General features: G+C 57.0%; 110 protein-coding genes (1 of these 110 running past the window's edge). 48 read left to right on the forward strand and 62 right to left on the reverse strand.

Translation table 11 applies throughout. The annotated features are described in order from the left end of the window. The first annotated feature begins 273 nt into the window (after positions 1 to 273). Complete coding sequence (locus ABR39_RS01940; protein ID WP_047345546.1) at positions 274 to 1,227, forward strand: nickel/cobalt transporter; 954 nt, start codon at positions 274 to 276, stop codon at positions 1,225 to 1,227. A gap of 32 nt (positions 1,228 to 1,259) precedes the next feature. On the opposite strand, the gene proP is transcribed toward ABR39_RS01940, so the two are convergent. After that, a complete protein-coding gene (gene proP / locus ABR39_RS01945; RefSeq protein ID WP_047345547.1) occupies positions 1,260 to 2,762 on the reverse strand; it encodes a glycine betaine/L-proline transporter ProP in 1,503 nt (500 codons plus the stop codon). A gap of 648 nt (positions 2,763 to 3,410) precedes the next feature. On the opposite strand from proP, the gene kdgT reads away from it, so the two are divergent. Beyond that, on the forward strand, positions 3,411 to 4,403 hold the full coding sequence (gene kdgT, locus ABR39_RS01950) for a 2-keto-3-deoxygluconate transporter (protein ID WP_047345548.1): 993 nt from the start codon (positions 3,411 to 3,413) through the stop codon (positions 4,401 to 4,403). A gap of 61 nt (positions 4,404 to 4,464) precedes the next feature. Here the strand turns inward: kdgT and ABR39_RS01955 are convergent, their stop codons facing one another. Together ABR39_RS01955 and crfC are read right to left on the reverse strand one after the other, a co-directional pair. Beyond that, on the reverse strand, positions 4,465 to 5,340 hold the full coding sequence (locus ABR39_RS01955; RefSeq protein ID WP_047345549.1) for a diguanylate cyclase regulator RdcB family protein: 876 nt from the start codon (positions 5,338 to 5,340) through the stop codon (positions 4,465 to 4,467). Further along, a complete protein-coding gene (crfC, locus tag ABR39_RS01960) occupies positions 5,337 to 7,691 on the reverse strand; it encodes a clamp-binding protein CrfC (RefSeq protein WP_047345550.1) in 2,355 nt (784 codons plus the stop codon). The genes ABR39_RS01955 and crfC overlap by 4 nt, the downstream gene beginning before the upstream one ends. A 596-nt stretch (positions 7,692 to 8,287) precedes the next feature. Between crfC and ABR39_RS01965 the strand changes: the two genes are divergently transcribed. From ABR39_RS01965 to phnP, 16 genes are all read left to right on the forward strand, one after another. Further along, entirely contained in the window at positions 8,288 to 8,623 is a 336-nt protein-coding gene (locus tag ABR39_RS01965; RefSeq protein WP_047345551.1) for a zinc ribbon domain-containing protein YjdM, read from the forward strand. Between the two features lie 80 nt (positions 8,624 to 8,703). After that, the gene (gene yjdN, locus ABR39_RS01970) at positions 8,704 to 9,147 is read left to right on the forward strand and encodes a VOC family metalloprotein YjdN (protein ID WP_047345552.1); all 444 of its coding nucleotides are present in this window, start codon (positions 8,704 to 8,706) and stop codon (positions 9,145 to 9,147) included. A gap of 173 nt (positions 9,148 to 9,320) precedes the next feature. Continuing rightward, complete coding sequence (gene phnC, locus ABR39_RS01975) at positions 9,321 to 10,109, forward strand: phosphonate ABC transporter ATP-binding protein (protein ID WP_047345553.1); 789 nt, start codon at positions 9,321 to 9,323, stop codon at positions 10,107 to 10,109. Positions 10,110 to 10,133: 24 nt separating this feature from the next. Beyond that, complete coding sequence (gene phnD / locus ABR39_RS01980) at positions 10,134 to 11,150, forward strand: phosphonate ABC transporter substrate-binding protein (protein ID WP_047345554.1); 1,017 nt, start codon at positions 10,134 to 10,136, stop codon at positions 11,148 to 11,150. 117 nt (positions 11,151 to 11,267) lie between these two features. Continuing rightward, a complete protein-coding gene (gene phnE, locus ABR39_RS01985; protein ID WP_047345555.1) occupies positions 11,268 to 12,047 on the forward strand; it encodes a phosphonate ABC transporter, permease protein PhnE in 780 nt (259 codons plus the stop codon). A 20-nt stretch (positions 12,048 to 12,067) separates the two neighbouring features. Then, positions 12,068 to 12,793, forward strand: a complete 726-nt coding sequence (gene phnF, locus ABR39_RS01990) for a phosphonate metabolism transcriptional regulator PhnF (RefSeq protein ID WP_047345556.1) — start codon at positions 12,068 to 12,070, stop codon at positions 12,791 to 12,793. Then, positions 12,794 to 13,246 (forward strand): phosphonate C-P lyase system protein PhnG, encoded by a 453-nt coding sequence (phnG, locus tag ABR39_RS01995; RefSeq protein WP_047345557.1) that lies wholly within the window; start codon positions 12,794 to 12,796, stop codon positions 13,244 to 13,246. It abuts the gene before it with no gap. Continuing rightward, positions 13,243 to 13,827 carry a phosphonate C-P lyase system protein PhnH gene (gene phnH, locus ABR39_RS02000; protein ID WP_047345558.1) on the forward strand — a complete coding sequence of 195 codons (585 nt, stop codon included), beginning with the start codon at positions 13,243 to 13,245 and terminating at the stop codon, positions 13,825 to 13,827. Before phnG ends, phnH begins: the two co-directional genes overlap by 4 nt. After that, positions 13,827 to 14,891 (forward strand): carbon-phosphorus lyase complex subunit PhnI, encoded by a 1,065-nt coding sequence (locus tag ABR39_RS02005; protein WP_047345559.1) that lies wholly within the window; start codon positions 13,827 to 13,829, stop codon positions 14,889 to 14,891. The genes phnH and ABR39_RS02005 overlap by 1 nt, the downstream gene beginning before the upstream one ends. Then, entirely contained in the window at positions 14,884 to 15,726 is an 843-nt protein-coding gene (gene phnJ / locus ABR39_RS02010; RefSeq protein ID WP_047345560.1) for an alpha-D-ribose 1-methylphosphonate 5-phosphate C-P-lyase PhnJ, read from the forward strand. Before ABR39_RS02005 ends, phnJ begins: the two co-directional genes overlap by 8 nt. Further along, the gene (gene phnK / locus ABR39_RS02015; protein ID WP_047345561.1) at positions 15,726 to 16,481 is read left to right on the forward strand and encodes a phosphonate C-P lyase system protein PhnK; all 756 of its coding nucleotides are present in this window, start codon (positions 15,726 to 15,728) and stop codon (positions 16,479 to 16,481) included. Before phnJ ends, phnK begins: the two co-directional genes overlap by 1 nt. Positions 16,482 to 16,587: 106 nt before the next feature. Then, on the forward strand, positions 16,588 to 17,268 hold the full coding sequence (gene phnL, locus ABR39_RS02020; protein WP_047345562.1) for a phosphonate C-P lyase system protein PhnL: 681 nt from the start codon (positions 16,588 to 16,590) through the stop codon (positions 17,266 to 17,268). Then, on the forward strand, positions 17,265 to 18,401 hold the full coding sequence (gene phnM / locus ABR39_RS02025) for an alpha-D-ribose 1-methylphosphonate 5-triphosphate diphosphatase (RefSeq protein WP_047345563.1): 1,137 nt from the start codon (positions 17,265 to 17,267) through the stop codon (positions 18,399 to 18,401). Before phnL ends, phnM begins: the two co-directional genes overlap by 4 nt. Further along, positions 18,398 to 18,949: a ribose 1,5-bisphosphokinase gene (gene phnN / locus ABR39_RS02030; RefSeq protein WP_123156762.1), complete on the forward strand. Its 552-nt coding sequence runs from the start codon at positions 18,398 to 18,400 to the stop codon at positions 18,947 to 18,949. Before phnM ends, phnN begins: the two co-directional genes overlap by 4 nt. Then, positions 18,942 to 19,376, forward strand: a complete 435-nt coding sequence (gene phnO / locus ABR39_RS02035) for an aminoalkylphosphonate N-acetyltransferase (protein ID WP_047345565.1) — start codon at positions 18,942 to 18,944, stop codon at positions 19,374 to 19,376. Before phnN ends, phnO begins: the two co-directional genes overlap by 8 nt. 9 nt (positions 19,377 to 19,385) lie before the next feature. Beyond that, positions 19,386 to 20,144, forward strand: coding sequence for a phosphonate metabolism protein PhnP (gene phnP, locus ABR39_RS02040; protein ID WP_047345566.1), 759 nt, complete (start codon positions 19,386 to 19,388; stop codon positions 20,142 to 20,144). A 52-nt stretch (positions 20,145 to 20,196) separates the two neighbouring features. Here the strand turns inward: phnP and yjdP are convergent, their stop codons facing one another. After that, positions 20,197 to 20,523: a DDRRRQL repeat protein YjdP gene (gene yjdP / locus ABR39_RS02045; protein ID WP_047345567.1), complete on the reverse strand. Its 327-nt coding sequence runs from the start codon at positions 20,521 to 20,523 to the stop codon at positions 20,197 to 20,199. Between the two features lie 69 nt (positions 20,524 to 20,592). After that, positions 20,593 to 22,872 (reverse strand): hybrid sensor histidine kinase/response regulator, encoded by a 2,280-nt coding sequence (locus tag ABR39_RS02050; protein WP_047345568.1) that lies wholly within the window; start codon positions 22,870 to 22,872, stop codon positions 20,593 to 20,595. 181 nt (positions 22,873 to 23,053) lie between these two features. Here ABR39_RS02050 and ABR39_RS02055 point away from each other — a divergent pair, with 181 nt between their 5' ends. From ABR39_RS02055 to ABR39_RS02080, 6 genes are all read left to right on the forward strand, one after another. After that, a complete protein-coding gene (locus ABR39_RS02055; protein WP_047345569.1) occupies positions 23,054 to 24,574 on the forward strand; it encodes a sugar ABC transporter ATP-binding protein in 1,521 nt (506 codons plus the stop codon). Beyond that, the gene (locus ABR39_RS02060; protein ID WP_047345570.1) at positions 24,571 to 25,566 is read left to right on the forward strand and encodes an ABC transporter permease subunit; all 996 of its coding nucleotides are present in this window, start codon (positions 24,571 to 24,573) and stop codon (positions 25,564 to 25,566) included. The genes ABR39_RS02055 and ABR39_RS02060 overlap by 4 nt, the downstream gene beginning before the upstream one ends. A gap of 32 nt (positions 25,567 to 25,598) precedes the next feature. Beyond that, the gene (locus ABR39_RS02065; RefSeq protein WP_021242935.1) at positions 25,599 to 26,540 is read left to right on the forward strand and encodes an ABC transporter substrate-binding protein; all 942 of its coding nucleotides are present in this window, start codon (positions 25,599 to 25,601) and stop codon (positions 26,538 to 26,540) included. Positions 26,541 to 26,662: 122 nt separating this feature from the next. Next, positions 26,663 to 27,349, forward strand: coding sequence for a D-lyxose/D-mannose family sugar isomerase (locus ABR39_RS02070; protein WP_047345571.1), 687 nt, complete (start codon positions 26,663 to 26,665; stop codon positions 27,347 to 27,349). A gap of 10 nt (positions 27,350 to 27,359) precedes the next feature. Further along, a complete protein-coding gene (locus tag ABR39_RS02075) occupies positions 27,360 to 28,220 on the forward strand; it encodes a ketose 1,6-bisphosphate aldolase (protein WP_047345572.1) in 861 nt (286 codons plus the stop codon). Continuing rightward, positions 28,220 to 29,224 (forward strand): carbohydrate kinase family protein, encoded by a 1,005-nt coding sequence (locus ABR39_RS02080; RefSeq protein WP_047345573.1) that lies wholly within the window; start codon positions 28,220 to 28,222, stop codon positions 29,222 to 29,224. Before ABR39_RS02075 ends, ABR39_RS02080 begins: the two co-directional genes overlap by 1 nt. On the opposite strand, the gene ABR39_RS02085 is transcribed toward ABR39_RS02080, so the two are convergent. After that, the gene (locus ABR39_RS02085; protein WP_047345574.1) at positions 29,221 to 29,952 is read right to left on the reverse strand and encodes a response regulator; all 732 of its coding nucleotides are present in this window, start codon (positions 29,950 to 29,952) and stop codon (positions 29,221 to 29,223) included. The genes ABR39_RS02080 and ABR39_RS02085 overlap by 4 nt on opposite strands. Positions 29,953 to 30,208: 256 nt before the next feature. Between ABR39_RS02085 and fdhF the strand changes: the two genes are divergently transcribed. From fdhF to ABR39_RS02105, 3 genes are all read left to right on the forward strand, one after another. After that, positions 30,209 to 32,356 carry a formate dehydrogenase subunit alpha gene (gene fdhF, locus ABR39_RS02095; protein ID WP_082132614.1) on the forward strand — a complete coding sequence of 716 codons (2,148 nt, stop codon included), beginning with the start codon at positions 30,209 to 30,211 and terminating at the stop codon, positions 32,354 to 32,356. 321 nt (positions 32,357 to 32,677) lie between these two features. After that, positions 32,678 to 32,830, forward strand: a complete 153-nt coding sequence (locus tag ABR39_RS02100; protein WP_047345576.1) for a Hok/Gef family protein — start codon at positions 32,678 to 32,680, stop codon at positions 32,828 to 32,830. Positions 32,831 to 32,951: 121 nt separating this feature from the next. Then, on the forward strand, positions 32,952 to 33,626 hold the full coding sequence (locus tag ABR39_RS02105) for a tetratricopeptide repeat protein (protein ID WP_047345577.1): 675 nt from the start codon (positions 32,952 to 32,954) through the stop codon (positions 33,624 to 33,626). An 81-nt stretch (positions 33,627 to 33,707) separates the two neighbouring features. Here the strand turns inward: ABR39_RS02105 and gltP are convergent, their stop codons facing one another. Then, positions 33,708 to 35,021, reverse strand: coding sequence for a glutamate/aspartate:proton symporter GltP (gene gltP / locus ABR39_RS02110; RefSeq protein ID WP_024906735.1), 1,314 nt, complete (start codon positions 35,019 to 35,021; stop codon positions 33,708 to 33,710). 423 nt (positions 35,022 to 35,444) lie between these two features. Here gltP and acs point away from each other — a divergent pair, with 423 nt between their 5' ends. The 3 genes from acs (at position 35,445) to actP (ending at position 39,498) form a co-directional block, all read left to right on the forward strand. Then, entirely contained in the window at positions 35,445 to 37,403 is a 1,959-nt protein-coding gene (acs, locus tag ABR39_RS02115) for an acetate--CoA ligase (RefSeq protein ID WP_047345578.1), read from the forward strand. 134 nt (positions 37,404 to 37,537) lie between these two features. Further along, on the forward strand, positions 37,538 to 37,852 hold the full coding sequence (locus ABR39_RS02120) for a DUF485 domain-containing protein (protein WP_047345579.1): 315 nt from the start codon (positions 37,538 to 37,540) through the stop codon (positions 37,850 to 37,852). Then, complete coding sequence (gene actP, locus ABR39_RS02125) at positions 37,849 to 39,498, forward strand: cation/acetate symporter ActP (protein ID WP_047345580.1); 1,650 nt, start codon at positions 37,849 to 37,851, stop codon at positions 39,496 to 39,498. The genes ABR39_RS02120 and actP overlap by 4 nt, the downstream gene beginning before the upstream one ends. 32 nt (positions 39,499 to 39,530) lie before the next feature. On the opposite strand, the gene ABR39_RS02130 is transcribed toward actP, so the two are convergent. Next, on the reverse strand, positions 39,531 to 40,220 hold the full coding sequence (locus tag ABR39_RS02130) for an LrgB family protein (RefSeq protein ID WP_047345581.1): 690 nt from the start codon (positions 40,218 to 40,220) through the stop codon (positions 39,531 to 39,533). Continuing rightward, entirely contained in the window at positions 40,213 to 40,623 is a 411-nt protein-coding gene (locus tag ABR39_RS02135) for a CidA/LrgA family protein (protein ID WP_021242769.1), read from the reverse strand. The genes ABR39_RS02130 and ABR39_RS02135 overlap by 8 nt, the downstream gene beginning before the upstream one ends. A gap of 102 nt (positions 40,624 to 40,725) precedes the next feature. On the opposite strand from ABR39_RS02135, the gene ABR39_RS02140 reads away from it, so the two are divergent. Beyond that, on the forward strand, positions 40,726 to 41,628 hold the full coding sequence (locus ABR39_RS02140; protein ID WP_047345582.1) for a LysR family transcriptional regulator: 903 nt from the start codon (positions 40,726 to 40,728) through the stop codon (positions 41,626 to 41,628). Positions 41,629 to 41,689: 61 nt separating this feature from the next. On the opposite strand, the gene ABR39_RS02145 is transcribed toward ABR39_RS02140, so the two are convergent. The 4 genes from ABR39_RS02145 to soxR form a co-directional block, all read right to left on the reverse strand. Next, entirely contained in the window at positions 41,690 to 43,336 is a 1,647-nt protein-coding gene (locus ABR39_RS02145; protein WP_023334184.1) for a Na+/H+ antiporter, read from the reverse strand. A gap of 150 nt (positions 43,337 to 43,486) precedes the next feature. Further along, a complete protein-coding gene (gene ghxP / locus ABR39_RS02150) occupies positions 43,487 to 44,836 on the reverse strand; it encodes a guanine/hypoxanthine transporter GhxP (RefSeq protein ID WP_047345583.1) in 1,350 nt (449 codons plus the stop codon). Positions 44,837 to 45,131: 295 nt separating this feature from the next. Next, a complete protein-coding gene (locus ABR39_RS02155) occupies positions 45,132 to 45,803 on the reverse strand; it encodes a glutathione S-transferase family protein (protein WP_047345584.1) in 672 nt (223 codons plus the stop codon). Positions 45,804 to 46,171: 368 nt separating this feature from the next. Next, complete coding sequence (gene soxR / locus ABR39_RS02160; RefSeq protein ID WP_023331806.1) at positions 46,172 to 46,630, reverse strand: redox-sensitive transcriptional activator SoxR; 459 nt, start codon at positions 46,628 to 46,630, stop codon at positions 46,172 to 46,174. A gap of 98 nt (positions 46,631 to 46,728) precedes the next feature. On the opposite strand from soxR, the gene soxS reads away from it, so the two are divergent. Then, a complete protein-coding gene (gene soxS, locus ABR39_RS02165; RefSeq protein WP_013095071.1) occupies positions 46,729 to 47,055 on the forward strand; it encodes a superoxide response transcriptional regulator SoxS in 327 nt (108 codons plus the stop codon). 6 nt (positions 47,056 to 47,061) lie between these two features. Here the strand turns inward: soxS and ABR39_RS02170 are convergent, their stop codons facing one another. Both ABR39_RS02170 and ABR39_RS02175 read right to left on the reverse strand, forming a co-directional pair. Next, entirely contained in the window at positions 47,062 to 48,627 is a 1,566-nt protein-coding gene (locus ABR39_RS02170; RefSeq protein WP_047345585.1) for an EAL domain-containing protein, read from the reverse strand. A gap of 339 nt (positions 48,628 to 48,966) precedes the next feature. After that, a complete protein-coding gene (locus ABR39_RS02175; RefSeq protein WP_047345586.1) occupies positions 48,967 to 50,370 on the reverse strand; it encodes a GGDEF domain-containing protein in 1,404 nt (467 codons plus the stop codon). Positions 50,371 to 50,862: 492 nt separating this feature from the next. Here ABR39_RS02175 and ABR39_RS02185 point away from each other — a divergent pair, with 492 nt between their 5' ends. Beyond that, the gene (locus ABR39_RS02185; RefSeq protein WP_047345588.1) at positions 50,863 to 51,144 is read left to right on the forward strand and encodes a YjcB family protein; all 282 of its coding nucleotides are present in this window, start codon (positions 50,863 to 50,865) and stop codon (positions 51,142 to 51,144) included. A 62-nt stretch (positions 51,145 to 51,206) separates the two neighbouring features. On the opposite strand, the gene ssb1 is transcribed toward ABR39_RS02185, so the two are convergent. After that, a complete protein-coding gene (gene ssb1 / locus ABR39_RS02190) occupies positions 51,207 to 51,734 on the reverse strand; it encodes a single-stranded DNA-binding protein SSB1 (RefSeq protein ID WP_047345589.1) in 528 nt (175 codons plus the stop codon). Positions 51,735 to 51,985: 251 nt separating this feature from the next. On the opposite strand from ssb1, the gene uvrA reads away from it, so the two are divergent. Then, positions 51,986 to 54,808, forward strand: a complete 2,823-nt coding sequence (gene uvrA / locus ABR39_RS02195; protein ID WP_047345590.1) for an excinuclease ABC subunit UvrA — start codon at positions 51,986 to 51,988, stop codon at positions 54,806 to 54,808. 2 nt (positions 54,809 to 54,810) lie between these two features. Here the strand turns inward: uvrA and ABR39_RS02200 are convergent, their stop codons facing one another. The 8 genes from ABR39_RS02200 to dnaB form a co-directional block, all read right to left on the reverse strand. Beyond that, positions 54,811 to 55,164: an MmcQ/YjbR family DNA-binding protein gene (locus tag ABR39_RS02200; protein WP_047345591.1), complete on the reverse strand. Its 354-nt coding sequence runs from the start codon at positions 55,162 to 55,164 to the stop codon at positions 54,811 to 54,813. A 2-nt stretch (positions 55,165 to 55,166) separates the two neighbouring features. Next, complete coding sequence (locus tag ABR39_RS02205) at positions 55,167 to 55,583, reverse strand: secondary thiamine-phosphate synthase enzyme YjbQ (protein ID WP_047345592.1); 417 nt, start codon at positions 55,581 to 55,583, stop codon at positions 55,167 to 55,169. Between the two features lie 113 nt (positions 55,584 to 55,696). After that, positions 55,697 to 56,410 (reverse strand): acid phosphatase AphA, encoded by a 714-nt coding sequence (aphA, locus tag ABR39_RS02210; RefSeq protein ID WP_047345593.1) that lies wholly within the window; start codon positions 56,408 to 56,410, stop codon positions 55,697 to 55,699. A gap of 322 nt (positions 56,411 to 56,732) precedes the next feature. After that, the gene (gene tyrB / locus ABR39_RS02215; RefSeq protein ID WP_047345594.1) at positions 56,733 to 57,926 is read right to left on the reverse strand and encodes an aromatic amino acid transaminase; all 1,194 of its coding nucleotides are present in this window, start codon (positions 57,924 to 57,926) and stop codon (positions 56,733 to 56,735) included. 75 nt (positions 57,927 to 58,001) lie between these two features. Beyond that, positions 58,002 to 59,012 carry an AAA family ATPase gene (locus tag ABR39_RS02220; protein ID WP_047345595.1) on the reverse strand — a complete coding sequence of 337 codons (1,011 nt, stop codon included), beginning with the start codon at positions 59,010 to 59,012 and terminating at the stop codon, positions 58,002 to 58,004. Next, a complete protein-coding gene (gene pnuC, locus ABR39_RS02225; protein ID WP_047345596.1) occupies positions 59,009 to 59,566 on the reverse strand; it encodes a nicotinamide riboside transporter PnuC in 558 nt (185 codons plus the stop codon). The genes ABR39_RS02220 and pnuC overlap by 4 nt, the downstream gene beginning before the upstream one ends. Before the next feature lie 22 nt (positions 59,567 to 59,588). Continuing rightward, complete coding sequence (gene alr / locus ABR39_RS02230) at positions 59,589 to 60,668, reverse strand: alanine racemase (protein WP_047345597.1); 1,080 nt, start codon at positions 60,666 to 60,668, stop codon at positions 59,589 to 59,591. Between the two features lie 16 nt (positions 60,669 to 60,684). Continuing rightward, complete coding sequence (dnaB, locus tag ABR39_RS02235; RefSeq protein WP_023310046.1) at positions 60,685 to 62,097, reverse strand: replicative DNA helicase; 1,413 nt, start codon at positions 62,095 to 62,097, stop codon at positions 60,685 to 60,687. Positions 62,098 to 62,164: 67 nt separating this feature from the next. On the opposite strand from dnaB, the gene ABR39_RS02240 reads away from it, so the two are divergent. Continuing rightward, positions 62,165 to 63,148 (forward strand): quinone oxidoreductase, encoded by a 984-nt coding sequence (locus tag ABR39_RS02240; RefSeq protein ID WP_047345598.1) that lies wholly within the window; start codon positions 62,165 to 62,167, stop codon positions 63,146 to 63,148. Between the two features lie 184 nt (positions 63,149 to 63,332). Here the strand turns inward: ABR39_RS02240 and pspG are convergent, their stop codons facing one another. From pspG to ABR39_RS02260, 4 genes are all read right to left on the reverse strand, one after another. After that, positions 63,333 to 63,575: an envelope stress response protein PspG gene (gene pspG / locus ABR39_RS02245; protein ID WP_023310044.1), complete on the reverse strand. Its 243-nt coding sequence runs from the start codon at positions 63,573 to 63,575 to the stop codon at positions 63,333 to 63,335. Between the two features lie 136 nt (positions 63,576 to 63,711). Then, complete coding sequence (gene dusA / locus ABR39_RS02250; protein ID WP_047345599.1) at positions 63,712 to 64,707, reverse strand: tRNA dihydrouridine(20/20a) synthase DusA; 996 nt, start codon at positions 64,705 to 64,707, stop codon at positions 63,712 to 63,714. An 82-nt stretch (positions 64,708 to 64,789) separates the two neighbouring features. Next, complete coding sequence (gene traF, locus ABR39_RS02255; RefSeq protein WP_047345600.1) at positions 64,790 to 66,100, reverse strand: conjugal transfer protein TraF; 1,311 nt, start codon at positions 66,098 to 66,100, stop codon at positions 64,790 to 64,792. A gap of 172 nt (positions 66,101 to 66,272) precedes the next feature. Then, positions 66,273 to 66,761, reverse strand: a complete 489-nt coding sequence (locus ABR39_RS02260; protein ID WP_047345601.1) for a cupin domain-containing protein — start codon at positions 66,759 to 66,761, stop codon at positions 66,273 to 66,275. Positions 66,762 to 66,876: 115 nt separating this feature from the next. Between ABR39_RS02260 and zur the strand changes: the two genes are divergently transcribed. After that, complete coding sequence (gene zur, locus ABR39_RS02265) at positions 66,877 to 67,389, forward strand: zinc uptake transcriptional repressor Zur (RefSeq protein WP_047345602.1); 513 nt, start codon at positions 66,877 to 66,879, stop codon at positions 67,387 to 67,389. Positions 67,390 to 67,457: 68 nt separating this feature from the next. Here zur and ABR39_RS02270 read toward each other — a convergent pair whose 3' ends face one another. The 4 genes from ABR39_RS02270 to ABR39_RS02285 form a co-directional block, all read right to left on the reverse strand. Next, a complete protein-coding gene (locus tag ABR39_RS02270; RefSeq protein ID WP_014830284.1) occupies positions 67,458 to 67,667 on the reverse strand; it encodes a CsbD family protein in 210 nt (69 codons plus the stop codon). Positions 67,668 to 67,787: 120 nt separating this feature from the next. Next, entirely contained in the window at positions 67,788 to 69,125 is a 1,338-nt protein-coding gene (dinF, locus tag ABR39_RS02275) for an MATE family efflux transporter DinF (protein ID WP_047345603.1), read from the reverse strand. 63 nt (positions 69,126 to 69,188) lie between these two features. Next, positions 69,189 to 69,797, reverse strand: a complete 609-nt coding sequence (gene lexA / locus ABR39_RS02280) for a transcriptional repressor LexA (RefSeq protein WP_024906710.1) — start codon at positions 69,795 to 69,797, stop codon at positions 69,189 to 69,191. Between the two features lie 108 nt (positions 69,798 to 69,905). After that, positions 69,906 to 70,274 carry a diacylglycerol kinase gene (locus ABR39_RS02285; RefSeq protein ID WP_023334158.1) on the reverse strand — a complete coding sequence of 123 codons (369 nt, stop codon included), beginning with the start codon at positions 70,272 to 70,274 and terminating at the stop codon, positions 69,906 to 69,908. A 154-nt stretch (positions 70,275 to 70,428) separates the two neighbouring features. Here ABR39_RS02285 and plsB point away from each other — a divergent pair, with 154 nt between their 5' ends. Further along, positions 70,429 to 72,849, forward strand: coding sequence for a glycerol-3-phosphate 1-O-acyltransferase PlsB (gene plsB / locus ABR39_RS02290; protein ID WP_047345604.1), 2,421 nt, complete (start codon positions 70,429 to 70,431; stop codon positions 72,847 to 72,849). A 118-nt stretch (positions 72,850 to 72,967) separates the two neighbouring features. On the opposite strand, the gene gntU is transcribed toward plsB, so the two are convergent. From gntU to ABR39_RS02315, 5 genes are all read right to left on the reverse strand, one after another. Next, entirely contained in the window at positions 72,968 to 74,308 is a 1,341-nt protein-coding gene (gene gntU / locus ABR39_RS02295) for a gluconate transporter (protein WP_010436459.1), read from the reverse strand. A 3-nt stretch (positions 74,309 to 74,311) separates the two neighbouring features. Further along, positions 74,312 to 74,839, reverse strand: a complete 528-nt coding sequence (gntK, locus tag ABR39_RS02300; RefSeq protein ID WP_008503362.1) for a gluconokinase — start codon at positions 74,837 to 74,839, stop codon at positions 74,312 to 74,314. A 126-nt stretch (positions 74,840 to 74,965) separates the two neighbouring features. Further along, positions 74,966 to 75,961, reverse strand: a complete 996-nt coding sequence (gene gntR / locus ABR39_RS02305) for a gluconate operon transcriptional repressor GntR (protein WP_021242747.1) — start codon at positions 75,959 to 75,961, stop codon at positions 74,966 to 74,968. A gap of 101 nt (positions 75,962 to 76,062) precedes the next feature. Further along, the gene (locus ABR39_RS02310; protein WP_000639796.1) at positions 76,063 to 76,758 is read right to left on the reverse strand and encodes a pirin family protein; all 696 of its coding nucleotides are present in this window, start codon (positions 76,756 to 76,758) and stop codon (positions 76,063 to 76,065) included. Positions 76,759 to 76,881: 123 nt separating this feature from the next. Beyond that, complete coding sequence (locus tag ABR39_RS02315) at positions 76,882 to 77,919, reverse strand: oxidoreductase (RefSeq protein WP_047345605.1); 1,038 nt, start codon at positions 77,917 to 77,919, stop codon at positions 76,882 to 76,884. Between the two features lie 255 nt (positions 77,920 to 78,174). Between ABR39_RS02315 and yhhY the strand changes: the two genes are divergently transcribed. After that, positions 78,175 to 78,663: an N-acetyltransferase gene (gene yhhY, locus ABR39_RS02320; RefSeq protein WP_047345606.1), complete on the forward strand. Its 489-nt coding sequence runs from the start codon at positions 78,175 to 78,177 to the stop codon at positions 78,661 to 78,663. Positions 78,664 to 78,754: 91 nt separating this feature from the next. Here yhhY and ggt read toward each other — a convergent pair whose 3' ends face one another. Further along, positions 78,755 to 80,500, reverse strand: a complete 1,746-nt coding sequence (gene ggt, locus ABR39_RS02325; protein WP_205626264.1) for a gamma-glutamyltransferase — start codon at positions 80,498 to 80,500, stop codon at positions 78,755 to 78,757. Positions 80,501 to 80,623: 123 nt separating this feature from the next. Here ggt and ABR39_RS02330 point away from each other — a divergent pair, with 123 nt between their 5' ends. After that, positions 80,624 to 81,001 carry a DUF2756 family protein gene (locus ABR39_RS02330; protein WP_047345607.1) on the forward strand — a complete coding sequence of 126 codons (378 nt, stop codon included), beginning with the start codon at positions 80,624 to 80,626 and terminating at the stop codon, positions 80,999 to 81,001. On the opposite strand, the gene ugpQ is transcribed toward ABR39_RS02330, so the two are convergent. The 10 genes from ugpQ to livK form a co-directional block, all read right to left on the reverse strand. Beyond that, positions 80,985 to 81,731: a glycerophosphodiester phosphodiesterase gene (gene ugpQ / locus ABR39_RS02335; protein WP_047345608.1), complete on the reverse strand. Its 747-nt coding sequence runs from the start codon at positions 81,729 to 81,731 to the stop codon at positions 80,985 to 80,987. The genes ABR39_RS02330 and ugpQ overlap by 17 nt on opposite strands. Next, positions 81,728 to 82,798: a sn-glycerol-3-phosphate import ATP-binding protein UgpC gene (locus tag ABR39_RS02340; RefSeq protein ID WP_047345609.1), complete on the reverse strand. Its 1,071-nt coding sequence runs from the start codon at positions 82,796 to 82,798 to the stop codon at positions 81,728 to 81,730. The genes ugpQ and ABR39_RS02340 overlap by 4 nt, the downstream gene beginning before the upstream one ends. A 1-nt stretch (position 82,799) precedes the next feature. Further along, a complete protein-coding gene (gene ugpE, locus ABR39_RS02345; protein WP_047345610.1) occupies positions 82,800 to 83,645 on the reverse strand; it encodes a sn-glycerol-3-phosphate ABC transporter permease UgpE in 846 nt (281 codons plus the stop codon). Further along, a complete protein-coding gene (gene ugpA / locus ABR39_RS02350; protein WP_047345611.1) occupies positions 83,642 to 84,529 on the reverse strand; it encodes a sn-glycerol-3-phosphate ABC transporter permease UgpA in 888 nt (295 codons plus the stop codon). Before ugpA ends, ugpE begins: the two co-directional genes overlap by 4 nt. 102 nt (positions 84,530 to 84,631) lie before the next feature. Further along, entirely contained in the window at positions 84,632 to 85,948 is a 1,317-nt protein-coding gene (gene ugpB, locus ABR39_RS02355; RefSeq protein WP_047345612.1) for a sn-glycerol-3-phosphate ABC transporter substrate-binding protein UgpB, read from the reverse strand. A gap of 257 nt (positions 85,949 to 86,205) precedes the next feature. Further along, positions 86,206 to 86,919 (reverse strand): high-affinity branched-chain amino acid ABC transporter ATP-binding protein LivF, encoded by a 714-nt coding sequence (gene livF, locus ABR39_RS02360; RefSeq protein WP_047345613.1) that lies wholly within the window; start codon positions 86,917 to 86,919, stop codon positions 86,206 to 86,208. 1 nt (position 86,920) lies between these two features. Then, the gene (livG, locus tag ABR39_RS02365) at positions 86,921 to 87,688 is read right to left on the reverse strand and encodes a high-affinity branched-chain amino acid ABC transporter ATP-binding protein LivG (protein ID WP_008500101.1); all 768 of its coding nucleotides are present in this window, start codon (positions 87,686 to 87,688) and stop codon (positions 86,921 to 86,923) included. Then, complete coding sequence (gene livM / locus ABR39_RS02370; protein WP_047345614.1) at positions 87,685 to 88,962, reverse strand: branched chain amino acid ABC transporter permease LivM; 1,278 nt, start codon at positions 88,960 to 88,962, stop codon at positions 87,685 to 87,687. Before livM ends, livG begins: the two co-directional genes overlap by 4 nt. Further along, positions 88,959 to 89,885, reverse strand: a complete 927-nt coding sequence (livH, locus tag ABR39_RS02375; RefSeq protein ID WP_013099131.1) for a high-affinity branched-chain amino acid ABC transporter permease LivH — start codon at positions 89,883 to 89,885, stop codon at positions 88,959 to 88,961. Before livH ends, livM begins: the two co-directional genes overlap by 4 nt. Positions 89,886 to 89,931: 46 nt before the next feature. Continuing rightward, entirely contained in the window at positions 89,932 to 91,041 is a 1,110-nt protein-coding gene (gene livK / locus ABR39_RS02380; protein WP_008500098.1) for a high-affinity branched-chain amino acid ABC transporter substrate-binding protein LivK, read from the reverse strand. Between the two features lie 424 nt (positions 91,042 to 91,465). Here livK and panM point away from each other — a divergent pair, with 424 nt between their 5' ends. Then, entirely contained in the window at positions 91,466 to 91,855 is a 390-nt protein-coding gene (gene panM, locus ABR39_RS02385; RefSeq protein ID WP_047345615.1) for an aspartate 1-decarboxylase autocleavage activator PanM, read from the forward strand. Between the two features lie 102 nt (positions 91,856 to 91,957). Here panM and livJ read toward each other — a convergent pair whose 3' ends face one another. From livJ to ftsY, 6 genes are all read right to left on the reverse strand, one after another. Continuing rightward, positions 91,958 to 93,058, reverse strand: coding sequence for a branched chain amino acid ABC transporter substrate-binding protein LivJ (gene livJ, locus ABR39_RS02390; protein ID WP_072250764.1), 1,101 nt, complete (start codon positions 93,056 to 93,058; stop codon positions 91,958 to 91,960). Between the two features lie 197 nt (positions 93,059 to 93,255). Continuing rightward, positions 93,256 to 94,521, reverse strand: a complete 1,266-nt coding sequence (locus ABR39_RS02395; RefSeq protein ID WP_047345617.1) for a 4-aminobutyrate--2-oxoglutarate transaminase — start codon at positions 94,519 to 94,521, stop codon at positions 93,256 to 93,258. Positions 94,522 to 94,658: 137 nt separating this feature from the next. Beyond that, positions 94,659 to 95,516 carry an RNA polymerase sigma factor RpoH gene (gene rpoH, locus ABR39_RS02400; protein WP_010436497.1) on the reverse strand — a complete coding sequence of 286 codons (858 nt, stop codon included), beginning with the start codon at positions 95,514 to 95,516 and terminating at the stop codon, positions 94,659 to 94,661. A gap of 251 nt (positions 95,517 to 95,767) precedes the next feature. After that, positions 95,768 to 96,823 carry a permease-like cell division protein FtsX gene (gene ftsX / locus ABR39_RS02405; protein WP_023326488.1) on the reverse strand — a complete coding sequence of 352 codons (1,056 nt, stop codon included), beginning with the start codon at positions 96,821 to 96,823 and terminating at the stop codon, positions 95,768 to 95,770. Continuing rightward, positions 96,816 to 97,481, reverse strand: coding sequence for a cell division ATP-binding protein FtsE (ftsE, locus tag ABR39_RS02410; protein ID WP_025758973.1), 666 nt, complete (start codon positions 97,479 to 97,481; stop codon positions 96,816 to 96,818). The genes ftsX and ftsE overlap by 8 nt, the downstream gene beginning before the upstream one ends. A 2-nt stretch (positions 97,482 to 97,483) precedes the next feature. Beyond that, positions 97,484 to 98,950, reverse strand: a complete 1,467-nt coding sequence (ftsY, locus tag ABR39_RS02415; RefSeq protein WP_047345618.1) for a signal recognition particle-docking protein FtsY — start codon at positions 98,948 to 98,950, stop codon at positions 97,484 to 97,486. A 127-nt stretch (positions 98,951 to 99,077) separates the two neighbouring features. Between ftsY and rsmD the strand changes: the two genes are divergently transcribed. Both rsmD and ABR39_RS02425 read left to right on the forward strand, forming a co-directional pair. Continuing rightward, the gene (gene rsmD / locus ABR39_RS02420) at positions 99,078 to 99,680 is read left to right on the forward strand and encodes a 16S rRNA (guanine(966)-N(2))-methyltransferase (RefSeq protein WP_047345619.1); all 603 of its coding nucleotides are present in this window, start codon (positions 99,078 to 99,080) and stop codon (positions 99,678 to 99,680) included. Continuing rightward, positions 99,664 to 99,945, forward strand: a complete 282-nt coding sequence (locus ABR39_RS02425) for a DUF1145 family protein (RefSeq protein WP_010436509.1) — start codon at positions 99,664 to 99,666, stop codon at positions 99,943 to 99,945. The genes rsmD and ABR39_RS02425 overlap by 17 nt, the downstream gene beginning before the upstream one ends. Positions 99,946 to 100,005: 60 nt before the next feature. Here ABR39_RS02425 and ABR39_RS02430 read toward each other — a convergent pair whose 3' ends face one another. Further along, a complete protein-coding gene (locus ABR39_RS02430; protein ID WP_047345620.1) occupies positions 100,006 to 100,362 on the reverse strand; it encodes a DUF2500 domain-containing protein in 357 nt (118 codons plus the stop codon). A 129-nt stretch (positions 100,363 to 100,491) separates the two neighbouring features. On the opposite strand from ABR39_RS02430, the gene ABR39_RS02435 reads away from it, so the two are divergent. Further along, complete coding sequence (locus tag ABR39_RS02435) at positions 100,492 to 101,118, forward strand: lysoplasmalogenase (protein WP_024906687.1); 627 nt, start codon at positions 100,492 to 100,494, stop codon at positions 101,116 to 101,118. A 77-nt stretch (positions 101,119 to 101,195) separates the two neighbouring features. After that, entirely contained in the window at positions 101,196 to 103,367 is a 2,172-nt protein-coding gene (gene zntA, locus ABR39_RS02440) for a Zn(II)/Cd(II)/Pb(II) translocating P-type ATPase ZntA (RefSeq protein ID WP_047345621.1), read from the forward strand. Positions 103,368 to 103,455: 88 nt separating this feature from the next. Here the strand turns inward: zntA and ubiA are convergent, their stop codons facing one another. From ubiA to malK, 5 genes are all read right to left on the reverse strand, one after another. Beyond that, a complete protein-coding gene (gene ubiA, locus ABR39_RS02445; protein ID WP_047345622.1) occupies positions 103,456 to 104,325 on the reverse strand; it encodes a 4-hydroxybenzoate octaprenyltransferase in 870 nt (289 codons plus the stop codon). 12 nt (positions 104,326 to 104,337) lie between these two features. Beyond that, positions 104,338 to 104,835, reverse strand: coding sequence for a chorismate lyase (gene ubiC, locus ABR39_RS02450; protein WP_023334136.1), 498 nt, complete (start codon positions 104,833 to 104,835; stop codon positions 104,338 to 104,340). A gap of 180 nt (positions 104,836 to 105,015) precedes the next feature. Then, positions 105,016 to 105,969: a maltose operon protein MalM gene (gene malM / locus ABR39_RS02455; RefSeq protein WP_047345623.1), complete on the reverse strand. Its 954-nt coding sequence runs from the start codon at positions 105,967 to 105,969 to the stop codon at positions 105,016 to 105,018. Positions 105,970 to 106,082: 113 nt separating this feature from the next. After that, positions 106,083 to 107,393, reverse strand: a complete 1,311-nt coding sequence (locus ABR39_RS02460) for a maltoporin (protein WP_047345624.1) — start codon at positions 107,391 to 107,393, stop codon at positions 106,083 to 106,085. Between the two features lie 71 nt (positions 107,394 to 107,464). Then, a complete protein-coding gene (gene malK / locus ABR39_RS02465; RefSeq protein ID WP_047345625.1) occupies positions 107,465 to 108,574 on the reverse strand; it encodes a maltose/maltodextrin ABC transporter ATP-binding protein MalK in 1,110 nt (369 codons plus the stop codon). 369 nt (positions 108,575 to 108,943) lie between these two features. On the opposite strand from malK, the gene malE reads away from it, so the two are divergent. From malE to malG, 3 genes are all read left to right on the forward strand, one after another. After that, the gene (gene malE / locus ABR39_RS02470) at positions 108,944 to 110,134 is read left to right on the forward strand and encodes a maltose/maltodextrin ABC transporter substrate-binding protein MalE (protein WP_047345626.1); all 1,191 of its coding nucleotides are present in this window, start codon (positions 108,944 to 108,946) and stop codon (positions 110,132 to 110,134) included. Positions 110,135 to 110,259: 125 nt separating this feature from the next. Further along, positions 110,260 to 111,804 (forward strand): maltose ABC transporter permease MalF, encoded by a 1,545-nt coding sequence (gene malF, locus ABR39_RS02475; protein WP_047345627.1) that lies wholly within the window; start codon positions 110,260 to 110,262, stop codon positions 111,802 to 111,804. A 14-nt stretch (positions 111,805 to 111,818) separates the two neighbouring features. Next, positions 111,819 to 112,709 carry a maltose ABC transporter permease MalG gene (gene malG / locus ABR39_RS02480; RefSeq protein ID WP_003860332.1) on the forward strand — a complete coding sequence of 297 codons (891 nt, stop codon included), beginning with the start codon at positions 111,819 to 111,821 and terminating at the stop codon, positions 112,707 to 112,709. A 97-nt stretch (positions 112,710 to 112,806) separates the two neighbouring features. Here the strand turns inward: malG and psiE are convergent, their stop codons facing one another. Beyond that, complete coding sequence (psiE, locus tag ABR39_RS02485; RefSeq protein ID WP_021242727.1) at positions 112,807 to 113,217, reverse strand: phosphate-starvation-inducible protein PsiE; 411 nt, start codon at positions 113,215 to 113,217, stop codon at positions 112,807 to 112,809. Between the two features lie 96 nt (positions 113,218 to 113,313). On the opposite strand from psiE, the gene ABR39_RS02490 reads away from it, so the two are divergent. Beyond that, positions 113,314 to 113,766: an acyltransferase gene (locus ABR39_RS02490; protein ID WP_047345628.1), complete on the forward strand. Its 453-nt coding sequence runs from the start codon at positions 113,314 to 113,316 to the stop codon at positions 113,764 to 113,766. A gap of 77 nt (positions 113,767 to 113,843) precedes the next feature. Here ABR39_RS02490 and ABR39_RS02495 read toward each other — a convergent pair whose 3' ends face one another. Then, positions 113,844 to 114,167, reverse strand: the end of a protein-coding gene (locus ABR39_RS02495) for a YjbH domain-containing protein (RefSeq protein WP_047345629.1). Its footprint extends 1,773 nt past the window's final position; the window shows 324 of its 2,097 coding nt (coding positions 1,774-2,097); the start codon falls outside the window, past its right edge — the gene reads right to left on this strand; it ends in the stop codon at positions 113,844 to 113,846.

Genomic DNA, 114,167 nt, shown 5'->3' on the forward strand with positions numbered 1-114,167 from the left:
ATTTTTTCTCTTCAACCGAACCGCTTGTTGTGTGAAGTGATTCACATCCGCCGTGTCGATGGAGGCGCATTATAGGGAGTTCCCGAGCGACCGCAACCGAAAAGTTGCAAAAAAATGACTGACTGCTGCATTCCCCAGCAAAACCCCGCCTTATACCCTTTTATACACAAAGTTATCCACAATTATGAACGGATCCCGGCGCGATCCTACGAATTGAGCAGGAAGATCAACTATACTAGCGGCAAATACTCTCCTCTGTGCAGGCTCACCCTCATGACCACACAACGCCTCGCCCGCGACTGGCGTCTCCCTACAGCAGGGGTGATGCTGCTGGCAATCCTCTTTGCCGGTTTTACCCTGCATACGCACTGGAATGCCTTTATCCAGTGGTGTCTTGCCACACAAATTACGCTGCACCGCTATCTGGTGATGTATTTGCTGCAGCTTAATAACCACCAGTACAGCGGAGGATTATGGCTGTTAACGGGCGCTTTCCTTTATGGCGTTCTCCACGCCGTTGGTCCCGGGCACGGAAAGTTCATCGTGACGACCTACCTGACTACAAATAAGGAAAGCGAGCTGGCTGCCCGGGTCGTCCCTTTCCTGGGTAGCCTGATGCAGGGCGTCAGCGCCATTCTGTTTGTCTTTATTCTGGCGGTGGGGTTTAACCTCGCCTCAGGGGATATCAGCACCAGCCGCTGGTACGTGGAAAAGATAAGCGCTGTGCTGATTGGCGCATTCGGTGCTTTTGTCATTTACCAGGCGCTGAAGAGCTTGCGCCCGCGCAGGATGACGATCTCCGCCATCAAGCCCCTTCATCAGCATGACGAACATTGTGGCTGCGGCCACCACGGCGTGGGGACAGACCTGACGCAGGGAGACTGGAAAACGCGTCTGGGCGTCATTCTGGCGATCGGCGCACGTCCGTGCAGCGGGGCGATCATGATTCTGATGTTCTCGAATGCGCTGGGCATTGTCACCTGGGGAGTGGCCGCGGTCATGACCATGTCACTGGGAACCGCACTTTCTATTGTGGGGCTTTCACTGGCAGTTCGTTATGCCCGCGAGCGCACGGTGACCTGGTTCGGAGAAAGCACCTCATTAAAATGGCTGGTACCGGCAGTCAAAATAGCCGGAGGGATAGTCCTGATCCTGTTCGCGACAGTCCTTTTCCTGACGGTGATCCCCATCAGCGCCAATGGCGACTACATCGCTGCCGGATGCTAATAAAAGAAAACCCGCCAGCGGCGGGTTTTTTATTACTCGTTGATGCGTGGATGCTGGTCCACCAGTCGGGAGCGTTTCTTCTGCAGTTCTTCAATCTCTGCATCGATATCTTCAATCTTCTGCTCTACGTTATCGTAGTGCTCGCGCAGGATCTCTTTCGCTTCCTGGATGTCAGACGCCGCAGGCGTTGCACCTTTCAGAGGACGGTTCGCCGTCTCCTTCATGGTAATACCCGTAATCAAACCAATCACCGCAATTACCATCAGGTAATAAGCCGGCATCATCAGGTTCTGCGTGCTCTCCACCAGCGAAGCGGCAAGCGTCGGGGTCAGACCGGCAATCAGCACCGAGATGTTAAAGGCCGCGGCCAGCGCGCTGTAGCGAATGTGCGTCGGGAACATCGCGGGCAACGTTGAGGCCATCACCCCGATAAAGCAGTTAAGGATCACCGCCAGCAGCAGCAGACCGGCAAAAATCAGACCCAGCACGTTACTGTTAATCAGAATAAATGCCGGGATTGCCAGAGCAAACAGCGCAACGCTTCCCAGGATAATGAAGGGTCGACGACCAAAACGGTCACTCAACAGGCCCATAATCGGCTGCACAAACAGCATACCCACCATGATGGCGATAATAATCAGCACACCGTGATCTTCCGAGTAGTGCAGGTTATGCGACAGGTAGCTCGGCATGTAGGTCAACAGCATGTAGTAAGTGACGTTAGTCGAAATCACCAGACCAATACAGGTCAGCAGGCTGCGCCAGTGTTTAGTCGCAATCTCTTTGAACGACACCTTCGGACCATCCTGCAGCCCTTCGCGGTCCCCCTGTTCCAGTTTCTCAACGTGCTGCTGGAACGCAGGCGTCTCTTCAAGCGCATGGCGCAAGTACAGGCCAATAATGCCCAGCGGCAGTGCGAGGAAGAACGGGATACGCCAGCCCCAGTCGAGGAAGTTATCTTCACCCACCACGGTTGAAATCAGGACCACCACGCCCGCGCCCATGACAAACCCGGCAATCGAGCCGAAGTCCAGCCAGCTTCCCATAAATCCGCGCTTACGGTCCGGGGAATACTCTGCAACGAAGATCGAGGCACCGGTATATTCCCCCCCTACCGAGAAGCCCTGAGCCATCTTACAAATCAGCAGCAGAATCGGTGCCCAAATGCCGATGGTGGCATAAGAGGGGATAAGACCGATACAGAATGTACTGATCGACATAATGACGATGGTGATGGCAAGGATCTTCTGACGACCATATTTATCGCCGAGCATACCGAAAAACAGACCGCCCAGCGGACGAATCAGGAAGGGAACGGAGAACGTACCCAATGCGGCAATCATCTGCAGGCTGGGATCGGCCCCTGGGAAAAATACTTTACCTAACGCATAGGCCACAAAGCCGTAGACACCAAAATCGAACCATTCCATCGCATTACCGAGCGAGGCTGCGGTAATAGCTTTACGCAGTTTTGCGTCATCAATAATGGTGACGTCGCGAAGCGTAATGGGTTTAATCTTTTTCCTTCTTAGCATAGCTATCCTCGTTGACTCGGCCCTGTCTGTTTCACAGTCCAGTTTGCGTTCTGTGAACCATGGGATCCGCTCCATGCGAATCACCTTATTCAAGCGTAGCAGGTTTACTTACATTGACGTTTTACGTCGATACAACCGAACCTGTTGACGCCTGTCTGGGCAGTTAATGACCTTTTTACCCTACCAGCGTTTATATTTGTGATCAACTTCACACATATTTATGTGCCCGGTCAACTCAGTTCAGTTTTTGTCAAGACGCACCAATAAGTACTTCCTTACCCCACCTAAAGAACATCCTCACACGCGCCATTATTTCCTACTTAACAGAAAAACAAACCACGTTAATTCACATCAGATTTACATAAATTTTCATCATCTGGAACCGGCCCGAAGTTTTACCGTAAATATGTGACAAAGATAACTAAAACGGTGTTTTATTTTCATTGAATCGTTATTCCAATGATCGCATCATAAATCCGAATAAGGCGTTTTCGGTGTTTTCGAATGAGCTTGATCGGGAGCACACATTTAATTTTGTTGCAGGGCCAGCGAAAAAAGACCGCAAGCAACAAGAGCAATTCATTGAATTTATTGACTAATTTTTAACACCTATCACCCGTCCTGCGGGATCCGATGTGAGGTTTGTCTATGAAGATTAAAGCCACGATAGAACGCATACCCGGCGGTATGATGCTGGTACCGCTGGTACTTGGCGCCATCCTGAATACTCTTGCTCCCGATACCGGGGCTTATTTTGGTGGTTTCACAAAAGGAATGATAACGGGCACGGTTCCCATTCTGGCCGTCTGGTTTTTTTGTATCGGAGCATCCATTAATTTGCGGGCAACGGGTACCGTATTACGGAAATCCGGAACGCTGGTGATAACCAAAATAGCGGTTGCCTGGGCTGTAGCGATGATATGCGCGATGTTCATTCCGGAGAACGGAATTCAGACCGGGTTCTTCGCGGGTTTATCGGTCCTGGCGATTGTCTCGGCGATGGATATGACCAACGGCGGGCTGTACGCCAGCCTGATGAACCAGTACGGGACGAAGGAAGAGTCCGGCGCATTCGTGCTGATGTCTCTGGAGTCCGGCCCGCTGATGACGATGCTGATTCTGGGATCTGCGGGCCTGGCATCTTTTGAACCACACCACTTTGTCGGCGCGATCCTGCCCTTCCTGGTCGGTTTCGCCCTAGGCAATCTGGATCACGACCTGCGTGATTTCTTCAGCAAAGCCACGCCGGTGCTGATCCCGTTCTTCGGCTTCGCGCTGGGGAACACCATCAACCTGAAGGTCATTCTCGATACCGGCCTGCTGGGCATTGTGCTGGGTGTCGCCGTTATCATTATCACCGGAATTCCACTGATTATCGCCGACCGCGTAATCGGGGGAGGAAACGGCACGGCGGGCGTCGCCGCCTCTTCAGCCGCGGGCGCTGCCGTCGCCAACCCGGTGATTATTGCCCAGATTAACCCGGCCTTCGAACCGGTGGCGGCTTCAGCGACGGCACTGGTTGCCGCCAGCGTGATTGTCACCGCGATTCTGGTGCCCATCATCACCGCGCTGTACGCGAAACGTTATGGGAATATGCAAGAGACCCTGCCAGAACCGAAACCAATAGAAATGAATCATTAACACACCGCACCAAACCATCCCCTCTCCCTCCGGGGAGAGGGTTAGGGAGAGGGGTAAGGGATCACCCAAAAATCTCTTCCACCATCCCGTCCACCAGCCGTTTTGCCGAGCAGAGCCTCGGCATCCCAAGTGCGACGGTCTGCCAGTTTTGCGTCACTGACCAGCTCACCGGATGTTTATCCGCCTGACACCAGTCCCCCAGCCAGCCCAGCATGTCTTTATGATCGATCAACCCCGGAGACGCAGGCGTTGTAAGCCACTGATGATAGAAATGGCGGGTGGTAGGTGATGCATTAATGCCCTGCGCCAGATAGTTTGCCGCCATGCTGCGCAGGTTATCCTTGAGCATGGCCGCCACATCATCATTCGCGAGACGGCAGGCATCGCCAAATGGCCCCCAGCGCAGCTCTTCCAGAACGATAAAACAGCGCCCGGCAAGCGACCAGCCATCATAATGACCGGCCCGCCAGCGGGTAAAAATCTGCTCGCTGTGCTCACCCGCCTGCACCGTTAGCCCGCGCTGGGTCAGCGCTTTTTCTTTATAAGCGGCGCGTTGGGTAAAATGAGAAGAGAGTTCAGCGTACTGCTGCATCAGACCCGGAGACTGCTGGGCGCGCGGGTGGGTCTGCTGGCGCACCGCAATTAGCTTCTCCGCCATCAGCGTCAGCGCGAGATGACCCGGGTCAAGCATGCCGGCCAGTTTTTCCGCCAGCCCCAGGCGCAGCGCCGTATTTTCATTGAGCATACCCGCCATCGCCCAGGGGCGCAGACGGGTATGGGTCATGATTTCCTGAGTCAGACGCTCACGAAACTGCAGCTGTTGTGGTCCCAGGTGGGGATGACGCGCCGCGTCTACCCCCTGCACCAGATCGACCATAAATTTTGGATTAATACACTCCAGCGTTCGCCCGGGGCCGTCCAGTAGTTGTGTTGTCATGGTTGCTCTGCCGCGAATAGAGTTTGAATATCATCGCGTAACAGTCGGGTATCTTCCTGTATCCACGTCGCAGTCGTGATACTTTGCTTCAACAACTGGCAGAGCGCTCGGGTTGAATGCTCATTCTGTTGACGGACTGCGAGGCTATCACGCAAGCTTTCCTGTAACCCGGTCAGGCACAGCGAAAATTCTGCAAAGAACGTTGCCATACCTGCCGTAACAGAGACATCGACCTGCGCGGACAAAGCTTTACGTATTTGTTCACAAAATTGCTCAATATGATGCTTAAATTTTTCATGTAGCTGCGCAATGTCGATAACATAGCGCGTGCGCGTTTCCACATAATCATCCCAGCCCCAGCCCGGATTATTGAGCCATCGAGAGACCGTTTCACGCATGCTGCCCCCGCCAGAGGGCTGGCCAGCCAGGCTGTCATCTTCCGCAATCGCATCGTTAAACAGCGCCCGCGTATTGAAGTTAAGCTGGCTCGCCTGAAAGGCCGGGAAGCTGATCCGCGCACGAAAACCCGCATGGCTCAGATGCTCTTTGATTCGCGTCTCAATGGGGCGCATGGCTTCATTCAGGGAACGCGCCAGCGTAGACTCCAGCTGATCGAAGCGTAGCGCCAGCTCGCGGGCGATCTTCGTCTGCGCGTCCAGCATGATAAGCTCGCAGGAGGCGCGAATTTTACTCAAAGCGATCTGTGCCTGCCCTTCATCGTCCAGAACCAGCTGTTTCAGCGCTTGCGGCTCGTCATCGCGGCGGTTCAGCCGATCGATGCCTGCCAAATCAAGAATATGGTGCGCGCTGAACACATCACCAATCGCCTGGTGAAGGGCCGTTTTTTGGGACACCATAAAGTCCGCGGTGGCGTTCAGCGCCTCCTCAACCTCATGTTTCACCTCATCGCTCACCACGCTCTGGCGCGTCTGCAGAAGCGTCATGTCCTCTTCCAGACGTGCGATGTTCAGCTCCAGTGCCTCAAGGGCCACCGTCAGTCCCTGATAGCGGAAGTCGAGATATTCGCGGGCATTTTGCGCGTAGTTGAGCAGCTTATGCGAAGCCGAACGCAGAGCGAACAGCGAGGCGTTGGCGTAGGCGGCGTAAATCAGCTTGCGGATCGGTTGTTCAAATAGCGAATCTTCCCAGAGCAGATCGGCCGAATGACGAACATGGTCGATATCGTCCAGGTCCGCCGTACGCCAGCGACGCCCAAGCGCAGCCTCGGCAAAATCCTGCACCCACGGTTGCTCCTGATGATCCGGCAGCTGCCCGTGCGTACTCATCTCGTAGCGAGCGCGATTCGCCAGATACGCCCACATGGACGAAACGGGGTAGATCTGGCCGGGCGAGATATTGCCTTTCATTAAGGTGCCGGAGATCATCGCCCTGATCTGTTCTTCATCGTCACTATTGCGATCTTTCTGATCGAATTTATTGACCAGCGCATACAGCGGTACGGATTTTCCCGCCGCGGAAATAGCCTGGCGGACCTCTTCATCCGAAATGGATTTAAGCTGGGTATAGTCCATCACCGCCAGCACCGCCGACGCGCGGGAGAGCTGCTCGCTGAGCATTTTTTGCAGATGCGGTTGTCCAGCCTCGTTGGGCCCGGGCGTGTCAAGCAGCGTCAGCTGCCCGAGGTGAGCATCCAGGCCCGCAAGATGCACGAACTCCACCTCAATCACCGGAATGTGTTCGATAGCCGCATATTCAGAGAACGGAAACTCGACGCCTAACGCCTGGGAGAGCCTCACCAGGTCGTTGAGGCTTTTCAGACAATGAAATATGGGCTGCGCCCCCAGGTGATGCTTCTCAAATGCTTCCCCTTTTTCAATACGCTCCAGCAGGGTATTCATGTCTTTATCAATTTCCAGCCGCTGGGCCAGTATCCCGCGATCGTAATCGCAAAGCTTTTTCTGCAGCAGCTGGATCAATTCATCAATGGGCGAGGCATGTGAGAAATGCAGCACCGGATCCTTCTGGCCCGGCGTATGGCGAATCAGCGTCGGTAGCGCCGTCATCGGACGATTGCGGTTCGGCAACACTTCGGTCCCCACAATCGCATTAATGGTGGTCGATTTCCCCGCTTTCATGGTGCCAACAATAGCCAGGACCATTTCCAGCCGGGTTATTTTCCGTAATTCATTATTCAGCATCGCCTGCTGCGCTTCGACACCGCGCGCGCTAAAATGCAAAGGTAAAACGTTATTCTTTTCACCCGTAATGGCAGCTGTTGTGCTTTCCAGCATCGCCGTCGGCATTGATTTCAACGTATCAAGATTTTGCAGTGCGAGCTGTAACAAACGCTCAGCTTCCTGGCTTAATTCAAAAATGGTCTGTGTGTGCATGATAAAAGACTTTCCTTAACGCAAATTTATTACTTTTATTAAGCCACTGGTATTAATTATGTTGTTCAGGCTTATATGATTACGTGTGGAAAACATGTTCGCCGAAATATAACTGATTGAAGATAATCAGAAATAATTCACTATCCTTGCATGGCGTGTAGAGCTCTTCTCCTGGCCTGATAGCCAAAAGAAAAAAGCGTAGCCCATTTTTAAGAAACTTCAGGATATATCCTCATTATTTACCCACCTAAAAAGAGAGGTAATACGCCCCTGCCATAAGATATGTATGGCAGCGAAGTCCGGAGATAAATAACAATGTGTCGCTTCACCTTATCCGAAATGGAGGTGCGTAGCAATTTGCGGCAATAAAATATTCGATATATTTCGCGTCATTTCTTCCCACCGTGTTAATGACGTAAGCATCGCTTAACTGACTGACAGGAAGTGTCACTGCCAATACGTTTTTAGCATTTTTTTTAATTCACAATATCACCGACAACCGTGTGGATTTGCGCTATACTTGCCGCCTTTTTCGGCACCCTGCCGTCATTTAGCTGGCACTTTCCAGCGCGTTTACACTTTTTGAGGATACCGATATGCAACTCCCACACTGCCCGAAATGCAATTCTGAATACACCTATGAAGATAATGGCATGTTCATCTGCCCGGAATGCGCTCACGAATGGAATGATGCCGAGCCAGCGCACGATGCTGACGCACTCGTCGTAAAAGATGCGAACGGCAATCTGCTTGCAGACGGCGACAGCGTTACCGTCATTAAAGATCTGAAGGTTAAAGGCAGCTCATCCATGCTGAAGATCGGCACCAAAGTGAAGAATATCCGTCTGGTTGAAGGCGATCATAATATCGACTGCAAAATTGACGGCTTTGGTCCGATGAAGCTGAAATCTGAGTTTGTGAAAAAGAACTGATTGACCTGCCCGGTGGCGCTTCGCTTACCGGGCCACCCGCAACTACACTTAATGGGCTTTTCTTACGTGAGGTAAAGATTATGCCGTTAAGTCCCTACATCTCTTTCGCCGGCAACTGTGCAGAAGCCACTTCCTTCTACCAGCAAGCCGTCGGCGCAGAGCTTCTCTATAAAATTACCTTCGGCGAAATGCCAAAAAGCGATAACAGCGAGGAAGGCTGTCCGTCCGGTATGCAATTTCCGGATTCGGCTATCGCTCACTCCAACGTCCGCATTGCGGGCAGCGATATTATGATGAGTGATGGGCTGCCGCCGGGCAGCAAAGCGCAGTACGCCGGCTTCACGCTGGTGCTCGACACCCAGGACGTGGTGGAAGGGAAACGCTGGTTCGACAACCTTGCCGCAGGCGGCAATGTCGAAATGGCCTGGCAGGAGACCTTCTGGGCACACGGTTTCGGTAAAGTCACCGACAAATACGGCGTGCCGTGGATGATTAACGTCGTGAAGCAACACCAAACGTCGTAGGCAGGCTAAGCGCAGCGCAGCCGGCAACAGCGCCCGGTGGCGCTGCGCTGACCGGACCTACGGTGACTGTCATCGCTTTCACTTCAACTCTTCAAACTCCCGCAACCTGTACTTAACCCAAATGTCACATTGATGCGCCAGCATGAGGCCACATTTATCGTGAGGCCCAGCACATGCAAACCGTCATCCGCGTCGAGAAACTGAGCAAGACCTTTCATCACAACAAGGCTCTGCATGCCGTTGATCTCACCGTCCGGCAGGGCGAAATGGTGGCGCTGCTGGGGCCATCCGGTTCTGGTAAATCCACCCTTCTGCGCCATTTGAGCGGGCTTATCACCTGCGATAAAACGCCGGAAAGCCACGTCGAGCTGCTGGGTAATACGGTGCAGCGTGCGGGGCGACTGGCGAGCGATATCCGCAAGAGCCGCGCCCAGACGGGCTACATCTTTCAGCAGTTCAACCTGGTGAATCGCCTGACGGTGCTGGAGAACGTGCTGATTGGCGCGCTCGGCAGCACCCCGTTCTGGCGCACCTGTCTGCGCTGGTTCTCTCCTTCCCAGAAGCAGGAAGCCTTACAGGCGCTAACCCGCGTCGGTATGGCGCATTTCGCCCACCAGCGCGTGTCCACCCTGTCCGGTGGGCAACAGCAGCGCGTCGCCATTGCCCGCGCCCTGATGCAGAAAGCGCAAATCATTCTCGCTGACGAACCCATCGCCTCGCTGGACCCGGAGTCCGCACGCATTGTGATGGAGACCCTGCACGACATTAACCAGAAAGACGGCATCACCGTGGTGGTCACGCTGCATCAGGTGGATTACGCCCTGCGCTACTGCGAGCGTATCGTCGCCCTGCGTCAGGGACATGTGTTCTTTGATGGCGCGAGCCATCAGTTTGATAACGACCGTTTTGACCATCTCTACCGCAGCATTAATCGCGTCGAAGAGAACGCGCAGGCTGCTTAATTAAACCCGATCCGAGGAAAGTACATGAGCTACAAAGCCGTTGCCGCGCTGGCCTTTACCAGCATGTTCAGCATCAGCACCCTGTTAAGCCCGGCGTACGCGGAAGAGCAGGAAAAAGCGCTGAACTTTGGCATTATTTCGACGGAATCACAGCAGAACCTGAAACCTCAGTGGGAACCGTTCCTGAAAGATATGGAAACCAAACTGGGGATCAAAGTGAACGCCTTCTTCGCCCCGGACTACGCGGGCATCATCCAGGGGATGCGCTTTAATAAAGTGGACATCGCCTGGTACGGCAATCTCTCCGCCATGGAAGCGGTGGACCGCGCGAACGGCCAGGTCTTCGCCCAGACCGTCGCGGCAGATGGCTCCCCGGGCTACTGGAGCGTGCTGATCGTGAACAAAGACAGCCCGATCAACAACCTCAGTGACATGCTTGCCAAACGCAAAGAGCTGACCTTTGGCAACGGCGATCCAAACTCTACCTCTGGTTACCTTGTCCCTGGCTACTACGTCTTCGCCAAAAACAACGCCTCCGCCAGCGACTTCAAGCGCACGGTGAACGCCAGCCACGAAACCAACGCCCTGGCCGTGGCCAACAAGCAGGTGGATGTCGCCACCAACAACACCGAGAACCTCGACAAGCTGAAGACCTCCGCACCGGACAAGCTGAAAGAGATCAAGGTTATCTGGAAATCCCCGCTGATCCCCGGCGACCCGATTGTGTGGCGTAAAAACCTGTCCGAAAGCACCAAGGACAAGGTGTACGACTTCTTTATGACCTACGGCAAAACGCCGGAAGAGAAAGCGGTTCTGGAACGTCTGGGCTGGGCACCGTTCCGCGCCTCAAGCGACCTGCAGCTGGTGCCGATTCGCCAGCTGGCGCTGTTTAAGCAGATGCAGGGCGTGAAGGACAACAAAGGGCTGAAGGACGACGAGAAGACCAGAAAAGTCTCTGAAATTCAGGCGCAACTGGACGATCTCGACCGCCTGACCGCCGCGCTCGGCGCGATGACCAGCGTGAATAAAGCGGTGCAGTAACGCCTTTCTCCCTCTCCCTGTGGGAGAGGGCCGGGGTGAGGGCATCAGCGCGCACATTTCCCCCTCACCCTAACCCTCTCCCTCAAGGGAGAGGGGACTAAACACAAAGGAGCCAACATGCAAACCATCACCCTCCCGCCGCCGAAGCGCAGCTGGTTCTCGCTAATAAGCTGGGCCATCCTGCTGGCGGTGCTGGTTATCTCGTGGAAAGGCGCGGAAATGGATCCGCTGCTGCTCTTCAAAGACGCGGGCAATATGGCGACCTTCGCCGCCGATTTCTTCCCGCCGGACTTCAGCCAGTGGCAGGACTACCTCAGCGAAATGGCGGTCACCCTGCAAATTGCCGTCTGGGGCACCGCGCTTGCCGTCATTCTCTCCATTCCGTTTGGCCTGATGAGCGCCGAGAACATCGTGCCGTGGTGGGTATACCAGCCCATGCGTCGCCTGATGGACGCCTGCCGCGCCATCAACGAGATGGTCTTTGCGATGCTGTTCGTGGTGGCCGTCGGCCTCGGTCCGTTCGCGGGCGTCATGGCGCTGTTCATTCACACCACCGGCGTGCTATCCAAGCTGCTCTCGGAGGCGGTCGAAGCCATCGAGCCCGGCCCGGTGGAAGGCATCCGCGCTACCGGTGCCAACAAAATCGAGGAGATTCTCTACGGCGTTCTGCCGCAGGTAATGCCGCTGCTGATCTCCTACTCCCTGTACCGCTTTGAGTCCAACGTCCGCTCCGCCACCGTGGTGGGCATGGTCGGCGCAGGCGGGATTGGCGTCACCCTGTGGGAAGCGATTCGCGGTTTCCAGTTCCAGCAAACCTGCGCCCTGATGGTGCTCATCATCATCACCGTCAGCCTGCTGGATTTCCTCTCTCAACGTTTGCGTAAGCACTTCATCTGAGAAGCGAGGCTTTGTTTTCTATGCACTTATCCAGACATCCGACCAGTTATCCCACCCGCTGGCAAGAGATTGCGGCAAAGCTCGAAGTGGAGCTGCGCACGCACTACCGCTGCGGAGACTACCTGCCTGCTGAACAACAGCTTGCCGACCGCTATGAGGTGAACCGCCACACCCTGCGCCGCGCCATTGACCAGCTGGTCGAGCGCGGCTGGGTGCAGCGCCGCCAGGGCGTGGGCGTGCTGGTGCTGATGCGCCCGTTTGACTACCCGCTAAACGCCCAGGCGCGCTTTAGCCAGAACCTGCTGGATCAGGGCAGCCACCCGACCAGCGAAAAGCTGCTCTCGGTATTGCGCCCGGCCTCCAGCCACGTGGCGGACGCGCTGGGCATTCAGGAGGGCGATAACGTCATTCACCTGCGCACGTTGCGCCGGGTCAACGGCGTCGCGGTCTGTCAGATAGACCACTACTTCGCGGACCTCGCCCTCTGGCCGGTGCTGCAGCATTTCTCCAGCGGATCGCTGCATGATTTTCTTCAGGGCGCGACGGGCATTGCGCTTAAGCGTACCCAGACGCGCATCAGCGCCCGTCGCGCGCAGGCGAAAGAGAGCAAGGTGCTGGAAATCCCCAATATGGCCCCGCTGCTCTGCGTGCGCACGCTTAACCACCGTGACGGCGACGTCAACGCAACGGAATACTCCGTCAGCCTGACCCGCGCCGACATGATCGAATTCACCATGGAGCACTGAATGCACTTCGACACCGCCACCCGACAGCGCTGGATGCGCGTGCTGGCTCACAGCCAGCCTGCTGCGCTCTCTGCACGCATGAACGCCCTTAGCCTGGCGCCCGAATACGACACCCTCCGCGCCCCGGAGATCGGCCTCGTTCAGATCCAGGCCCGCATGGGCGGCACCGGCGCGCGCTTCTTCGCCGGCGATGCCACCCTCACCCGCGCAGCGATCCGCCTGAACAGCGGCACGCTGGGTTACAGCTACGTGCTGGGGCGCGATAAAGCGCACGCCGAGCGCTGCGCGGTGATCGACGCGCTTTTACAGGAACAACCGCATTTCCAGACCCTGATGGAAACCCTTATTGCCCCGCTGGAAGCCGACCGCGCCGCGCGCATTGCCGCACGTCAGGCCGAAGTGAATACCAGCCGGGTCGACTTCTTTACGCTCGTTCGCGGAGACAACGCATGACGCTTCAACCTGCTTTTACCCTGGCCGTCCAGGATGCCCAACACAGTTTCCGCCGCCTGCTGAAGGCCATGAGCGAGCCGGGCGCGATCGTCTCGCTGCACCAGCTCTCCCAGGGCTGGCTGCCGCTCAATCTGGCGACCACCAGCGTGCTGCTGACCCTTGCCGACAACGACACGCCTGTTTGGCTTTCAGGCGCATTATCCAACGATATCGCCAGCCAGAACCTGCGCTTTCACACCAGTGCCCCGCTGGTTGAGCAGCCCCGTCAGGCGGTCTTTGCCGTGGCCGATGAGCAAATCAGCCACGAGCAGCTCAACGCCCTGAGCGAAGGCAGCGCGGTCGCTCCGGAGACCAGCGCCACCCTGATTTTGCAGGTTTCAAGCCTGAGCGGCGGCCGCATGCTGCGCCTGACCGGCGCGGGCATCGCGGATGAACGCATGGTCGCTCCGCAGCTTCCAGAGTGCATCATTCATGAGCTGACCGAGCGTCCGCACCCGTTCCCGCTGGGCATTGACCTGATCCTGACCTGCGGCGAGCGTCTGCTGGCGATCCCGCGGACCACCCACGTGGAGGTGTGCTGATGTACGTTGCCGTCAAAGGGGGCGAAAAAGCGATCGCCGCCGCCCATGCGCTGCAGGCGCACAGACGACGGGGTGATGAACGGCTTCCCGAGCTGAGCGTCGCCCAGATTGAGCAGCAGCTAAACCTCGCCGTCGATCGGGTAATGACCGAAGGCGGTATCGCCGACCGCGAGCTGGCGGCGCTGGCCCTGAAGCAGGCCAGCGGCGATAACGTCGAAGCCATCTTTCTGCTGCGCGCCTACCGCACCACGCTTGCCAAACTGGCGGTGAGCGAGCCGGTCAATACGGCGGAGATGCGCTTAGAACGCCGCATTTCAGCGGTGTACAAAGATATTCCCGGCGGCCAGCGACTGGGCCCCACCTACGACTACACCCATCGCCTGCTGGATTTCACTCTGCTGGCGAACGGCGAAGCACCGCCGCTCAGCACCTCTGACGCCGAACCAGAACCGTCTCCCCATGTCTTCAGCCTGCTGGCGAAACAGGGTCTGGCGAAGGCGGAAGAGGATTCTGGCGCGCAGCCGGATGACGTCACCCGCACGCCGCCGGTTTACCCGTGCTCGCGATCGTCGCGCCTGCAGCAGCTGATGCGCGGCGACGAAGGCTATCTGCTGGCGCTGGCCTACTCCACCCAGCGCGGCTACGGGCGCAACCACCCGTTTGCGGCCGAGATTCGAAGCGGCTATATCGACGTCGAAATCGTGCCGGAAGAGCTGGGTTTTGCGGTAAACGTCGGCGAACTGCTGATGACCGAGTGTGAAATGGTGAACGGTTTTGTCGCGCCTGAAAATGAAGACCCTCACTTTACCCGCGGCTACGGGCTGGTGTTTGGCCTCGGCGAGCGTAAAGCCATGGCAATGGCGCTGGTCGACCGCGCCCTGCAGGCGCCGGACTACGGCGAGCACATTGCAGGCCCGGCGCAGGACGAAGAGTTCGTGCTCGCCCATGCGGATAACGTTGAGGCCGCAGGCTTCGTCTCGCACCTCAAGCTGCCGCACTACGTCGATTTCCAGGCCGAACTGGAACTGCTGAAACGCCTGCAACGGGAGCGTAAACATGGCTAACTTAAGCGGCTACAACTTTGCCTATCTGGATGAGCAAACCAAACGCATGATCCGCCGCGCCATACTCAAAGCGGTCGCCATTCCGGGTTATCAGGTGCCGTTCGGCGGCCGCGAAATGCCGATGCCCTACGGCTGGGGCACGGGCGGTATTCAGATCACCGCCAGCGTAATCGGCGAGTCTGACGTGCTGAAGGTTATCGACCAGGGCGCCGACGACACCACCAACGCCGTATCAATTCGCAACTTCTTTCAGCGCGTGACCGGCGTTAATACCACCGAAAAAACCGAAGATGCGACGCTGATCCAGACCCGTCACCGCATCCCCGAAACCCCGCTCACCGAAGATCAGATTTTGATTTTCCAGGTGCCCATCCCGGAGCCGCTGCGCTTTATCGAACCGCGCGAAACGGAAACCCGCACCATGCACGCGCTGGAAGAGTACGGCGTGATGCAGGTGAAGCTTTATGAGGATATCGCCCGCTTCGGCCATATCGCCACCACCTACGCCTACCCGGTGAAGGTCAACGGGCGCTACGTCATGGATCCGTCGCCGATCCCGAAGTTCGATAACCCGAAGATGGACATGATGCCAGCCCTGCAGCTGTTCGGCGCCGGGCGTGAAAAACGCATCTACGCCGTCCCGCCTTACACGCGTGTCGAAAGCCTGGATTTCGACGATCACCCGTTTACGGTGCAGGAGTGGGACGAGCCGTGCGCCATCTGCGGATCCAAACACAGCTATCTGGATGAAGTGGTGCTGGACGACACGGGCAAACGGATGTTTGTCTGCTCCGACACCGATTATTGCCGCCAACAGAGCGAGGCGAACAGCTAATGAAACCGCTGCTTTCGGTTAACAACCTGACCCACCTCTATGCGCCGGGCAAAGGCTTCAGCGACGTGTCGTTTGAACTCTGGTCGGGGGAAGTGCTGGGGATCGTCGGCGAGTCCGGCTCCGGCAAAACGACGCTGCTGAAGTCCATCTCCGCGCGCCTGGCACCGCAAAACGGCGAGATTTTGTATGAAGGCGCGTCGCTGTACGGCATGAGCGAGGCCGAACGCCGCCGCCTGCTGCGCACCGAGTGGGGCGTGGTGCATCAGCACCCGATGGACGGCCTGCGCCGTCAGGTGTCGGCGGGGGGCAACATCGGCGAACGGCTGATGGCCACCGGCGCGCGCCACTACGGCAACATCCGCGCCACCGCCCAGCACTGGCTGGAGGAGGTGGAAATCCCCGCCTCGCGTATCGACGACCTGCCTACCACCTTTTCCGGTGGGATGCAGCAGCGCCTGCAGATCGCCCGCAACCTGGTCACGCACCCGAAGCTGGTGTTTATGGATGAACCCACCGGCGGGCTGGACGTCTCAGTGCAGGCGCGCCTGCTCGACCTGCTGCGCGGCCTGGTGGTGGAACTGAACCTGGCGGTGGTGATTGTCACCCATGATTTAGGCGTTGCGCGCCTGCTGGCGGACCGTCTGCTGGTGATGAAGCAGGGCCAGGTGGTGGAAAGTGGGCTAACCGACCGCGTGCTCGACGATCCTCACCATCCGTACACCCAGCTGCTGGTGTCGTCCGTGTTGCAGAATTGAGGTTGCTGTTGCCGGGTGGCGCTGCGCTTACCCGGCCTACGAACACCGCACCTGTAGGCCGGGTAAGGCGAAGCCGCCACCCGGCAAAACGAATCGCGAGGCCAACATGATCCACGTACAAAACGTAAGTAAAACCTTCGTGCTCCACCAGCAAAACGGCGTGCGCCTGCCGGTGCTGCAAAATGCCTCTCTGGAGGTCAACAGCGGCGAATGCGTGGTGCTGCACGGCCACTCCGGTAGCGGGAAATCCACCCTGCTGCGCTCCCTGTATGCCAACTACCTGCCCGACGAAGGCCATATCCATATTCGCCACAACGATGAGTGGGTCGACCTGGTTCAGGCTCCCGCGCGTAAGGTGCTGGACGTGCGCCGCTCGACGATCGGCTGGGTGAGCCAGTTTCTGCGGGTGATCCCGCGGATCTCCGCCCTGGACGTGGTCATGCAGCCGCTGCTGGATCTCGGCGTACCGCGTGAAGCCTGCGCCACCAAAGCCGCCAGCCTGCTGACGCATCTCAACGTGCCCGGGCGCCTGTGGCACCTTGCCCCGTCGACCTTTTCCGGCGGCGAGCAGCAGCGCGTCAACATCGCCCGCGGCTTTATCGTCGACTACCCGATATTGCTTCTGGATGAACCCACCGCCTCGCTCGACGATAAAAACAGCGCCGCCGTGGTAGAGCTGATCGAGCAGGCCAAAGCGCGCGGCGCGGCGATCGTCGGGATCTTCCACGACGAAAGCGTTCGCACCCGCGTCGCAGACAGATTGCACCCGATGGGGACAAACGCATGATTATCAACAACGTCAAGCTGGTGCTGGAAAACGAAGTCGTCGACGGTTCGGTTGAAATCCAGGACGGCGTCATCCGCGCGTTTGCCGAAACCCAGAGCCGTGCCACGGAAGCGATGGACGGTGAAGGCGGCTGGCTGCTGCCGGGGCTGATTGAGCTGCATACCGACAATCTCGATAAATTTTTCACGCCCCGCCCGAAGGTGGACTGGCCCGCGCATTCAGCCATGAGCAGCCACGACGCGCTGATGGTCGCCAGCGGCATTACCACCGTGCTGGACGCGGTGGCGATTGGCGACGTGCGCGACGGCGGCGATCGGCTGGAAAACCTGGAGAAGATGATCAACGCCGTGGAAGAGACGCAAAAACGCGGCCTCAACCGCGCCGAGCACCGTCTGCACCTGCGCTGCGAACTGCCGCACTACACGACCCTCCCGCTGTTTGAAAAACTGGTCGGCCGCGAGCCGGTCTCGCTGGTCTCCCTGATGGACCACTCACCTGGGCAGCGTCAGTTCGCCAATATTGAGAAGTATCGCGAATACTATCAGGGCAAATATTCTCTCAGCGACGCGGAGATGGCGCGCTATGAAGAGGAGCAGCTTCAGCTTGCGGCGCGGTGGTCACAGCCGAACCGTCTCGCGATTGCCGCGATGTGCCGGGAGCGCAACATCGCGCTGGCCAGCCATGACGACGCCACGCACGCTCATGTGCTCGAATCCCACCAGCTTGGCAGCGCGATCGCCGAATTTCCCACCACATTTGAAGCGGCTGAAGCTTCCCGTAAACACGGCATGAACGTCCTGATGGGCGCGCCAAATATCGTGCGCGGCGGCTCACACTCCGGCAACGTGGCGGCAAGCACGCTCGCCTCGCTTGGCCTGCTGGATATTCTCTCGTCCGACTACTACCCCGCCAGCCTGCTGGATGCGGCGTTCCGGGTGGCGGACGACGAAGGCAACAGCTTTACGCTGCCGCAGGCGATTCGCCTGGTGACAAAAAACCCGGCCACCGCGCTCAATCTTCACGATCGCGGGGAAATCGCCGAAGGTAAACGCGCGGATCTGGTGCTCGCCCACCGCAAGGGCGAACACGTTCATATCGACCACGTCTGGCGTCAGGGAAAAAGGGTGTTCTGATGGGAAGACTCATCTGGTTAATGGGGCCGTCCGGCTCCGGTAAGGACAGCCTGCTGTCCGCCTTACGACAGCGGGAACACCCGCAGCTTCTGGTGGCGCACCGCTATATTACCCGCTCGGCCAACGCCGGAAGTGAAAACCATATCGCCCTGAGCGAGCAGGAGTTTTTCACCCGCGCCGGGCAAAACCTGCTGGCGCTGAGCTGGCACGCCAACGGCTACTACTACGGGATCGGCATTGAGATCGACCTGTGGCTGCATGCGGGCTTCGACGTGCTGGTCAACGGCTCGCGCGCGCATCTTCCTCAGGCGCGCGCCCGCTACGAGGCGGCCCTGCTGCCGGTCTGCCTGCAGGTTTCACCGGACGTTCTGCGCAGCCGCCTGCTGAGCCGGGGGCGTGAGTCAGCCCGAGAGATAGACCAGCGGCTCGAGCGTGCGGCCCGCTATACCCCTTCAGACTGTCACATCCTCAATAACGACGGAAGTTTGCTACAGTCAGTCGATACCTTTTTATCGCTTATCCGTCAGAAGGAGAACCAGCATGCCTGACTGCACGCTTCGCCCCGCCACCGCGGACGATGCGCAAACCGTTTACGCGTTAATCTGCGAGTTAAAGCAGGCCGAGTTCGATCGCCAGGCGTTTCACGCGGGGTATCTTGCCAACCTGCAGGATCGCAACATGCGCTACCAGCTTGCAGAGATGAACGGGCAGGCCATCGGTATGATCGGCCTGCACTTGCAGTTTCATCTCCATCACGCGCGCTGGATCGGTGAGATCCAGGAGCTGGTGGTGATGCCGCAGGCGCGCGGGTTAAAGATAGGAAGCCAGCTGCTGGCCTGGGCGGAAGGGGTGGCACGAGAGGCTGGCGCAGAGATGACCGAACTTTCCACCAGCGTGAAGCGCACCGACGCGCACCGTTTTTACGTTCGTGAAGGATATACGCAGAGCCATTTCCGATTCACCAAACCGCTGTAGAGGTGCGTTATGAGTCTGACCATCACGCTGACAGGAACCGGGGGCGCCCAGCTGGTGCCGGTCTTTGGCTGCGACTGCGCGGCGTGTCGCCGGGCGCGCCTGCAGGATAACTATCGCCGTCGCCCGTGCAGCGCGGTGGTTAAATTCAACGATGCCGTCACCCTGCTGGATGCCGGCATCCTGCACCTGATGGACGACTGGCCCGCCGGCAGCTTCCAGCAGTTTTTGCTCACCCATTACCATATGGATCACGTTCAGGGGCTGTTTCCCCTGCGCTGGGGCGTGGGCGCGACCATTCCGGTCTATGGTCCACCGGATGACGCGGGCTGTGACGACCTGTTCAAACACCCGGGGATTCTCGATTTCAGCCACACGGTCGAACCGTTTGTGATGTTTGAACTTCAGGGCCTGCGGGTCACGCCGCTGCCGCTCAACCATTCGAAACTGACCTTCGGGTATTTGCTGGAATCGGCCCACAGCCGGGTGGCCTGGCTTTCCGACACCGCCGGGCTGCCGGAAAAGACGGTGAAGTTTCTGCTCAACAACCAGCCGCAGACCATCATCATCGACTGCAGTCATGAACCGCGCGACGAGACGCCGCGAAACCATTGCGACTTAAATACCGTGATTGCGCTAAACGAGGTGATTGGCTGCCCGCAGGTGATCCTGACCCACATCAGCCATCAGTTTGACGCGTGGATGATGGATAACCCGCTGCCGGAGGGGATTGAGGCGGGGTATGACGGGAGGGTGCTGGTGCTGGATTAGGTTTTCTCCCTCTCCCGTGGGAGAGGGTTGGGGTGAGGGCAACAGGCCGTACTTAACCGCGATCGTAATCGTCTTCTAACCTGCGCTCATCCTCTTCTAACCGACGGCGATCGTCATCTAACTGGCGCTGACGCTCGTCCAGACGGCGGCGTCTGTCTTCGAGCTGCCGACGACGATCGTCGTACTGTCGGCTGTCGATTTGACGGCTGCGGTCATAACGATCGTCATCGTCATCGCTGCTGCGGCTGCTGCTGGGGTTATAGGCATCGTTGATCGCCTGCTGAATGTTGCCAATAGCATCATCAACAATATCGGCATGAGCCAGCTGGCTGGTGAGTGATAGCAGACCAAATAACAGAGCAGTTGAGTAACGTTTCATAAGGCCAGACTCGCAGGTGAACTGGCCTTACGATAATGAACGGCGGGGAACCGGGGTAGCGGAGGAATCTCAAATTACCATCACCTTCCGCAGCGCCTGCGCCAGCTGTACCCGCGTAAACGGCTTACGCAGTAACTGAACGTCCGGCAGCTGCGGGTTGTGCGTGGGGCGTAAATCCTGACCGCTGATCAGCAGCACCGGAAGCTGCGGATAATGGCTGCGCACATGGTTAATCACCTCGGCCCCGCTCAGGCTTCCGGGCAACATCAGGTCGCTGATAAACATGCCAATATCCGGCGACGCCGCCAGCATGCTCAGCGCCTGCTCGCCGTTCTCTGCTTCCAGCGTCAGGTAGCCAAGCTGGTGCAGCTGCTCGCACAGGGTCTGACGAACATCGGCTTCATCTTCCAGCACCAGTACCAGCCGCTCGTTATCGATGGAGGCGGCAGCAGACTGCGTTTCATCAACTGCAGCGGCGGGCAGCGTCGAGCGCGGGAGGTGAAGCCGCACGGTCGTCCCCTGCCCCGGCGCGCTTTCGATCTCCACGCGGCCGCCGGACTGACGCACAAAACCGTAGACCATCGACAGGCCCAGCCCGCTTCCGCTCCCGGTCTGTTTGGTGGTAAAGAACGGTTCAAAGACGCGGGATTTCACCTCCTGAGACATCCCGCTGCCGCGGTCAATGACTTCCAGCGCCACCATATCCTGTCGGCGTCCATCGCTGCGGGTGACGCGCTGGTTCCAGGTGCGGATTTTTATCACCCCGCTTTGTCCTTCCATTGCATCGCGGGCGTTCATCACCAGGTTGATGATGGCATTTTCCAGCTGGCTGACGTCTATCCAGGCGGGCCACGCCGGGGATTGCGCTTCAATCTCCAGGGTCAGGGTGGCAGGCAAAGAGTGGCGCATCAGCTCCCGGAGGTTCTCCAGCAGCGGAAGCATGTCTACCGCATGCGGCGTCAGGGATTGCTTACGGGAAAACGCCAGCAGGCGCTGCGTCAGTAAGGCGCCACGCTCAGCGGCCTTCAGCGCCCGGGTGATTCGCGGCGCGTCTTTTGATTCAGGATCGGTAAGCTCAAGGCTGCCGATGATCACCGCCAGCAGGTTATTAAAATCATGCGCCAGCCCGCCCGTCAGCTGTCCGACGGCCTTCATTTTCTGGCTGTGCAGGAGCGCCTCTTCCAGCCCCTGCCGCTCGATGCGGTCGATCTCCATCTGCGTGGTTTTCTCTTTCAGCAGGCGCGTGGTGTGCTCAAGCGAGGCGGTATTGCGGGCAAACACGTTAAACGCGCGCGCCAGCTCGCCCAGCTCATCGCGCCGCTGCAGGGCGGGGACGGAGACATCCTGTTCACCGTGAGCAAGGCGCGACATCGCCCGGGAAATCGCCGTCAGGTTGGAGGCCAGATTGCGGTAGATATACCAGCAGGCGCACCCGGTGATGATCAGCGCCAGCGCGGCGAAGATGGTGATAAACACGCTGATGGATTGCAGTTCGTGATGGCTCTGGGCCGTGCGAAGCCGGGAGGCCTGCGCCACCTGCTCAACGTACTGATTGATATCGCCGTTGAGGATCGCCACCAGCGCCTTGATGTGGAACATATACCAGCTTATCGCCAGATCGCTCTCTTCCAGCTGCCTCGACAGCGGGGCGAGCTTGCCTAACTCGGCATTAAAATCAGGCAGAACCCCCTTAACAACCGGCTGTACGGCACTCCGGGGCAGCGCTGCGGTCACCGCGTCCAGCTGCTGAACGGTCGCGCGCGGCGAAGGGGTGTCGATGGCGGCAGCGATCAGCCGGTCCATCTCCATCAGCTGCCGCGCGTCCGGAACATTGCTGCCATAGCGGCGGTTAATATCCTGCAGATGCCGCAGGTAGCTCTGGCTTTGGTACAGCGAGCTTAGCAGCGCGTTACGCTCCAGATGGCGTCGCTGTCCGCGCTCAAGCATCTCCGTCACGCTCTGCTGCAGCTCATGACTACGCTGAATAATCCGCGCCACCAGCGCCGGCTCCTGCTGCGCCAGCGGCGCATCGGCAAGCTGCTCCAGCGAGTGGCGCAGCGCCATTTGCGTCTGCTTCAGCCTCTCGGCTTCGCCTTTGTACTCCAGCGCCCCGACGACCTGCGAGAGCCGCACCGCCGCCGTCGCCACGCTGGCGGTATCGCGGGCCAGGTTCATGCTGCCGGTCATGTCATCCAGCGTCTGCTGCTGCACCTGCTCCTGGATTTGGCTGGCATGACGAAAGCCGAGCACCGCCACGCCGCTTACCATCAGCGTAACGGCGACCACCAGCAGATTGAAAATCAGCAGGCGGCCTCGGGCGCTGGCGAAGAACGGAGGGCGTGATGGCATGGGTTTGGGCTCCTCTGCGGTTTGGTGCCCTCACCCTGACCCTCTCCCACAGGGAGAGGGAAAAGAGAAATGTGACGGCGATTAGCTATTCATAACTATGACAAATATGAACAGCTTCTGACATTTTGCATTTACGTACCTGTGATGAAGTGCAGATATCGACATTCACAGGAGATCCGCCATGAGCAGAACCCCCGTATTAGAGATGCGCAGCATTGCCAAGACGTTTGGTAATTTCCACGCGCTCAAGGGTGTGGATTTGACGGTTTTCCCCGGTGAGATCCACGCGCTGATGGGAGAAAACGGCGCGGGAAAAAGCACGCTGATGAAAATCCTCGCGGGGGCCTATACCGCCACCAGCGGCGAGATCCTGATCGACGGTCAGCCGTTTCACATTAAAGGGCCGAAAGATGCGCTGGCCGCAGGCATTACCCTGATTTATCAGGAGATGCAGCTCGCGCCCAATCTGACCGTTGCCGAGAATATCTTTCTTGGCAGCGAGCTGTCGCGCGGCGGGATGGTCCAGCGTAAAGAGATGGCCGCCCAGGCGCAGGCGGTGATTGACCGTCTCGGTGCCCAGTTCAGCGCCACCGATCTGGTGTTGAAGCTGACCATCGCCGAGCAGCAGCAGGTGGAAATTGCCCGCGCGCTGCACCGCAACAGCCGCATTCTGGTGATGGATGAACCCACCGCCGCCCTCTCCTCGCGGGAAACGCACCGCCTGTTCGAACTGATTTTGCGCCTGCGCGACGAAGGGATGGCGATTATCTACATCAGCCACCGCATGGCGGAAGTGTATGAACTCTCTGACCGCGTCAGCGTTCTGCGCGACGGGCAGTACGTCGGCAGCCTGACGCGCGACAAGCTGAACGCCTCCGAGCTGGTGCGCATGATGGTGGGCCGCCCCCTGAGCGACCTGTTCAACAAAGAGCGTGATATCCCCCTCGGCAGCCCGCGTCTTAACGTGCACCACCTCACCGACGGTAAAAAAGTTCAGCCCTGCAGCCTGCAGGTACGTTCCGGCGAAATCGTCGGGCTGGCGGGCCTGGTTGGTGCCGGACGTTCCGAGCTGGCACAGCTGATCTTTGGCGTGCGCAAAGCCACGGGCGGCATGATTGAGGTGGACGGCGAGCCGGTGGTGATTCACTCGCCGCGCGCCGCCATTGATAACGGCATCGGTTTTCTTACCGAGAACCGTAAGGAGCAGGGGCTGTTCCTGGAGCTGGCGGCGCAGGAAAACATCACCATGGCGACGCTGGAGCGCGACGCCACCTTCGGCATGCTAAACCGCAAAAAGGCCCAGTCCATTTCCGATGACGCGATTGCCCTGCTCAACATCCGCGTGCCGCATTCTCAGGTGCGCGCGGGCGGGCTTTCAGGCGGCAACCAGCAAAAGCTGCTTATCTCCCGCTGGGTGGCCATCGGCCCGCGCATTCTGATTCTGGACGAACCGACGCGCGGCGTGGACGTCGGCGCGAAAAGCGAGATCTACCGCATCATGAACCAGATGGCGCGCAAAGGGGTGGCGATTTTGATGATCTCCAGCGAGCTGCCGGAAGTGGTGGGCATGAGCGACCGGGTGTACGTGATGCGGGAAGGCAGCATCGCGGGTGAACTGCACGGGCGCGACATCTCTCAGGAAAACATTATGACGCTGGCAACCGGCGTGAACGACACTCATCATCAGGCGGTGCAATCATGACAACTCCTACCCATCCGCAGCAGGTGGCGAAATCCGCCTCCGCAAAAAAAATGCTGATGAGCGATCTGATGCAAACGGTCGGCATTCTGCCGATTCTGATCCTGATTGTGGCGGTATTTGGCTTTATCGCGCCCAATTTCTTCACCGAGAGCAACCTGCTCAACATTACCCGTCAGGCGTCGATCAACATCGTGCTGGCGGCGGGAATGACCTTCATTATCTTAACCGGCGGGATTGACCTCTCCGTAGGCTCGATTCTGGGCACCACGGCGGTGGCGGCGATGGTGGTGTCGCTGATCCCGGAATTCGCCATGCTCTCCATTCCCGCCGCGCTGATGCTCGGCATGGTGCTGGGCCTGTTCAACGGCGCGCTGGTGGCGTTTGCCGGGCTGCCGCCGTTTATCGTGACGCTCGGCACCTATACGGCGCTGCGCGGCGCGGCGTATCTGCTGGCCGACGGCACGACGGTCATTAACTCCAACATCAACTTTGAGTGGATCGGCAATAACTACCTCGGCCCGATTCCTTGGCTGGTGGTGATCGCCCTGGCGGTCATTGCTATCTGCTGGTTCATCCTGCGCCGCACCACGCTTGGCGTTCACATTTACGCGGTGGGCGGCAACATGCAGGCGGCGCGCTTAACCGGCATCAAGGTCTGGCTGGTGCTGCTGTTTGTCTACGGCATGAGCGGCCTGCTCTCGGGCCTCGGCGGCGTTATGAGCGCCTCACGCCTCTACAGCGCCAACGGCAATCTCGGCATGGGCTATGAGCTTGACGCGATTGCGGCGGTGATCCTCGGCGGGACCAGCTTCGTTGGCGGGATCGGCACGATCACCGGCACGCTGGTCGGTGCCCTGATCATCGCTACCCTCAACAACGGCATGACGCTGTTGGGCGTCTCCTACTTCTGGCAACTGGTGATCAAAGGGGCGGTGATCATCATTGCGGTGCTGATCGACAAATACCGTACCCGACACCATCAAAGTGCATAACAACAACACCCTACAGCTTCGAGGAAAACCATATGCGTTTGAAACCCTTAGTGACCGCGCTCTGTGCTGGCGCGCTGCTTGCCGCAACGCCGTTTGCGCAGGCGAAAGATCTGAAATCCATCGGCGTGACGGTGGGTGACCTGGCTAACCCATTCTTCGTGCAGATCACCAAAGGCGCCGAGCTGGAAGCGCGCAAGCTGGCGGGCGATAACGTCAAAGTGACGCTGGTCTCCAGCGGGTACGATCTGGGCCAGCAGGTGGCGCAGATCGACAACTTTATTGCCGCAAAAGTAGACATGATCATCCTCAACGCCGCGGATTCCAAAGGGATCGGCCCGGCGGTGAAGCGCGCGAAGGACGCCGGGATCGTAGTCGTTGCGGTTGACGTGGCGGCAGAAGGGGCTGATGCCACCATCACCTCCGATAACACCCAGGCGGGCGAAATGGCCTGTAAGTACATTACCGACCGCCTGAAAGGCAAAGGCAATGTGGTGATCATCAACGGACCGCCGGTCTCTGCGGTGCAGAACCGCGTCGAAGGTTGCCAGACGGAATTCAAAAAACACCCGGATATCAAGGTGCTCTCGGATAACCAAAACGCCAAGGGCAGCCGCGAGGGCGGCCTGGAAGTGATGACCTCCCTGCTGGCGGCGAATCCGAAGATCGACGGCGTATTCGCCATTAACGATCCGACCGCGATCGGTGCCGATCTGGCGGCGAAACAGGCGCAGCGCAACGAGTTCTTTATCGTCGGCGTGGATGGATCTCCGGACGGTGAAGAAGCCCTGAAGCGCGAAAACTCCCTGTTTGTGGCAACCCCGGCGCAAGATCCGCAGGTCATGGCAGCAAAAGCGGTGGAGATCGGCTATGACATATTACAGGGCAAACCGGCACCGAAAGCGCCTGTGCTGATCCCGGTGACGATGATCGATAAAAAGAACGTCGGCACGTATAAGGGGTGGACGGTTAAGTAACCTCGTTGCGGCCTGATGCCCTCACCCTAACCCTCTCCCACGGGGAGAGGGAACTTATTCCCCCTCTCCCTTGAGGGAGAGGGCCGGGGTGAGGGGGTGGCATAAAACTCAAGGAGTCCCCCATGAAACGCTCCGACATCAACGAAATCCTCGGCCACACGCGGCAGTTTTTTTCCATGCACGACGTCCATCTCCCGCCGTTTGCCAGCTTTCCGCCAACGAAATGGCAGCAGCTTGACCAGGCCGCATGGCAGGAAGTGTTCGACCTCAAGCTCGGCTGGGACGTGACGGCGTTCGGCGGCAACAGCTTTGCCGCCGAGGGTCTGACGCTGTTTACCCTGCGCAACGGCTCGCCGAACGGCATGCCGTATGAAAAGTGCTATGCCGAAAAAATCATGCACGTGCGGGACGGCCAGGTCACGCCGATGCATTTTCACTGGCGTAAACGGGAGGACATCATCAACCGGGGCGGCGGGAATCTGATTGTTGAATTGTGGAATGCCGGTGCGCATGAAGAAACCGAAAACACGGATGTGACGGTCACCGTCGACGGCTGCCGTCAAACCCACGCGCCCGGCAGCCAGCTGCGCCTGCTACCCGGGGAAAGCATCTGCCTCCCCCCAGGTCTTTACCACAGCTTCTGGGGCGAACGCGGCTTCGGCGACGTGCTGGTCGGGGAAGTGTCGTCGGTCAATGATGATGAACACGACAACCACTTTTTGCAGCCCGTCGCCCGCTATAACAACATCGAAGAAGACGAGCCGGCGCTGCTGGTGCTGTGCAACGAGTACAACCTGTTTCGGATATAAGGGGTGAATAATGCCGCTGATTTCGCTTGCCGACGGTCTTGAGCACGCCAGGACGCATCGCTATGCGCTGGGCGCGTTTAACGTGCTCGACTCCCATTTCCTGCGCGCGCTATTCGCCGCCGCAAAGCAGGAACGCTCGCCGTTTATCATCAACATCGCCGAAGTGCATTTTAAGTACGTGTCTCTGGATTCTCTTGTCGAGGCGGTTAAGTTCGAAGCCGCTCGTCACGACATTCCCGTGGTGCTTAACCTCGACCACGGGCTGCATTTTGAAGCCGTCGTACGCGCCCTGCGCTTAGGGTTCAGCTCCGTGATGTTCGATGGCTCAACCCTGAGTTACGAGGAGAACATTCGCCAGACGCGGGAAGTGGTGAAGATGTGCCACGCCGTTGGCGTGTCGGTAGAAGCCGAGCTTGGCGCAGTCGGTGGCGATGAAGGCGGTGCGCTTTACGGGCATGCGGATGAAGCCTTCTTCACCGACCCGCAGCGGGCACGCGAATTTGTCGATTCAACCGGCATTGACGCGCTGGCGGTAGCCATCGGCAACGCGCACGGTAAATACAGGGGCGAGCCGAAACTCGATTTCCCGCGCCTGGACGCCATTCGCCAGCAGACGGGGCTACCGCTGGTTTTACACGGCGGCTCCGGCATTAGCGATGCCGATTTTCGCCGCGCCATCGAGCTGGGCATTCATAAAATCAATTTTTATACCGGGATGTCGCAGGCCGCGCTTGCCGCCGTCGAGCAGCGCATGGCAAACCGCCAGCCGCTCTATGACGAGTTTGCCGAGCTGCTGCTGGGGATAGAAGAGGCGATTACCGACACGGTCGCCGAACAGATGCGCATCTTCGGCAGCGCGGGGCAGGCATAATGAATCGTAAGGGCATCATCGCCGCAGGCAATATGCTGGTGGATCACGTGCATCAGATCGTGCAGTGGCCGGAGCGCGGCTGGCTGGCGGAAATCACCCACAGCGAACGCTCCACCGGCGGCGCGCCGCTCAACGTCCTGCTGACGCTGGCAAAAATGCACGTTGGCCTGCCGCTGCAGGCGGTGGGGCTGATTGGCGAAGATGGCGACGGAGATTACATCCTGGCGATGCTCGACCAGTACCACGTCAACCGCCAGCGCGTGCAGCGCACCACCTTTGCCCCGACTTCCATGTCGCAGGTCATGACCGATCCCAGCGGACAGCGCACCTTCTTCCACTCGCCGGGCGCCAACCGCCTGCTGGATCTTCCCGCCTTCGATCGCTTAGACGAATCGATGAAGATCTTCCATCTCGGCTACCTGCTACTGCTCGACAGCCTGGATATGCCCGATGACGAGTTCGGCACCCGCAGCGCGCGGCTGCTGGCGCAGATGCGCGACCAGGGGTATGAAACCTCGCTCGACCTGGTGTCCCGCAAGGGCGACCCGCGCTACCAGCCGCTGGTGCTCCCTGCCCTGCGCCATCTCGACTATCTGGTGATTAACGAGCTGGAAGCCGGCGAGTTTAGCGGCCTGACAATGCGTGACGAAAACGACGCCCCGCACATCGCCCATATCGCAGAAGCCGCGGCGCAGCTGCTGGCCGCCGGCGTTCGCCAGCGGGTGGTGATCCACTGTCCTGAAGGGGCATGGGGAGAAGCACGCGGTGAAGAAGGTCGCTGGATCCCGTCATGGATGCTGGAACAGGAAGAGATTATCGGCAGCGTCGGCGCGGGTGATGCTTTCTGTGCAGGTTTTTTATATGGCTGCCATGAATCGCTGCCGCTTGCGGAGAGTATTTATCTGGCACACGCCTGCGCGCGGGCTAGCCTGCTGGCCGCCAATGCGATCGACGGCGCGAAAACGCTGGCCGAGCTGCAGCTGTTTATCAAAGAGAATACTTAGGCCGCTTTCTCGCTATGGGATACATCGGTGGCAAACACGTAACCCAGCCCACGAATGGTTTTGATGAGGGCTGGCTGGTGCGGGTTAGCCTCGATCTTCCGGCGCAGGCGCATGATCAACACGTCGATAGTGCGATCGAACACCTCGGCGCTTTCGCTGTGGGTCAGCTCAAGTAGCCGATCGCGGCTCAGCACCCGGCGGGCATTTTGCGTGAGCGCCAGCAGCAAGCCGTACTCGCCCTGGGTTAAGGGCACGGTATTCCGCTGCGGATCGCTCAGCTCGCAGCGGGTGGTATCGAGCGTCCATCCGTTAAAAGCAATGCCCGCCACGGGCGCTGCCGGGACTTCTGCGGCAAGCACGCCCGTCCGGCGCAGTACCGCTTTCACGCGGGCGACCACCACGCGCGGGTTGAACGGTTTGCCAATATAATCGTCGGCCCCCATCTCCAGCCCTACCACCACGTCTGACTCACTGCCCAGCCCGGTTAACATCACAACCGGTAGCGCCGGGCGCTGCTTTTGCAGCTGCAGCAGAACCTGCAGGCCGTTGATATCCGGCAGCATCATATCCAGCAGGACAAGCGCGATATCTGGCTCCTGCTGTACCCGGCGCAGCGCATCCTGGCCGTTATGGCAGACAAGCACGCTAAAGACGTGCTCGCTCAGCACGTCCTGAAGCAGTTCGCAGACTGCCGTATCGTCATCTACCACCAGAATCGCCGGTTTCATCATATGCTTCCGTCAGGGGATTATGTTAAGTCTGAACCATTCTGCCGTCGGCTCCAGTCAAATAGGTTTTTCAGTGACGGAAATTCAACCCATGTCACATCCGCTGCCCTGTCGACACGTCAATTTTGACGATTCGCTGCTTTTGGTCAGCGTTTTCACCGCAAATGGGCCGTAAAGTCTACGCATACCCACACTAAAAACATGGCATAGAAGCTGCATAGTGGGTGCGAACGATTCGATTAACTGGAGCAGACTGATGAAAAAAGTCGTCACGGTTTGCCCTTATTGTGCCTCAGGTTGCAAGATCCACCTGGTGGTCGATAACGGCAAAATCGTCCGGGCGGAGGCCGCACAGGGGAAAACCAACCAGGGTACGCTATGCCTGAAAGGTTACTACGGCTGGGATTTTATTAACGATACCCAAATCCTCACCCCGCGCCTGAAAACCCCAATGATCCGCCGCGAGCGCGGCGGCAAGCTTGAAGCCGTCAGCTGGAACGAGGCGCTCGATTACGTCGCCACGCGCCTTAGCGCCATCAAGGCCAAGTATGGCCCGGATGCGATTCAGACCACCGGCTCTTCACGCGGGACGGGGAATGAAACTAACTATGTGATGCAAAAATTCGCGCGCGCCGTTATTGGTACCAATAACGTCGACTGCTGCGCTCGCGTCTGACACGGCCCATCGGTTGCAGGTCTGCACCAGTCGGTCGGTAACGGCGCAATGAGTAATGCCATCAACGAAATAGACAACACCGATCTGGTGTTTATTTTCGGCTATAACCCGGCGGATTCTCACCCTATCGTCGCGAACCACGTTATTCGCGCTAAGCAGAACGGGGCGAAAATCATCGTCTGCGATCCGCGAAAAATCGAAACCGCGCGCATTGCGGACATGCATATTGCATTGAAAAACGGCTCGAACATCGCGCTGTTGAACGCAATGGGGCACGTCATTATTGAGGAGAACCTGTACGACCAGGCGTTCGTCGCCACCCGTACGGAAGGCTTTGAAGAGTATCGGAAAATTGTCGAAGGCTATACGCCAGAGTCCGTCGAAGCGATAACCGGCGTTAGCGCGCAGGAGATCCGTCAGGCGGCGCGGATGTATGCGGCCGCGAAAACCGCCGCCATCCTGTGGGGCATGGGCGTGACCCAGTTCTATCAGGGCGTGGAAACGGTGCGCTCTCTGACGAGTCTCGCGATGCTGACCGGCAATCTGGGCAAGGCGCACGTTGGTGTGAACCCGGTACGCGGTCAGAATAACGTTCAGGGTGCCTGCGATATGGGCGCGCTGCCGGATACCTATCCGGGCTATCAGTACGTCAAGTTCCCGGAAAATCGCGAGAAATTCGCGAAGGCCTGGGGCGTAGATAGCCTGCCGGAGCATACCGGGTACCGCATCAGCGAGCTGCCGCACCGCGCGGCGCACGGCGAAGTGCGTGCGGCCTACATCATGGGTGAAGACCCGCTTCAGACCGACGCCGAGCTGTCTGCGGTGCGCAAAGGGTTTGAGGATCTGGAGCTGGTGATTGTCCAGGATATCTTTATGACCAAAACCGCGGCGGCGGCGGATGTGATTTTACCGTCGACCTCCTGGGGCGAGCATGAAGGTGTCTACACGGCGGCAGACCGCGGCTTCCAGCGCTTCTTTAAGGCGGTTGAACCGAAGTGGGATCTGAAAACGGACTGGCAGATCATTAGTGAAATCGCCACCCGTATGGGTTACCCGATGCACTACAACAACACCCAGGAAATCTGGGACGAGTTGCGTCACCTGTGTCCGGACTTCACCGGCGCGACCTATGAAAAAATGGGTGAGCTGGGGTACATCCAGTGGCCATGTCGGGATGAGTCAGAGACCGACCAGGGAACGTCGTATCTCTTTAAAGAGAAATTCGACACCCCGAATGGGCTGGCGCAGTTCTTCACCTGCGACTGGGTCGCCCCCATCGATAAACTCACCGATGAGTATCCGATGGTGCTCTCCACCGTACGCGAGGTGGGCCACTACTCCTGCCGCTCGATGACCGGCAACTGTGCCGCGCTGGCGGCGCTGGCGGATGAGCCCGGCTATGCGCAAATCAACACCGCCGACGCGGAACGCCTTGGTATTGAGGACGAAGCGCTGGTGTGGGTGAACTCGCGCAAAGGGCGGATCATCACCCGCGCCCAGGTCAGCGACCGACCCAACAAAGGGGCGGTCTACATGACCTACCAGTGGTGGATTGGCGCCTGCAACGAACTGGTGACGGAGAACTTAAGCCCGATAACTAAAACGCCGGAGTATAAATACTGCGCCGTACGCGTGGAGCCGATTGCGGATCAGCAGGCGGCGGAACAGTACGTGATCGACGAATATAACAAGCTGAAAGCCCGACTGCGCGAAAGCGCAATGGGTTGAAGCCGTTAATTCATCATTGAATAAAGGGAGTGAAATATTCACTCCCTTTTTATTTCCGCTTAATTCATTAAATATATCAATTATTATTCTGGAAAGCGGCTCGCAGAAATAATGTAATTTTCACGAAAAAGAATTACATCTTTGCATTTTGATTCAGAGAGATAAGATGTGCGGCGGGTGCTTAAGACTTTCTGTCTTGAGCATTGTTGAGGGACAGAAAGTGGAAAGCCCCGGGAAATTTGCATTCACCCGAGGCTACCCCTCAACTACCAACAGGTTGAGAGTAGCCTCTTATTCTTTTTTACACAAGGAGTAAAAGGCATGACGCCATTAAAAACTGCGTTAGGCATCGTCTTTATTATTTGCCTGACGATAGTGATCTTTACCTTTATTACTCGCGGCAGGCTCTGCGAGTTTTCAATAAAGAGTGAACATCAGGAGGTGGCGGCAAAATTAGCCTGTAAAGCAGGCTAACCTCTGCGGGCGGAACGACAGTTCCGCCCGGCTTGTAGGATGCTGAGGTCTTAATGCACCCATTTTTTTCTTTTGCTACCGCGATTATACTGCGCGGCGTGTACCCAGATGATAAGAATCCATGAAACCCATTTTTCTGTTGTTGTTATTTTTAACCTCGTTCGCTCGCGCGGATGAGATAGGCAGCCAGTACCAGAAACAGGCAGAAGCCGGCGATGCTCGTGCCCAGTATTATCTTGCCGATACGTACTTCAGCTCTGGCGACAGCAAGCAGGCGGCCCTGTGGGCTGAAAAAGCGGCAAAAGGTGGTGATGTCGATGCCATGGGGCTGCTCTCACAAATTCTCTTTACGCAGGGCGACTATCCTCAGGCTAAAGCGCTGGCGCAGCAGGCGACCATCGCGGGCAGCAAACGCGGCACCATTATGCTGGCGCGGATTTTGGTGAACACGCAGGCGGGTAAAACTGACTATCCCCAGGCCATCAAGCTGCTGCAGACGGCTACCGAAGATATCGATAACGACTCTGCGGTCGATGCGCAAATGCTGCTGGGCCTGATTTATGCCAACGGTGTAGAAGTGGCCCAGGACGACGCCCTGGCGGCATCGTGGTTTAAGCGCAGTTCGTCTCTTTCACGCACCGGCTACGCGGAATACTGGGCAGGTATGCTGTTCCAGCAGGGTGAGAAAGGGTTTATCACGCCCAATAAACAGAAAGCGCTGTACTGGTTGAACCTGAGCTGTACCGAAGGGTTTGATACGGGATGTGAAGAGTTTGATGCGTTGAGCGGCGAGTAACATGTCGGGTGGCGGCTTCGCCTTACCCGACCTACAAGACCCGTAGGCCCGGTAAGCGCAGCGCCACCGGGCTTTATTACATTACTGGTCGGCCGTCTTATCAAAACGACCCAGCACCTCGCGTTCATACGCCAGCGCTTTTTTGCGATCGAATTTGTGTTCCCACTTGGCGATAACCAGCACCGCCAGGGCATTACCCACCACGTTCAGCGCCGTACGCGCCATGTCGAGGATACGATCCACGCCGGCGATAAACGCCAAGCCTTCCAGCGGAATACCGACGCTGCCCAGCGTCGCCAGCAGCACCACGAACGAGACGCCCGGCACGCCTGCGATACCTTTGGACGTCACCATCAGCGTCAGTACCAGCACGATCTCCTGCCACAGCGACAGGTCAATGCCGTACAGCTGTGCAATAAAGATAGCGGCGATACTCTGGTACAGCGTCGAACCATCCAGGTTAAAGGAGTAGCCGGTGGGCACCACGAAGCTGGTAATAGAAGCAGGCGCGCCATAAGCCTCCATCTTCTCAATAATGCGCGGCAGCACGCTCTCGGAGCTTGCCGTGGAGTAGGCCAGAATCAGCTCGTCCTTGAGGATACGGATCAGGATCCAGATACTCAGCCCGCACAGGCGCGCCACAATACCCAGCACCACCAGCGCAAAGAACAGGATGGCGAAGTGTACCAGGATCACCAGCTTCGCCAGCGGCCACAGGGAGGCAAAACCGAAGTTGGCCACGGTGACGGCAATAAGCGCGAACACCCCGACCGGTGCGTAACGCATCACCATGTGGGTCACTTTAAACATGGTTTCGGAGATAGAGCGGAACACGGTCACCAGCGGTTCGCGGTGCGTCGCAGGCAGCGAAGAGAGTCCCAGACCGAACAGCACCGAGAAGAAGATGATAGGCAACATCTCGCCCTTCGCCATCGAGGCCACAATGTTGGTCGGTACCAGCGACAGGATCGTGCCCATCAGGCCGTGCGCATGGCTCTGCACGTCAGCGGTCGTACTTTGGTATTTCGAAATATCCACCGTTGCCAGCTGCGACATATCAATCCCGGAACCCGGCTGGAACACGTTCGCCAGCGTGATACCGAGGATGATGGCAACCGTAGTGATCACTTCGAAATAGATAATGGTTTTCGCACCAATACGTCCTAACTGCTTCGCATCGCCGACGCCCGCAATACCGACCACCAGCGTCGAGATCACAATCGGCACCACGATCATCTTGATCAGATGAATAAAGATATCCCCTGCCGGTGAGAGCAGATTCGCAATCAGCCATTCGCGGCTGTCGCTGTGATAGTGGAGGTAACTGCCCAGCAGGATGCCCAGCACAAGGGCGATTAAGATCTGCCAGGCAAGGCTCACTTTAACGTTTTTCATAGAAACTGACTTCCTCAATGAAGCGCCTTATTCATCAAAAATGCATGAATATGGGGACATACTGAAAGGGTATGAATTGTGTTGCGTTGGTTTATGGGATTTTTTAACGCGGCGTATGAGTATCATTTGCGCGGCCTGTTGCGCAAGCCTTAAAGAACGACGCATTTCACTCGAAAAAGCGGGGATGACGGGAGTTTGTCCTAATTCTGATAAATAACCTTTTGTTATAAAAAAGCTTTTTTAAACATAAATGTGAATAATCGTCAGCATAAATTATTTTCCTTCAAAGTTTCATTCGCTCATTTTTCAACCTATTCAAACAATGCGTGATCTGTAGCCCAAATAATAAACAAAGCTTGTAAAGCCCCTACAATTAACGTTTTAGTGACATATTATTAACATCTTACAAGGAGAAAAAAAGCCATGAGCCAAATACACAAACATGACATTCCCGCAAATATTGCGGACCGTTGCCTGATCAACCCGGAGCAGTACCACGAGAAATATCACCAGTCTATCAACGCTCCGGATACCTTCTGGGGTGAGCAGGGCCATATCCTTGACTGGATCAAACCTTATCAGAAGGTGAAGAACACCTCCTTTGCGCCCGGTAACGTCTCCATTAAATGGTATGAAGACGGCACGCTGAACCTGGCGGCGAACTGCCTTGACCGTCACCTTGCAGAGCGCGGGAATGAGACGGCCATCATCTGGGAAGGCGATGATGCCTCGCAGAGCAAACATATTACGTATAAAGAACTGCACCGCGACGTGTGCCGCTTCGCCAATGTCCTGCTGGAAAGAGGCATTAAAAAAGGCGATGTAGTCGCTATCTATATGCCGATGGTGCCGGAAGCGGCGGTGGCCATGCTGGCCTGCGCGCGTATTGGCGCGATCCACTCCGTTATCTTTGGCGGTTTCTCACCCGAAGCGGTTGCAGGGCGTATTGTTGATTCAAGTTCAAAACTGGTGATCACCGCCGATGAAGGCGTGCGTGCAGGACGCGGTATCCCACTGAAGAAAAACGTCGACGAAGCGCTGAAAAACCCGAACGTCAACACGGTCAGCAACGTTATCGTCCTTAAGCGTACCGGCGGCAAAATCGACTGGAACGAGGGGCGCGATCTGTGGTGGAGCGACCTGATCGAGAACGCGAGCGACCAGCACCAGCCGGAAGAGATGAACGCGGAAGATCCGCTGTTCATTCTTTATACCTCCGGTTCGACCGGCAAGCCGAAAGGCGTGCTGCACACCACCGGCGGTTATCTGGTCTATGCGGCAACCACCTTCAAATACGTCTTTGACTACCATCCGGGCGACATCTACTGGTGTACCGCCGACGTGGGCTGGGTGACCGGGCACAGCTACCTGCTGTACGGCCCGCTGGCCTGTGGCGCAACGACGCTGATGTTTGAGGGCGTTCCAAACTGGCCGACCCCGGCGCGGATGTGTCAGGTGGTCGACAAACATCAGGTCAATATTCTCTACACCGCCCCAACGGCGATCCGCGCATTAATGGCGGAAGGCGATAAAGCTATCGAAGGCACTGACCGCTCTTCGTTGCGCATCCTCGGTTCCGTCGGCGAGCCGATCAACCCGGAAGCCTGGGAGTGGTACTGGAAAAAAATCGGTAACGAGAAATGCCCGGTGATGGACACCTGGTGGCAGACCGAAACCGGCGGCTTTATGATCACCCCGATGCCGGGCGCCACGCAGCTGAAAGCAGGCTCGGCAACCCGTCCGTTCTTCGGCGTGCAGCCTGCGCTGGTGGATAACGAAGGTAACCCGCTGGAAGGGGCCACCGAAGGCAACCTGGTGATCACAGACTCCTGGCCGGGCCAGGCGCGTACCCTGTTCGGCGACCACGATCGCTTCGAACAGACCTACTTCTCGACCTTTAAAAACATGTACTTCAGCGGCGACGGCGCGCGTCGTGACGAAGATGGCTATTACTGGATAACCGGGCGCGTGGACGACGTGCTGAACGTCTCCGGCCACCGTCTGGGCACGGCTGAGATTGAATCAGCCCTCGTGTCGCATCCGAAGATTGCCGAGGCCGCCGTGGTGGGCATTCCGCACAACATCAAAGGCCAGGCGATTTACGCGTACGTCACCCTGAACCACGGAGAAGAACCGTCGCCGGAGCTGTACACCGAAGTGCGCAACTGGGTGCGTAAAGAGATTGGCCCGCTTGCCACGCCGGACGTGCTGCACTGGACTGATTCGCTGCCGAAGACCCGCTCCGGCAAAATCATGCGTCGTATCTTGCGCAAAATCGCGGCCGGAGACACCAGCAATCTCGGTGATACCTCAACGCTCGCGGATCCTGGCGTGGTGGACAAACTGCTCGAAGAGAAGCAGGCCATCGCAATGCCTTCATGATTTTTTCTCCCTCTCCCCGTGGGAGAGGGCCGGGGTGAGGGCATCAGACCGCACCTTCCTCCCCTCACCCTAACCCTCTCCCCATAAGGGAGAGGGGATAAAACAAACCAACCTTACCTCTGGAGATTTCTGTGATGAATAACGATATTTGTCAGCAGATAGAGAATAGTGCGCACTACAGGGAGCTCGTCGATAAACGGCAACGGTTTGCCTTCTTACTATCCATCATCATGCTGATTATCTACGTCGGCTTTATTATGCTGATCGCCTTTGCCCCACACTGGCTGGGCACCCCGCTGCACGCGGGTACCAGCGTGACGCGCGGTATTCCCATCGGCATTGGCGTGATTGTCATTTCATTTGTGCTGACCGGCGTTTACGTCTGGCGCGCGAACGGTGAATTCGATCGTCTTAATAAAGCGGTACTGCAAGAGGTAAAAGCGTCATGAAGCGAGTCCTGACGGCGCTAGCCGCCACACTTCCGTTTGCCGCCAGCGCGGCGGATGCCATTACCGGCGAAGTACAGCGCCAGCCAACCAACTGGCAGGCGATTGTGATGTTCCTGATTTTCGTCCTGCTGACGCTGTACATCACCTACTGGGCGTCGAAACGCGTGCGCTCCCGTAACGATTACTACACCGCAGGCGGCAACATTACCGGTTTCCAGAACGGGCTGGCGATTGCGGGTGACTTTATGTCCGCGGCCTCGTTCCTCGGGATTTCTGCGCTGGTGTACACCTCCGGCTATGACGGTCTGATCTACTCCCTCGGCTTCCTCGTCGGCTGGCCGATCATTCTGTTCCTGATCGCTGAGCGCTTGCGCAACCTGGGGCGCTATACCTTCGCAGACGTGGCCTCGTACCGTCTGAAGCAGGGGCCGATTCGCACCCTCTCCGCCTGCGGTTCGCTGGTGGTGGTGGCGTTGTACCTGATTGCGCAGATGGTCGGCGCGGGTAAATTGATCGAACTGCTGTTTGGCCTGAACTACCACATCGCGGTAGTGCTGGTTGGCGTGCTGATGGTGATGTACGTCCTGTTCGGCGGCATGCTGGCGACCACCTGGGTGCAGATCATCAAAGCGGTATTGCTGCTGTTCGGCGCCAGCTTTATGGCCTTTATGGTGATGAAGCACGTCGGGTTCAGCTTCAATAACCTGTTTACCGAGGCGATGGCGGTCCATCCGAAAGGGGAAGCCATCATGAGCCCGGGCGGGCTGGTGAAAGACCCGATATCGGCCCTTTCGCTCGGCCTGGGACTGATGTTCGGTACCGCAGGTTTACCGCACATTCTGATGCGCTTCTTCACCGTGAGCGACGCGCGTGAAGCGCGTAAGAGCGTCTTCTACGCCACCGGGTTCATGGGTTACTTCTACATCCTGACCTTTATTATCGGCTTTGGCGCCATCATGCTGGTGGGCGCGAATCCGGCGTTTAAAGATGCCGCGGGGGCGCTGATTGGCGGTAATAACATGGCGGCGGTGCACCTGGCTGACGCGGTGGGCGGTAACCTCTTCCTCGGCTTTATCTCTGCCGTGGCCTTCGCCACCATTCTCGCGGTGGTTGCAGGGCTGACGCTGGCGGGTGCGTCTGCGGTGTCGCACGACCTCTACGCCAACGTGATCCGTAAAGGAGCAAGCGAGCGTGATGAGCTGAAAGTCTCGAAAATCACCGTGCTGGTGCTGGGCGTGGTCGCCATTCTGCTGGGTATTTTGTTCGAGAAGCAGAACATCGCGTTTATGGTGGGGCTGGCCTTCTCGATTGCCGCAAGCTGTAACTTCCCAATCATCCTGCTCTCCATGTACTGGTCAAAACTGACCACCCGTGGGGCGATGATTGGCGGCTGGCTGGGGCTGCTGACGGCGGTGATCCTGATGATTCTGGGTCCGACCATCTGGGTGCAGATCCTCGGTCACGCCAGCGCCATCTTCCCGTACGAATACCCGGCGCTGTTCTCTATCGCCGTGGCGTTCATCGGTATCTGGTTCTTCTCGGCGACCGACAACTCGCCGGAGGGTAACCTGGAGCGCGAGAAATTCCGCGCCCAGTTTATTCGTTCACAAACCGGTCTCGGCGTTGAGCAGGGCCGCGCGCACTAAGCCTTTCTCCCCGGTCATTCTGGCCGGGGAGCTTAAAACATCACCCACGCCACCAGCGGTGCAATCAGCACCATCACCACGCCTGAGAGCATCATCACCAGGCTCGCGACAACGCCCTCCTGCTGACCCAGCTCATACGACCGTGCCGTGCCCGCGCCGTGCGATGCCGCACCAAACCCCGCGCCTTTCGCCATCCCTTCCCGAATTGAAAGCCGCAGAAAGAGCATATCGCCGACCGCCATCCCAAAGACGCCCGTCACCACCACAAACAGCGCCACCAGATCCGGCTGTCCGCCAAGCGGTTTCGCGGCGGCCAGCGCAAACGGCGTGGTCACCGAACGCACAGCCAGGCTGCGCTGAATTTCATCGGGCAGCGTAAACAGCCGCGCCAGCCAGACCGAGCTACAGACGGCCACCACCGTCGCGGTGACAACACCCGCGCTGAGCGACATCCAGTGGCGTTTAATAATATTCAGGTTGTCGTAAACGGGGACGGCAAAAGCGATGGTTGCCGGGCCGAGCAGCCACAGCAGCCAGTGGGATTCCCCAATATAGTTCTGCCAGGAGATATGCCCGAAGACCAGCATCAGCACCAGCAGGAGCGGCGTGAAGACCAGCGGCATCAGCGGCAGGGCATGAAAGCGGCGATACAGCCGCTTGTTGGCGAAGTAGATCCCCAGCGTCGCGATCAGGCACAGGACGCTTACCTGAAAGTTAGTCATGTTTGTGCCTGCTGATTTCAAACCGATAGACTTTATCCACCACCCAGGCGGTTGCCCCCAGCACCATCAGCGTACTCAGCGCGATGACCGCGAAGATCCGCCAGCCATCCACCATCAGCAGCTGCGCATAGTTCACCACCGCCACCACGGCAGGGACAAAGAACAGCAGCATCTCTGCCAGCAGCCAGCGCGCCCCGGCGCGTACCCAGTTAAGGGGAATAACGCGGCAGAGAATGAGCGTCAGCATCAGCAGCATCCCCACCAGGTTGGCAGGCAGCGGCAGGTGGAGCCAGCCGACAAGATATTCAGCGAAAACAAACAGTCCCGCGTAGAGCAGTACCTGAACCGGTACCTGGAGTCGTTGGACAACGGCAGGCGTAACACGGCTTAACGCCACGGCCATGGGAGTTTTCCTCAAAAATGAGACGAGGCGCCAGTATAGAGAGCGCACGGCGTGGACTGAAATGAATTAAAATCATCAAAGGTATAGTTTCGAGGAATAATCATGGACATAAGAACGCTGCGCTATTTTGTCGAAGTGGTTCGCCAGCAAAGTTTTACCCGCGCAGCGGAGAAGTTGTTTGTTACCCAGCCCACCATCAGCAAAATGCTGAAAAACCTCGAAGATGAACTGAACTGTACCCTCCTGCTCCGCGACGGTCGCAAGCTGTTGCTGACCGACACCGGACGCGTGGTGTTCGAACGCGGGCTGGCGATTCTGGCGGAGTTTCGCCAGCTGGAAGCGGAGCTGGACGATATCAACCATCTGACCAAAGGGGTGCTTCGCCTCGGCATTCCACCGATGGTGGGAATGATGATGGCCGGGCCGATTAGCCTGTTTCGCCAGCGCTATCCCGGCGTTGAGCTGAAGATTTCGGAGTTTGGTGGCTTAACCGTCCAGCAGGCCGTTACCAACGGCGAGCTCGACGTCGCCATGACCGCCCTCCCCGTTGAGGAAGAGAGCGGTCTGGCAACGCTTCCGCTCTTTAGTCACCCGCTGTGCGTGCTGGTTCCCCGCTCCGGCGACTGGCTGAAGAGAGACGCGGTGAAGCCTGAACTGCTCGGCGAGCACCCTCTGCTGATCTACAACGAAGACTTCGCCCTCAGCCGCCAGCTGATGACGCTGTTTAATCAACATAACGTGAAGCCGCGCATTGCGGTGCGCAGCGGCCAGTGGGATTTCCTGGCAGCGATGGTGCAGGCAGGCGTGGGGATTGCCATTCTGCCGCAGCCGATATGCGAGCGTCTGGATAAAAACACGCTGCGCTGGATCCCGCTGGAGAGCGACCTGCACTGGCAGCTGGGGATGATCTGGCGTGAAGGGGTCTATTTGTCGCACAGCGCCCAGGCGTGGCTGGAGTGCTGTGAGGGGTTTTGGATTTCCCCTCACCCGACCCCTCTCCCATAGGGAGAGGGAACCAATCGAGCACGTAGGCCCGGTAAGCGTAGCGCCACCGGGCAAACGCGCGTTACTGATTCTCTATCAACAACGCTTCCAGCAGATCCAGGTCGTGCAGCAGCTTTTGCAGCGTCTCGTTGCTGATCTGCCGCGTGGCGCGCAGATGGTACAGCTCGGCACGCTCTGAGCGCAGCGCCGCCAGACGGAACCGGCGTTCCAGGTTTTCCTCCTGCAGCGAGCTTTCCACATCGTTACGCCCATCGGCGCGGCGACGCAGGTTACCAATCACGCGGGAACTGACCTCTGTCAGCAGCTGATTATCGATGTTCTCTTCCGCATCCGCGGCCAGACGCTCTTCCATTTTCTGGATAGCGACAATCGCCACTTCGGCAGTGGCCGCGCGCGCAATTCGCTCCTCTTTGTGCTGCTGGGTCGAATCACCCGCGTCGATGTGCTGCAGCAAAATCGGCAGCATAATCACGCCGACAAACAGGGAGAACAGAATCACGCCCGCCGCCAGGAACACCAGCTCGTAGCGCGCCGGGAAGACATCGCCCGTAGGCAGCAGCAGCGGAATAGAGAGCACACCGGCAAGGGTGATTGCCCCGCGTACGCCGGCAAAAGAGGCAATCAGCAGCTCACGCGTTGTCCACGAGCCGAATTCCATCGGCTTTTTCTTCAGGAAGCGTACGCTGAAGTTTTTCATCGTCCACAGCCAGCCGAAACGCACCAGCATCAGCGCCAGGTAGATCAGCACGACGTCGGTAAACAGCATCCAGACCTCAACGTTCGGGTCCGCTTCGGCCGCCACCAGCGAGGATTCCATAATGCCCGGCAGCTGCAGGCCTAGCAGCAGGAACACCATGCCGTTAAAGACAAATTCCAGCATTGCCCAGGTGCTGTTGGCACGCAGGCGCATGGCCAGCGGCGCGCGGCGCATTACGCCGGAGCGGGTGATGGTCATCCCTGCCGCAACCGCCGCCAGGATGCCCGACACGCCAATATGTTCGGCGATCAGATAGGAGGCAAACGGCAGAAGGAACAGCAGTACGATCTGCGTAGCGGGTTCATCGCCGCCCCAGCGGCTGAGGAAGCGCAGCGAGCGGCCGTACAGCCAGCTCACCACGAAGCCCGCCAGGATACCACCAATGGCCACCTTAAAGAATTCCAGGGTCGCGCCGCCGACGGTAAAGACCATCGTGCCCATCGCAACGGCCACGGCAAATTTCAGGGCGACCAGGCCGGAGGCGTCATTCATCAGCGCCTCACCCTGTAAAATCCCCATGATTTTCTTCGGAATACGGCCTTCACCCACAATGCCGGACAGCGCCACGGCATCGGTTGGCGACAGCACGGCGGCTAGCGCAAAGGCCGGTATTAACGGGATGCCCGGTACGGCCCAGTAGATGAGAAAACCAATCCCAACCACGGTGACCACCACCAGCGCCAGCGCCAGGCCGAAGATCTCTCGCCCGTGCTCAAGGAACTCGCGCGTGGGGGTTTTCCAGCCATCGGCAAACAGCAGCGGCGGGATAAACAGCACGAGGAACAGTTCCGGGTCGAACTCAACGTGCAGGCCAAACGTCGGCCACGCCAGCAGCGCGCCGATGGCAATTTGCATTAATGGCAGGGGGACCTGAAAGGGCAGTACGCGTGTAACCACCCCGGATAGCGAGACCACAAGGGTCATGATGAGTATTGTGAAGAAGATTTCCATGCGTTCCCTGTTTGCTGTGTTGCTTATGTACTACGGAAGGCGTCGTGCCTTTTATTCTATCTTCCCCAGAGTAACGTAAAAGGCAACAGGATGAGTCCGGAAAATAAAAACGGGCGGCCTGAGCCACCCGTTTTCGCATCAAAGGACAATTTAGATTGCCCAGCCGCCCGCGTAGAACGCCACCAGCGCAACGGCGATGACCACGGTGCCGACGTTCAGCTTGCGCCACTCACCGGAGACCAGACGACCAATCACCAGCGACGCGAAGCCGATCATAATGCCGGTAACGATGTTACAGGTCAGCACGATAAAGACCGCGGTAATCAGGCCAGACATGGCGTCCACGAAATCCGCAAAGTCGATTTTCGCCACGTTGCTCAGCATCAGCAGGCCAACGTACATCAGCGCCGGTGCGGTCGCGTACGCCGGAACCAGGTAGGAGAGCGGAGAGAGGAACAGGATCAGCATGAACAGCACGCCGACGGTGATCGCCGTCAGGCCGGTTTTACCGCCTGCCGCCGTACCCGCTGCGGACTCGATGTACACTGCCGCAGGCGCCGCGCCCACCAGGCCAGAGAAGACGCTGCTCAGGGAGTCGGTGGTCAGCGCTTTGCCGCCATCAATAATCTGACCATCTTTATCCAGCAGGTTTGCCTGACCCGCGACCGCACGAATGGTGCCCGTCGCGTCAAATACAGCGGTCATCACCAGCGCCAGCACGCTTGGCAGGATCACCGGGTTCAGCGCGCCGACGATATCCAGGCTGCCAATCAGGGAGTTACCCTTGTCATCGCTCAGCGACGGCATAGCGAAAATACCGGAGAAGTGGACGTTCGGATCGAAAATCAGGCCGACGATGGAAACGCCGATAATCGTCAGCAGAATGCCGCCCGGGACTTTCAGTTTTTCCAGACCGATAATCACCGCCAGGCCGATCAGCGACATGATCACCGGGAAGCTGGCGAAATGACCCAGCGCCACCGGCAGACCTTCCAGCGGGTTCTTGATGACCAGACCGACGCCGTTAGCGGCGATCAGCAGCAGGAACAGGCCGATGCCGATACCGGTACCGTGCGCCACGCCCTGCGGCAGGTTGCGCAAAATCCAGCTACGGATGCCGGTCGCTGAAATAACGGTAAACAGCACCCCCATCAGGAACACGGCGCCCAGCGCAACCGGTACGCTGATGTGCTGGCCCAGCACCAGGCTGAACGCGGTAAAGGCGGTCAGGGAGATAGCGCAACCAATCGCCAGCGGCAGGTTCGCCCACAGGCCCATCACGATAGAGCCCACGCCGGCAACCAGGCAGGTCGCCACAAAGACGGCCGCTGGCGGGAAGCCCGCTTTGCCCAGCATGCCCGGCACAACGATGACGGAGTAAACCATCGCCAGAAACGTTGTCAGACCGGCAACGATTTCCTGGCGCACGGTGCTGCCGCGAGCCGAAATTTTAAACATGGCGTCAAGTGAACCGCCAGTACGCGCAGATGGCGTAGACATAGAAAACATCCCCTGAGAGTTTTTTAGGAAGTTCGTAAGCGAGGTGGAGACGCCACTGCCAGCTAAACGTCAAATCCTTGTGTTGCGTTTGCGACGAAAGGGCGTCACAAAAAAAAGCAAACGTTTAGCTCCGCACTTACAAACGGGTGGTCAAATTAAGGCAAACGATTATCTAGCCTAATACCCGCCCTTTTCAACTGAACTTTATCGTTTTTCGCTAAAATCCGCTTATGACGCTGAAGAAATAAACAGAGGATGCGCAAACGTTATCGTCTATGCGCAATTTGTTTACATTTCAATCCTCACCCGGGATAGATAACGGGCCACCCTGTTGCAGCGTTTTTTGCCAGCCAGGGCTGTTCTCAACCTTTGTCTTCCACGCCTGAATATGCGGCAGATTAGCAATACCGCCGCGTGCCAGCAGGGCAAAAATCGGGAAGCTCATCTGAATGTCGGCCATGCTGAGCGTATTCCCGGCAAACCAGCTGTTTTCAGCAAGATGTGATTCAATAAAGCGCGCATGGGTTTCCAGCTGACGGTTGAGATACGCTTTCTGCACCCCCTGCCCCAGCGCTTTGCCCAGGGTTCTGATACCAAACGGCACGGGTGGCTTACCGAGGCTATTGAAAACCAGCTTCATTAACAGCAGCGGCATCAGCGATCCTTCAGCGTAATGCAGCCAGAAGCGGTACTGCACCTTATGTGCCGGATCTAACGGCTTAAGCCGTGACTCGGCATCGTACGTTTCCTGCAGGTACTCCAGAATAGCGCCTGACTCCGCAAGGATCAGTCCGTTATCTTCGATGACCGGTGATTTGCCCAGCGGATGCACTTTTTTGAGTGACTCAGGCGCCAGCATGTTCTTTTCGCGCTGGTAGTGAACAATCTCATAAGGCAGGGCGAGTTCTTCCAGCGCCCAAATCACGCGGTGCGAACGAGACTGGTTGAGGTGGTGTACCGTGAGCATGGTTTTCTCCTGTTATTCATACTTTTTAACTATAGAAAATCGAACAACACCGCGAAAAAATTTCGTCTAAAAAAGGGCGAGCGCGGCTGGCGAAAAAACGGGACTTGCATAGAATTAAAGTGTCAGCACAATCCGGAACCTCCCCAACCCGCTCGACATGAGGGGTGCTGACGTCGGGGGAAACCCTCCCGTGAACCAGCGGGATAGAGTGAAAGACAAAGACCGGGAAAAACTAAAGCGCCCTTATGTGGCGCTTTAGTTCTTTATTATGCTTTTTGCCGGGTGACGCTTCGCTTACCCGGCCTACGTTCTCGGTTTTGTAGGCCGGGTAAGGCGCAGCCGCCACCCGGCAAACAGGCCGCAAAGACTCAATCCTCTTCCAGCAACCGCGCCCCTGTCCCCTGCTCGCCCAGCCGGTCTCCCGGGTTACGCAGCGGACAATCGCTACGGGACAAACAGCCGCAGCCAATACAGCCATCCAGTTCGTCACGCAGGGCAACCAGCGTATGGATACGCCTGTCCAGCTCTTCACGCCACTGGGATGACAGCTCCTTCCACTCTTTCGGGCTCAGCGTATGCCCTTCCGGCAGCACGCCAAAGGCTTCGCCAATGGTGGCCAGGGGAATTCCGATTCGCTGCGCAATTTTGATAATCGCTACGTAGCGGAGCACGTCGCGGGTGTAGCGACGTTGGTTTCCCCCGTTACGGATGCTCTTGATTAACCCTTTGCTTTCATAGAAGTGGAGAGCCGACACGGCAACGCCGCTTCGCTTTGCCACTTCACCGGGGGTTAATAGCGCTTTAATTCGCGGCAATCTCTTTTCCATAAAACCTCTTTACCTCAAGTTAACTTGAGGAATTATACTCCCCCGCAGAGAAAACGACGAATTAACCGAGATAGTTGTATCTACAGAGGGGCAACCTTATGTCGCATCAGCAGATTATTCAGACACTTATTGAATGGATTGATGAACATATCGACCAACCGTTAAACATTGATGTGGTCGCGAAAAAGTCGGGCTATTCGAAATGGTATTTACAGAGAATGTTCCGCACGGTTATGCATCAGACGCTGGGGGAGTACATTCGTCAGCGCAGGCTGTTGCTGGCTGCGCAGGCGTTACGCTCAACGCAGCGGCCGATTTTTGATATCGCGATGGATCTTGGCTATGTGTCACAACAGACCTTTTCCCGCGTGTTTCGCCGCGAGTTTGACCGCACGCCGAGCGATTATCGCCACCAGCTGAATTAACCGCTCTCAGTGCAAAGGTTGCTGCTGCCAGGTCATAAATTCCTGGGGCGGCATCGCTTTCGCGAAGTGCCATCCCTGACAATACTGGACGCCGCGCTTCAACAGCCAGCTTACCTGCTCTGCCGTCTCTACCCCTTCCGCAATGGTTTTCAGCCGCAGGCTCTGAGCCATCTCGATAATATGCTCGGCGATCAGGTGGCTGGTACTGTTGGTCGTTAAGGTATCGATAAACGATTTATCGATTTTCAGAATATCGACATTCAGGGAGTAGAGGTTGTGCAGGTTTGAGTAACCGGTACCGAAGTCATCGATCGCGACTTCATAACCCGCCTGACGGAAAGCCTGAATCACCGGCGTGGTTTTCGGCACATCGATAAAACCACGTTCCGTCACCTCTATTTTGATTTGCTGCGCGCGGACGGCGTAGTGGCGGGCCTTGTCAGAAATCATGGCAATCAGCCGCGAGGAGTGGAAATCCGTGGCCGACAGGTTGACCGAAATATAGAGATGCGGATGCTCGGCCAGGAAATGGCCCAAATCGCTGAACACCTCCTCAACGACATAGTCCGTAATCCGCTCGCTCATGCCCTCTTTTTCAGCCAGCGGAATAAACTCGGCCGGGCTCATCACCTGCCCGTTAAAACCGGGCCAGCGTAACAATGCCTCCGCGCCCACACACTGATTATTCTTGATATCAATAATCGGCTGATAGTGAACGCAAAGCTGACGTTTGTTCAGCGCCCGGTGCAGCAGGCGCCCCGGCGAATTAAGCTCGCGATGGGTCCGGGACCAGACCAGTAAAATAATAATGCTGCAGATCATACCCAGCGGCAGCGTTAACGTCGCCTGATGATAAAGCGTTTCATAAAAGCGTTTATTCGATGTCGACACAATAGCCGCGATAGGTCTTTTGGGCGATTTTACGACCGTATAAAAGCGGTTATCTTTTTGAAATACCGATTCCTTATCCCGAATCATCGAATTTAATAAAGAAATATTGGCTTTCGGGCTGACGGAAAAGAACGCATTGGTTACCGTGTCGTACACTCCCCACGAGAGAGAATGATCTGCGGACATGACTTCGCTGTATGAAAGCGGATTGACGACCACCACATAATTTCCACGCTGCATATATGTCATTTTATAGCCAGTATAAAATGGGGTATCGCGATAATAATAGATAGCGACGTCAGGTTTGCGCGTGTAATTAGCGACGGGAATGGCGTAAGGTTGATCCGGTGTAAAAACGGTCGAACAAAGAAAATTCTGACCTTCCGCATAAATTAAATCGGCAACAAACAGCCGGCCACGAACAACGTTCAACATATATTGACGGTGTCCCGGCGTACAACGCTCACCCTGATATTTCTCAGCCTCGTCGCGGGCCAGATCAACCTGCTGAATAACCAGCTCGGTCTTGTCTAAAGCCAGTTCAGCAAATGTGCGTAGCTGGGCGCTTGTTTCAGATACGGCTCTAAGCTGGGCAAACCATAGCGCAAGCATCACCGGCAGCATAACTACCATGATGATCCCTACCACCCTGAGCATCTTGCGCCGCGCGCTACGATTCATTTCCCGCCCTATATCCCTGCATGTTGTACGCCTGTAGTAATGAAGGCCGGATGCTTTGTTAAACAGGTGATTACGTTGCATGAATCATGCGAAGTTAGCAACTGACTTTTAGTATTAAAAATCTTAAATTTCGTTATGACGATAATATTTTCCCGTAAGTGAAACTGTAAGTATTCGTTCCGTTTCAATTAAGGAAAATAATTATCCAGCCCGCAAGGGCGGTGGGAAGATAACACAACAGACGATCGTTGATTAAGCCAAACTTGTGACAGTGCGAAAAAAGCACAGCGTTGCTGTGACATTTCACGCTATTTGTTCGGGCGTATTTTGTTCGTTGATTTATAAATAATCAGCCGCCACTACCGTTTTTCCTCGCCCCGTATGCTTGGCTTCATATAATGCTTTATCGGCGCGCCTCAGTAAGGCTGAAGAATCCCGCTGTTTCCCGCAGACTTCCACGACCCCGGCACTAAACGACAGCGACAGTTTTCTCTCACCCACGATCAGCGGGTTGGTTTCCAGAACGGTACGTAGCCTGGCGGACAGGCGCGCAGCGCCATTGCCGTCAGTTTGCGCCAGCAGGAGTAAAAACTCTTCGCCTCCCACACGCCCTAATGCTGAGTCTGAGGGGGCTAGCTCGCGGACAGAATTACAGAAGTGAATAAGCGCCGCATCGCCCACCGGATGTCCCCATTCATCGTTGATCTGCTTGAAAAAATCCAGATCAAACATCAGGACACAAAAATGGCTGTTAACCTCCTGCCCGGCACTGGCCGCCAGCGCATGCTCCAGCTGCTGCAAAATCGCCGAACGGTTGAAGCAGCCGGTAAGATCGTCAGTGGTGGCTTTTACCTCCAGCTGCTGCTCGGCTTTTTTCCGCTCGGTAATATCCAGCCCAATATTAAGGATGGAGTTGTCCGGCAACAGAATATTCGACCACAGTACCGTCAACGGGGTGCCGTCTTTACGTAGCGGATGCCACTCATACATATCCTTAAGCGGTGAGACATTGACCGACTCTCTTACCCGCCGCCGCTCTTCGGGGTCGGGATAAAACAGCGAAAGCGGATCGGCATGTTCAGCGATCTCCGCCATCGTCCAGCCGAACACTTTTTCACATTCGGCATTCCACAGCACGCAGCGGTTAAATTTGTCGAAAGAGTTCATTAAAACCGGGGCGCGTTCAAAGAGGGTTTTATATTGCGTCACGACGCGCTGCATTTCCTGCGCGGTTTTTTCACGGGCAATAATTTCCGCAAAATAGTCTTTTAATTTTTCGACCAGCACTACAACGATATTTTTCAGAATCGGCAGAGAATAGAGTCTTTCATTAAATGCTAAAAAGAAATAGCCGCTGCAGCGCCAGTTATGGGTTGAAAGCTTGCACAGCACGCCACTTTGCAGTTGCGCATAGCCGGGATGCTGAGGAGGAAATAGCGCGCGGCCAATATTCTCTTTCCAGTAGACCACTCGCCACGATCGATGGTGCCGCTGGAGAAGAGTATCCGCAAGGAAATCGGCCACCTCGAAGGAATGGCAAGTCATCTCCCCGGCGCAGACCACGCGCTGCAGCCCGTCATCCCCGTTAACGCTTACCCAGGCAAGACTAGCTCCCAGCGTGCGGCTGATGGTTTCCAGCATTTCGGCCAGAGAACATTGAGCATGAAGCTGGGGCATCAGTTTTGCCAGCGCATGCAGCGCCTGCATGCTGTCATTAACAATCTCACGTCGGTTTTCTTTCATTTTTTTTCGCTGATTATCAGGCGATAAACCGGACGCAACTTTCTTCAGATTCGAAAAATCGACAAACCAACGCGGCAGGCTGAGTCTCAGCGCGGCGAATTAAAAACAACGTTGTGTGTAATTAAAGAGGTACAAATCAATAAAAAAACAATAAAATTCAAAAACCTGAAAGGTTAGCTGCGAGTAAAATTAATTGTCCACTCAAGCATAAGCCATAGGAATATTGCTGTAAACGTTGTACATGACGCGCGCTTTTGCATCAGTTTTGCTATCTCAATGAATTCATTATAAAGAACATGGGAAAAGGGGAGCTTAGCCTGCAAAGATATATTTTGCTCAGGCACGCAATGATAACAGGTAGCGATAAAACAGCCGTTTTTCATCATCCCGGGACTGGCGAATAAAACAGCGATCGTGATATAGTTCACAAATCTTATGTAACGAAAAAATTCTGTTTCATTCAGTTCGTCTGTTTTGTAGAGGATGGGTTTTATGGCAACCATTACTACCAGCATGGTTCTTCTGCGCTGGCCTTTGTTGAGTGCGGTGCTGATGTTTTTAGCCAGCACGCTGAACATCCAGTTTCGTAAATCTGACTACGCGGGCCTTGCTGTTATCAGCACGCTGTTGGGGCTGGGTGCGGCCTGCTGGTTTGCCACGGGTCTGCTTGGCATTACCCTGCTGGATATGAGCGCCGTCTGGGAAAATATCAAAGTAGTGATGGTTGAGGCAATGAGCCATACGCCACCGGACTGGCCGATGGTGATTACCTGATCCCTTCCGGCATAAAAAAACCCAGACCATAGTCTGGGTTTTTTGTTTTTACGCGCTGGATATCAGAACGGAATGTCGTCGTCGAAGTCCATTGGCGGTTCGTTAGACGGTGCTGGCGCAGACTGCTGCTGCGGACGAGACTGCGCGCCGCCGCTGAACTGGTTGCCGCCCTGTGGCTGCTGAGGCTGACCCCAACCGCCCTGCTGCTGGCCGCCACCTGCTGGTGCCGCGCCACCGCCCTGACGGCCACCCAGCATCTGCATGGTGCCACCGACGTTAACCACGACTTCAGTGGTGTACTTTTCAGCACCGGACTGATCGGTCCATTTGCGGGTACGCAGCTGGCCTTCGATATAGACCTGAGAACCTTTACGCAGATATTCACCGGCCACTTCCGCCAGTTTGCCAAACAGCACAACGCGGTGCCATTCGGTCTGCTCTTTCATCTCACCGGTCGCTTTATCACGCCAGGATTCGGAAGTAGCCAGCGTAATGTTGGCAACTGCGCCACCACTCGGCATGTAGCGTACTTCCGGGTCCTGGCCCAGATTACCGACGAGAATCACCTTGTTTACGCCTCTGCTGGCCATGTTCGTGTCTCCTGAATACGTTTCTTAATAGTGTAAACGCGCGAGTGTACCATTTCCACGCGTCAATTTGCATAGTTGCGTAGCAGGTTCAGAAATCTCCCGCGAACTCGACATTGTTACACAGCCAATCGGAAAATGCATTCCAATACTGTATATTCAAACAGGTCAAATTGTGTCATAATTAGCCGTTTCTGACAGCCGTTTGTCCTTCAAACAAACCAGGCAATCCGTGTTCCAACCGGGAAAGGTGAATGGATAAGATCGAAGTTCGGGGCGCCCGCACCCACAATCTCAAGAATATCAACCTCATAATCCCTCGCGACAAGCTCATTGTCGTGACCGGGCTTTCGGGGTCTGGCAAATCCTCACTGGCTTTCGACACTTTGTATGCCGAAGGACAGCGTCGTTACGTTGAATCACTCTCTGCGTACGCGCGTCAGTTCCTGTCGCTGATGGAAAAACCGGATGTCGACCACATTGAAGGGTTGTCCCCTGCTATCTCTATTGAGCAGAAGTCCACCTCGCACAACCCGCGTTCAACGGTCGGTACCATCACCGAAATTCATGACTACCTGCGTCTGCTGTATGCCCGCGTGGGCGAGCCGCGCTGCCCGGACCACGACGTCCCGCTGGCAGCACAGACCGTGAGCCAGATGGTGGATAACGTGCTGTCGCAGCCGGAAGGCAAACGCCTGATGCTGCTGGCGCCAATCATTAAAGAGCGTAAGGGCGAGCACACCAAAACGCTGGAAAACCTCGCAAGCCAGGGTTATATCCGCGCCCGTATCGACGGCGAGGTGTGTGACCTGTCCGATCCGCCAAAGCTGGAGCTGCAGAAGAAGCACACTATTGAAGTGGTGATTGACCGCTTTAAGGTGCGTGACGATCTCGCCACACGCCTGGCGGAATCCTTCGAGACGGCGCTGGAACTCTCCGGCGGCACCGCCGTGGTCTCCGACATGGACGACCCAAAAGCGGAAGAGCTGCTCTTTTCCGCCAACTTTGCCTGCCCGATTTGCGGCTACAGCATGCGCGAGCTGGAACCGCGCCTGTTCTCGTTCAACAACCCGGCGGGCGCGTGCCCAACGTGTGACGGCCTGGGCGTGCAGCAGTATTTTGACCCTGACCGTGTGATCCAGAATCCGGAGCTTTCCCTGGCAGGCGGCGCGATCCGCGGCTGGGATAAGCGTAACTTCTACTACTTCCAGATGCTTAAATCTCTGGCAGAGCACTATAAGTTCGACGTGGAAGCCCCGTGGGCCAGCCTGAGCCCGAACGTGCACAAAGTGATCCTGTTCGGTTCCGGCAAAGAGAACATCGAGTTCAAGTACATGAACGATCGCGGCGATACCTCCGTGCGTCGCCACCCGTTCGAAGGGGTGCTGCACAATATGGAGCGCCGCTACAAAGAGACCGAATCCAGCGCGGTGCGCGAAGAGCTGGCAAAATTCATCAGCAACCGCTCCTGCGCCACCTGCGAGGGCACGCGTCTGCGTCGCGAAGCGCGCCACGTGTTTGTGGAAAACACGGCGCTGCCGACCATCTCAGACATGAGCATTGGCCACGCGATGGACTTTTTTAACAACCTGAAGCTGTCCGGTCAGCGCGCCAAAATTGCCGAAAAAGTGCTGAAAGAGATTGGCGATCGCCTGAAGTTCCTGGTTAACGTCGGCCTGAACTACCTGACGCTTTCCCGCTCGGCGGAAACGCTCTCCGGCGGCGAAGCCCAGCGTATCCGTCTGGCAAGCCAGATTGGCGCAGGCCTGGTAGGCGTCATGTACGTGCTGGATGAGCCGTCCATCGGCCTGCACCAGCGCGACAACGAGCGTCTGCTCGGCACCCTGGTTCACCTGCGCAACCTCGGTAACACGGTGATTGTGGTTGAGCACGATGAAGACGCGATCCGCGCCGCAGACCACGTGATCGACATTGGTCCTGGCGCAGGCGTACACGGCGGTCAGGTGGTCGCGGAAGGTACGCTGAAAGACATTATGGCGGTGCCAGAATCCCTCACCGGCCAGTACATGAGCGGCAAGCGCAAAATTGAGGTACCGAAGCAGCGCGTGGCAGCGGATCCGGAAAAAGTGCTGAAGCTGACCGGCGCGCGCGGCAACAACCTGAAAGACGTCACCCTGACGCTGCCGGTTGGCCTGTTTACCTGTATTACCGGCGTGTCCGGTTCCGGTAAATCGACGCTGATCAACGATACCCTGTTCCCGATTGCGCAGACGGCGCTCAACGGCGCGACGCTCGCCGAACCGGCACCGTACCGCGACATTCAGGGGCTGGAGCATTTCGATAAGGTTATCGACATCGACCAGAGCCCGATTGGCCGTACCCCGCGCTCTAACCCGGCGACCTATACCGGCGTCTTTACGCCCGTACGTGAACTCTTTGCTGGCGTACCGGAATCACGTTCACGCGGGTACACGCCTGGACGCTTCAGCTTCAACGTGCGTGGCGGGCGCTGTGAAGCCTGCCAGGGCGACGGCGTGATCAAGGTGGAGATGCACTTCCTGCCGGATATCTACGTGCCGTGCGACCAGTGCAAGGGCAAGCGCTATAACCGTGAAACGCTGGAGATTAAGTACAAAGGCAAGACCATTCACGAAGTGCTGGACATGACCATCGAAGAGGCGCGCGAGTTCTTTGACGCCGTCCCTGCGCTGGCGCGCAAGCTGCAGACGCTGATGGACGTCGGTCTGACCTACATTCGTCTGGGCCAGTCCGCCACCACGCTGTCAGGCGGTGAAGCGCAGCGCGTGAAGCTGGCGCGTGAGCTCTCCAAACGCGGCACCGGCCAGACGCTGTATATTCTGGATGAGCCGACCACCGGTCTGCACTTTGCCGATATTCAGCAGCTGCTTGAGGTTCTGCATCAGCTCCGCGATCAGGGCAATACCATCGTGGTCATCGAACACAACCTGGACGTGATTAAAACCGCGGACTGGATTGTCGATCTCGGCCCGGAAGGCGGCAGCGGCGGCGGTGAAATCCTCGTCTCCGGGACGCCAGAGACCGTTGCAGAGTGCGAAGCCTCGCACACCGCACGCTTCCTCAAACCTTTGCTGTAACGTCACACGGAGAGTTGCTGTCGGGTCGCTTCCGGCAGCAACTCAACCGCCTGCTTATAAGACGCATCGACCAGATAGTAAATTTGCGAGCCTGGCAGCGACCCGTCAAGATAGACGGTGCTCCAGTGGGCTTTATTGAGATGCTGGCTTGGCCGGACATCATGGTGCTGCTGTCGTAACAAATCGGCCAGTTCCGGGCTGGTTTTCAGCGATGCCGCCGGACGCCCCTCAACCTCTTTCACCATCGCAAACAGCACGTCCCCCACTTTTATCTGCGTGGCTTTCCAGTCGCTATGAACGCTCTGCTCCGCGCCCGGTTTATTCATGCAGTACTGAAGTAGCTCCGAAATTGTCATCTTTATTCCCCTTGTAGCGTGGCGATAATTTTACGCGAACCACCGTGAATGCGATGCTCTCCCAGCCAAATCCCCTGCCATGTTCCCAGCAATAGCTGCCCATTGCGTACCGGCAGCATCAGCGATACGCCCAGCAGAGAAGATTTGATGTGCGAAGGCATGTCATCGTCGCCCTCATAATCATGCTCGTAAGGTGCGTTGTCCGGGACGGCCTTCAGAAAATGGTGCTCCATGTCAGACCGGACGGTGGGATCGCAATTTTCATTAAGCGTGAGAGAGGCAGACGTGTGCTGAAGCAGCAGATGCAGCAAACCCGTTTTAACCCGCGACAGGTCGCGGATCTGCCCGATGACTTCGTCCGTCACCAGGTGAAATCCGCGTGGTTTAGCGCTTAAGGTCAGGGTCTGTTGATACCACATGTGCTGCTCCGTAATGAAAGATGAATCTTTCTAAGTGTGCAGCAAGAAGGCGAAAGGTAAAACCCGCCGCGACGAGATTTGCTTAAAAAAGAGTCAAACTCGCCGCCTGCAGTTTAATACTCAGAGTTCACAATGACCTCTTCGCCAAACTTTCCGGCCATCGGCAGCGGTCGATACGTCGAGTTAGAGGCACGCAGTACCCTGATTCCTCTGACACCGACATCATGCGCGGCAGTGATGTCATTATCTGAATCACCGTAGAACACTTTGATATTTTTCTTTTCCAGCCACTGGGTTTTGGTGTTTTGCCCTTCTTTGTCACCCGCAAAAATCACCGGGTTCATGCTGGTCGCCGGGATCAGGAAATCGTCCTGCAGCGTTTTAGAGACGGTTTCGGTTTTAGTCTCGCTGCGTCCGGTAACGAAGTAAATGCTGTCACCGCGCTTCACGTGCATAGCGATAAGCGCGCGGGCCACCTCTTTCGGGATGCTGAACTCGTCCCAGCCGTTGTTCATTTTTTCCCAGAATTCCGGGTTCTTCAGATACGCTTCGCTGTCGGGCGAATACATTTTTTTGCCGCGCCAGAAGCCAGGGCTGGAGAAGAGAACGGTATCGTCAATGTCGAAGCCCACGGCCATTGGCGGGCGTCCCATCAGGCTGTTTTCGATTTGGGCCACGGAAACCCAGTGAATGGGTGCCTGCTCGGCAAGGATCGCGGCGGTGGTGCCGGTGTAAAGCGGCGTGGGTGCAGAAGCACGCGCGACGACAGCACTGTTAAGCGAGAACAATAAGCAGGCGGCGCTGAGCGCCAGTGTGATCTTGCGCATATTTTCCCCTGAATATTCAGTTTGTTATCGTTTTATTTTGAGCGACTGGTCAAAAAACTCTCCGACCATAACCCCAGCGGGAGATGAAGGGAAGGAGTTTTTACTTATGAGGCTGAATAAAAAGAAGAAGATCACAAAAGGCCGGGCAACCTTTTTGTGCGGCCTGATGTCCTCACCCCAACCCTCTCCCACAGGGAGAGGGAGAACATCCAGCCCGTAGGCCCGATAAGCAAAGCGCCACCGGGCAAGATCCTTTGCGGCCTGATGCCCTCACCCCAGCCCTCTCCCACAGGGAGAGGGAGGAAGAAACGATAGTGAGTACTTACATTACAGCTGCAAACGCCTGCGCCACGCGATGAACGTTGCTGGCATTCAGGCCCGCCACGCACATACGTCCGCTGGCAATCAGGTAAACGCCGAACTCTTCACGCAGGCGATCGACCTGCGCGGCGCTGAGGCCGGTGTAGCTGAACATCCCGCGCTGCTTAAGCAGGTAGTCGAAGTTATGCCCCGGTACGGCCTCTTTTAGGACGTTAACCAGTTCCTGACGCATCGACAGAATGCGCTTGCGCATGGATTCCACTTCGGCAAGCCAGCTGGCTTTCAGCTGTTCATCACCAAGAACCGTGGCCACCACCTGCGCGCCAAAGTTTGGCGGGCTGGAGTAGATGCGGCGCACCGTCGCCTTCAGCTGACCCAGCACACGGCCTGCGGCTTCGGCGTCTTCACACACCACGGACAGGCCCCCAACGCGTTCACCGTACAGGGAGAAGATTTTAGAGAAAGAGTTACTCACCAGAACAGGGAGCCCGGCGCTGGCAACGGCGCGAATCGCGTAGGCATCTTCTTCCATACCCGCGCCAAAGCCCTGATAGGCGATGTCGAGGAATGGGATCAGGTTGCGCGCCTTCAGTACCTCAATCACGGCATCCCACTGGGCATTCGTGAGGTCGGCACCGGTCGGGTTATGGCAGCACGGATGCAGCAGGACAATGCTGCGCTCCGGCAGGGTGTTCAGTTTTTCCAGCAGCGCGTCAACGCGCACGCCGTTGGTTTCGCTGTCGAACCACGGATAGGTCGCCACCTTAAAGCCTGCGCCTTCAAAAATCGCAACGTGGTTTTCCCAGGTTGGGTCGCTGACCCACACGCCCGAATCCGGGAAATATTTTTTCAGGAAGTCTGCACCCACTTTTAGCGCACCCGAGCCGCCTAACGTCTGGATGGTCGCCACGCGTTTTTGCGCCAGCACCGCGTGATCGGCGCCAAACAGCAGAGGTGCAATGGTGCTGCGGTAAGAATTTAACCCTTCCATCGGCAGGTACAGCGATGCGCCGTGTGGAGCAGCGTTCAGACGCGTTTCTGCTTCAGCTACGGCTTTCAACTGAGGAATAATGCCGCCCTCGTTATAATACAGACCAATGCTGAGGTTCACTTTGTCGCTGCGAGGATCTTCTTTGAAACGCTCCATTAAGGAGAGAATAGGGTCGCCGGCATAGGCGTCAACTTTCTGAAACACGCGATGGTTCTCCGGAATTCGATGAGGCAGGAATTTCAACAATAAACCGGAAGCTGCAGAAGGTCGAGAGCGATATCAGCCCGACCACGGGATATGTTGGCAAATTTGTTCGATGCGCTCAGACAACGAACCCCGTACGCGCAAGAATGGGATCTTTCGCTGCGTTAGCTCTGCTTCATACCATGCCTGCTGTCGATGGCGAAACGCCTCGCCTTGCCGGGTGCCATCCTGCACAAAAGGAAATTCATCGCCGCAGAGTACGACCAGAGCGTAGTCTCGTTCGGCTAACGCCATGAGCTCCTGCGGCGCGCTGCCGAACTGGTCGAGCGTATAGAACAGGGTAGTTAATGGCGAGGTATCACACACCAGGTACGGAGCGGTGCAGGCTAATTCCTCTCTGCGCACCTGCTCCCGGGCGATATGCAGCAGATCGTCCTCCTCCAGCACGCCGTTCTTCGCCTCCCAGTGTTCACGGCCAAATTCTGCAACGTACGGAACGTTTAAGGTCTGTGAGAGGGCCCGGGAAAGCGTGCTTTTGCCCGTCGATTCGCCGCCTAATAAGCAGATACGAAATACAAAGCTGCGATAAACCTCAGGGGACATCATCTGACGGTAGCGGTGAACATCAGAGCGTATGCGTGTTCCCGACGGGGCTTCCGGCCCCTGTGGCCGCTGCAGACGGATGTGTGTAACCGGCTGCCCGAAACGCTGGCTCAATACCGCGGCAAAGCCGTCACCGTAGTCTTCGGCGGTAAATACCGCCCGTGGCTGACATTGCAGAACGTCTTCGCACAGCGTGGCAACGTAGTGACGATGCAGATCGGCGTCAGCGTCGTTCGGTGGGGGCGGTGCAATAGCGTAAGACGCCATCACCTGCGGAGAAAGCACAAGAAGTCGGCATTGCGGGAAGCGCGTCTGTAGCCAGTGAAGCCGTTTTTCGGGTTCGTAACCGCGTATTTCCGGCACCGAATAGCTAATGATAAAGACCGTCTCGCACTGCTCAAGAGCCGCATTAATAAGCGCTTCATGTCCCGAATGTAAAGGTGCGAATTTGCCCACAACCAGGCCGCTGGCATAACGCTTCACTGCGCGCGGATCTCCTTACGCCACTGATACAGTCCATGCCAGGCATTAAACCAAAACAGCAGATATAACCCGGCGGTCAGATGCAGGTCCCGCATCGCATATAGCGGTACCGCCAGCGTGTTGACGGCAATCCAGACGTACCAGTTTTCCAGACGTCGTCCCATCAGCATAAACTGAGCAAGAACGCTGAATGTCAAAATGATGGAGTCCAGCCAGGGAGCCCAGGCATTGGTGTAGAGATGCAGTATCAGTCCGTACACCGCCGCCACGCTCATGGCACAGGCCAGGAGAATAAAAAAATGCCCCGGCCTGGTACGCCGAACGGGCAATACGTCCCCTCTATTGCCTTTCAGCCAGTGCAGCCAACCGGTTATGCTCGTGATAATGAAGAAGAACTGAAGCGTAACGTCAGCATAAAGCTGCACTGAATAAAAGACCCACGCGTAAAGCCCGCAGCCTATGATGCCAATCCACCACGTATGGATGTTATTTCTGGCGGCCAGCCAGACGGAGAGCGCATAGGCCAGACAAGCGGCGATTTCTGAAGGGGACATTATCCTTCCCTGGAATGAAATGTTAGTCGATGTACTTCATCGCCACCCGTGACGTCAGGCGTGTGATAAGTTCGTAAGCACTCACTTTCGTAATTTCAGCAATGCGTTCAACAGGCAAACCTTCGCCCCACAGCACTACATCGTCGCCGGGTTTATCCTCGGCTTCAGGCCCCAGATCGACGCAAATCATATCCATCGCCACGCGGCCAACAATCTTCACCTCACGACCGTTGACCAGAACCGGCGTACCCGACGGCGCTGCGCGCGGATAGCCGTCGCCATAGCCCATCGCCACGACACCGAGACGCGTATCGCGCTCGCTGGTCCAGGTACCACCGTAGCCCACCGGCTCACCCGCTTTGTGTTCGCGCACGGCAATCAGGTTAGAAACAAGGGACATTACCGGCTTGAAGCCCAGGTCAGGTCCCCAGGGTTTGTTCTCCAGGGGCGACACGCCGTAAAGAATGATGCCCGGGCGAGCCCAGTCAAAGTGCGACTGGGGCCACAGTAAAATACCGCCGGATGCCGCCAGAGAACGCATCCCCGGCTTGCCTTCGCAGAAGGTAGTAAAGATATCAAACTGCCGCTCGGTCTCGCCGCACTCGGGCTCGTCGGCGCGGGCGAAGTGGCTGACAATATTCACCGGCTGGCGCACGTTTTTGCACTGGCACAAACGCTGATAAAACGCCTCCGCGTTTTCCGGACGCACGCCCAGACGGTGCATGCCCGTATCGAGCTTCATCCACACGGTTACCGGCTCGCTCAGCTCGGCGGTTTCGAGCGCGGCGAGCTGCTCTTCGTTATGCACCGCCGTGTGAAGATGCTGGTCAGCAATGGTCGGCAGATCCGTGGCTTCGAAAAAGCCTTCCAGCAGCAGAATAGGTTGAGTAATTCCCCCCGCGCGCAGGCGGAGAGCTTCTTCAAGACGGGCGACGCCAAAGGCGTCGGCATCGGGGAGCGTTCGCGCGGTCTCAAGAAGACCGTGTCCGTAAGCGTTCGCTTTCACGACTGCAACGAGCTTGCTGGCGGGTGCCAGTTCACGCAGACGTTGCAGGTTGTGTCGCAGAGCGCGGCGGTTAATAACAACAGTTGCCGCTTGCATTTGAATTCCTTAGAAATTACTCATCATCATACTGAGGACCGGCATAGTTGTCGAAACGCGACCACTGTCCGTTAAAGGTCAGACGTACCGTCCCGATCGGGCCGTTACGCTGTTTACCAATAATAATTTCGGCGATCCCTTTCAGGTCGCTGTTCTCGTGATAAACCTCATCACGGTAGATAAACATGATTAAGTCGGCATCCTGCTCGATGGAGCCGGATTCACGCAGGTCGGAGTTGACCGGACGCTTGTCGGCACGTTGTTCCAGGGAACGGTTAAGCTGCGACAGCGCTACCACCGGCACGTGCAGCTCTTTGGCTAAGGCCTTGAGCGAGCGTGAAATCTCCGCAATTTCCAGCGTACGGTTGTCGGAAAGCGACGGTACGCGCATCAGCTGAAGGTAGTCGATCATGATAAGACCGATACCGCCGTGTTCACGGGCGATACGACGCGCGCGGGAACGGACTTCCGTCGGCGTCAGGCCGGAGGAGTCATCAATATAGATGTTACGTTTTTCCAGCAGAATGCCCATGGTGCCGGAGATGCGCGCCCAGTCTTCATCATCGAGCTGACCGGTACGGATGCGGGTCTGGTCCACGCGGGACAGCGACGCCAGAGAACGCATCATAATCTGTTCGGAGGGCATCTCAAGACTGAAGATGAGTACCGGCTTATCCTGCAACATCGCCGCGTTTTCCACGAGGTTCATCGCAAATGTGGTTTTACCCATCGACGGACGCGCCGCGACGATAATCAAATCCGACGGCTGCAGGCCAGCGGTTTTCTTGTTGAGATCGTCATATCCGGTGTTCACGCCGGTGACGCCATCGTGCGGCTGCTGGAACAGCTGTTCGATACGGGCAACGGTGGCATCGAGGACATCGGCGATATTTTTTGGGCCTTCGTCTTTGTTCGCGCGGCTTTCGGCGATTTTAAAGACGCGGGATTCAGCGAGGTCGAGCAGGTCTTCGCTGGTGCGACCCTGCGGATCAAAACCGGCTTCGGCGATCTCGTTCGCCACCGAGATCATCTCGCGAACAACGGCACGTTCGCGCACGATATCGGCGTAAGCGCTGATGTTCGCCGCACTAGGCGTGTTTTTTGACAGTTCCGCCAGATAGGCAAACCCACCGCAGCTGTCGAGTTGCCCAAGACGCTCCAGAGATTCCGCAAGCGTGATCAGGTCGATTGGGCTGCCCGACTCCTGCAGACGCGCCATTTCGGTAAAGATATGACGGTGCGGACGGGTGTAGAAATCTTCCGCCACGACGCGCTCGGCAACGTCGTCCCAGCGTTCGTTATCCAGCATTAAACCGCCCAACACCGACTGTTCCGCTTCAATCGAGTGCGGCGGGACTTTTAACCCTGCGACCTGGAAATCACGCTCGCGAGGCTCAGTCTGTTTGTTGAAGGGTTTGTTTCCTGCCATAGTGAATGGAGTTACCGAGATAAAGAAGTGGGTCGAAAGATTACCATATTTTTCTTACGGAGGGAGCATGGCAACGCGCATTGAATTCCAGAAACACGGTGGGCCAGACGTACTGAAAGCGGTGGAGTTCACCCCTGCCGCGCCTGGCGAAAATGAAGTTCAGGTTGAAAACAAAGCCATCGGCATTAACTACATCGACACCTATATTCGCGGCGGCCTCTACCCGCCGCCGTCAATGCCGAGCGGGCTTGGCACCGAGGCGGCCGGTATCGTCATCAAAGTGGGCAGCGCGGTTAAGCATATTAAAGAAGGCGACCGCGTGGTGTATGCGCAATCTGCGCTGGGCGCTTACAGCTCCGTCCACAACGTCCCGGCGGATAAGGCCGCCCTGCTGCCCAACGCCATCTCCTTTGAGCAGGCGGCGGCCTCGTTCCTGAAAGGTTTGACCGTTTACTATCTGCTGCGCAAAACCTATGAAATTAAACCCGACGAGCAGTTCCTTTTTCACGCCGCGGCGGGTGGTGTCGGACTCATCGCCTGTCAGTGGGCAAAAGCGCTGGGCGCGAAGCTGATCGGCACCGTGGGCAATGCGCAAAAAGCGCAGCGCGCGCTGCAGGCGGGCGCCTGGCAGGTGATTAACTACCGTGAAGAGAGCATTGTCGAACGGCTGAAAGAGATCACTAACGGCAAAAAAGTCCGCGTCGTGTATGACTCGGTAGGGAAAGACACCTGGGAAGCGTCGCTGGACTGTCTGCAACGTCGCGGGCTGATGGTAAGCTTCGGGAATGCGTCAGGCGCCGTGACCGGCGTGAATCTCGGGATCCTGAATCAGAAAGGCTCGCTGTACGTGACGCGCCCTTCCCTGCAGGGTTATATCACCAGCCGGGAAGAACTTGAGGAAGCCAGCAACGAGCTGTTCTCGCTGATCGCCAGCGGAGTCATCAAAGTGGATGTGGCAGACGCGCAGAAATACGCGCTAACCGATGCGCAGCGCGCGCATGAGGTACTGGAGAGCCGGGCAACGCAGGGGTCGAGCCTGTTGATTCCCTGAGCCCCAAAAAGAAATTGGGCTTCCCTGAGGAAGCCCTTTCTTTTTTTAGTTCGGCTGTATGTAGGGTACAGCTCGATGAATTCTTTAACGACAGCCATAGTGACAGATTCGATAAGCAAATCCTATTCTGTTCTAAGTCCTGCCGCCGGAAAAGTTACAAGTATGTGACGAACCCCTCAATACCTTAGTAACGAAAGCGGTTATTGCGCTGATAACTGGGCACTTTTGGCGCTTTTATCGCCCGAATCACCCACACCACCGCAATGGCCAGCAGTAACCACGGCAGCAGTTTGATCGTCAGGGCAAATAATCCGCCAATAAACATGACGACCGTCGCCACAACGATAGCCGCCAGAATGCCGAGCAGCGAAACGCCTGTCGCCAGCAGCATGACAAAAAAGCCGATCACAAAAAGTAGTTCCAGCATGGTGCTCTCCCACGAGTTCCCGAATAATGCAGTAAGCATTACAAGATTCATGCCAAAGCTAACATGCTGTTCTTAAAGCAAAACGCCCCGCGAGAACTCGCAGGGCGTGGTGAATTTGACGACTTTTTAGCGTAACTTATCGTTTATCTGCGACCAGACGCAGCGCGTGCTCCAGCACCTCAATATCGGCCCCGGCTTTGTGTGCGTTTTCGCTGAGATAGCGACGCCACTGACGCGCCCCGGGGATCCCCTGGAACAGGCCGAGCATATGGCGTGTGATATGGCCGAGATACGTACCGTTACTCAACTCGCGTTCGATGTACGGGTACATCGCTCTCACCACCGCAACCGGATCGCTGTCTGCCCCTTCAACGCCAAATATTTCGCGATCGACCGTCGCCAGAATGCCCGGGTTTTGGTACGCCTCGCGCCCGACCATGACGCCATCCATATGCGCCAGATGCGCGTTGGCCTCTTCCAGCGACTTGATGCCGCCGTTAATCGACATCGTCAGATGCGGGAAATCACGCTTCAGCTGGTACACGCGAGGGTAGTCCAGCGGCGGAATTTCACGGTTCTCTTTCGGGCTCAGGCCAGAAAGCCAGGCTTTACGCGCGTGAATGATAAACATCTCGCATTCACCCTTGCCGGAAACCGTATTGATAAAATCGCACAGGAATTCGTAACTGTCCTGGTCGTCAATGCCGATACGGGTTTTGACCGTCACCGGAATGGAAACCACGTCGCGCATCGCCTTGATACAGTCCGCCACCAGCTGCGCGTTCCCCATCAGGCAAGCACCGAACATGCCGTTTTGCACGCGGTCTGACGGACAGCCAACGTTAAGGTTGATCTCGTCGTAGCCGCGCGCTTCTGCCAGCTTCGCACACTGCGCCAGCGCGGCCGGATCGCTGCCGCCCAGTTGCAGGGCAACCGGATGCTCTTCTTCGCTATAGGCCAGGTAGTCGCCCTTCCCGTGGATGATTGCGCCCGTGGTCACCATTTCGGTGTACAGCAGCGTGTGGCGGGAGAGCTGACGCAGGAAGTAGCGGCAGTGTCTGTCCGTCCAGTCGAGCATCGGCGCAATGGAAAAACGGTGTGCGGGAAAAGCAGTCTGTAATTCTGACGACATGGCGAAGTTTTAAGCATCTGGTGGAAAAGGGGCGCTACTATAGCACAAAGAAAAGCCGGAGGCGCAGCGCCTCCGGTGGACTTTAGAACGTCATGCTCAGCTGAGCCCCTGCGCCCCAGGTTTCGTCTTCACCGTACAGCCCCATCAGGTCGACATGAACGGTGCTAAACGGCGCGAAACCGACACCGCCGGTAAAGACATTGCTGTCGTTACCCTTCACGTCCGCGCGATAACCCGCACGCACGGCCAGCCAGCTCAGCGGCGTAACCTCGGCACCGACGCCAACGTACTGTGAGTTATCTTCGCTCTTGAAGCCTTTGGTTTCCGTCAGGTCGCCATCGGCAGTCAGCGTCACCAGATCGTTATGCCAGGCGGCCCCGGCGGTCACCAGCGGACGGATCTGGTAGGTATCTTTATAGCTCACCACTTCCCCGGTACGCCCGTTGCGTATACGGATATCTTTGGTGTCGATATCACGCGACATCAGGTTTTGTCCGCTCACGCCAACCGTCCAGTTTTCGCCGAAATCAGCCGCAATACCAGCATCAACGTTAAAGCCCGTATCGTCTGTACGGTAGCGGCTATCGTTCCACTTATTACTGTCGTAATCGTAGATTGAGGTGGTGTAGTTATAGACCCAGGTTTTTTGCAGTTTTGGCGTCACGCCCACGGAAACCGGGACACCGCCGAGATCGAACTGTCGGGCAACGGCAACGCCGTAGTCGGACACAATTGCCGCCCGGCCAGAAGCCGTTGAGTTGAGGTTTTTGGTGATTTGATCCGTGCCGTTCAGGGCAGCATCCAGCGCGACACCGGCCGCTACCGCATCGCTTTTTTGAATACCGCGCAGATAATCAATGTCTTGTTGATCGATAGACGAGCTTACCCGACCATGGGCGTAGCCTTTCGCCATAAAGGCCACGGAGAGCACGTCGTTAGGGATACTCACGGCAATGCCAGCCCCTGCCGTCGCGCGTGCGGTTTTGCCCTTGAGATAGTCCAGCTCGTCGGCAAGATCTTTTGCCGCGCCCTGGAACTGGTTAATAGAACCCAGCGGATTGGTGATAATTTCAATCGGCGTAAGATTATCCACCACGTCTTTATAGTGGTTAATTTTGTCGTTGATATTATCAATCTCATCCTGAAGATTGTCTTTATCTGTGATCTGCGCGCCGACCGAAGGCAAGATAACCGTCACATCATCGTCCGGTTTTGCCTTTGCCAGCAGCGCAGGGTTGATTAACGCCCCACTGCCATAGCTGCCAGAGGCAACGCCAGTGCCGCCCATTGCGTCGCTACGTGATTCTGTCCAGGTATTGGCTGCTCCCGCCTGATTTGCCATAAACAAAGAGACAGCGATACTCACCACCGAAAATTTAAAATTTTTTTTCACAGGATGCCCGTTATAGTCTGTTATGAAATAACCCCTGTCTGTTATCACCCAAACAGGAACGAACTATTGCTGTGAATAAGTAGTAAAAGACCCGCTATTTCTTTCCCTAAGTAAAACTCCCTTACGGCCTGTTATATTTTGTGACGGCCCTCAATATTTATAGAAGAGGAAATTATTTTTTCCCAGGTTTTCCATCGTGCGGTCCAAAAAACTGTGGAGGATGGTCGACCCAGCGATCTTCCCGCGTGGCGGCATACACGGGGTTGAGCGGGTAGTAGATACGGTTGTGCTTCTTATTGGCCTCGCCAACGACCAGTAGCCGAACCTCTTCATCCGTGTTGTTGATAAAGGTGTGACAGATACCGGTTCCGGCGGGGAACCCCACGCTGTCGCCCGGTTCAAGCTTCCACAAATAGCCATTAATCCAGGCCTCCGGGTAACCTTCAAGCACGTAGATAAACTCTTCTTCGTCGCTTTCCGCATGGGGATAAGACGTCCTGCGTCCCGGCGGCAAACGCTCATGATGGATGCCAATGCGCCCGAGCCCGAGCTTGCGGGCCAGCGGCGCGCCGATAGAAAACAGCTCGTCGCTGTCTGGATAGGTCGAATCATCCGCGCCTTCAACGTCGCGCCAGTGCCGAATACAGTCAGGTCGTTTCATTGTTTATTTCCCGGTTTGCGATGGGTCAGGTATAGCACAGACTGGCGGATCTCGGTGTTTTTACCAGAACATGATAAAGTGAGGGTTTTCCGTCCTATAACATCCGGGGTGCTACATGGATAAGTCCACAAAAGAGCTGTTAGCGCAGGCCGAAAAGCTGTGCGCGCAACGCAATGTGCGCCTGACTCCGCAGCGCCTTGAAGTGTTACGTCTGATGAGCCTGCAGCAGGGTGCCATCAGCGCCTACGACCTGCTCGACCTGCTCCGGGAAAGCGAGCCGCAGGCGAAACCGCCGACGGTTTATCGCGCGCTGGATTTCCTGCTGGAGCAAGGATTCGTGCATAAGGTGGAGTCCACAAACAGCTATGTGCTGTGCCATCTTTTCGATCAGCCAACGCATACATCGGCGATGTTTATCTGTGACCGCTGTGGGGTGGTGAAAGAAGAAGGTGCGGAAGGCGTGGAAGACATTATGCATTCGCTGGCCGCTAAAATGGGCTTTGCCCTGCGTCATAACGTGATTGAAGCGCACGGGCTGTGCTCGGCGTGCGTGGAAGTGGAAGCCTGTCGTCACCAGGACGCGTGTCAGCACGACCACTCTATTCTCGTGAAGAAAAAGCCGCGTTAGCAACAAAAGCAAAGGCGGCTCAGGGCCGCCTCAGTGTGTACTTCCTTGTACTTTCGGGTATAGCCCGGTTACCAGCGGTAGTCGTTGCGTTTTTCCCAGTCGCCCACTTCTTTTTCCGCCTGGTCTTTTGCGTAGCCGTAACGCTCCTGGATTTTACCGACAAGCTGATCGCGTTTACCTTCAATGACGGTCATATCGTCATCAGTCAGCTTACCCCACTGTTCTTTCGCTTTACCTTTGAACTGCTTCCAGTTGCCGCCGATTTCGTCTTTATTCATCATCGTGTCCTCTTAGTTAAGCGTCGGGTCGTAACGTCCGTTACGTTCTTTTCTGCTGGACGTGATAATTATTGTAGTTAAGGATTCGGCTGTTGGTTTCATATTCGGAATCTTTAACCGTCACGATATATCGTGACGCGAGGGGAACCAGGTATTGTTCCGCCAGTGGCGCCGCCAGATAAAAGCCAGCGATAGCCCTCGCAGCGAGAGGAAAACGGCGAGGGCCAGCCATAAACCGTGGTTACCAAACCACGGGAGCGTCAGCAGCGTCAGGCCAAATCCTGCCGCCGCGACAGCCATGCTGTTACGCATTTCGGCTCCGCGCGTAGCACCAATAAACATGCCGTCCAGGAGATAACACCAGACGCCGACCACCGGTAAAATCACCTGCCAGATAAGGTAATGGCTCGCCAGCTCGCGCAGTGAAGAAAGAGAGGTGAGTAACGCCACGATCTGCTCGCCTAAACAGGCGTAAACCAGACCAAACGCCAGCGCGACCAGTCCCGACTGACGGCAGGCTGCCCGCCAGACATCCTGGAGCTGCCCGCTTTCGCGCGCGCCGTACGCCTGCCCCGAATGCGCTTCAACCGCATAGGCAAAGCCGTCCAGCGCGTAGGCGGTAAAGGTCAGAAGCGTCATTAATACCGCGTTGACCGCGACGATTTCTGGCCCCAGCCGGGCCCCGAAAACCGTCAGCGCGCCGAAGCAGAGTTGAAGAAGCAGCGAGCGGAGCATGATGTCACGGTTGAGCGCCAGCAGCTTACGGATATTCCCGCGCCATGCGGTTTTGAGCAGCGCAAGGGAGATCCCGCGCATCGCCAGGACGCGCCAGACCATCCACAGACCAATAATAAAGGTTCCGTATTCTGCAATCGCGGTTGCCAGTGCCGCACCCTGCACGTTCATATGCAGCCCCATCACCAGCCAGACGTCCAACACGATGTTGAGAAGGTTACCCACCACCAGCAGAATCACCGGCGCACGGGCATACTGTACGCCCAGCAGCCACCCCAGCAGAACCAGATTAGCCAGCGAGGCGGGCGCGCTGAGCCAGCGGATTTCAAGGAAACGTTGGGCCTGCTCCAGCACCGCCTCGCTGCCGCCAACGATATGAAGCGCAAGGTCAATCAGGGGAGCGCGCAGTAAAACGATTAACGCCCCCGCACCAAGCGCAAGTATCAGCGGCTGCACCAGCGCGCGAGCCAGACGCAGCGGATCTTTTGCGCCATAGGCCTGTGCGGTCAGTCCGGTGGTGCTCATGCGCAAAAAGAGCAGCAGCATAAAGAGGAAGCTGGTTGCCGTCGCGCCAATCGCCACGCCGCCAAGATAAACAGGCGAATCAAGATGACCAATAACGGCAGTATCGACCAGACCCAGCAAGGGCACGGTGATATTGGAGAAAATCATTGGCAGAGCAAGACGCCACAATGCCTTATCGGATGCCGTCAGCAGTGACATGAAAAATACCGGGAGCAGAAAATGAATCAGGCTACAGCGGAGCCGTAGCCTGTCAGGAAGAGATTAAAGCCATTCACCGTTGCGAATAACCCCAACCGCCAGTCCTTCGATAGAGAAGTTATGTTCACGGAGATCCACCACAATCGGGGAGAACTCGTTGTTTTCAGGCAACAGCTGGACGGTGTTACCCTGCTTTTTGAGGCGCTTGACGGTGACTTCGTCATCGATGCGTGCAACCACGACCTGGCCGTTGCGCACATCCTGCGTTTTGTGAACCGCAAGCAGATCGCCGTCAAGAATACCGATGTCTTTCATCGACATACCGCTTACGCGCAGCAGGAAATCAGCGCTCGGTTTGAACATGGCTGGATCGACCTGATAGTGGCCTTCAATATGCTGCTGTGCCAGTAAAGGCTCACCAGCAGCAACGCGCCCCACCAGCGGAATGCCCGTCTCTTCTTCCACCAGAAGGCGGATACCACGTGACGCGCCCGAAACAATCTCAATTACGCCCTTACGTGCCAGCGCTTTCAGGTGTTCTTCGGCAGCATTCGGAGAACGGAAGCCCAGACGCTGCGCGATTTCCGCACGCGTGGGTGGCATACCCGTCTGGCCGATATGATCCCGGATGAGATCAAACACCTCTTGCTGCCTGGTCGTTAACGCTTTCATTCCGCCCCCTGGGTGTATATACAGTTATGCTGTGAGTATATACAGTCAAAGGCGATTTTGGAACCAAAAACTGCACAAAAAACCAGGGACTTAATTATTCCTCGAGGCTCATCGGAAATGTGACCAAAGCAGCGTGACCCAGGTGATAACGGCAGTGATAATCGCCAGCAGCACGGCAGCAGAGCCCATGTCTTTTGCCCGGCCAGAGAGTTCGTGGAAATCAGAGCCGATACGGTCAACAACAGCCTCAATAGCGCTATTAAGAATTTCCACTATCATCACGAGAAGCACGGAGCCGATCAGAAGAACACGTGTTATTGCATCAACATCAAGGAAACAGGCGATAATCACCGCGATGATAGCGGCGACGCCCTCCTGGCGAAAAGCGGCTTCATTGATCCATGCGGCGCGGAAACCTTTCCAGGAATAGCCGGCGGCTTTGATGATTCGGGTTAACCCAGTGGTATTATTGGCCATTAAAAGAACCTTTTATTGGAAATAGCGTCAGTAACTATAGCTGTAGCGCGTTTCGCTACAGCCTGAAGTATGACGGGTAACAACAGAAATTTTGCGCGCTTTCTGTTATCCTTGCGGCGCAATTGCATTATTAACCAGAGGCTTTACATCGTTTATGTCCGGCTGGCCACGAATTTACTACAAATTACTTAATTTACCATTAAGCATCCTGGTAAAAAGCAAGTCTATCCCAGCAGAACCCGCGCTGGAATTGGGGCTCGATACGTCGCGTCCTATTATGTACGTTTTGCCTTATAACTCGAAGGCAGACTTACTGACGCTTCGCGCCCAGTGTCTGGCGCATGACCTACCTGACCCGCTTGAACCGCTGGAAGTTGACGGCACTCTGCTGCCGCGCTACGTGTTCATCCACGGTGGACCTCGCGTGTTTACCTATTACACGCCAAAAGAAGAGTCCATCAAGCTGTTCCATGACTATCTCGACCTGCACCGCAGCAATCCTGATCTGGATGTGCAGATGGTGCCGGTGTCGGTGATGTTTGGTCGCCGTCCGGGCCGTGAAAAAGGTGAAGAGAATCCACCGCTGCGCATGCTTAACGGCATCCAGAAGTTCTTCGCGGTCTCCTGGCTGGGACGCGACAGCTTTGTGCGCTTCTCGCCTTCCGTTTCGCTGCGCCGAATGGCGGACGAGCACGGCACCGACAAGATCATCGCGCAAAAACTGGCGCGCGTGGCGCGTATGCACTTCGCCCGTCAGCGCCTGGCTGCCGTAGGGCCTCGCCTCCCGGCGCGTCAGGATCTGTTCAACAAGCTGCTGGCTTCAAAAGCGATTGCCCGCGCCGTAGAAGACGAAGCGCGCAGCAAGAAAATTTCGCATGAGAAAGCCCAGCAGAACGCCATTGCGCTAATGGAAGAGATTGCAGCGAACTTCTCTTACGAGATGATCCGCCTTTCCGATCGTATTCTCGGCTTTACCTGGAACCGCCTCTACCAGGGCATCAACGTTCATAATGCCGAGCGCGTACGCCAGCTGGCGCACGATGGCCATGAAATTGTCTATGTTCCCTGCCACCGCAGCCACATGGACTACCTGCTTCTTTCCTATGTCCTCTATCACCAGGGGCTGGTACCGCCGCACATCGCTGCCGGTATCAACCTGAATTTCTGGCCAGCAGGCCCGATTTTCCGCCGCCTGGGCGCCTTCTTTATCCGGCGTACATTCAAGGGCAACAAGCTCTACTCCACCGTGTTCCGCGAGTATCTGGGCGAGCTGTTCAGCCGCGGCTATTCCGTGGAGTACTTCGTGGAGGGCGGTCGTTCCCGTACCGGACGTCTGCTCGATCCTAAGACCGGCACGCTGTCGATGACCATCCAGGCCATGCTGCGCGGAGGAACCCGTCCCATCACGCTGGTGCCAATCTACATTGGCTATGAGCACGTGATGGAGGTGGGCACTTACGCCAAAGAGCTGCGCGGCGCGACCAAAGAGAAAGAGAGCCTGCCGCAGATGCTGCGCGGCCTGAGCAAGTTACGCAACCTGGGCCAGGGCTACGTGAACTTTGGCGAGCCGATGCCGCTGATGACGTATCTGAACCATCACGTTCCGGAGTGGCGCGAGTCCATTGACCCTATCGAAGCGATCCGTCCGGCCTGGCTGACGCCAACGGTCAACGGCATTGCGTCCGAGCTGATGGTGCGCATTAACAACGCCGGGGCGGCTAACGCCATGAACCTGTGCTGTACGGCGCTTCTGGCTTCGCGCCAGCGCTCGCTGACCCGTGAACAGCTGACGGAACAGCTGGATTGCTATCTGGACATGATGCGCAACGTGCCGTATTCGGTTGATTCAACAGTGCCTTCTGCAACCGCCAGTGAGCTTATCGATCACGCGCTGCAGATGAACAAGTTTGAAGTCGAAAAAGACACGATCGGCGACATCATCATTCTGCCGCGCGAGCAGGCAGTTCTGATGACGTACTACCGCAACAACATCACCCATATGCTGATGCTGCCGTCGCTCATGGCGGCCATCATCACCCAACATCGCCGCATCTCGCGTCAGGAGCTGTTGCGTCACGTTGATACGCTCTACCCGATGCTGAAAGCGGAGCTGTTCCTGCGCTGGAGCAAAGATGAGCTGGCGGGCGAGCTGGACAAACTGACGGAAGAACTGCGTCGTCAGGGGCTGATCACCGTCACGAATGACGAGCTGCACATCAATCCGTCACGCTCCCGTACCCTGCAACTGCTGGCAGCCGGTGCGCGCGAAACGCTGCAGCGCTACGCCATTACCTTCTGGCTGCTGAGTGCGAACCCGTCTATCAACCGCGGTACGCTGGAAAAAGAGAGCCGGACGCTGGCACAGCGCCTGTCCGTTCTGCACGGCATTAACGCCCCTGAATTCTTCGACAAAGCGGTCTTCAGTTCCCTGGTGCTGACGCTTCGTGACGAAGGCTTTATCAGCGATACGGGCGATGCCGAGCCGGAAGAGACGCTGAAGGTGTACCAGATGCTGGCAGAGCTGATCACCTCGGACGTGCGTTTGACGATTGAGAGCGCCACGCAGGGCGAGTGATGTGAAAACGCCGGGCGGTGGTCTCACCTTTCCCGGCCTGGTGTTCTGCATAATAAAAAGGCCCGATAAGCGCTAGCGCTACCGGGCCTTATTTTTCGGCCTTATTAAATCACCGCATTTAGCTCAGCAGCGTAAAGGCAATCATCCCGACAATCGCACCCGTCGTGCCGAGGATGGTTTCCATCAGCGTCCAGGTTTTCAGGGTCTGTGCTTCGGTGGCGCCAGTGAACTTACCGAACAGCCAGAAGCCTGCGTCGTTAACGTGGGAGACCACAATCGAACCGCCTGCGATACAGATAGACAGCGCGGCCATCTGCGCACCGGAGTAATTAAGCTGCTCAATGACCGGCATCACCAGACCGACGGCGGTTAAACACGCCACGGTTGCGGAACCCTGGATGATACGCACCGCCGCGGCCAGCACAAAGCAGGTTACCGCAATCGGCAGGCCCATTCCGGTCAGCGCTTCACCCAGAGCCGGGCCTACGCCAGAATCCACCAGCACCTGCTTGAACACGCCGCCTGCACCGATCACCAGCAGGATAATACCCGCAGGCTGCAGCGCGGCACCGCAGATCTCCATCACCCGGTCTTTCGGCATCCCCTGACGCATCGCCAGGCCGTAAATCGCCACCAGACAGGCCACCAGGATCGCCGTGAACGGGTGGCCGATGAACTCAAACCACTCGTAAGCGGAAGACCCTACCGGCACAAAGCGCGCGGCGATGGTTTTCAGACCCACGAGAACCAGCGGCAGCAGGATCAGCGACAGGCTAAAGCCAAAGGACGGCATTTTGCCTTCGCCCAGGTGCGGCTCGGTGATGTCGTCAGGAATGTGCAGCTCAACGTAACGGCTGATGAAGTTACCCCACAGCGGACCGGCGATAATCATCCCCGGGATCGCGGCGCAGAGGCCAATGAGGATCATCCAGCCAAAGTCAGCGTGCATCTGGGAGGCCAGCAGCATCGGCGCGGGTCCGGGCAGCAGAAACGCTGCAGCCGCCGCCACGCCCGCAAACAGCGGAATAACCAGCTTCACGAGGTTAGTGCCGGTGTGGCGAGCCATGGAGAACGCCACGCTAATCAGCAGCACCACGGCGACTTCGAAGAACAGCGGCAGCGCGCAAATCAGCCCCGCCAGGCCTATCGCGTAGTGCGCGCGGCTGTGGCCAAAGGATTTCAGCATTTTGACGGCAATCTGGTCGACCGCGCCCGTCTCGTGCAAAATCTTGCCAAACATCGCGCCAAGCGCGACCACAATCGCCAGGAAGCCCAGCGTGCCGCCCATCCCTTTTTCCATCGTCGCGGCGATCTTGTCGAGCGGCATACCGGAAAAGAGACCAGCACCAATAGAAACCACCATCAAAGCAACAAAGGCGTGCATACGCGCCTTCATCACCAAAAACAGCAGCAGCAATACGGAACCCACTGCTGTCAAAACTAGCGTTAATGTACTCAAAACTTACTGCCTTTTATTAATGACCTCGATGGTGCTGGCAACAACACCTTCCAGTGACTGATCGATATCAACCACTAAGACGTCTTTCTCGTCTTCACCCGGCTCCTGCAGCGCTTCAAACTGCGTCACCAGCATCTGCGTTTTGAAGAAGTGACCCTTACGCGCCTTCAGGCGGCTTTCAATCACCTCGAAGTCTCCTTTCAGGTAGATGAAAGAGAGGTTCGGGTTGCCGTCACGCAGCAGGTCGCGGTAGGTTTTTTTCAGCGCGGAGCAGACGATCAGGGAAACTTTATTGGTGCGCTGCATGGCGAACGCGGCGTCATTTAGCGCCTGCAACCACGGTTTGCGGTCGTCGTCGTTCAGCGGCTCGCCGGAGGCCATCTTCATGATATTGCTGCGCGGATGGAGGAAGTCACCATCCAGAAATGCAGCCTGGAGTTGATGCGCCACTTCGCTGGCCACGGCTGATTTCCCGCTACCGGAAACGCCCATCAGGACGTAGACGTGGTGATCATGATTAGTCGTGCTCAAAGGGTGTCCCTCAGTCAATTGTTACGGGTAACAGTTATCGGTAACATTGTCCTGCCGGGGCAAAAGAGAAGCAATATCCAAACGTGCGCGAAGTGAATAAGTGTGAGCTACTTCAAATTTGTCAGTTCAAATAGATCCACCCGGTGACAAGGTGAAACCTAAATCTAACATTTTTGGGGTAACCGTCTCGCCACGAATGCGCGCCAGCAGGCGTTCTGCGCCAATGCGGCCCATACGTTCACGCGGGGTCAGGACGCTCGCCAGACGCGGCTCCATTACCTGGCCGATGTCGTGGCCGTGGAAGCCGGCGATCGCCATATCATCAGGGATCTTCAGCCCCAGACGCTGACACTCAAACGCCGCGCCGACCGCAAGGTCATCGTTGGTACAGAAAATACCGTCCAGTTGCGGATACTCACGTCGCGCCTGACGCATCAGCTCAATACCCGACGTATAGGAAGAGGACTGCTCCACCATCACGCTGTACGGGGTTAAGTTCGCGTCGAGCATCGCCTGCTCGTATCCCTTCTGTTTGATGATAGTACGTTCATCAAGTCGCGCACCCAGATAGGCAATATGACGATGCCCGCGGGCGATAATTGCCGCCGTCATCTGACGCGCAGCTTCGAAGTTATCAAAGCCCACGGCGATGTCGAGGCACGGCGACTGGCTGTCCATCAGCTCCACCACCGGAATGCCGGCGACTTCAATCATTTTGAGCGTGCGGGCTGTGTGGGTACGTTCGGTTAAAATCAGGCCGTCAATGTTCCAGGAAAGCATCGATTCCAGACGTTCTTCTTCCAGTTCCGGCTTGTAACCGTAGTGGGCGAGCATGGTCTGGTAACCAAAAGCATCGGTGACGCTTTCAATGCCGCGCAGAACTTCGGCGAACACCTGGTTGGTTAAGGACGGCAGAAGGACTCCCACCGCGCGGCTGGTCGCATTCGAGAGAATATCGGGTGCGCGGTTGGGGATATAACCCAGTTCATCAAGGGCAGCGGCAATCTTGCCACGCAACGCCACGGAAACCTGTTCCGGGTTACGTAAAAAACGGCTGACCGTCATTTTGGTCACACCGACGCGATCGGCGACATCCTGAAGTACGGGGCGTTTCTTTTTCATCGTCCTGAGAAATCTTGAAGTGAGAGATTTTCTCAGTTTATCACGGACAAAGCCCATCCTTCCCCTGTCATAGGGAAGGATGGGCATTTATTTATGATTTATTACACCGGCGGCAGGTCAAACAGCAGAATTTCACTTTCGCTGTCGGCATGCACGGAGAGCGCCTGCTCGTCCCAGATTGCCAGACCATCGGCGGTTGTCGCTTTGGTGCCGTTGATGGACACTTCACCTTTCACCACCTGGATCCAGACGCGGCGGTTAGCGGCAATCTGATGCACAGACTGTTCATCTTTCGCCAGCGCCCAGCGGTACAGCTCCATATCCTGATGCACTTTCAGGGAACCTTCACGCGCGTCCGGGGACAGTACCAGCTGTTTGCCCTGTTTCGCGTCAAAGCGGCGTTGCTCGTAGCGCGGCGTGATGCCGGTTTCTTCTGGAATGATCCAGATTTGATACAGGTGCAGTTTTTCCGTTTTGCTCGGGTTGTACTCGGAGTGACGTACCCCGGTACCCGCGCTCATAATCTGGAACTCGCCCGCCGGAACCTGCTCTTTGTTGCCCATGCTGTCCTGGTGCTCAACCGCGCCTTCCAGCACATAGGTCAGGATTTCCATGTCTTTGTGCGGGTGGGTACCGAAGCCCTGGCCTGCATCAATTACGTCGTCGTTAATCACGCGAAGTGCGGAGAAACCCATGAAGTTCGGGTCGTAGTAGTCGGCAAACGAGAATGAATGCCATGAGTCCAGCCAGCCATGATTCGCGTGACCACGTTCGTTTGCTTTGCGTAAGTAGATCATTGTTTTCACCCTCAGTTCGTTTCGATGGAGTAAGTGTGGACGCAAACGGTCTGGGATCATAGAGGGTGAAAATTGACTCCTCTGTTCAAAAATTATGAATAAGCGCAGAGGAGCCGTTTTTGCTTATTTCGCGAGGGTTACCGTGGCAGGAGAGGTCTGTTCGAAGGCCCGCTCAAGGATTTCCAGGTTGGTCAGAACGTCAGATTCCTTGACGTAATTCGGCGAGCCGTTGGTGAGGGTCTCAAACAGCGCATCGTACACGCGGCCATAGTCACCCGCTTCGGGTTTGAGTTCTTCCCTGACCGTCACGCCCTCGTCGTTCACATACTCCAGCACGCCAACGGAATCATCCGCCGCAAATCCCGGCTCACCCGGCATGATGTTGGCCTTCAGGCTGGTCTCCTGCTGGTCAATGCCGTACTTAATAAACGAGCCTCGGGTGCCGTGAACGATAAATTTCGGATAGTCGATTTTCACCAGATGGCTGGTCTTGACGATGGCTTTGAGGTCGCCGTAGAACAGCTGCGCTTCAAAGGTATCGTCCGGGTTGGCTTTATTCCGCAGGCTGCGGATGTCATACGCCACGTGGTCCGGGCGGCCAAACAGGGAGATGATCTGGTCCATGGTATGGACGCCGAGACCGTAGAAGGAGCCATCCTGCGGCAGCCCGGGCTGGGTTTCCACCACCGGGCGGTAGTAGTCGAAGTGGCTTTCAATTTCCACAATGTCGCCGAGCTTGCCGCTATCAATCGCCTTTTTCGCCGTCAGGAAGCAGCTGTCAAAGCGGCGGTTCTGATACGGCGTAACGGTCAGGCCTTTGTTTTTAGCCAGCGCGAACAGCGCCTTCGCTTCGGCGATGGTCGGGGTGAAGGGTTTTTCTACCAGCACGTTTTTGCCCGCTTCGAGCGCGCGTTTCGCATAGTCAAAATGGCTGTCGGCGTGGGTACAGACGATGACCAGTTTAACCTGCGGGTCGCCCAGTACCTCATCGAGATCGCTGGTGAAATGAATATGGGAATATTGCGGGGATTGCTCTTCCGGCTTCGCGCGGCGGCGATAGATATGGGCCACGTGCCAGGTATCTTTACGGTGAAGAACGTACGGAAGGTGGTAACGCGTGGTGCTTTTGCCAAATCCAATAAATGCGCAATGTAGTGTCATGGCTCAGTCCTTTTTAAGGTTACTGAGTCTAACCATAACAAAAAAAAAGCCAGCGAGAAGCTGGCTAAAGTAATACTGGAAGCAATGTGAGCAATGTCGTGCTTTCAGGTTCCCGTAGCGGTCTTCCTGAATGCAGAGCAATAATAATCATTCTCATTCGCACTTGTCCAATACTTTTTGCAAAAATTAGCGGTTGACTCAAATTTTAAAGTCATTGATGTTGGAAGGGACGTTTAACTGACTGAGGAATAAGGAATGAGTGAGATAGTGATACGCCACATCGAACCCAGCGATGCAGAAGCTTTGCGTGACATCATGTCGCATCCTGATGTGTATCACGACACGCTACAGCTCCCTCATCCCTCAATGGAAATGTGGCACGAACGCGTTGCGACAAAACCAGGCCGACGCCATCTTGTTGCCTGTCTGGAACAGCGCGTCATTGGGCATATGGCGCTGGACGTGATGGAAAACCCGCGTCGCAGCCACGTTGCCACATTCGGCATAAGCGTGGCTGCGGATATGCAGGGTCGCGGAGTAGGCCGCAGGCTCATGAGCGAAATGATTAACCTGTGCGACAACTGGCTGCGCATTGAACGCATCGAACTGACGGTCTTTGCCGATAACCCGGCGGCAGTCGCGCTCTATAAAAATTTTGGCTTTGAAATCGAAGGGACCGGCAGGAAATTTGCCCTGCGCAACGGCGAGTATGTGGACGCGTATTATATGGCGCGGATGAAGTAGTTTGTTGCCCTCACCCTAACCCTCTCCCACAGGGAGAGGGAATGAAAAACCCAGGCCGGGTATGGCGAAGCCGCCACCCGGCAACAACACATTAATACCCCGCCGATAAATCATCCACCGAACGCGGGTCCGACGCGCCAAACAATGCCCCGTCCGGCCCCACCATAATGCTCTGGGTGCTGCCCATCGCCTCTTTCACCGCTACCTTCTGCCCGCGCTGCTCCAGCAGTTTAATCGTATCCGGGCTAAAGCCCTTCTCGACGCGCAGCTCGTCCGGCAGCCACTGGTGGTGGAAACGCGGGGCGTTGGTCGCTTCGGCGACGTTCATTCCAAAGTCGATGCTGTTCACCACCATCTGCAGCACGGTGGTGATAATACGGCTACCGCCCGGGCTACCGGTCACCAGCCAGGTTTTACCGTCTTTCACCACGATAGTGGGCGACATGGACGACAGCGGGCGTTTCTTCGGCCCGACCGCATTCGCATCGCCTCCCACCAGCCCGTAGACGTTCGGCACGCCCGGCTTGGCAGAGAAGTCATCCATCTCGTTGTTCAGCAGAATGCCGCTGTTGCCCGCCACAATTCCGGTACCAAACGTGGTGTTGAGCGTGTAGGTCACCGCTACCGCGTTACCGTCTTTATCCACCACCGAGAAATGGGTGGTCTGGTTGCTTTCATACGGCGCCAGCTTGCCTGGGCGGATCTCGCTCGACGGCTTGGCCTTGTTGATATCAATCTGGTCGGCAATGGATTTGGCATACGCCTTGTTGGTCAGCGCCTGCCACGGCACCTTCACGAAGTCCGGATCGCCGAGATATTCCGACCGGTCGGCGTAAGCGCGTTTTTCCGCTTCCGCCATCACCTGCATGGCATCCGCACTGCCGAAGCCGAACTTGTGCATGTCGAAGTTTTCGAGAATGTTGAGGATCTGCACGATGTGAATGCCCCCGGAAGACGGCGGCGGCATGGAGAACACCTCGTAGCCGCGGTAGGTTCCGCTAATCGGCTCACGCTCCACCGCTTTGTATTCTGCCAGATCCGCTTTGGTGATGAGCCCGCCGTTCTTTTGCATCTCTTCAGCAATCTGGTCAGCAATCGCCCCTTTGTAGAAGGCGTCCGGACCGTGCTCCGCAATCAGCTCCAGGCTTTTGGCGAGGTTCTTCTGCGCCAGCCTGTCGCCCTTCTTCAATGGCTCACCGTCTTTCCAGAAGATCGCTTTGCTGTTTTCATGATTCGGAATGACTTCGCTGCCGTAGGTTTTGAGATCGTCCGCCAGCGCATCGTTTACCACAAAGCCGTCGCGCGCCAGCTTGATGGCAGGCTGCACCACTTTATTCAGCGGCAGGGTGCCGTATTTTTCCAGCGCCAGCGAGAAGCCTGCGACGGTGCCCGGCGTGCCGGAGGCGAGGTGCGACGTCAGGGATTTTTTGCTGTCAGGGTTACCCTGATCGTCGAGGAACATATCGCGGGACGCCTGAGCAGGCGCCATTTCGCGGAAGTCGATGGCCGTCGTTTTGCCGTCTTTGGTGCGCAGCATCATAAAGCCACCGCCGCCCAGGTTCCCCGCCTGCGGGTGCGTCACCGCCAGCGCATAGCCGACGGCGACCGCTGCATCCACCGCGTTACCGCCCTGCTTGAGAATATCGACGCCCACTTTGGTTGCCAGCGCATCCACCGACGCCACCATGCCATGGGTTGCCCGCACGGGATGAAAAACATCTTCCTCCACGCCGTAAGAAACAGGAGGAGCCGCTGGCGGGTTGGCCGCCACGCTAAATGTGCCGCAGGCCATCAGCGCAGCGATCGCTACCCAGCGCAAAAACGTTGGTTTCATCATTATTGTTCTCCAGGTGAAGGGATCCATATTCCCCGCTTAAGCCTGGTTCACAACTCCTAAAAAATCATCGTCATGGTGAAATCAGGGTAAACTTAAGAGAGACCTCAAAAGGAGGAAATGACAATGAAACGCTTACTGATTCTTACGGCGCTGATCCCGTTTGCCGCGCTCGCACAGCCACTCAACACCATGAATAACCCGAACCAGCAGGGTTATGTTATTCCGAGCCAGCAGCGGATGCAGACCGAGATGATGAGCCAGCAGCAACAGCAGAAAGGGATGCTGAATCAGCAGCTGAAAACGCAGACCCAGATGCAGCAGCAGACCCTGCAAAATCAGATGAACACCAACACGCAGCGCGTGCAGCAGGGACAGGTACGTGAACAGCCGCTGCCCAATAAAAACGGCGGGATGTTAGGCGGCATGACGTCGTCAGGCAGCGGACAGCAGCATATGCTGCCGCCGCAGTCGAATGGCAGTATGCTTAATCCGCAGAACTAAAGTCCGGACCGATGACGTCAATCGCATCGGTACAGATGCTGTCCACGCCCCAGCGCAGCAGCTCCGCCGCGCGCTGGGGCTTGTTGACCGTATAAACCAGAATATGCAGGCCCGCCGCTTTCAACATCTTCACCCGCGCCTCATCCAGCAGCCTGTGGTTGAGATGAATAGAGACACACGCTAAGCGGGTCGTCAGCTCGTGCCAGTCTTCACGCCACTCATCCAGCAATAGCCCTCGCGGCAGTTCCGGCACGGCCGCCTGTGCCGCTTCCAGGGCGTCGATTTCAAACGAGGAGAGCAGCGGCGGCGTCATGCCTTCCCACAGCTCACGCGCGGCCAGCGCGATAACCTTGCCCGTTAACGGCCCGGTACCGGTGGTCGGTTTGATTTCGATATTGGCCATCATGCCGTGCTGGCGGCAGCGATCTGCCACTTCCGCCAGCAGCGGCAGCGGCTCGCCTTTGAATTCACCGCTGTACCAGCTTCCGGCGTCCACTTTCAGCAGATCGCGCCACGGCAGTTCACCCGCCACGCCCCAGCCGTTGCTGGTGCGCTCAAGGTTATCGTCGTGCAGCAGAAAAATTTCGCCGTCTTTCGACAGCTTGGCGTCGAACTCGATCATCGTGTGACCGTAGCGCGCGCCCGCGTCGATGGCCGCCAGGGTATTCTCCGGCGCCAGCTTACCGCCGCCGCGGTGGGCGACGACGTGGGGATAAGGCCAGTTGCTCATACTCGTTGTCCTGTTTCACCGTCAAATAAGTGCAGGTGATTTTCCGGCAGGTGCAGCCACAGCGTGCTGCCTGCTTTAGGGCGCTCCTGATGCGGCAGACGCACCACTATTTTTTGCTCACCCCAGCGTCCGTGCGCCAGGTTATCTGCACCCAACATCTCCAGCGTGTCCATCACCAGCGGCACGCCGCCGTCCGCCTGAGAGGTTAAACCAATATGCTCCGGGCGGATACCGAGCGTCATCTTACGCCCGGCGTAGCCACGATAGTACCAGTTGATCGGCAGTGCCATCCCGCTTTCCAGCTCAAAGTGCGTGCCCGCGCTGCTGATGCGCCCCTCCAGCAGGTTCATTGCCGGGCTGCCGATAAAGCTCGCCACAAAGCGGGTGGCCGGTTTTTCATACACCTCTACCGGGGTGCCAATCTGCTCGGCGATGCCTTTGTTCATCACCATCACGCGCTGGGCGAGGGTCATGGCTTCGACCTGATCGTGGGTGACGTACAGTGACGTTGTTTTCAGACGACGGTGCAGTTGCTGCAGTTCGAGCCGCATCTGCACGCGTAGCTTGGCGTCGAGGTTAGAGAGCGGCTCGTCGAACAGGAACACCGCCGGATCGCGCACGATGGCGCGCCCCATCGCCACGCGCTGGCGCTGGCCGCCGGAGAGCTCGCGCGGGCGGCGCTTCAGCAGGCCGTCCAGCTCCAGAATGCGTGCCGCCTCTTTCACGCGCTCCTCGATATGGCCTTTTCCCATCCCGCGGATTTTCAGCCCCCAGGCCATGTTCTCCTCCACGCTCATGTGCGGATAAAGCGCGTAGTTCTGGAACACCATCGCGATGCCGCGATCTTTGGGCTCCATCTCGGTAACGCGCTGGCGGTCAATCCAGATATCTCCGGACGTCACGCGCTCCAGCCCCGCCACCATGCGCAGCAGGGTGGATTTGCCGCAGCCGGACGGGCCGACCATGACGATGAATTCCCCGTCCGCCACGTCGAGCGTGAGCGGCTGAATGACCTGGGTTTTGCCATCCCAGCTTTTAGTGACTGCCTGAAGTTTTAAACCTGCCATCTTATTTCTCACTGTCCACTAAACCACGCACAAACGCACGCTGCATGGCTAAAACGATAACGACCGGGGGGATAAGGGTGAGCAGCATCGCCGCCATCACCTGGTTCCAGAGGGTGGTGCCTTCGCCGGTGGCGATCATGCCTTTGATGCCCGCGACGGCGGTGCCGAGGTTGACGTCCTGAATAATCAGCAGCGGCCACAGGTACTGGTTCCAGCCGTAGATAAAGGTAATCACAAACAGCGCCGCGAGGTTGGTTTGCGACAGCGGCAGCACGATGTCGCGGAAGAAGCGCATCGGCGAGGCGCCGTCGATGCGGGCGGCTTCAATCAGCTCGTCCGGCAGGGTCATAAAGAACTGGCGGAACAGGAAGGTGGCGGTCGCCGAGGCCATCAGCGGCAGGGTTAAGCCCGCGTAGCTGTCGAGCATCTTCAGGTTGGCGATCACCTCCACCGTCGGGAAGATTCGCACCTCCACCGGCAGCATCAGGGTGATGAAAATCATCCAGAAGAACAGGTTACGCAGCGGAAAGCGGAACCAGACGATAGCGAACGCCGAGAGCATCGACACCGTGATTTTGCCAACGGTTATGCCGAACGCCATGATGAAGCTGTTGAGCATCATCAGCCAGAACGGCGCGCTGTTGGCGCCCACGCCCTGGGTCCAGATGGTCTTCATGTTCTCGAAAAGATGTGTGCCAGGAATCAGCGTCATCGGCGTGTCGAACACCGCTTTGGTGTCCAGCGTGGCGGCGACAAAGGCCACGTAAAGCGGGAACAGGATGACGATAATCCCTAAAATCAGCATGGTATGGCTGAAAATCGTCAGCCCGCGACGGTTCTCAATCATTGGTAGCGCACCTTACTTTCAACATAGCGGAACTGCACCACCGTGAGGATGATGACGAGGAACATCATCACCACCGACTGCGCGGCGGAGGCTGAAAGATCCAGACCGGCGAAGCCTTCGCGGTAAATCTTATAAATCAGCGTCGTTGTCGCCTGCACCGGGCCGCCTGCGGTCGCCGCGTCGATCACCGGGAAGGTGTCAAAGAAGGCGTACACGAGGTTAACCACCAGCAGGAAGAAACTCACCGGGGCGATCAGCGGCAGCGATAATCTGAAGAAGCGACGAATGGGCCCTGCGCCGTCAATCGCCGCCGCTTCCACCAGCGAGCGCGGAATGGACTGCAGCGCGGCAAAGAAGAACAGGAAGTTGTAGCTGATCTGCTTCCACACCGAAGCAAACACCACCAGGAACATAGCCTGACCGCTGTTCTGGGCGTGGTTCCAGTCGTAACCCAGCTCGGCCAGGAAGTGGGTAATCAACCCGCGGCCGGGGTTAAACAGGAAGATCCACAGCACGGCGGCCACGGCGGGAGCCACGGCGTACGGCAGCAGCATCAGCGTTTGATACAGGCGGCTGCCGCGCACCACGTAATCCACCAGCGCGGCAAAGAACAGCGAGGCGACAAGGCCGCTCACGGTGACCAGCGCGCTGAACTTCATCGTCGTCCAGAAGGCGTCCAGGTAGTAGCTGTCATGCCACAGGGCAGCGAAGTTATCCAGGCCAACAAACTGGCTGGAAAGCCCGAACGGATCGACGCTTTGTACCGAGTACCACAGCGCTTCGCCCGCAGGCCAGATAAAGAAGATAACGGTGATGACCAGCTGCGGCGCGACCAGAAGATAGGGCAGCCAGCGGGAACGGAACACCGGACGGGATGATGACATTGAGATTTGGTTCCTGAACAATGCCGGGTGGCGGCTACGCCTTACCCGGCCTACATGTGGCACGTCGTAGGCCCGGTAAGCGCAGCGCCACCGGGCATTTTTTTACGATTTGGTCGACTGCTCAAAGCGGCGCAGCAGCTGATTCCCGCGCTCTACCGCTGAATCCAGCGCCTGCTGTGGCGTTTTCTTACCGGTCCACACGCTTTCCAGCTCTTCATCAACGATGGTGCGGATCTGCGGCATGTTGCCCAGGCGCAGACCTTTGGTGAACGGCAATGGTGGCTTGTTCAGCATCTGGCGCGTCGCAATGTCCGCCCCTGGGTTCTTGCTGTAGAAGCCCTGCTCGCGGGTCAGGTCATACGCGGCTTTGGTGATTGGCAGGTAGCCGGTCTTCTGGTGCCATTCGGCCGCGTTTTCCGGCTTCGCAAGGAAGTCGAGGAACTCGGCTACGCCTTTGTAGGTGCCTTTGTCTTTGCCCTGCATCACCCACAGGCTCGCTCCGCCGATGATGGCGTTCTGCGGCGCGCCCTTCACGTCAGCGTCGTATGGCATCATGCCTACGCCGTAGTTGAATTTGGCGTAGTGACGGATATCGGCCAGCGAGCCGGACGAGGCGGTGGTAATGGCGCAGTCACCGTTGTAGAACTTCTCGGTCGACTCATCTTTACGCCCGAAGTAGCTGAAGTCGCCCTTCTTGTTCAGATCGGCAAGCAGCGCGATGTGCTTCACCTGCTCCGGCTTGTTGAATTCCAGCACCGCATCGGTGCCGTCGAAGCCGTTGTTTTTGGTGGCAACCGGCAGGCCGTGCCAGGCGCTGAAGTTTTCAATCTGGATCCAGCCCTGCCAGCCGCTGGCGTAACCGCACTTCATCCCCGCCGCTTTCAGCTTAGCGGTGTATTCGGCCAGGACTTGCCAGGTTTTTGGCGGCTGCTCCGGGTCTAAACCGGCTTTTTTGAAGGCATCTTTGTTGTAGTACAGCACCGGCGTAGAGCTGTTAAACGGCTGGGACAGCAGATGTCCGGTTTTGGAATCGGTGTAATAACCCGCCACGGTTGGCACGAACTGGGATTCGTCGAAGTTGATACCCGCGTCTTTGAACACTTCATACACCGGCTTAATGGCTTTGGAGGCCATCATGGTGGCGGTACCCACTTCATAAACCTGTAACAGCGCCGGGGCGTTACCGGTACGGAAGGCGGCGATGCCCGCGCTCAGGCTCTGCTCATAGTTACCTTTGTACACCGGCACAATTTTGTAATCCGGATGGGTGTCGTTGAAACGCTGCGCCAGGGAGTCAACTTCTTTACCCAACTCCCCTTCCATGGAATGCCAGAACGGAATGGTCGTCACAGCCATTGCGTTCGTCGCAAAAGCCAGACCCAGTGCCAGACCCAAAGCTGTGTGTCGTAACGATGTCATTGTCATCTCTCTTATTGTGCCGGATGCGCGATATCACGCGTTTTATGCTCGCGAGGTAACATGACATGCTCGAATGACAGAAAAATAACTGTTTGTTTACAGATAAGTGACAACCAGGCGTCAGGGGGATGATGGTTGTGTGAAGGGGGATTGGGTGCATGATTGGGTGCGGTCTGGTGCCCTCACCCCGGCCCTCTCCCACGGGGAGAGGGAGAAAACATTAAAAAAGGCAACGTGCGTTGCCTTTTTGCTTTTACCTATCCGCCCAAATACGCGCTCCGCACCGCTTCGTTCGCCAGCAGCGCGTCGCCGGTATCGGAGAGCACCACGCGGCCATTCTCCAGCACGTAGCCACGGTCGGCGAGCTTCAGCGCCTGGTTGGCGTTCTGCTCGACGAGGAAGATGGTCATCCCCTCTTTACGCAGCTGCTCTATGGTGTCGAAAATCTGCTGGATGATGATCGGCGCAAGACCGAGCGACGGTTCGTCCAGCAGCAGCAGGCGCGGCTGGCTCATCAGCGCGCGGCCTATCGCCAGCATCTGCTGCTCGCCGCCGGACATGGTGCCCGCACGCTGAATACGGCGCTCCCACAGGCGTGGGAAGAGTTCATAGACCCACTTGATGCGGGTCTGGTATTCATCGCGGTGGGCGAAGAACCCGCCCATCGCCAGATTCTCTTCCACCGTCATGCGGGAGAAGACGCGGCGCCCTTCCGGAACAATCGCCACCGCCTCGCGCATAATTTTGGCCGTTTGCCAGTCGGTAATGTCTTTGCCATCGAACACAATCCGCCCACTGCTGGCGCGCGGGTCGCCGCACAGGGTGCCGAGCAGCGTGGTTTTACCCGCGCCGTTGGCCCCGATCAGGGTGACAATTTCACCCTGATTGATATGCAGGCTGACGTCGTGCAGCGCCTGGATCTTGCCGTAGTGCGCATTGACCTTGTCGAACGTTAACATCGCTTTTTCCATCTTATGCCTCACCAAGGTATGCGCGGATCACGTCCGGGTTGTTGCGGATCTCTTCCGGCGTGCCGTTTGCCAGCGGCGTGCCCTGGTTGACCACGTAGATGCGGTCAGAAATGCCCATCACCAGCTTCATGTCATGCTCAATCAGCAGAATGGTGGTGTCGTGATGATCGCGCAGCTCGGCAATCAGCTCGTCCAGCTCTTTGGTCTCTTTCGGGTTGAGCCCTGCCGCCGGTTCGTCGAGCATCAGGATTTCCGGCTGCGTCACCATGCAGCGCACGATTTCAAGGCGACGCTGGTCGCCGTAGGCCAGGTTGCTCGCCTGACGGTTGGCGTGCTGCAGCAGGCCAATTCGGTCGAGCCAGGTCGCGGCGCGGTCGAGCGCTTCATCCTGCGCGCGGCGGAAGGCCGGGGTCTTCAGCAGGCCGGAGAACAGCCCGGTTTTCAGCTGCTGATGCTGTGCCACCAGCAGGTTCTCAATCACCGTCATCTCGCGGAACAGACGCACGTGCTGGAAGGTACGCACCACGCCCATACGGGCAATCTGCTGGCCCGGCAACCCTTCGAGATGCTGGTCGCGCAGCATGATGGTGCCGCCCGTCGGCTTGTAGAAGCCGGTCAGGCAGTTAAAGACCGTGGTTTTTCCCGCGCCGTTCGGGCCAATCAGGGAGACAATCTCTTTCTTGTGCAGATCCAGATTCACGTTGTTGACCGCCAGCAGGCCGCCAAAACGCATCATCAGGCCGTTAACGGATAATAATGGCTGGCTCATGCCTGCTCTCCTTTCGCTTGCCCGTTCTTCAGCTTCAGCTGTGGACGGGTCATCGGCAGCAGGCCCTGCGGACGCCAGATCATCATCAGCACCATCAAACCACCCAGCATCAGCATGCTGTATTCGTTAAAGTCGCGCATCAGCTCGCGCGAGACCACCAGCAGGATGGCCGCGAGGATAACGGCGAACTGCGAGCCCATCCCGCCGAGCACCACAATTGCCAGCACGAAAGCGGATTCGGCAAAGGTAAACGATTCAGGGCTGACGAAGCCCTGACGCGCGGCAAACAGCGTTCCGGCGAAACCGGCAAACGCGGCGCTGATGGTGAACGCGGTCAGCTTGATGCGGGTCGGGTTCAGGCCCAGGGAGCGGCAGGCGATTTCATCTTCGCGCAGCGCTTCCCACGCGCGGCCCAGCGGCATGCGCAGCAGGCGGTTAATCACGAACAGGGTAATCACTACCAGCAGCAGCGCCACCAGATAGAGCCAAATCACGCGGTCGGACGGGTCATACTTCACGCCGAAGAAGTTGCTGAAAGTGTCCCAGCCGCCTTCGCGGGCGGTACGGCTGAACTCCAGGCCGAAGAAGGTCGGTTTCGGGATTTGGCTGATGCCGTTCGGGCCGCCGGTCACTTCGGTATTATTCAGCAGCAGGATACGGACGATTTCACCAAAGCCTAAGGTCACAATCGCCAGGTAGTCGCCGCGCAGGCGCAGCACCGGGAAGCCAAGCAGGAAACCGGCAGCGGCAGAGACCAGCCCCGCCAGCGGCAGGCAGGTCCAGAAGCCGAGGCCGTAATAGTGGTTCAGCAGCGCAAAGGTGTAAGCACCGATGGCGTAGAAGCCGCCGTAGCCCAGCACCAGCAGGCCAGACAGCCCCACCACAACGTTCAGACCGAGACCGAGAATCACGTAGATCATGGTCAGGGTGGCGATATCCACCGTGCCGCGCGAGACCACAAACGGCCACGCCACGGCGGCGACCAGCAGCGCCACGAGGAACAGCTTTTGCTTCACGGTAGAACCGTCGATTGCCGGCAGGACGAATTTCGGCCCGGAGACGTTTTTCAGCGTCTTCTGGAACAGCGGACGCAGCAGCTGGAACAGGAATACCACGGCAGTGCCGATAAATACCCACTGCCAGCGGATGTCGGGGGCGGTATCCACCACCAGCTTCGTGCCGTCCAGACCTAACTGGACGCCCATAAAGACGCCTGCCAGCACGAAGAACATGGCGGCAGAGAGCAGCGCCATTGCAAAATGCATCGGTTTCATACTTTCTCTACCTCCGGACGGCCCAGAATACCGGTAGGCATTACCAGCAGAACCAGAATCAGCAGGGCAAACGACACCACATCTTTATATTCCGTGCTCAGATACGCCGAAGAGAGCGCTTCCGCCACGCCCAGGATCAGGCCGCCAATCATCGCGCCCGGAATACTGCCGATACCGCCCAGCACCGCGGCGGTGAAGGCTTTCATCCCGGCCATAAAGCCGATGTACGGGTTGATCACGCCGTAGAACTGGCCGAGCAGGACGCCTGCGACGGCCGCCATCGCGGCGCCGATCACGAAGGTCAGGGCAATCACGCGGTCGGTGTTAATACCGAGCAGGCTCGCCATCTTCAGGTCTTCCGCGCACGCGCGGCAGGCGCGTCCCATGCGGGAGTAGCGAATGAACAGGGTCAGGGCGAGCATTGCAATAAAGGTCACCACCCAGATAACCAGCTGCATGGTGGTGATAGAGGCGGAGAAGTTTTCGCTGGCCCCCACAATCCACTGGCCGTTAAACAGGCTTGGCAGCGCCACGTCGCGCGAGCCTTCGGTCAGGCTGACGTAGTTTTGCAGGAAGATCGACATCCCAATCGCGGAGATGAGCGCAATCAGACGCTTGGAGCTGCGCACCGGCCGGTAGGCCACGCGCTCGATGCTCCAGCCGTAGGCGCTGGCAATCACAATCGCGCCAACAAACCCGGCGGCGACCAGCAGCCAGCTGCTGTCGATGCCCATCATCATCAGCGCGGCGATGATCATAAAGGAGACATAGCTACCGATCATGTAAACCTCGCCGTGGGCGAAGTTGATCATGCCGATAATGCCGTAAACCATCGTATAGCCGATGGCAATCAGCGCATAGGTGCTTCCCAGCGTGACGCCGTTAAACATCTGCTGCAGGAAATAGAGAAACTGCTCGGACATATGCAAACCTTTTTATACCCGCCCGTCAGTCCGGGCGGTGGGATAATTATTTGGCGGCCGAGGATGAACCGTCGGCGTGCCACTTAAAGACACCAAACTCAAATCCCTTCAGATCGCCTTTCTCATCCCAGTTCAGCGGCCCAATCACGGTGTTCGCCCCGTGTGCTTTTAAATCTTTCACCAGATCCAGCGGTTCTTTGCTGCCGGTACGGTCCAGCGCGGTGGCCAGAGACTGCACGGCCGCGTAGGTGATCCAGACGTAAGGACCGCTCGGATCTTTCTTCTGCGCCTTGAGCGCATCAACGATAGCCTTGTTGGCCGGATCCTGGTCATAGCGTTTTGGCATCGTCACCAGCATGCCTTCGGCAGAATCCCCGGCGATGTTTGACAGGGAGGCGTTGCCAACGCCCTCTGGCCCCATAAACTGGGTTTTCAGACCGGTCGCGCGTGCCTGGCGCAGCATCTGCCCCATTTCCGGGTAGTAGCCACCGTAATAAACGAAGTCGATGTTCTCTTTTTGCAGACGGGCGATCAGTGCGGAGAAGTCTTTCTCGCCGGCGGTAATGCCGTCGAAGAAGACGATGTTCGCGCCGCCTTTTTTCAGGCCGTCCTGAACGGAGCGCGCCAGGCCTTCGCCGTACTGCTGTTTGTCATGAATGATGGCAATGCGCTGCGGTTTAACCGTCTCGAGGATGTATTTCGCCGCGGTTGGCCCCTGGGAGGAGTCCAGACCAGCGGTACGCATAATGTGCTGGTAGCCGCGCTGGGTCAGCTCCGGGTTGGTGGCGCCCGGAGTGATCATCAGAATGCCTTCGTCTTCGTAGATATCAGACGCGGGCTGGGTGGAGGATGAGCACAGGTGGCCGATTACGTATTGGATGCCATCGTTAACGATTTTGTTGGCGACCGCGACGGCCTGTTTAGGATCGCAGGCGTCGTCATATTCCACGCCCACCAGCTTGTCGCCTTTGATGCCGCCTTTGGCATTGATGTCTTTGATGGCCTGGCGCGCGCCGTTGAACTCCATGTCCCCCCACTGGGCAACAGGGCCTGACATTGCACCCACTACCGCAACTTTAATGTCCTCCGCCATAGCGGCATGCGAGATCGACAGTGCGACCATCCCCGCGATTAACGTCTTCGCGTTCCTTTTCATCTCTGAATCCCCATTCGTGATGTCGTGTTTATATTTTGTTTTATTATGGTTAAAAAGCATTCTGTACTTTTAATGAACAACGCTATTTTTACCAGTGCCTTTAATGGTTTAGCGCAGTTTTTTATCAAAAACCAGACTAAAATCTCTATTTTTCAGGCTATTAAGCAAAGATAATATTCTGAAATCAGGCAGAGATAAACAAATAAAAGTGCAGTTTGCAGCATAAAATAACGGTACAAAGCGCCGAATAAATCACTACCACTCAGGTTAAAATTCTGCTTATTTTTCGATCCATGTGTTTTCAAACTGCCCATTGCGTTGCCAAAAAACTAATCACCTGGCGAATGGGAATAAAAAGAGGAAGCCGCTGAGTGGATAAATTGAGTACACTGCCCTTACTCAATTTGATTTGGACAAGTAGCTAATGAAACTGACTATCGTGCGTCTGGTGACCTTTAGCGACCAGGATCATATCGACCTGGGCAAAATCTGGCCGGAATATTCCCCTTCGTCGCTGCGCGTTGATGAGACCCACCGTATTTATGCCGCACGTTTTAACGAGCGCCTGCTGGCAGCGGTTCGCGTGACCCTGAGCGGTACAGAAGGAGCGCTGGACTCACTGCGCGTGCGTGACGTCACCCGTCGGCGCGGCGTGGGACAGTATTTAATTGAAGAAGTGATCCGTGAAAACCCGAGCGTGACCTCCTGGTGGATGGCAGACGTGGGCGTGGAAGACCGCGGCGTGATGGCGGCGTTTATGCAGGCGTTAGGGTTTACGGCGCAGGAGAGCGGGTGGGAGAAGCGCCAGAGTTGACGTGTGCTGCCTGATCTGTGCGGCCTGATGCCCTCACCCCGGCCCTCTCCCACGGGGAGAGGGAGAAAACATAAAAAAGGCAACTTACGTTGCCTTTTGCTTTTATTTGGCGTCAGTAGCAGTACCGTTCGCATGCCAGTCAAACACGCCGAACTCGAAGCCCTTCAGGTCGCCCTTCGCGTCCCAGGAGAGTGGCCCCATGACGGTCTCGACGGTATTCGCTTTCAGCCAGGTGGCAATCTCAGCCGGATCGGCTGACTGGTTCAGACCCGCCTGCAGAGACTGCAGCGCAGCGTAGGTCGTCCAGACGAACGCGCCGCTTGGATCCTGTTTCTTCGCCTTGATGGCATCTACGATAGGTTTGTTCGCAGGCACCTGGTCGTAGTTCTTCGGCTTGGTTACCAGCAGGCCTTCCGCAGATTCACCCGCGATGTTAGACAGAGAGACGTTCGCCACGCCTTCCGGCCCCATGAACTGGGTTTTCAGACCGGCAGCACGCGCCTGGCGCAGGATCTGGCCCATTTCCGGGTGGTAGCCACCGTAGTAAACGAAATCAATATTCTCTTTCTTCAGACGCGCCACCAGCGTGGAGAAGTCTTTCTCACCGGCGGTGATCCCGTCGAAGAACACGATATCAGCCTTCGCTTTTTTGAGGTTGTCCTGCACCGAACGCGCCAGACCTTCACCGTACTGCTGCTTGTCGTGAACGATGGCAATGCGCTTCGGCTTCACTTTTTCAACAATGTATTTAGCCGCGGTTGGGCCCTGGTCAGAGTCCAGGCCGGTGGTGCGCAGGGTCAGCTTATAGCCGCGCGCGGTCAGCTCCGGTGCGGTCGCGGCCGGGGTGATCATCAGAATGCCTTCGTCTTCGTAGATGTCAGACGCTGGCTGAGTAGAGGAAGAGCACAGGTGACCGATAACGTATTTGATCCCGTCGTTCACCACTTTGTTCGCGACCGCGACCGCTTGTTTTGGGTCACAGGCATCATCATATTTTACGATCTGCAGTTTTTCGCCTTTGATACCGCCCTTAGCATTAATGTCTGCAACCGCCTGTTCTGCGCCGGTAAACTCCTGGTCGCCGTACTGCGCTACCGGACCGGACATTGCGCCAACAACAGCCACTTTGATGTCTGCCTGTGCCATGGTGCTGAATGCCAACGCGATACATCCTGCCAGTAACGCTTTACCCTTCATGTTCATCCTGAGATTCCCCATTATTATGGTTATTACGATTGTTGTGATGTTGTTGTGCAGCGCTTTATTTCAGTTATAGGTGTGCTGTTCGCGCTTTTTCAGCATACTCTGCTAAAACATACCCGATTTTTATTATTTTGGAATAGCTAATTTGAAATGAATATATGATAAGCCCGGCAGGAATTTCCGCCGGGCGTGTGGCTTTAACGTGTCAGCGACGCGGAGATAATGTCCAGCGCCTTACGGAACTGCGCTTCGGGGATAGTCAGCGGATAGAGGAAACGAATAACGTTGCCGTAGACGCCGCAGCTCAGCAGCAGCAAACCTTCCTGCAACGCGCGCTCCTGCACCTGGCGGGTAAATTCCGGCGAAGGATGCCCCGTTTGCGGGTCGTTAAACTCCACCGCCACCATGGAGCCCTGCGCGCGAATATCGGCGATATACGGGCAGTGTTCCTTCGCTTTGTTCAGCACTTCCACCAGGTGATGCCCAAGGTGCGCCGAGCGCGTGCAGAGATCCTCTTCATCAATCACGTCCAGCACGGCATGCGCCGCCGCAATCGCCAGCGGGTTCCCCGCGTAGGTACCGCCCAGCCCGCCCGGTGCAGGGGCGTCCATCACCTCAGCGCGGCCCGACACAGCAGAGAGCGGCATTCCGCCCGCCAGGCTTTTCGCCATGGTGATGAGATCGGGCTTCACGCAGTGGTTCTCCATCGAGAACAGCTTGCCGGTGCGGGCGAAGCCGCTTTGCACTTCGTCGGCAATCAGCAAAATACCGTGGGTATCGCACAGGGCGCGCAGCGCCTGCATAAAATCAGCAGGGGCAATGTTGAAACCGCCTTCCCCTTGAACCGGTTCGAGAATAATCGCCGCGACCTGGTCAGGTGCAATATCCGCCTTAAAGATGCGCTCCAGGCTCTTTAGCGCATCCGCCGTGCTGACGCCGTGCAGTTCATTCGGATACTGGGCGTGATACACCGAGCCGGGGAAGGGGCCGAAGCCAAGCTTGTACGGCGCGACTTTGCCGGTCAGCGCCATGGTCATAAAGGTGCGGCCGTGGAACGCGCCGCCGAAGGTGATAAGGCCAGGACGTTTGGTAAAGGCGCGGGCAATTTTTACGGCGTTCTCGACCGCCTCAGCGCCCGTAGAGAAGAACGCCGTTTTCGCCGGGCCGTCAATTGGCACGCGTGCGTTGAGGCGTTCCGCAAGCGACACATAGCCTTCGTACGGCACAATCTGGTAGGCCGTATGGGTAAAAGCGTGGAGTTGTTTTTCGATAGCGGAAATGACTTTTGGATGGCGATGGCCGGTATTCAGCACCGCGATCCCCGCGGCGAAGTCGATGTACTCGTTTCCCTCGACGTCCCACACCGTGGCGTTTTCGGCTTTATCGGCATAGAAGTTACACATCACGCCGATGCCGCGCGGCGTCGCCTGTAAACGCCGGTCGTGCAGTTCGTTATTTTTCACCCTGTCCCCCTGAGAAATTCACCTGCTTAGCGCATCTGTAAGTGTTTGCCAGGGGGAGTGAATTCGCCAGAGCGGGAGATAAAAAAAACAAAAACCCCCGAATTTGCATTCGAGGGTTATCGGCGACTTCGCGGAAATTACGCTTCGATAGCGGCGCGAAGTTTCTTCATGGCGTTCTTTTCAAGCTGACGGACACGTTCCGCAGAAACGCCGTAGCGGTCGGCCAGCTCCTGCAGCGTGGACTTGTTATCTTCGTCCAGCCAGCGGGCACGAATGATGTCCTGGCTACGTTCGTCGAGGCCTTCCATCGCAAAGGTCAGCTTGTTCGCCGCCTGGTCTTCCCAGTTATCTTCTTCAATGCCGTCGGCAAAGTTAGAAGTCTTATCCTGCAGGTACAGGACCGGGGCCATCGGCTGGCTGTCGGATGCGTCGTCGTCGGAAGACATGTCAAAGGTCATGTCCTGCGCGGCCATACGGGATTCCATCTCACGAACGTCTTTGCTGGATACGCCCAGCTCGCGCGCCACCATTTCGACTTCATCCTGATTGAACCAGCCCAGACGCTGCTTGGTTTTACGCAGGTTGAAGAACAGTTTGCGTTGCGCTTTTGTCGTGGCAACTTTCACAATACGCCAGTTACGCAGCACGTATTCATGAATTTCTGCTTTGATCCAGTGCACGGCGAAAGAGACCAGTCGCACACCCACTTCCGGGTTAAAGCGACGTACAGCCTTCATCAGGCCGATGTTACCTTCCTGAATCAAGTCCGCCTGCGGCAGGCCGTAGCCCGAGTAGTTGCGAGCAACGTGAACAACAAAGCGCAGGTGAGACAGGATCAGCGTCTTAGCTGCTTCCAGATCGCCCTGGTAATGCAGCTTTTCAGCAAGCTCCTTTTCTTCCTCGGCCGTCAACATCGGCCAGGTGTTCGCAGCCCGGATGTAAGATTCCAGGTTACCAACAGGGGCTAAAGCTAAAGTTTGCATTTCTTTGGTCATTCATTCCTCTCAATGTTTCTTCTGGTCCAGGCTGTCCCCGTCAGGCAACAACCATGCCAAAGCGTTTGAGCAACGAGATTAGCATTCACTCTTTTATCAGACAGTGATTTTATCCACAAGTTCCAGGTGCAACGGTGAATAAATTACGCACAAATTGTGACATGGAGATGATAACAGGGGAAGAGACAACAGGGACGCTTTCCCTGCAGAGCGAACATCTCGGTGCAGGGAAAGATTATATCACGCTTTTATTAGTCGGGAGTAAAGTGACGTAAATGTTGAACGGTTGCCAGCCAGGCTGCCACCCACCCAATCATTGAGCAAACCAGCAGCAGTAACAGGCACTCATCGAACCCTAAGCCGCTGATATCAAACTTCGTTCCGAAAACCTGAGCCACTTCAGTCACGGCCGACGAAAGCCGCATCACCAAAATTTCTGACAATATCAGTGAAAGAAATGCGCCGGAAAAACCGAGCAGTGCACCGCCGTAGAGGAACGGTCGGAGGATGAAGCCATCCGTCGCACCAATCAGCTTCTGCACGTTGATGGTATCGCGACGGGCGAAGATGCTCAGGCGCACGCTGTTACCGATCACGAGGAAGACCGCCGCCACCATCAGCACGCCAATCATTGCCGCGACGCGTCCGACCAGCCCGGTCAGGGCAGCAAGGCGTGCGAACCAGCTGTCATCCATGCGCACTTCATCAATGCCTTTAATGCGTGTGATGCGATCGCGCAGGGTGTTAAGCGAATCGGTCCCCTGGAAATCCAGCTTCGGGATCACCACCGCCACGGCGGGCAGCGGGTTCTCTTCGAGCATATCCAGCGCACCGCCAAAGCCTGACCAGTTACGGAACTCGCCCAGCGCGTCTTCACGTGAGAGATAATTAACCTTCTCCACGCCCTGCTCGGCCTGAATTTGCCCGACCACCTGCGCCGCGGCGTTATCGTCGAGCGCTTTATCCAGATAGACCGTGATCTGCGGGGACGGATAATACTGCGAGGCCGCCTGGTTGACGTTTTTATAGACCATATAGCAGACGCTTGGCAGCGTAAGGGAGATGGCAATCACCATCACCGTCAGGAACGTCGCAAGCGGTTTGCTTTTCAGGTCCTGCAGGGCGCCGTGGAACGCGTAGCGCACCTGCTCGTTAAACACGTTGGTTTTGCGGGAGGCCGGCTTTGGCGCAGCCTTCTGGCGCTTCGGCGCATTACGATTGCCGTCACCACCGCCCTGCGGCTTACGGAAGCGGTCAAACCGGTTCCCGAACTGCCGAATCTGGTTTATTGCATCACGCTTATTCACCGTGGCCTCCGTGCAAATGACCGTCGCTCAGGGTCAGCATGCGGTACGAACGACGGGAAATGAGCCCGATGTCGTGCGTCGCCATCAGTACGGTGACCCCCACGCGGTTAAATTCCTCAAACAGACGCAAAATCCCTTCTGACAGGGCATCGTCCAGGTTACCGGTCGGTTCATCCGCCAGCAGCACCGCAGGTTTATTCACCACCGCACGGGCAATGCCCACGCGCTGCTGTTCACCGCCGGAGAGCTGGATCGGGAAGTTCTTCGCTTTGTCCAGCAGCCCGACCTTATCCAGCGCCGCAGAGACGCGGCGGCGGATATCATCATAGCTGGCACCGGCAATAATCAGCGGAATGGCCACGTTATCGAAAACGGTGCGATCCATCAGCAGGTGGTGGTCCTGGAAAATCATGCCGATCTGACGACGCAGGAACGGCACTTCGCGGTTTTTCAGGCGGCTGATCTCATGGCCGCCGAAAAAGATTTTCCCGGCGCTTGGCCGCTCAATCCCACAGATAAGCTTGAGCAGGGTACTTTTCCCCGCGCCGGAATGGCCGGTCAGGAATGCCATCTCGCCCGGCTGCAGGTGAAATGTCACCCCCTGCAGCGCTTGTCTCCCACCGAGATAGGCCTTGCTGACGTGTTCAAAGCGAATCATTGTTAGTCCTCTCGGGCAAATAATGCCTCAATAAAGTCGTCCGCTTTAAACGGACGTAAATCCTCAATACGCTCGCCCACACCGATGTAACGGATAGGAATGCCGAACTGGTCGGCCACGGAGAAGATCACCCCGCCTTTCGCGGTGCCGTCCAGTTTGGTCAGCGCGATCCCCGTCAGTCCTACCGCTTCATTGAACAGCTTCGCCTGGCTGATGGCGTTCTGTCCGGTGCTGGCATCAATGGTCAGCATAATTTCATGCGGCGCGTCTTCGTCCAGCTTCTTCATGACGCGAACGATTTTCTTCAACTCTTCCATCAGGTGCGATTTGTTCTGCAAACGCCCTGCGGTATCGGCAATCAGCACGTCCACGTTGCGCGCCTTCGCCGCCTGGATGGCGTCGAAGATTACGGAAGCGGAATCCGCGCCGGTATGCTGGGCAATCACCGGAATGTTGTTGCGCTGGCCCCATACCTGGAGCTGCTCAACCGCCGCCGCGCGGAAGGTATCGCCCGCCGCCAGCATCACCGATTTGCCCTGCTGCTCGAACTGACGCGCCAGCTTGCCGATGGTGGTGGTTTTACCCACGCCGTTCACGCCGACCATCAGAATAACAAATGGCGTTTTGCCTTCAATATTAAGCGGTTCGTCAACTTTTGCGAGAATTTCGCCCATCTCGTCTTTCAGCAGACCGTACAGCGCCTCGGCGTCGCGCAGCTGCTTGCGGCTCGCCCCTTCGGTCAGGTTGGCGATGATCTTACGGGTGGTTTCCACCCCAACGTCCGCAATCAGCAGCTGCTCTTCCAGCTCTTCAAACAGATCGTCGTCGATCTTCTTGCCGCGGAAAAGACTGATAAATCCGGAACCTAAGTTTTCTTTGGTTTTAAGCAGGCTGCGCTTCAGGCGGGCGAAGAAACCTTCTTTGGTCGGTTTTTCCTGTTCCTGAACGATCTCTTCTTCGGTCTGCTCTGGCTCTTCCACCGGCACGACGATAACCGCTTCTTCAGCCGCTTCCGCCGCCAGCGCCTGGGCTTCCAGCTCTTCGTCGGTCAGCTCTGGCTCAAGCGCGGCCTCTTCTTCCACCGCCTCAACGATTTCGACGGTTTCCGCTTCGGCCTGCCACTCTTCGGCAGAAACCGCTTCGGCGTTCACCTCTTCCGGCAGCGGCAGCTCTTCACGTTCGATAACGGCCTGCGGCGCTTCGGGGATCTCTTCAACCACAACCGGTTCTGGCTTCTCGCTCTCCTGAACCTGTTCAGTGATCTCAACCACCTCTTCAGCAAAGGTTTCAATCTCTTCTTTGCTGTGCGCCGTTTCTTCCGCTTCGACAACCGCGGCGGTTTCTACAGGCGTTTCAGGCTGCGACTGCTCTTCAACGGCTTGTTGCTCTTCGGTTTTCTGTTCTGTTTCTTGCTCTTTTTCACCGAAGCCCAGCCAGGAAAAGAAGCCACGTTTTTTTTGTTTTGCCATCTGCGACTACACTCCTCGCGGCGCTATATACATGGAAGCTAAAAAAATGATGAAATAGTCTAACACTTTACTTAATTGACATCACCGCCCGCAATCGCAGGCCAATTGTTAACAGAGCTTTCCTGAGATGAAGAAACCCAACCGCGCCCCGGCCGGTCAAATTCGTATTATCGGCGGTCAGTGGCGAGGCCGGAAATTACCGGTGCCGGATAGCCCCGGTTTACGCCCTACTACCGACCGCGTGCGCGAGACGCTGTTTAACTGGCTGGCCCCGTCAATGGTAGACGCCCACTGCCTGGACTGCTTCGCCGGAAGCGGCGCGCTCGGGCTGGAAGCGCTGTCGCGCTATGCCGCCAGCGCCACGCTGCTGGAGATGGAGCGCGGCGTTGCGCAGACGCTGCAGCAAAATCTGGCGACGCTGAAGGCGGGCAACGCGAAAGTCGTGAACACCAACACGCTGAGTTTTCTAGCGCAGAAAGGCACGCCGCATAACGTGGTGTTTGTCGATCCGCCGTTCCGCAAGGGTCTGCTGGAAGAGACGCTTTCCCTGCTTGAGCAGAATGGCTGGCTGGCGGATGACGCATTGATTTACGTTGAAAGCGAAGTGGAAAACGGTCTGCCGCCGGTTCCCGCTCACTGGGATCTGCACCGCGAAAAAGTCGCAGGCCAGGTCGCTTATCGTCTGTATCACCGTCAGGCTCAAGGAGAATCCGATGCCGGTACTGATTAATCTGGGACGTTTGTTGATGCTGGGCGTCTGGGCGTTTTTAATTCTTAACCTGGTGCACCCGTTCCCGCGCCCGATGAATATTTTTGTTAACGTCGCGCTGATTTTCACGTCGTTCATGCATGCCCTGCAGATGGTGATGCTGAAAAACGGCCTGCCTAAAGACGGCCCGCAGATGACGGGCTGGCAGCAGCTTCGCGTCTTTATTTTCGGCGTGTTTGAACTGCTGGTCTGGATGAAGAAGTTTAAGGCGCAGGTGAAGAAGTAAGGTGCGGGCTGATGCCCTCACCCTAACCCTCTCCCACAGGGAGAGGGGATCGATCGCGCATTATTCCGCCCTGAACCCTTCAAATCGCGACCCTTTGTAGCTCAGCGTTCCTTTCTCCCCCACCGTCAGCTGATGGTACTGCTGCGCCTCCAGGCGGAAGGTCATCTCCAGGCCGCCCGTTTCCGGCTTAAAGCTCGCTTCATAGCGCATTGCTGTGCCCGCAGGCGTCACCTGCTGCTGGCGCGATCGGCGGTCGTTGAGCGGTTTCTCACGTTTGTTCGTCACCACTACGCGCTTTTGCATCAGCGGCGCGGCATCGTTATCCGCCTTCTCGCGGCGCTGCTGCACGAAACGGAACGAAGCGGCAATGACGATAATCGCCACCACGATAATGAAAAACAGCGGCATCTTGCTCATTCTAAAATCCCATAAGATTATGCGGAAATCAGGATACCTTGCCTTCCCCGCCATTGCCAAACGCCCGCTCGCGTCACTACACTGGATCAGAAACTGATTATTCAGACTTAACAGATACAGGGAGTTAATATGCTTTGGTCATTTATCGCTGTCTGTTTTTCCGCATGGCTTTACGTCGATGCGTCGTACCGCGGTCCCACCTGGCAGCGCTGGCTGTTTAAACCCGTCACGCTGTTGCTGCTCCTGCTGCTTGCCTGGCAAGCGCCGATGTTTAACGCCGTAAGCTACCTGGTCCTCGCCGGGCTGTGCGCATCTCTGATTGGCGATGCCCTGACCCTGCTGCCGCGCCAGCGTCTGCTGTATGCCGTAGGGGCATTTTTCCTGTCGCATCTGCTGTACACGATCTACTTCGCCAGCCAGATGACGCTCTCGTTCTTCTGGCCGCTGCCGCTGGTGCTGCTGGTGATTGGCGCCCTGCTGATTGCGGTGATCTGGTCACGTCTGGAAGAGATGCGGTTGCCGGTCTGCACGTTTATTGCCATGACGCTGGTGATGGTCTGGCTGGCAGGTGAACTGTGGTTCTTCCGCCCAACGGCCCCGGCGATGTCCGCATTCTTCGGTGCAGCGCTGCTGCTGATCGGGAATGTCGTGTGGCTGGGCAGCCACTATCGCCGCCGTTTCCGGGCGGATAACGCGATCGCCGCGGCCTGTTACTTCGCCGGGCACTTCCTGATTGTGCGTTCGCTGTATATCTAAATAACGCTTGACTCTGGAGTCGACTCCAGAGTGTATGCTTCAGTTAATGAGAAAATTATCATTAACCGGAGACTGCCATGTCGACTCCAGAAACACCAAAAAAAGTTCCTCAATTCTCGGCACTTAAGCTCAGCCCGGTTCCGTCCAAAGACGACTGCTGCTGCGAAGGCGCGTGCGAAACGCAAACTCAACCGCTTCCTGAAAGCGGCAGCCGCTACAGCTGGGTAGTCAACGGTATGGACTGCGCGGCCTGCGCCCGTAAAGTTGAAAATGCGGTAAAACAGGTGCCGGGCATCAACCACGTTCAGGTGCTGTTCGCCACCGAAAAGCTGCTGGTCAGCGCCGATAGCGACGTCAGCAAACAGGTGGAAGCCGCGGTGAGCAAGGCGGGCTACAGCCTGCGTAGCGAAACCGCGCCCGCGGAAAAAACGTCATCCCTGCAAGAAAATCTGCCGCTTATCACACTCATCGTCATGATGGCCCTGAGCTGGGGGCTGGAACAGTTTAACCACCCGTTCGGCAACCTGGCGTTTATCGCCACCACCCTGGTCGGGCTGTTCCCGATTGCCCGTCAGGCGCTGCGTCTGATGAAAAGCGGCAGCTGGTTTGCCATCGAAACGCTGATGAGCGTGGCTGCCATCGGCGCGTTGTTTATTGGCGCAACGGCAGAAGCGGCGATGGTGCTGCTGCTGTTCTTAATCGGTGAGCGCCTTGAGGGCTGGGCTGCCAGCCGCGCGCGTAAAGGGGTCAGCGCGTTAATGGCCCTGAAACCGGAAACCGCCACGCGCGTGGTAAACGGCACGCGTGAAACGGTCGCCATCAGCACGCTCCGCCCGGGCGACGTGATTGAAGTGTCCGCAGGGGGGCGTCTGCCCGCGGACGGTGAGCTGCTCACCGCCACGGCAAGCTTTGACGAAAGCGCCCTCACCGGGGAATCCATTCCGGTGGAACGCACAGTGGGCGAAAAAGTGCCTGCAGGTGCCACCAGCGTCGACCGTCTGGTGCAGCTTAAGGTCCTGTCCGAGCCGGGCGACAGCGCCATTGACCGCATCCTGAAGCTGATTGAAGAGGCCGAAGAACGCCGCGCGCCTGTTGAACGCTTTATTGACCGCTTCAGTCGGATCTACACGCCCGCCATTATGCTGGTTGCCCTGCTGGTTACCGTTGTGCCACCGCTGTTCTTTGGCGCGCCGTGGGAGGGCTGGATTTATAAAGGGCTGACGCTGCTGCTGATTGGCTGCCCGTGCGCGCTGGTCATCTCCACCCCGGCGGCCATTACGTCCGGGCTGGCGGCAGCGGCACGTCGCGGCGCGCTGATTAAGGGCGGCGCGGCGCTGGAGCAGCTGAGTCAGGTCCAGCAAATCGCCTTCGATAAAACCGGCACGTTGACCGTCGGCAAGCCGCAGGTGACCGGCATTTATCCGCAGGATATCGGTGAAAACGAACTGCTGACGCTGGCCGCTGCCGTCGAACAGGGGTCAACCCACCCGCTGGCGCAGGCGATCGTGCGTGAAGCGCAGGCGAGAGGGTTAGCGATCCCGGCGGCGACGGCGCAGCGAGCGCTGGTAGGGTCAGGGATTGAGGCCAGCGTTGAAGGCAAAAACGTGCTGATTGTCGCGGCGGGCCACGCCGCCGATCCACAGGTCGAGGCGTTAGAGAAGGCCGGGCAGACGGTCGTTGCCGTCATGCAGGACGGCGTCATGAAAGGCATTCTGGCGCTGCGCGATACCCTGCGTGAGGATGCAAAAGAGGCCGTAGCGGCGCTGCATCAGCTGGGTGTGCAGGGTGTGATTTTGACCGGCGATAACCCTCGCGCGGCGGCGGCCATTGCCGGCGAACTGGGGCTCGAATTTAAAGCCGGATTGTTGCCTGCGGACAAGGTCAGCGCGGTGACGGAATTGAATCAGCACGCCCCGCTGGCGATGGTCGGCGACGGGATTAACGATGCGCCAGCGATGAAGGCATCCACCATTGGCATCGCCATGGGCAGCGGTACCGACGTGGCGCTGGAGACCGCCGACGCGGCATTAACGCATAACCGTCTGACGGGGCTGGCGCAGACCATCGCGCTTGCGCGCGCGACGCGGGCCAATATCCGGCAGAACATCGGCATCGCGCTGGGGCTGAAGGGGATTTTCCTGGTGACCACGCTGCTGGGCATGACCGGGCTGTGGCTGGCAGTGCTGGCAGATACAGGGGCAACGGTGCTGGTCACGGCGAACGCGCTTCGGCTGCTGCGTCGCCGGTAAAAAAAAGCCCGGTGGCGCTAACGCTTACCGGGCCTATATGTTCTGCTAACGCGTAGGTCGGGTAAGGCGAAGCCGCCACCCGACTTTTTTATAAGAAATAGCCCATCGCCAGGCCTAAAAACAGCACCAGGCCAACGTAGTTATTGTTCATAAACGCTTTAAAACAGGCGTCACGTTCACGCTTAGCGATCAGCTTCTGCTGATAAGCAAACAGCAGCCCTGCCACCAGCACTGACCAGTAAAACTCCCAGTTCAGCCCGTTCAGGCGACCGATCGCGACCATCAAGGCCAGTACAGCGACCTGCAGGATACCGATAATCAGCTTGTCCTGACGGCCAAAGAGGATGGCGGTTGATTTGATGCCAATCTTCAGGTCGTCGTCGCGGTCAACCATCGCGTACTGGGTGTCGTAGGCCACGGCCCAGAGAATGTTCGCCAGGAACATCAGCCAGCAGCTGAGCGGTAACGACTCGCTGACCGCGGCAAATGCCATCGGAATCGACCAGCCAAACGCCGCGCCCAGCACGACCTGCGGCAGATGGGTGTAGCGCTTCATAAACGGATAAACCCAGGCCAGCGCCAGCGCTGCCACGGAAAGCAGAATGGTCATGGTGTTCAGGGTTAACACCAGCAGGAAGGAGAGCAGCACCAGAACGATGAACAGCACGCGGGCTTCTTTTCCGGTGACCTGCCCGCTGGGCAACGGACGACCGGCAGTCCGTTTGACATGGCCGTCGAATTTGCGGTCGGCATAGTCATTGACCACGCAGCCCGCCGCGCGCATCAGCCAGACGCCGGCAACAAACACGCCGAGGATCCACAGCGGCGGCACGCCCGGCGTTGCGACCCACAGCGCCCACAGGGTCGGCCATAGCAACAGTAGCGCGCCAATAGGTTTATCGGTGCGCATTAAGCGGTGATAAGCCAACAGCTTACTCTGCGTCAGGCTCCACTCCATTTTTTCTTCCTCTTAGTACAACGGCGATGCCGGTAAAAAAAGCTCCGTCAGAATTAACGGCTTACCGCTCAGGCGAAGGCGGGAACGACGCCCCCACAGTTCGGCATCACGACCAATTTCAATAAAATCCCGGGTAAGCTCAGACGAGGTGAAGAGGTAACGCCCCAGCGGCGTTTTCCCCAGACGCTGCAGCGCCAGCTCGGGTCCGGAAAGAGTAGACTCAGGCACCACCGTCCGACCGGCAAGCCACGGCTCACCGTCAGCACAGAGTAAAATTTCACGCAGCCAGTAGCGTGGCTCCTGCGGCAGCAGCGGCAGCTCGCTGGCGATCTCATCGCCGGAGACAAACCCTTCCTGAATCAGGGTCACCGTAACCGTTTTACCCTGCTGCTCAAAACGTTTCGTCATGGAATCTTCCAGCAACAGCCAGTCAAGCTGCTGCGGATCAAGCGCAGGTATTTGGTCGAAATAGCGCAGCGCACGCAGTTGCGTTAGCGCGGGGTGTGACATGCCAGACTCTCCGATACATAACGTAATGGCATTGTATCGCAGAATCGCGGATTGAGGGGGGCCAAACGTTATTTAACGATCGCTATTGCAACAGGGTCGCAACAACCTGGCCGGGACGAAAAAAAGTGCGCCCACTCAGGCGCACCAAACGACTAACAAATCAGCACTGCGGGGAAACGGTTACCCCTTGCCTTTTACACTGCTGATAAAGGTGGAACGGGCAGTGGTTGAACCTAAACGTTCGGCTTCATCAAGCAGTTTCAGCGCTTTATCGACATCGCCGCGCTTCACCGCCTGCTTAATGGCGTTGTTGAAGTAATCTTCGGTGTCGTTCAGTACCGGCTCAGCTTTCTTCGCCGGGGCCGGCGCTGCGGTCGCTACCGGTGCGGCTGCCGTGGCAGCTGGCGCGGCATAGGCAGGTGCAGCGGTATTCCCCACGGTCACCGGGCCTGGGCCAGACGAGCCAAACAGTGGGCCAACGAGTACGCTGGAGGCGCTGTTAGTGGAGACTTTCAGTTTGACCAGGCCATCAGTGGTATGACGGGCAAGCGGGTCCGGAATATCCGGAACAGAGTTGCCGGTGCCTTTGGCGTAGGCTTTCGCCGGGTCAACCAGTTTGGTGGTCTGTTGCAAATCTTTCTCTGTGGTGAAGACCAGCACGTAAATCTTTTGCTGTCCCAGGGCTGGCGTCAGGCGCATCACGCCTTGCAGACGGTCTGCACTCATCACGCCAGGCTCCTGATAGCTAAAGTAGCTGCTCGGGAAGAAAGCCGAAGGCGTCAGGTTTTGGTCCAGAATCAACACGTTCGGCGCAAAGACGCTTGTCTGCTTGTCCACTTCGCTGGTTAACGTCAGGGTCAGTTCACCAATGTTGGCCGGTACGCTGTAGGCGGCAACCGGCCCGGTGATTCCCGGCACGTTCAGCTGCTGGCCGCCCGTAGAAAGCTGTGTCGACTGCGTTTTGGATTGATCAACTGGCGTCCAGGTCAGCTGCTGGAGCGCCGCCGCCGGGATAGCCGGCGCAGCGCTGGTATTCTGTGGTACGAAATTCACGTCTGCAAAGGAGATCGCCGGAACACAGGCCATCAGCCCCGCAGAGAGGCACAGCGCGACGAGACTTTTCTTCATTTTCATTGTTATTACCTCTGATAGCGTGAGCACTGCGGTGGCCAGGCAATAGCGCGCAGCACCCTAAGGATAGAGGGGCATGCGCCCCTCTTTTAGGTCATTACGTCAGGTCTAACGAATTACCACCAGATTTCCATCTGGGCACCGAAGGTCCACTCGTCGTCATCGCCGCGGCTGAAGGTTTTCGCGGAAGTGTCACTGTATGCCACGCCAGAGGTGTAGCCGGTGTCACTGTTGTTCGCATAGCCCCATTTCTCATCCCACTTCGCGTAAGTTGCGAAGACACGGATAGCCGGACGAGACCAGATGCTGTCGCCTGCCTGCCACTGTTGTGCCAGGGTAATTTTGTACTGGCTGTTTTTCTCGTCAGTTTTCTGAGATTTGACGTTGTCGTAGCCAACTTCCAGCAGGGTGCTCATGATCGGCGTCCATTTGAACATTGGACGAACACCCACGGTCCACCACTCGGTACCGTTGTTGTTGTCACGATCGATGTTCTGGTACATACCGACATACATCAGGTCCCAACGGTCTGCCAGGGTGATTGCACCGTGGTCCAGCACGCGCCACATGGAACCGTCGTTATCAACGCTACCACCTTGAGGGATGCCTTTGCCGTTAGAAGTCATAGAGTCCGTACCGTACTGCAGAACGAACTTGTTGAAGCCCTTCATCATGCTCTGGGTGTGTTCAGCGGTGAACAGCCAGCCATCTTTAGACGCGCCAGGCTGCAGGTAGTAATCGTCGGGAATGTTGGTGTGACCGTAGTCAACACCCAGCTCCAGCGTACCGCCCGGGTTGGTTTCCAGACCGGCTAAACGGACGTCGAAGACATCGTTTGGCACAACGTTGTCATAAACGCGGTCGCCATTCGCATCACGGTCGGCGAAGGTCGCAGAACCGCCGGACTCAGAAGAACGGGTTGCGGCCAGAGAGAGCTTACCGAAGCCCAGGTCGATGTTTTCGATACCCGCACCAGGACCAGAGATATCCCAGTAGTAGAAGTCGATCATGTGAACGTCATGACGCTGATAGAAGCGCTTACCGGCCCAGATGGTGGAGCCTGGCAGCCATTCAATCAGGTTTTTACCCTGCACGTTTGCTTCACGGAAGGCCGGGCTGGTGGATTCCCAGTCGTTCTGCTGAGAAACGGAATACGCGACGTTGGTGTCGAAGTAGAAGCTCTTATCGCCCTCTTTCCACACTTCCTGACCCAGTTTCAGTTCAGCATAGGTCTCACATTCGTTACCGAGACGGTATTTACTTTGTGCACCTGTTGCCTGGAAACATTGTTGTTCACCGCCACTCCCGGTCCAGCCAATGCCGGAACGAGCATAACCTTTAAAGTCCACGGCGCCTGCCTGGGCAGACAGGATGCCTGCCGCAACGGCGATTGCCAGAGGGACTTGTTTGCGCAGAGTAATCATCATTCTATCTCCTGAGATCATTGCTTTTCTTTGAACACTTCACCTGTCGGTTTCGTGTCTTCTTTTGGGATTGCTTAAACGCCTGGCTCTTTGTGCAACCGACGACATGCAGTGCCATCCTCACGGAACAGATGGCAGCGCTCTGGCGGCAAGCCGATAGCGAATTTGGCACCCTCTTCTACCAACACCACGTCATTCTGGCGGTAGACCAGGTTCTGACGGATGGCGGGGATCTGGATATGAATCTGTGTTTCGTGACCAAGCTGTTCGACGACCTGAACGTCACCTTCCAGGGTCACATCGGCGATGTGGCTCGGGAGTAAATGTTCAGGACGAATACCCAGGGACATGTTTGCCCCGACCTGTACGTTGGCGCTGTCGACCGGCAGCCAGACCTGCTGGCGGTTTGGCAGCTCCACCTGTACCTGTTCAATGGCTGTCGCGGTCACTTTGACGGGCAGGAAGTTCATCTTTGGCGAGCCAATGAAGCCCGCAACAAAGCGGTCTGCCGGGTAGTGATACAGCTCCAGCGGTTTACCCACCTGCGCCACGCGACCGGCATCCAGCACCACGATTTTGTCCGCCAGGGTCATCGCTTCGACCTGATCGTGGGTGACGTAAACCATCGTGCGGCCAAGGCGTTTGTGCAGACGGGAGATTTCAATGCGCATCTGGACGCGCAGGGCGGCATCCAGGTTGGAAAGCGGTTCATCGAGCAGGAATACGCGCGGTTCGGCGACCAGGGTACGACCAATCGCCACGCGCTGACGCTGTCCACCGGAAAGCGCTTTTGGTTTACGCTCCAGCAGATGCGCCAGCTGTAATACTTCCGCCACCTGCGTGACGCGCTGGTTAATGACCTCTTTTTTCGCGCCGGCCAGCTTCAGGCCAAAGGACATGTTCTCGGCAACGGAAAGATGGGGATAGAGTGCATAAGACTGGAACACCATACCGACGCCACGTTCGGCAGGTGGGATGTCGTTCATTCGGGTATCACCGATCAGCAAATCGCCGCTGGTGATGGTTTCAAGACCGGCAATCATACGCAGCAGAGTAGATTTACCACAGCCTGATGGGCCAACAAACACCACGAATTCACCTTCGTTGATGTCCAGATTGATGTCTTTCGACACCACAACGTCACCCCAGGCTTTCGTTACATTACGCAGCTGTACGCTCGCCATGCCCTTCTCCCTTCGTTACAACCTGTCACCGACAGAAACATTCAAGATAAGTTCACTATGGGGTATCCATTACTTTCCTGAATCCTCCACCCCCCGGCTTTTTTATGGGGGAGGAGGCGGGAGGATGAGAGAGCAGGCTCTGCGACCGCCGCTGGCGGGCTGAGGCGAAATTCGTGAAGCGGCCTGCAAAATTGGGTGTGTTTTTATGTGCGCCAGCACTCATAACTTAAATTTATGCAACGGAGATCACACAAACCGGGGGTGGGGCGTAGGGGTTGGGAGGATGGAAAGAGGATGTCAAATAAGGAGACTGAGTCACGTTGAACCACTGAAGTCATACCACGAGACATCACCAAAAGGATGGCAGATATGAATATCAAGACTGGCGCACGCGTTTTCGCATTGTCCGCCCTTGCAGCAATGATGATTTCCGCACCGGCGCTCGCCAAAATTGAAGAAGGCAAGCTGGTTATCTGGATTAACGGCGACAAAGGCTATAACGGCCTGGCCGAAGTGGGCAAAAAATTCGAGAAAGACACCGGTATCAAAGTTACCGTAGAGCATCCGGACAAGCTGGAAGAGAAATTCCCACAGGTTGCCGCAACCGGCGATGGCCCGGACATTATCTTCTGGGCACATGACCGTTTCGGCGGTTACGCGCAGTCTGGTCTGCTGGCTGAAGTCACCCCGGACAAAGCGTTCCAGGACAAACTGTTCCCATTCACCTGGGATGCCGTTCGCTATAACGGCAAACTGATTGCTTACCCAATCGCGGTTGAAGCCCTGTCCCTGATTTACAACAAAGACCTGGTACCAAACCCGCCGAAGACCTGGGAAGAGATCCCGAAACTGGATAAAGAGCTGAAGGCGAAAGGTAAATCTGCGCTGATGTTCAACCTGCAGGAACCGTACTTCACCTGGCCGCTGATTGCTGCCGACGGCGGTTACGCGTTCAAGTTTGAAAACGGCAAATACGACGTGAAAGACGTGGGCGTAGACAACGCTGGCGCGAAAGCAGGCCTGACCTTCCTGGTTGACCTCATCAAGAACAAACACATGAACGCGGATACCGATTACTCCATCGCGGAAGCGGCGTTCAACAAAGGCGAAACCGCGATGACCATCAACGGTCCGTGGGCCTGGACCAACATCGATAAGAGCAAAATCAACTACGGCGTCACGCTGCTGCCAACCTTCAACGGCAAGCCGTCTAAACCGTTCGTTGGCGTGCTGAGCGCAGGTATCAACGCCGCCAGCCCGAACAAAGAGCTGGCGAAAGAGTTCCTGGAAAACTACCTGCTGACCGATCAGGGTCTGGACGAAGTGAACAAGGACAAACCGCTGGGCGCCGTTGCGCTGAAATCCTTCCAGGATCAGCTGGCGAAAGACCCGCGCATCGCAGCGACCATGGATAACGCCCAGAAAGGCGAAATCATGCCGAACATCCCACAGATGGCCGCGTTCTGGTACGCCACGCGTACAGCCGTCATCAACGCCGCAAGCGGTCGTCAGACTGTTGATGCCGCGCTGAAGGATGCTCAGGGTCGTATTACTAAGTAATGCCGTAGTCCCCTCTCCCTCTGGGAGAGGGTTAGGGTGAGGGTTGTCGCTATCCGCACGCCCTCACCCCGGCCCTCTCCCCCAGGAGAGGGAGAAAAGATCAAACGTTGTAGAGGAAGAACCCCATGGATGTCATTAAAAAGAAGCACTGGTGGCAAAGCGACGCGCTGAAATGGTCAGCGATCGGTCTGCTGTGTCTGCTGGTGGGTTACCTTGTTGTTTTAATGTACGTACAAGGGGAATATCTGTTTGCCATCATGACGCTGATTTTAAGCTCTGCTGGCCTGTATATTTTCGCCAACCGTAAAGCCTACGCCTGGCGCTATGTTTATCCTGGCGTCGCCGGGATGGGGCTGTTTGTCCTTTTCCCGCTGATCTGTACCATCGCCATTGCGTTTACCAACTACAGCAGCACCAACCAGCTTGCGCAGGAACGCGCGCAGCAGGTCCTGCTGGATCGCTCATACCAGGCAGGCAAAACCTTTAACTTCGGCCTGTATCCTGCCGGTAACGAATGGAAGTTAGCGCTTACTGACGAAGCAAGCAGCAAATACTATGTCTCCGACGCATTCAAATTTGGCGGCGAGCAGAAGCTGGCCTTAAAAGAGGCGCAGGCCCTGCCGGAAGGTGAACGTGCCAACCTGCGCGTCATTACCCAGAACCGTCAGGCGCTGACCCAGCTCACCGCCGTGCTGCCAGACGAAAGCAAAGTGACCATGAGCTCGCTGCGCCAGTTCTCCGGCACGCAGCCACTCTATACCCTGGCGGATGACGGCACGCTGACCAACAACCAGAGCGGCGTGAAATATCGTCCGAATAACGACATTGGTTTCTATCAGTCCATTACTGCCGACGGCAAATGGGGTGATGACAAACTCAGCCCGGGCTATACGGTGACCATCGGCTGGGATAACTTTACCCGCGTGTTCACTGACGAAGGCATTCAGAAACCGTTCTTCGCCATCTTCGTCTGGACGGTCGTCTTCTCGGTGCTGACCGTGATCCTGACCGTTGCCGTGGGCATGGTGCTGGCCTGCCTCGTCCAGTGGGAATCCCTGAAAGGCAAAGCGATTTACCGCGTGCTGCTGATCCTGCCCTACGCCGTACCGTCGTTTATCTCGATTCTGATTTTCAAAGGGCTGTTCAACCAGAGCTTCGGCGAAATCAACATGATGCTGAGCGCGCTGTTCGGTATCAAACCGGCCTGGTTCAGCGACCCAACCACCGCCCGCTCGATGATTATCATCGTGAACACCTGGCTGGGTTATCCGTACATGATGATTCTGTGCATGGGGCTGCTGAAGGCGATCCCGGACGACCTGTACGAAGCCTCGGCGATGGACGGCGCGGGTCCGTTCCAGAACTTCTTCAAGATTACGCTGCCGCTGCTCATCAAGCCGCTGACCCCGCTGATGATTGCCAGCTTCGCCTTTAACTTTAACAACTTCGTGCTGATTCAGCTGTTGACCAACGGTGGTCCGGACCGTCTCGGCACCACCACGCCGGCAGGCTATACCGACCTGCTCGTGAGCTACACCTACCGTATCGCCTTCGAAGGCGGCGGCGGTCAGGACTTCGGTCTGGCGGCGGCGATTGCCACCCTGATCTTCCTGCTGGTCGGCGCTCTGGCGATTGTGAACCTGAAAGCCACACGTATGAAATTTGACTAAGGAGGGCATCGATCATGGCTATGGTACAACCCAAATCTCAGAAACTGCGCCTCCTGGCGACGCACTTAGGCCTGCTGATTTTCATCGCAGCGATCATGTTCCCGCTGCTGATGGTTATCGCCATCTCCCTGCGTTCGGGCAACTTCGCCACCGGGAGCCTGATCCCGGACGAAATCTCCTGGGAGCACTGGAAGCTCGCGCTGGGCTTCAGCGTGGAACACGCGGATGGCCGCGTTACGCCGCCGCCGTTCCCGGTCCTGCTGTGGCTGTGGAACTCGGTCAAAGTGGCGACCATCACCGCGATCGGCATCGTGACGCTCTCCACGACCTGTGCTTACGCCTTCGCCCGTATGCGTTTCCCTGGCAAAGCGACGCTGCTGAAAGGGATGCTGATTTTCCAGATGTTCCCGGCGGTGCTGTCGCTGGTGGCGCTGTATGCCCTGTTTGACCGCCTGGGCCAGTACGTGCCGTTTATCGGTCTGAACACCCACGGCGGCGTAATTTTCGCTTACCTTGGCGGTATCGCGCTGCACGTGTGGACCATTAAAGGCTATTTCGAAACCATCGATGGCTCGCTGGAAGAAGCGGCCGCGCTGGATGGCGCAACCCCGTGGCAGGCGTTCCGTCTGGTTCTGCTGCCGCTGTCGGTACCTATCCTGGCGGTGGTGTTTATCCTGTCGTTTATCGCCGCCATCACCGAAGTGCCGGTCGCGTCGCTGCTGCTGCGCGATGTAAACAGCTACACCCTGGCCGTCGGTATGCAGCAATACCTCAACCCGCAAAACTACCTGTGGGGCGACTTTGCCGCGGCGGCCGTACTCTCCGCCATCCCGATTACCGTGGTGTTCCTGCTGGCGCAGCGCTGGCTGGTCAACGGCCTGACGGCGGGCGGTGTGAAAGGTTAAGTTTCATTTTGTTATGCCACTGCAACCCTCAACTTTAGACGTATTGTATTGACCCAACTTGTGACTGTTGTTAGGCGCTCTTCGGAGCGCCATTTTTTTATTCTCGCTTCAGCCGCTTCGAGTTGCACAGCCATAGGGTGATCACCAGCAGCAGGATCGCCGCGGAGTAGATCAGCACATCAAGGGGGGATTTATGATCGACGATGATCAGCCGCACTATCGCGGTGATCCCAATGTAGACAAAATAACGTAGCGGGAAGTGAAAGCCTGACTGAAAATACTTCACAATCAGGGCGATAAATTCAAAGTAGAGAAAGTAGACCACCAGTCCTTCCACCAGCGCATATTTGCTGGTTTGCTCGGGGGCGAACAGTACATCCGCCAGATGCACCGTCTCTTTACCCAAAAAGACGACCAGTATCAGACCAAGGCTCAACAGACCGAGGTTCAGCACGGTCTGGAGGACTGTTGAGATAAACTCAACGCGCGGACGAGTCAGGGATGTCATATAGCACCTCATTCTCCAGGGCGAGGTTCCTGTATAACGCAAAAATGTGACGTGGATCTATATTTTTTAATTATGTTTTATGTACGGAGGTAACCGATGGAACGTAAACCTACCGGGGTTCGCAACGTAACCTGCGGTGAAAATGTCACCCTTTACGAGCCCGCCAATCTCTATGACTGCGTGCTCGGCAACGGCGTGTTCGTCGGCCCGTTTGTTGAAATTCAGGGCAATACCTACATTGGCGACGACAGCAAAATTCAGTCGCACACCTTCATTTGCGAGTACGTCACCGTAGGCGAACGCTGCTTTATTGGCCATGGGGTGATGTTTGCCAACGATATGTTCCGCGAAGGCAAACCCAACGCTGACCGGAACAGCTGGGGACGCATTACCGTGGGGAATGATGTCTCAATAGGCAGCGGTGCCACCATTCTGGCGGTCTCCATCTGCGATGGCGCGGTGATTGGGGCGGGAAGCGTGGTGACGAAATCGATCGTCGAGAAAGGTGTCTATGCCGGGAACCCGGCGAGGCTCCTGCGCCGCCTGTAGGTCGCCCGGTGGCGCTGCGCTTACCGGGCCTACAAAATAGTAGGCCGGGCAAACGCAGTGCCGCCCGGCGTGAAGCATCAGCGGAAGTTAATGTTCTTATCGCTGGTCATATCATACAGCTGGAACTTACGACCCAGCTGCTGGCCGCCGTCACGCGTTAGCGGCGTCCAGCCAATGGCCGCGCGGCTGCGCGTTGGGCCTGACGAGAAGAGATCCAGCGGAATCGACACATAGACCCCTTTGGTGAAGTCCCCTTCCCCGTACTCGTCCGGCGAGACGTTGGTGATCGTCGCGTAACCGCCTACCACCACGCCGCTGTCGAAGTGTTTAGAGATATCCAGCGTGCCGCCCTTATCGCCCGCCAGGTACTGGCCGACGCTGGCTTTCACCAGCACGTCAGG

Origin of the sequence: Enterobacter genomosp. O, from assembly GCF_001022965.1 — a bacterium.
Lineage (GTDB): Bacteria > Pseudomonadota > Gammaproteobacteria > Enterobacterales > Enterobacteriaceae > Enterobacter > Enterobacter cloacae_L.

Excerpts from the sequence above, each read along its gene's own strand:
- ABR39_RS01940 (WP_047345546.1), top strand. The coding sequence starts at position 274 with ATGACCACACAACGCCTCGCCCGCGACTGGCGTCTCCCTACAGCAGGG.
- proP (WP_047345547.1), bottom strand. The coding sequence starts at position 2,762 with ATGCTAAGAAGGAAAAAGATTAAACCCATTACGCTTCGCGACGTCACC.
- kdgT (WP_047345548.1), top strand. The coding sequence starts at position 3,411 with ATGAAGATTAAAGCCACGATAGAACGCATACCCGGCGGTATGATGCTG.
- ABR39_RS01955 (WP_047345549.1), bottom strand. The coding sequence starts at position 5,340 with ATGACAACACAACTACTGGACGGCCCCGGGCGAACGCTGGAGTGTATT.
- crfC (WP_047345550.1), bottom strand. The coding sequence starts at position 7,691 with ATGCACACACAGACCATTTTTGAATTAAGCCAGGAAGCTGAGCGTTTG.
- ABR39_RS01965 (WP_047345551.1), top strand. The coding sequence starts at position 8,288 with ATGCAACTCCCACACTGCCCGAAATGCAATTCTGAATACACCTATGAA.
- yjdN (WP_047345552.1), top strand. The coding sequence starts at position 8,704 with ATGCCGTTAAGTCCCTACATCTCTTTCGCCGGCAACTGTGCAGAAGCC.
- phnC (WP_047345553.1), top strand. The coding sequence starts at position 9,321 with ATGCAAACCGTCATCCGCGTCGAGAAACTGAGCAAGACCTTTCATCAC.
- phnD (WP_047345554.1), top strand. The coding sequence starts at position 10,134 with ATGAGCTACAAAGCCGTTGCCGCGCTGGCCTTTACCAGCATGTTCAGC.
- phnE (WP_047345555.1), top strand. The coding sequence starts at position 11,268 with ATGCAAACCATCACCCTCCCGCCGCCGAAGCGCAGCTGGTTCTCGCTA.
- phnF (WP_047345556.1), top strand. The coding sequence starts at position 12,068 with ATGCACTTATCCAGACATCCGACCAGTTATCCCACCCGCTGGCAAGAG.
- phnG (WP_047345557.1), top strand. The coding sequence starts at position 12,794 with ATGCACTTCGACACCGCCACCCGACAGCGCTGGATGCGCGTGCTGGCT.
- phnH (WP_047345558.1), top strand. The coding sequence starts at position 13,243 with ATGACGCTTCAACCTGCTTTTACCCTGGCCGTCCAGGATGCCCAACAC.
- ABR39_RS02005 (WP_047345559.1), top strand. The coding sequence starts at position 13,827 with ATGTACGTTGCCGTCAAAGGGGGCGAAAAAGCGATCGCCGCCGCCCAT.
- phnJ (WP_047345560.1), top strand. The coding sequence starts at position 14,884 with ATGGCTAACTTAAGCGGCTACAACTTTGCCTATCTGGATGAGCAAACC.
- phnK (WP_047345561.1), top strand. The coding sequence starts at position 15,726 with ATGAAACCGCTGCTTTCGGTTAACAACCTGACCCACCTCTATGCGCCG.
- phnL (WP_047345562.1), top strand. The coding sequence starts at position 16,588 with ATGATCCACGTACAAAACGTAAGTAAAACCTTCGTGCTCCACCAGCAA.
- phnM (WP_047345563.1), top strand. The coding sequence starts at position 17,265 with ATGATTATCAACAACGTCAAGCTGGTGCTGGAAAACGAAGTCGTCGAC.
- phnO (WP_047345565.1), top strand. The coding sequence starts at position 18,942 with ATGCCTGACTGCACGCTTCGCCCCGCCACCGCGGACGATGCGCAAACC.
- phnP (WP_047345566.1), top strand. The coding sequence starts at position 19,386 with ATGAGTCTGACCATCACGCTGACAGGAACCGGGGGCGCCCAGCTGGTG.
- yjdP (WP_047345567.1), bottom strand. The coding sequence starts at position 20,523 with ATGAAACGTTACTCAACTGCTCTGTTATTTGGTCTGCTATCACTCACC.
- ABR39_RS02050 (WP_047345568.1), bottom strand. The coding sequence starts at position 22,872 with ATGCCATCACGCCCTCCGTTCTTCGCCAGCGCCCGAGGCCGCCTGCTG.
- ABR39_RS02055 (WP_047345569.1), top strand. The coding sequence starts at position 23,054 with ATGAGCAGAACCCCCGTATTAGAGATGCGCAGCATTGCCAAGACGTTT.
- ABR39_RS02060 (WP_047345570.1), top strand. The coding sequence starts at position 24,571 with ATGACAACTCCTACCCATCCGCAGCAGGTGGCGAAATCCGCCTCCGCA.
- ABR39_RS02065 (WP_021242935.1), top strand. The coding sequence starts at position 25,599 with ATGCGTTTGAAACCCTTAGTGACCGCGCTCTGTGCTGGCGCGCTGCTT.
- ABR39_RS02070 (WP_047345571.1), top strand. The coding sequence starts at position 26,663 with ATGAAACGCTCCGACATCAACGAAATCCTCGGCCACACGCGGCAGTTT.
- ABR39_RS02075 (WP_047345572.1), top strand. The coding sequence starts at position 27,360 with ATGCCGCTGATTTCGCTTGCCGACGGTCTTGAGCACGCCAGGACGCAT.
- ABR39_RS02080 (WP_047345573.1), top strand. The coding sequence starts at position 28,220 with ATGAATCGTAAGGGCATCATCGCCGCAGGCAATATGCTGGTGGATCAC.
- ABR39_RS02085 (WP_047345574.1), bottom strand. The coding sequence starts at position 29,952 with ATGAAACCGGCGATTCTGGTGGTAGATGACGATACGGCAGTCTGCGAA.
- ABR39_RS02100 (WP_047345576.1), top strand. The coding sequence starts at position 32,678 with ATGACGCCATTAAAAACTGCGTTAGGCATCGTCTTTATTATTTGCCTG.
- ABR39_RS02105 (WP_047345577.1), top strand. The coding sequence starts at position 32,952 with ATGAAACCCATTTTTCTGTTGTTGTTATTTTTAACCTCGTTCGCTCGC.
- gltP (WP_024906735.1), bottom strand. The coding sequence starts at position 35,021 with ATGAAAAACGTTAAAGTGAGCCTTGCCTGGCAGATCTTAATCGCCCTT.
- acs (WP_047345578.1), top strand. The coding sequence starts at position 35,445 with ATGAGCCAAATACACAAACATGACATTCCCGCAAATATTGCGGACCGT.
- ABR39_RS02120 (WP_047345579.1), top strand. The coding sequence starts at position 37,538 with ATGAATAACGATATTTGTCAGCAGATAGAGAATAGTGCGCACTACAGG.
- actP (WP_047345580.1), top strand. The coding sequence starts at position 37,849 with ATGAAGCGAGTCCTGACGGCGCTAGCCGCCACACTTCCGTTTGCCGCC.
- ABR39_RS02130 (WP_047345581.1), bottom strand. The coding sequence starts at position 40,220 with ATGACTAACTTTCAGGTAAGCGTCCTGTGCCTGATCGCGACGCTGGGG.
- ABR39_RS02135 (WP_021242769.1), bottom strand. The coding sequence starts at position 40,623 with ATGGCCGTGGCGTTAAGCCGTGTTACGCCTGCCGTTGTCCAACGACTC.
- ABR39_RS02140 (WP_047345582.1), top strand. The coding sequence starts at position 40,726 with ATGGACATAAGAACGCTGCGCTATTTTGTCGAAGTGGTTCGCCAGCAA.
- ABR39_RS02145 (WP_023334184.1), bottom strand. The coding sequence starts at position 43,336 with ATGGAAATCTTCTTCACAATACTCATCATGACCCTTGTGGTCTCGCTA.
- ghxP (WP_047345583.1), bottom strand. The coding sequence starts at position 44,836 with ATGTCTACGCCATCTGCGCGTACTGGCGGTTCACTTGACGCCATGTTT.
- ABR39_RS02155 (WP_047345584.1), bottom strand. The coding sequence starts at position 45,803 with ATGCTCACGGTACACCACCTCAACCAGTCTCGTTCGCACCGCGTGATT.
- soxR (WP_023331806.1), bottom strand. The coding sequence starts at position 46,630 with ATGGAAAAGAGATTGCCGCGAATTAAAGCGCTATTAACCCCCGGTGAA.
- soxS (WP_013095071.1), top strand. The coding sequence starts at position 46,729 with ATGTCGCATCAGCAGATTATTCAGACACTTATTGAATGGATTGATGAA.
- ABR39_RS02170 (WP_047345585.1), bottom strand. The coding sequence starts at position 48,627 with ATGAATCGTAGCGCGCGGCGCAAGATGCTCAGGGTGGTAGGGATCATC.
- ABR39_RS02175 (WP_047345586.1), bottom strand. The coding sequence starts at position 50,370 with ATGAAAGAAAACCGACGTGAGATTGTTAATGACAGCATGCAGGCGCTG.
- ABR39_RS02185 (WP_047345588.1), top strand. The coding sequence starts at position 50,863 with ATGGCAACCATTACTACCAGCATGGTTCTTCTGCGCTGGCCTTTGTTG.
- ssb1 (WP_047345589.1), bottom strand. The coding sequence starts at position 51,734 with ATGGCCAGCAGAGGCGTAAACAAGGTGATTCTCGTCGGTAATCTGGGC.
- uvrA (WP_047345590.1), top strand. The coding sequence starts at position 51,986 with ATGGATAAGATCGAAGTTCGGGGCGCCCGCACCCACAATCTCAAGAAT.
- ABR39_RS02200 (WP_047345591.1), bottom strand. The coding sequence starts at position 55,164 with ATGACAATTTCGGAGCTACTTCAGTACTGCATGAATAAACCGGGCGCG.
- ABR39_RS02205 (WP_047345592.1), bottom strand. The coding sequence starts at position 55,583 with ATGTGGTATCAACAGACCCTGACCTTAAGCGCTAAACCACGCGGATTT.
- aphA (WP_047345593.1), bottom strand. The coding sequence starts at position 56,410 with ATGCGCAAGATCACACTGGCGCTCAGCGCCGCCTGCTTATTGTTCTCG.
- pnuC (WP_047345596.1), bottom strand. The coding sequence starts at position 59,566 with ATGTCCCCTTCAGAAATCGCCGCTTGTCTGGCCTATGCGCTCTCCGTC.
- alr (WP_047345597.1), bottom strand. The coding sequence starts at position 60,668 with ATGCAAGCGGCAACTGTTGTTATTAACCGCCGCGCTCTGCGACACAAC.
- dnaB (WP_023310046.1), bottom strand. The coding sequence starts at position 62,097 with ATGGCAGGAAACAAACCCTTCAACAAACAGACTGAGCCTCGCGAGCGT.
- ABR39_RS02240 (WP_047345598.1), top strand. The coding sequence starts at position 62,165 with ATGGCAACGCGCATTGAATTCCAGAAACACGGTGGGCCAGACGTACTG.
- pspG (WP_023310044.1), bottom strand. The coding sequence starts at position 63,575 with ATGCTGGAACTACTTTTTGTGATCGGCTTTTTTGTCATGCTGCTGGCG.
- dusA (WP_047345599.1), bottom strand. The coding sequence starts at position 64,707 with ATGTCGTCAGAATTACAGACTGCTTTTCCCGCACACCGTTTTTCCATT.
- ABR39_RS02260 (WP_047345601.1), bottom strand. The coding sequence starts at position 66,761 with ATGAAACGACCTGACTGTATTCGGCACTGGCGCGACGTTGAAGGCGCG.
- zur (WP_047345602.1), top strand. The coding sequence starts at position 66,877 with ATGGATAAGTCCACAAAAGAGCTGTTAGCGCAGGCCGAAAAGCTGTGC.
- ABR39_RS02270 (WP_014830284.1), bottom strand. The coding sequence starts at position 67,667 with ATGAATAAAGACGAAATCGGCGGCAACTGGAAGCAGTTCAAAGGTAAA.
- dinF (WP_047345603.1), bottom strand. The coding sequence starts at position 69,125 with ATGTCACTGCTGACGGCATCCGATAAGGCATTGTGGCGTCTTGCTCTG.
- lexA (WP_024906710.1), bottom strand. The coding sequence starts at position 69,797 with ATGAAAGCGTTAACGACCAGGCAGCAAGAGGTGTTTGATCTCATCCGG.
- ABR39_RS02285 (WP_023334158.1), bottom strand. The coding sequence starts at position 70,274 with ATGGCCAATAATACCACTGGGTTAACCCGAATCATCAAAGCCGCCGGC.
- plsB (WP_047345604.1), top strand. The coding sequence starts at position 70,429 with ATGTCCGGCTGGCCACGAATTTACTACAAATTACTTAATTTACCATTA.
- gntR (WP_021242747.1), bottom strand. The coding sequence starts at position 75,961 with ATGAAAAAGAAACGCCCCGTACTTCAGGATGTCGCCGATCGCGTCGGT.
- ABR39_RS02310 (WP_000639796.1), bottom strand. The coding sequence starts at position 76,758 with ATGATCTACTTACGCAAAGCAAACGAACGTGGTCACGCGAATCATGGC.
- ABR39_RS02315 (WP_047345605.1), bottom strand. The coding sequence starts at position 77,919 with ATGACACTACATTGCGCATTTATTGGATTTGGCAAAAGCACCACGCGT.
- yhhY (WP_047345606.1), top strand. The coding sequence starts at position 78,175 with ATGAGTGAGATAGTGATACGCCACATCGAACCCAGCGATGCAGAAGCT.
- ggt (WP_205626264.1), bottom strand. The coding sequence starts at position 80,500 with ATGATGAAACCAACGTTTTTGCGCTGGGTAGCGATCGCTGCGCTGATG.
- ABR39_RS02330 (WP_047345607.1), top strand. The coding sequence starts at position 80,624 with ATGAAACGCTTACTGATTCTTACGGCGCTGATCCCGTTTGCCGCGCTC.
- ugpQ (WP_047345608.1), bottom strand. The coding sequence starts at position 81,731 with ATGAGCAACTGGCCTTATCCCCACGTCGTCGCCCACCGCGGCGGCGGT.
- ABR39_RS02340 (WP_047345609.1), bottom strand. The coding sequence starts at position 82,798 with ATGGCAGGTTTAAAACTTCAGGCAGTCACTAAAAGCTGGGATGGCAAA.
- ugpE (WP_047345610.1), bottom strand. The coding sequence starts at position 83,645 with ATGATTGAGAACCGTCGCGGGCTGACGATTTTCAGCCATACCATGCTG.
- ugpA (WP_047345611.1), bottom strand. The coding sequence starts at position 84,529 with ATGTCATCATCCCGTCCGGTGTTCCGTTCCCGCTGGCTGCCCTATCTT.
- ugpB (WP_047345612.1), bottom strand. The coding sequence starts at position 85,948 with ATGACATCGTTACGACACACAGCTTTGGGTCTGGCACTGGGTCTGGCT.
- livF (WP_047345613.1), bottom strand. The coding sequence starts at position 86,919 with ATGGAAAAAGCGATGTTAACGTTCGACAAGGTCAATGCGCACTACGGC.
- livG (WP_008500101.1), bottom strand. The coding sequence starts at position 87,688 with ATGAGCCAGCCATTATTATCCGTTAACGGCCTGATGATGCGTTTTGGC.
- livM (WP_047345614.1), bottom strand. The coding sequence starts at position 88,962 with ATGAAACCGATGCATTTTGCAATGGCGCTGCTCTCTGCCGCCATGTTC.
- livH (WP_013099131.1), bottom strand. The coding sequence starts at position 89,885 with ATGTCCGAGCAGTTTCTCTATTTCCTGCAGCAGATGTTTAACGGCGTC.
- livK (WP_008500098.1), bottom strand. The coding sequence starts at position 91,041 with ATGAAAAGGAACGCGAAGACGTTAATCGCGGGGATGGTCGCACTGTCG.
- panM (WP_047345615.1), top strand. The coding sequence starts at position 91,466 with ATGAAACTGACTATCGTGCGTCTGGTGACCTTTAGCGACCAGGATCAT.
- livJ (WP_072250764.1), bottom strand. The coding sequence starts at position 93,058 with ATGAACATGAAGGGTAAAGCGTTACTGGCAGGATGTATCGCGTTGGCA.
- rpoH (WP_010436497.1), bottom strand. The coding sequence starts at position 95,516 with ATGACCAAAGAAATGCAAACTTTAGCTTTAGCCCCTGTTGGTAACCTG.
- ftsE (WP_025758973.1), bottom strand. The coding sequence starts at position 97,481 with ATGATTCGCTTTGAACACGTCAGCAAGGCCTATCTCGGTGGGAGACAA.
- ftsY (WP_047345618.1), bottom strand. The coding sequence starts at position 98,950 with ATGGCAAAACAAAAAAAACGTGGCTTCTTTTCCTGGCTGGGCTTCGGT.
- rsmD (WP_047345619.1), top strand. The coding sequence starts at position 99,078 with ATGAAGAAACCCAACCGCGCCCCGGCCGGTCAAATTCGTATTATCGGC.
- ABR39_RS02425 (WP_010436509.1), top strand. The coding sequence starts at position 99,664 with ATGCCGGTACTGATTAATCTGGGACGTTTGTTGATGCTGGGCGTCTGG.
- ABR39_RS02430 (WP_047345620.1), bottom strand. The coding sequence starts at position 100,362 with ATGAGCAAGATGCCGCTGTTTTTCATTATCGTGGTGGCGATTATCGTC.
- ABR39_RS02435 (WP_024906687.1), top strand. The coding sequence starts at position 100,492 with ATGCTTTGGTCATTTATCGCTGTCTGTTTTTCCGCATGGCTTTACGTC.
- zntA (WP_047345621.1), top strand. The coding sequence starts at position 101,196 with ATGTCGACTCCAGAAACACCAAAAAAAGTTCCTCAATTCTCGGCACTT.
- ubiA (WP_047345622.1), bottom strand. The coding sequence starts at position 104,325 with ATGGAGTGGAGCCTGACGCAGAGTAAGCTGTTGGCTTATCACCGCTTA.
- ubiC (WP_023334136.1), bottom strand. The coding sequence starts at position 104,835 with ATGTCACACCCCGCGCTAACGCAACTGCGTGCGCTGCGCTATTTCGAC.
- malM (WP_047345623.1), bottom strand. The coding sequence starts at position 105,969 with ATGAAAATGAAGAAAAGTCTCGTCGCGCTGTGCCTCTCTGCGGGGCTG.
- ABR39_RS02460 (WP_047345624.1), bottom strand. The coding sequence starts at position 107,393 with ATGATGATTACTCTGCGCAAACAAGTCCCTCTGGCAATCGCCGTTGCG.
- malK (WP_047345625.1), bottom strand. The coding sequence starts at position 108,574 with ATGGCGAGCGTACAGCTGCGTAATGTAACGAAAGCCTGGGGTGACGTT.
- malE (WP_047345626.1), top strand. The coding sequence starts at position 108,944 with ATGAATATCAAGACTGGCGCACGCGTTTTCGCATTGTCCGCCCTTGCA.
- malF (WP_047345627.1), top strand. The coding sequence starts at position 110,260 with ATGGATGTCATTAAAAAGAAGCACTGGTGGCAAAGCGACGCGCTGAAA.
- malG (WP_003860332.1), top strand. The coding sequence starts at position 111,819 with ATGGCTATGGTACAACCCAAATCTCAGAAACTGCGCCTCCTGGCGACG.
- psiE (WP_021242727.1), bottom strand. The coding sequence starts at position 113,217 with ATGACATCCCTGACTCGTCCGCGCGTTGAGTTTATCTCAACAGTCCTC.
- ABR39_RS02490 (WP_047345628.1), top strand. The coding sequence starts at position 113,314 with ATGGAACGTAAACCTACCGGGGTTCGCAACGTAACCTGCGGTGAAAAT.